This is a genomic window from Psychrobacillus syltrankelensis (assembly GCF_055454035.1).
On the sequence record NZ_CM144227.1, the window covers coordinates 1,671,966 to 1,787,308 of the forward strand.

Here is a 115,343-nt window from a genome sequence, read left to right on the forward strand (position 1 = left end):
ACCACAAATACAAGTTCCGACAGCTATTATGCATGGAATACAGGATAAGGTATGTCCGTTCATTTTAGGGGAATTAATGCATCAAAGTATACAAAACTCTATATTAATACCTTTTGAATACAGCGGCCATGGCTTATTTTATTGCGAGAAAGACAAGTTTAATCAAGAACTCGTAAGGTTTATTGGATAAAAAAATATTACAAAATTGTTACGGGTGCCAGGCACTAGTAACAATTTTGTAACATAAGAAAAAGCCGCTCAGCTTGTAAGCTTTGGCGGCTATTTTTTATTGGATTGTGAATTTATGTTATTTTAATTTCTTCTATAATATCTTCGATTAACACGGGTAGATATTCATTCAAATCTTTAAATTCAAATCCTAAGTTTCTTGCTTGTTCATTGCTAATTAACCACGTCTCAGAAATGTTGTACGGTGAAACATTGTTTTCACTCGATGTAGAAGTAATTATCGCAGAAGTTTGCGCCTTCTCTTCTATAGTAGCAATCATGTCTCCTAATTCTACTTTTCCATCGGATGTCGCATTAATAGGTCCTGTAAAATCGGAAAGTCCAATCCACGCTAGGAAATGCCCTGCCTCTTCTTCCGAAATGAAATCCATACTTGCTTCTAGATTTACTAAATGGATTTCCTCATTATTCACTATTTTCTCTATATGGAATTTAAGTCGTTCGGTATAATCGTTTAAACCTAAAACAATTGGAAATCTAACTGCTACTACAGGAAATGGAGCTTTCTGAAAAAATACCGCTTCCGCTTGCCGTTTTCCTTCCATATAAGAAAATTCCTCTTTTGGTCCTTCAATAATTGGATAGTTGGTTGGAATAAAGTCATCTTCCACATATCCTACTTCTCCATTTCCTTCCTCATATACAGACTTAGAAGAGGTAAAAACATATTTCAGCGTATTATCCTTGAACACTTCAATTGCATCCATTGCTTCCTTTGAAGAATAACAGATTTGGTCAAAAATAATATCCCATTTTTCATTATTAAAACGTTCCTTACTTTCAACTAAATTTAATCGATCGCATACAATTCTATTCACTCTAGTAGAAAAAGAATCCACTGTTTTCCCTCTTGTGGCGATCGTTACCTCAAACCCTTTATCCAATAATGCTTCCACTAGATGCACACCAAAAAATCTTGTTCCCCCTAAAACTAAAGCTTTTCTCATTTCTTCATCTCCTTTTATTAATCATAAAATATATGACTATAATACGCTATTTTTTAAGTAGACTTAGAAGATCGAAAATTTATTTCTTCACTCTTTCAAATCTATTTCTAATATTTTTTTGATAGAGTGATGATTACAACCAGTCCACTTCGTACATGTACCATATGATACGGTATGCCACTTGTTTGGCAAATCTACTAAAGGAGGTGATTTTTATATGGCTCTTAGATTACAAGAGTATACTACCCCGGCAAATACACTAGTTATTGCAGATACAGCAGCTCCCCCTGGAACTCTCCCAACACCGGCAGTGTCTACTTTACCATCTTTAATTTCCCCACTCATTGATGGTAGTGACGCTTACATTTGGTCGCCAAATACAACATCTAATCAAACAGTAACATTTCGAAGTACATTTGATGTTACTGGCCTTCCGATTGTAGTTGTCGCTTTACCCGTAAGTGTATTTTACGCTTATGCGGCTAATGAGATTGCTTCCGTAACTGCTAGTTTGGAGGTAGTGGATCTTTTAGGAATTGTTGTATTAACTATTCCTTTATTCACGGATGCAAACTCAGGAGATCCTCAAGATGTGGCAATTGCATCAGGAGACGCCCTGATAGGAGTTGGAGTTTTACCACCAGGCAATAGTGTGCGCATTGTTGTCGACGCAACAGTAACCTCACCTACAACTATTAGTTATACTACAAACCCAGGGCGATACCTTGGAGAAATAACAGTACGTGACATTACGTAAAATTTTCAAACATCAATTTTTAGCCAAATGAAAAAGGGCTGCCTAGTAGTCGGTTTTCTAATTGACTTTGGACAGCCCCTTCTCTATTGATTTAGTCATATTCCAATAATTATTTATATTTTAATAACCTTCAATCTGATCTCCTGGATTTATTTTCAATGTTAACCCATATTCATTCGTAACTCCTTCAACTGATTCAATACTCAATGTTCCAGAAAGCTTTCCATCCTTGCCTTTATTAAGCATCATTCCTGCATTTTTGTTCGAATTGATTGATCCAAACCTAATTGTAAATCCGTTTTTCACCGTTGTGAAATAGGTATCATAATAATTATTTATGAATTTTACTTTTGTTCCATCCGAATCTTTTAAAACAATAGAAGCTTGCTTCGAAATTACTGCTTGATCTTGCGTCAAAATCGACCCATTTTTATATTTTAATGGGGCAATTGTGAATGTAATTTCTTCATTTGATAAGTTCTCGTCTTTACTTGTTCCGTCACTAATCCAAGCAAGTTCAAACGGTCCTTCGACTACCCTTAGCGTTGTAGCATTGCCACCATTATAAGGGGGCATAGACATACCAGCGATTTGTTGAACAATCGAATAGTCTGTCAATGCATTTGTATCTACGTTTGTCGTAAATGTCCAAGTTCCATTAGAATTTACTTTTGTTTTTCCTAGTGAAACTCCTGTATTTTTAAAGAAGAATAGTTCGTAATTTGGTTGGCCTGTTCCGAACAACTCGATTTTACTTCCATTCATTCGATACCCCATAGTTCCCGGTTTATAAGTAAACTTGGAGTCCAGGCTAATAGACGATATATTCATATTATAGAAGATATTAAAGGATGAAGAAGAGGTTGGATGATATGTTCCATTGATAATGTTGCCAGTGTTTAGCATGGATTTGAATGAATCAAAGGAAATCAGAGTTCCATCATTTCGATAAACATCTCCGTAACCTTTCAATTTGTATTTTATTCCGTCAGTCGTTACGAAGTAGCCAAAATTTGGGTCTATAAAGCGCACATTTTTATTAGAAAATAAACCTGCATTTGCGGGTACATAGAAATTGAAAGAACTAGAAGTTTGGGTTTCTACCACTTTATTTTTCTCCATTTTGTTAAAGGTAATCAATTTATCAAGTGCAGGGCTATTTAGATCTTTCGCTGTGAATACAATTGTTACTATACCATTCTTGTCAGGTGTCACATTAACAGAGTTTGCTCCTGCTGTATTATTTGTCGCTCCATTCACCGAAACTAACTTTAATCCAGCGGGAATATCAACTCGAACCGTAGCAGTAGATGGCTTGCCATTCGACTCTTTAAATATAGCCGCTAATGTAATTACTTCAGATGTTTCTCTATGTTGAACCGTCTTATCTCCAACATAGATTGGGTTCACATTCCCTGGAATAGTAAAAGAGACGGTGTTTGTTTTATACTTCAATGTATAAGTCGTGCCAGGAATTTGAATAGAAGTCGTTAAAGTGATCGTTAATCCATCTTTACTTAAAGAAGCATTCGTGACAGTTAAACCATTATCAAATGAGAATTCAGAGGCTCGGATTGAAGAAATGGGTTTATTCAGTTTTATCATCAGCGTCGTGTTATTAACTATAGAACTTGATACAATTTGAAAAGGTAAAGATGTATTTACATTATCTATTCTAAATTGAAGTGCCTTCCCCCAGATCAATACATTTGACCGCAGAATCGCCTGTGCTTCGTATACTTTCTTTGCTGCTTCCGTATAATTTCCTCTTCTAACATCTTCCTCTGCACCCTTCGCCAACATATGAACCGTTACATCGTTTTTTAACTCATTTATTAACTTCTCTGCTGGCCCTTTTACAGCATTTCGAATTCTATCACGAGTGGATTGACCGTAAACACGATCTAATAATATTGTTTGTTTACGAAACTCCGCAGTCATTTCGTGATAAGCCTTTTCCACTTGATCTAAGTTATTTGAATAGACTGCCGCAGAAAGAGCATTTGTTTTTGCATGGATTTTTGAACTTGCAGTAATCGCATCCAGATACCCTTGAGCCCTTTGTATTTGAACTTTCGGGTCCACGAGTCGTGCCTCGTACTTTAACTTATCTGAGAAATTCACGCCACTTAATGCCGCCTCGACTTTTGCTATTGCCATTTTTGCATCATTAAATTGCTCCCATGGCTGCGTCACCCCGTCCGCTGAACCCTCGACAGAAATTGCCCACTTTAATACGTTACTTGCATTTTGAGCATCAATCATTAATTGCTCCATATTTGCAGCAGCATCCCCTTGTTCACTTGGTGCAGCTGCTACAAATGCCGATGTCGCAATTATGGATGAAGCTGCTATTTTAATTATTTTATTCTTAATAAAAATCGCTCCCTTCTTTAACTAGCACACCATTCTCAATATATGCGTATTTAACTCATTTATATGAGCAGTGTTGCCTATTAGTTGAAGCAGTCAAATCAATTTGGTCTTGGTTTTGGCTTAATTGGTCCAGCAGTACTATCTTATATAAAATTAAATTACTTCTATTAAGGTATGTTCTCATTTTAAAAGGCTCTATTTTCAATATAGTTTCTACTTAGAAAAATTAGTTGCGAGTACGATGGAATTAGTCCCAATTTTATGAATGTTGTTTCAATTCCAACCCACTTCATCATAATCATGCTTCCATTTGTTATAAAAAATGCTCCTAGGCATGATTAACATGACTAGGAGCAATTTTTTTAGTAAGCTATTATTATTTTTTGATCAGTACTACATTTGAATCTTGTACGATATATTCTTTGTCGCTAACTTGGTACATACCTGGAACATAGCGATACACTCTATATTGTTCACCTTTTTTCAAGACTCTTGGTAGTTTAGTTGTTTTATCAATTGATTGCCAAATGACTGTGTCTTTTAGAATAGTCACTTTTCCAATTTGACCTGGAGTTAACTCTAGGCCATTCCAAATTTGTTTTAGACGTTTGTTCGCTGGCAATTGGTTTTTAACAAGCATTTCTTTAGATGGTGTCTCGTAAGAAATTGCTGCTGTTCGTTCTAACCAGATGTCTCCGCCTAGTCCAAGCATTGGTGAAATAGTTTGTTTAACAGGTAAATGTTGTCCTTTTACTGCTTCTCCTACTTTTTTCAAGCGGTTATTTTCTAATACATACACTGGAGTTGTTTTGTTCACTTGAAGACAGCTAATTTTAGCACTTTCTCCGCATGAGTTTTGAGCAAAATACTTCGCTGCACCCTCCAGGTACAAAATTGTAAATGTAGAGAATTTATTGACTGTAAATTGAACACCTTGCGTCCCTTTGTCAAATGCTACTAACTTTCCTTGTACAACTTCTTTTGTTCCATCGCTATGTTCTATGAAAATAGCTAAGTTATTTATTTGATCTTGTGTTGCACTTGTTAAAATTGGTAATGTGATTGTGACCGAACGATTTTGCATATTTGTATCAATTTCCATCGGACGACCTAACACATTTACTTTTTTATTCCCAGTGATTTGGGTTACTAATTTTTCTTTTTTAGCTCGTCCCTCCACCGCATTTTTCTGTGCTTGTTCTTTTAATGGAACAACATGGAAGAATAGATCTGCTCCGAAATTTTGCATCGAAGTTTGTGGAATAAACAGATGCAAATTATCCGTAAAGATTTCTAGATTTGCTTTTCCGTTAGCTAGTGTACCCACTGCTTCTTTTGGAACAGTCACACTTACTTCGTTGACTTTGTCTTCCTTATCTGGAATAACAATTCTTGCAGTATCTTGATGTTGCTCTTTTAATTTTGCAATTGTTTCTTTAACAGTATCCGTTGTTAAAGTTAATACATCTTTTACAGTTCCATTAGGCTCTGTAGTACGCTTAATCGGTGTTTGTGGGAAAGATGTTCCACTCTCTTTATCCACTATGATATCTTCTTCTTTTGATGGTGGTGTTGAACCATCACCTGGTTTCTCTGCGCCTTTATCTTTCACCGTAACGTTCACAACAACTTCTTTTTGAGCAAAAGTAATCGTAATTTTAGTTGTTCCCTGTGCTTTTGCTTTAACTTCTCCATCTTTAACTGTGGCGATTTTTTCATTTTCTGTTACATATACCGCTTTTTTTGTTACGTCTAATTCTGTTGGTTTCCCGCTATTTAGAGTAGTTATTTGTTTAACTTGAAGTTGAACTTTGTCATTCTTTGTCATATTAAGTGACTTATGATCAACGTTTAAAGTAATGACTGGTTGTCCATTGTCCATTCCTGGTGTCACTTTCAATTCATTGGTGTCACGTACACGAATACGTAAACCGCCTGAAAATTCACCAGATAAGCCGACAGCTTCTAACGTGTCGCCAACTTTCAATTGTGGCACTGGAATTCCTTGATTCTCAATATATCCATCTGTAAAGACTAATAAATTACCTGAGCCATCATTGATGAAATAAGAAGTGTCATCATATTTCGAAGTCACTTTTCCTGTCACTTTTACAAGCAAACCTTGATTCACTGTAGAAGTTGCTGTTCCTGTTGTTACTATTTTCGGTTCAACTTTTGGACCAGTTCCTGTCTTAATAACATCAATATCAAATTTACTAAACTCAATTTCTTTGTTATTTTCAAATGTTTTAATATGTCCGTAAATACGAACTGTATCGCCTAATTTCAATGAGTCAGCTGGAACTTCATTGAAGGCCATGATACCACCAGTTGCATCTTGTACATAGAACGCATCGAAGAATACACCTGCTGCGGTTGTCACTGTTCCTTCAATAACAACTGGCGTCTCGTCTGCAAGTTTTCGAGCATCTTCAATTTTCGTAGTTTTCGTATCACGATGAGCTAACCAGTTCACTGAGTTCAAGATAAACTGAGAATTTCCTTTTGGTTCAAACGATTCATCCATTTGCTTGTCATTGAACATATTCATACCAGACACAATAATACGTCCTTTAGCACCAATTTCATCGGAAACGATTAATGGAATAGCTGAACCGCCATGATCGTCAGACACATCGTCATAAACATAACTACTATTTTTCAGATTTCCTTGATATGTTGTTTCATTTCCTCGTACAAGGAACTTCACTTTTCCACTTTCAGTCAGTGCACTATTTCCTACACCTTGCAAACTAGATCCACTGTAATAGTCAATAAACGGAACGCGATCCGTCACGTAGTTATCGACAAGTCCTGGGTAAGCACGAACTGCATAAGGACTTACAGTAGGGTCACTCCAAAAGTTCCCTTTTTTACTTAAGTCGAACACGCCGTCATGACTCATTCGAATTTGTGTACCAATTTCTATGAGCGCTCCATTATGAAGCGTTGAATCTGTTGAGCCGTTATTACTTTTTCCAGCAAATAAAACAGAGCCACCAGCTTTAACAAAATCACCGACTACTTTTTGTTCATCAGCTGTTAGAGCAGTCTTCGGTTGTGTAATGACAAGGACTGTCACATCTTTTACTACATCCGCCGTAATGACTGCTTTATTTTGCTCGACTTTATATCCTTCTTTTTGAAGTAATAGAGTAAAGGCCTTTAAATTATCTCCGTATGTGGAGGTATCGCCTGTTGAGTTTTCATTGCCATGCTTTGCATCAATTAGTACTTTTAAACCCAATGGTTGCTTAACTTTTACTGGTAATACAAATGATACATCTCCTAGATTTGCACCATCTTTGGATGTAACGATCGCGATTAGCTGGTGGTCACCTGTAACTGGTTTGTCCCAGTTTATAGTTGCTACTCCTGTTCCTTTTGCAAGAATGGAGTTGATAACCGCCGAATCTAGTTTATGTGCTTCATCTTGTACATCAATATAAAGGTCGACATTTAAATTGTTCACCGTTTGTGTACCGAAGTTTCCAACGGTAACTTTTGCAGTAGCCGGATTACCATCGATTACAACATCCCCAACAATATCAATACTATTGACTTTGACATCGACCGATTCTTCTTTTGACCAAATTGGAGCTGAATAAATGCGTTCGCCATCAGCTTGTGTAACACGGACAACAAACCATTGCTGACCGCTTGCAACTGTATATGATGGAGACCAAGTAAAATCTTTCGTATTTGGTGAATACGAATCTACCACTTTTCCACCATTTGATATTAGTTCCACTTTCGTTACACGATCATCCGATTTGTAAGTGTTAGATAAATAATCGTAACCATTTGTTTTAGATTCTGCTACTGGATCTTTACCATTTATAGTGAAGTTCAATGTTTTACTATCCACAGTAGAACCCATATAGAAGCCGTTTGCCAATACATCTAATTGGAAATTAGGATCTTCTGACATGTACACACGCATATTCGCCATAGAATGTAATAACGACTCTTGCGTTAAATCATCTGCAACAATGACAGTACGTGCATTCGTTTTACCCCATGTACCGTCATGATTATCTTCTCCGTATGTTGGAGCTACATGCCATCCTAAATCTAGTGCAGAGAATAATTTCCCTTCTGCATTTGCATAGCCGTAACTACCTGAACCATTTCCTACTTCTAGCATCGTAAATAACTTATCGATATTTTTATCATATGGCTTAAAGTTATTGAATGCATCTTTTGACATATCCGGGTGGTTAAACTGCGCTACAATATCGTCATATGTTAATACCCATGCGTAATACTTGCTTAAATCTTGATATTGTTTACCGTTAATATTACGATCGATGAAATTATCTGTTCCAAATACATTCGAGTGCCCCCATGTAGTAGAAGTCATTTCAAACGCTGGGAATACAACATATTCACCGTCTTTTGTATATTGTTTCGCTAAATCCTTCGTTAACTTCCAATCGTCCCCACCTTTACGTTCTTGTTGCCCTTTATGATCGACCGTATCTTGACCTAATAATGAAGGGTCAATGTCATGTGAGTGATCAGAAAATGCGAAGTAATCATAGCCGTATTTCTGTCCAGCTTTTAATGCATCTTCTGGATTACCTTTTGCATCATGTGAAATAACTGTGTGGTTATGCGTTGTACCACGGTAGTGATGACCACCTGTGAAACGAGGTACGACTTCGAACGTCCATTCTTTCGAGCTAACGTTTCCTTTCGGATCAGCTGCTGTTACTTTTACCGTATGGATACCTAAATCTAAGTCAACAGTCGGTGTGAATTTTACTTGTGTGTTTGATACAATTGCATCAGTTGTAACATCTTTGTCATCTACTAAGATTGTAATAGATTCTTTATTCACACCACTTGGATCTTCCATGACAACTGAAATTTCGGGCCGTGGACTTTCAACTTTTGACGTATTAGCAGGTATTTCTGCAGCAAATGTAGGTCCTTCTATATCATCAACAAATTTTACTTTAAAAGGAGTATCCACTGAGCCTGCAAATTTACTATTTTCTCCTACTTTCGCTTCTATATAATACTCGAAATCTGTATTGTTTAAAGTACTTGATTGGAGTGACGCTGTATATCTTCCTTGTCCGTCACCAGTCATTGACAACTGAGTATACTCCGTGCTCCCAACATTTCGGTAATAAAGCGTAACGGATTCAGCTCCGTCTGCGAATGCTTCAAACGAAATGGTTGTATCTTTGAAAGCCTCTTTCATTTGATTGTGTGTTATTCCAAGAATTGAAGCAATATCCTTTACATCACGAATGTTTAATTGATAGCCATTTTTTGGATTTACATTTGTTGAATATTGACCAACAATACCTGTGAATGAATAGCTTTTATTCACGACAATATCTTTTTCCATATCGATCTTCGTCGTGGTCATAACACGTAACAATGTTGTTTTTGCGTTTTCATCTGCAACCGTGACATTGTATCCAGCACCAGATAAAGACGAGCTCGTCACTTTCCCACTTACCGTAACTAAGCTACCTTCCAATGGCTCGATTGTTGCGAAATCATTCAACTCTGCAACCGTAATATTTTTTGGTGTAGGAAGTGTTTCGCCTTCTGATAGTTTTTCAACATTAGTCGGTTCAAACTCCGTTAATCCGTTGTACTCAAGGACTTTTCCAGAAACGCGTAGCTTATCTCCACGTTTAATGTTTAATTTATGGTCAAAGCTTCCGAAAATATTAATCCCAGCAGTTGCATCTTGAATATAATAGTTATTCTTTTGCGTACCAAGAATTCCGTTATCAATCGTCATAATACCTTCAATCGTAAAATATTTATTCAGATTGACGGGATGACCATTTGAGTCGGATTGACGAACTGTGCTAATATCGGTAATTATTTCATTTGATGGCTTTGTAATTGAAACCGTATTACTTTCAAGCATGATTCCTTTTGCAGTGTAATTTTGTTGCGTTACATAAACTCTATCAGGTGCATTATTAAATGTCGCCGTGAAGTTTCCTTTTGTATCTGCAATAACTTGCTGTTCATTCAAGCGTTTTGCTTGATTGTTATCCCCATAAATGAAAACTCTAGCATTTGAAAGTACAGCTGATGTTCCGATTAACGTTCCAACTTTGTTCTTATCCACATTGTAGCTTAATTTGTCTTGTATAGGTGCTGCAGTTGGATTCGCTACATCGACCGCTGAAGCTGCACTTTCTGGTTTATCAGCATCTGTTGCGGTTATATATAAAGTAGGAAGTGAAACTAATGCATCGAATGTCGTTACAAACGAGCCATCTGCTTTCGCTGTTGTTGTACCAAGGGCACCTACTCCTGTCGTTGACGTTCCATAAAATGTGACAACTGCATTATTTGGAACTGTTCCTTCAGTAGCCATCACTGTAACGTTTGTTCCTGATTGTTGATAGAAAACTCGGTCTACAATTGGTTGTACACTTTCGTTCAACTCGAACTTTTCAGTAGGACTTGCTGAGTTGCGTGGAATTGGAGCTGCATTTACAAAATCCTTACTATTATCATCAGAATCCCAACCATTTCCTTTTCCGGGTGTTGGTGCCATACCTGCATATGGACGACGTTGCGCACTTAGTAATGTACTAAGATCAGCGCCTGTTGAACCATTTCCTTCGAATGCATTAGCTGCCTTTCCATATCCAACAAAATCTACTACGTTTGTCGGTTTGCTTCCACTAATTGCACTAGTTGTGTTTACTAATGCTACTTTTCCGGAAGCTGCAGCCATAGCTATACCACCAATAGCGTCACCATCTGGTAAAGCCTTGCCATTTGCTCCACCTGCTTCATGAATTAAATAATAACCATGTGCCTTAATCGTTCCGGATAATTCTGTAATAAACGTGCCGAAAGATCCTGTTGAACTTGCATACTGAACAGACCAGTTATCTAAAGAGACATCCACATCCGTCGGGTTATATAATTCAATAAAATCGTTATTGAATATTGCTCCACTATTTCCTCCAGCACCATACACTTGACTAATTACAACATGTCCAGCAATTTGTGCTTCTGCCTTTTGTATCAAACTAGAAGGTAAAATCGTACTTAAAAGAAGTACGATAATTAACGTAATGCTTGTAAAACGTTTTTTCCCCTTCGTTTTCGTGTGCATAAGTCTCCTCTTTTCTATTGAATTATTCGCTTGTAATTCTTTAAGCATTTGCAATATTACTATCCTTTTTGCACTTTGAGAAGTGACTATTGTCGGAAATCAGATTTTTAATAATCTTTACATAAAGTTAATATTTTGATGGATTTTCAAATAAAAAAAAACCTGTTAGGATGAAAAGGTCCTTTAATTTTTGAATAGCACTAGGAGGAATTATTTTGATAACAAAAGCCTGTACTAGCAGTCGAAAAAAGCAAACACTTCTTACCCTCATCATCTTTATTTTATTCATGACTTCAGCACCACTTTCAACGTTTGCACATCCTTACAGTGCTAGCTATACAGACTTGAAAATAACCGATGAAACTACTGAAATGACTTTTATCATCGATACCCAATCAATTATTGAATTGATGGACGAGGTCGATTCAAATAAAGACGGCAAGCTCGAAAAAAGTGAATTGGATGAAAACGAGCACCATATAGAGGAACTTGTTACGGAGACACTTGCACTTGATAAGGGTGCAAATGAAATGACACCTACTCTTGAAAAGATGGAGCTAGTGGACAAGGATAAAAAGCAATTCCTAAAATTGACGATTACATTTGAGGGCTTCTCGTCAGGAGATACAATTATTTTAACAGATGGCTTCTATGTAAATGATTCGAATACAAACTACGTTAACCTTGTAACAGTTGCATATGGGGACCAAACTACGGAAGCAGTTTTGCAAGGAAATGAAAGAAGCTGGACGATGCTCCTTGCTGAGGAACAAGTCCCTCAAGGTGAAGGATATGTTAGTACTCCTGCACCAGTTCATAAACCTAGTTCTTCCTGGTTTGCCTTTATTAAATTGGGAATGTTTCACATTTTAACAGGCTACGATCATTTATTATTTTTAATCGCATTACTTTTAAGAAAACAAACATTAAAACAATATATCGGAATCGTCACAGCGTTTACGATTGCTCATAGTATTACATTAAGTTTATCGGTTTTAGATATCGTCAATCTTCCATCTTTATTTGTAGAATCTGTTATTGCTTTAAGTATTGTGTATGTGGCTTTAGAAAATATTTTCCGTAAGAAAATTCAACACCGTTGGGGAATTACCTTCGCGTTTGGGCTAATTCACGGTTTAGGATTCGCAAATTTATTGAAAGAAATGTCGTTACCAAAAAGCCACCTCGCTATTGCATTAGTTAGTTTCAATGTTGGCATTGAAGTCATTCAACTTGCAATTGTCATGATTTGCTTGCCTATACTTTTTTACCTGCATAAGCAGAAAAACTCGTTAAAGATGATTCAAATCCTTTCATCACTTATAGTACTAGCAGGTTCATACTTCTTAATTAAACAATTATTCTTCTAACAAAAATCTCCTTCAGTATAATAAGCACTGAAGGAGATTTTTTTATTCAAGATAGCATTCAATTTTCAGGATTTTCGTTTAGGTTTGTTAGTAGTATGTATACATAAGTGAATATTTTTTTAAAAGTAACTTTCAAATGCCCCATACCCAAAATAGACCGACAGAAGCGATAATGTAGCAAAGACTAGATATTCTACTGTACCGCCAGTTCTCGTAGTGAGTGGAAAGCGAACCGTTACTTTAAATGGAAACAACAGTTTTATACCATTTTTAGTTGCCATATCCAAGATGAAGTGGCTTACCATTCCAACTAGAACCCCTGTTACTATAGATTCATTCGTAACAAATAAATTCAAAAGAGCTCCTATCAAAAACAAAAAGACTATACTATGTGTAAAAGATCGATGTCCAAATAGGGAATGAACCACTTTCGAAACAAATGGAAACTTCCGCCCAATTGTGCTTCCTCCGTGACAAATATCCGGAATTAATGCTCCGATGACTCCTGCTCCAACTAAAATGACTGGATCATAATTTGAGATCTGTGCAAAAGCAAGACTTGCTGCAATACCGCCTACGATGTGTGTTTTTCCTGTCATGCTTTATGTTCTCCTTTTTTCGGTGATTCCTTTATCTACTTTACACTATTAACAACTACTCTTTCTATATTGCTTCCGTTGCAACCTAAACTCACTACATTAAGGGTATACATAACCCGTTATTTCCCAATATTCTATATTCTTCAATATGTTTTTAATTATTATTCACCATTTAAGAATTTTATATTTCATAGTTTTAAATACCTAACATGTAAATTCAATATAGTAAAATAGTTTTCATTTCAGTTAAATTTTACTTAAAAATATGATAGTATAAGTTTATTAGAATATATGAATATAAAATAATTAAAAGCAGCAATGTCGTTGGAAGGTATTTAATCCCCTTCAATAAAATCTACTTTTAATTCAAAGGAGAAAAAATTGAAAAAGGTTGCAATTAATATTAAAGTCATTTTAATTCTACTCGTCGTTTTCTCGATAGTAGATATTATGGATAATAGTTTAATAGTACTTTTAAGTGTAAAACATGAGGAATTAGTAAGCTTCATACTCGATACAGTATTTTCTTTCGTTGAATTGGGTTTAACTTTTTATGCTCTCTATTTAGGTCAAAAAGCAATAGTAAAAGCAAAAGAAGAAGAAAAACAATACCGTCGGCTTACTGACTTGTTCCCCGAAGCTATAATAATACATAAAGATTCAAGGATCATTTATGCAAATCAAGCGAGCGCTACATTAATTGGTGCAAAAAGCCCTAATGATTTAATTGGACAAAACTGGGAGGGATTTATTCATTTCAATTCCTCTAATCCAAATTCTCTTACATTAGAAAAAATGAAAAAGTGGAATGATTCAATAGTAAACCATACCATTAAAGCAAAAAAACTAGATGGTAAAATAATTGATTTAGAAATCAATTCTACCAAAATTGAATATAAAGGCAGTCCAGCTAGAGAAGTTATCGCTAGAGACGTAACTTCTAGAAATGCGCAGGAGCATGAAGTAAAAGAACTTGCTTATCATGATGAGTTAACGAAACTTCCAAATAGAAGATCTTTCGTAAATAAATTAGAACAATTATGGGAAGATTTTAATGAAACCAATAATAGTTTTGCTATTATGTTTTTAGACTTAGATGGTTTTAAGCGTGTTAACGACATACTAGGACACGATGCAGGAGATAAACTATTGATAGAGGTTAGTAATCTATTGTGTAGTAATGTCCGAGTAGATGACTTCGTTTCAAGATTGGGTGGGGATGAATTCACTATTCTTTTACCAAATTCGAATAAACAGGACTGTATAAATGTAGCGGAAAGGATAATACATGCTTTTCAAAATCCTTTCCTCATTTCAAATCAGGAAATCCAAGTATCGCCTAGTATTGGAATTGCTCAGTGCCCTCAAAATGGACAAGATACGACAAATTTATTAAAACAAGCAGATTCTATTATGTACAAAGTAAAAGTAAGCGGAAAAAACTCATATCGCTTCGCAGACTAATTAAATAGATAACTTAACAATTCACACATTATTACAGGAGTGTTACTGGTGCCAGGCACCGGTAACACTCCTGTAATAATTTAAGCATATTTTCCATAGCTTTTTTTACCATTAATAAACCAATTTTAATTTATAAATGTTTGACTCCTTTTGTATGTGGGTAAACTATAACAATAAACTACAGGGAGTGATGAGCATGCTTAAAGGAACTAAAAGATCTTTCTTATTGGGTGGCATAACTGCCTTCGCTATTATGTTTTTGAAGAAAATGGAAAACAGAGAGAAAGCGAAAACGACATTGAAAAACACAAAAACAAAAGCAAATTCCTATATGCATTCAAGGAAACATCAGCCTACTCAAATGACGAAAGCCGGTTTCTCGGATCCGCATGATCCAGACGACAATCGTATGGTAGAAGAAGGCTCCATGACAAGCGTTCAATATTATAATGAAAACGTACAAGATAGCAACTCAAAATCAGAGGCAAAACAAGCTTTCCCAAAATCGCAACAAAAGAAGCTTCCTAAAAAGGAAGAGTCTTTACCCGAAGAAAATAACGAATCCCCAGCAAAACAAGAGAATACAAATCATTCTCCTACAAACTAAAACAAGCCTGCAACTAGTATTGTAATTCTAGTTGCAGGCTTTTATTGTTAATTAAACTTGTATTTTTCAATTTCCAACATTATCTCTGCGCTGTTCATTTGTTAGCCGAAGCATAGATGGTATTCGCTAACATACGATAATAATTTTTCGTATGTGCTCTAAATGCTAAGTCATTTGCAAAAAGAATCACAGTCGAGTCATTCAACTCTTTTGTAAAAGCTAAGACTTGACCTTTAGCTTTTTCATGACCTGGCCACCATCCAGCAACATAGAAGTCATCAGCATTTTTTACAGTTGCCAACACCTCGGAGCCTTCCGGAACTTTAGTGATCCAAGCACCTCTTGTAGTATAAAGAAGCTCTTCCCGTTCATAACCTGAATTTAAAGGATTATCGACATTTATGGTTGCTTTTATTAGCCCTTCATGCCCGCTTTTTGTTATAGAATAATCGAAGCCGTCTAATAGCTTTCCTTCCTTAACAGCTTTCAAAGCACTGTCACCAATACCAACGAACGTTTTACCTGCTAATTTCTCAGGCAACTTGTTATCGGAAATGACAACTTTCGCATCTTTCTCTTCAACAAGTTGAAAGCCAAGTTCTTTCAGAGAAAACGTCAATTGACTTGAACCAATTCCCGCTACTTTTGGCTCTACTAACAATTTTGTCTTAAAGTTCATATCACTTTGTAACTGAAGTGCTTCGAAAACAAACGTATTGGCAAAAGGAAGAATATCTTTCTTGTTAACTACGAAATCTCCTTTTTGGAATCCATACTTATTTTCTTGTACTAATTCCACTTGTTTTCCTGCAGCAAGAAGTTTATTTACTAATTTAATTGTGTCATTATTAACATTTTTTAGTACTTGTTTTGATGTGTTTGGCACTTCACTTTTTGGGATATCTACTTTACTTACCTTTTTTGTATTCCCTTCAAATCCTACTCCATCTTTTAAACGCAATTCAACGATATCAAAACCTCTGAGTGCTGGGAAGTTAACAACTACTGGGTCATACATTGCTTCCCAATCAGAAACATCATCCCCTTGATAAAGCATTGCATTTGCAAGTCCTCGTTTTGCTTGTTTCATAGGGACAACATAAGTACCTTTTAGATAGATAGTTCCATCAATCGTAACAGAATTAGTTGTTTGTTCTACTTTTACACCATTACGGATTAAATAATTTACCATATTATAAACTTCACTTACATTTTTCTGGTTTTTCGCATTCGTTGGCAACACAAAGTAGTCAGGGAAGAAATTTTCATTTTTTCCACGAACACGACCAATTGACTCTCCGGCAGCATTCGTTAGCAAAGGATCAACTAAACGGTTGTCTTCACCCTTCACTCCGCGATTAAAGATTTCTAACTGTCTTAAATACAACTCATCCTTATTTTCCAACACGTAGTTTGTTGCTCCCAAACCAGTTCCGACCATTGCATATAAAGAATCCTGACTTAAAGAAGGCACTTCAACTGTATGCCCGAGTGTGCCATGGAGCATCGAGAAGATAGGCGTATACGATGGCCCCATATCATCCCAACCATCTTTATATTCTTCTAAAGCAACAAAATAAGAATCTAAACTAGAGTTTCCAACTCCAGCTTTTCCCATTGCATGGGCTTGTGCCATCATACCTTTGATTAGTAAATCGTATTCAAAGTTAGGATTATGCGGTGGTGTTGCTGGTTCAATTAAAAATCCTTTTACATAACCATGTCCCTCAACCATTGTTAGTGGTGTCCACTTTGCAATTTCATCATTTAATTGAATTGTTTCCACTTGAGTTTGATATGCGTTATCTCGGTTTAAATCAAATCCAAGCGCATTTGCACGTGTATTATTTGCGCGACCGTCCGGATTATGCGAAAAGTTAAAGATAAAAATAATATTATCTAATACTTTATCCATATCTAGAACAACTTCTTTAGGATTATTTTTTTCATCTGAAGTATTGAATTTTACTTTTGATTCCAATGCAAATTTCTTCAAAAGTTCTGTTTGGAAATCAATACCTTCCACTTCATCCGGATGAATATTATTAAACCAAATTGGCACTTGATAATCACCCATTGTACCATCTTTAATCTTCTTTATTAGCTCCTCTGGATTTTCAAGAGCTGTTGGCAATGTTTGATTTAAATATTTATCTACTGCTTTTTTATCTTTCGCAAGAATTACGAGATGAAAGTCTCTTCCCTCTACAGACTTGCCTGGACTTTGGTATTCTAAATATCTTTTATTTGACTTTTTAGCTTTTGAAAATATACTATCAATGGAAGGTTTAATAGCCTCCCAGTCTAAATATTCGTCATAAACATTTAGTTTTACAGTTGTAGCTGCTTTTGCATTAGTCGTTGAATCAACTAATGCTAATTCATAATCTCCAATAAGCTTTTTGTACAAAACTCGAATGGATCTGTTCGAGAGATCGGTAGTATCATATGGTAAACCGAACTCTAACTTAGCAACTATTTTAGTAGTGCCATCCATATAGTAGGGCTCTTTAATAACTTTAATAAATGAATCTCCAGAATATGAGTTCGATTTCGAGTCCCACTTTTTCCACTCAGATAAATCTTTTCCCCCGAATTGAAATATTAATTTGCTTAGATCAACTTTCTTCCCAAAATCAACCTTCAATTCTACTTCTCGAATCTCTGTAATCGAGAATAAAGATTTACTTACCTCTAATTGTGCCGGTTTATTAACTTGTACTTTCTCAGTTGTTGGTGCAGCTAGTGTTGTAGCAGGCATTGCCATTGTCAATGCCATAAATAACGCTAAAAATAACATTAATATTCTTTTCATTACTTTCCCCCTCAAGTTCTTTTTTGGTAGATTATTAGTCCCCCAACTTTAAATATATCAGACTTTTCTGTCAGATTAAATATAATAAATCTAATAATTAGCAAATATATGAAAATTTTAGGATTTGTAATTTCTGTAGCACTAGTTCCATTTTGAACTTATGATGCCTTTTACAAAAATCAATTTTGCGATACGCACCTTTGACTTTGCGGTTCGCACACTTGAGCTTGCGATTCACTCCCTTGAGCTTGCGATTCGTACACTTGATTTTGCGATATGCACTCGATCTTGCCAGATACACAGTTGATCTTGCGATTCGCACACTTGAGCTTGCGATTCACTCACTTGATCTTGCGATTCACTCACTTGATCTTGCAATTCACTCACTTGATCTTGCAATACGTACTCGATCTTGCGATTCACTCACTTGAGCTTGCGATTCGCACTCGATCTTGCGGTTCGCACACTTGATCTTGCGATTCGCATACTTGATCTTGCGATTCACTCACTTGAGCTTGCGATTTGCGCCCTTGATTTTGCGATTCGCACACTCGATCTTGCGTTTCACACAATTGCTCATGCGATTCGCCACCTTGATCTTACCTTAGACACAAAGGAGAGACTCTTCCTGCGGTAAGCTTCGGAAACCAACTAGGTGAAATACGAAAATAAATAAAAAAGCGAGATACTCAACCATTAATTAGTTGAATACCTCGCAGTGACCATGATGTCTAGATCTACTATTTAGTTCACTAGTCACCCATTACTTCACTCGTTGCTGTAATTTCAATTTTATTTAGCGCCTGGGTAGCTAATCGATCTGCTTCCCCATTATATTTACGTGGAACCAGTTCATACTCCGGTTGCAAACCAAGCTCCTTCATTTTAGCATCAATTTTGTCGGCCCAATTAAACAAATCCTTTTCAATTACTGGCCATTCCTCGCGCAAATGATTGATCACCACTTGTGAATCGCCAATAAATCGAACGGGCAAATGATGCACACCCAACAACTCAAGTTCAGTTAAACACAAATAAAATGCCGCATATTCTGCCTCATTATTTGATATGTGGCCAGTAGCAGGTGCATTACGTCGAAGCCTGTAAGATTTCCCATTTTGCTCATAATAAATGACACAACCTAAACCCGAACTACTTGTAGTACGGTCAAATCCTCCGTCAAAATAGACAGTGACATTATGTGGATCCGTTTCAATCCCTTTCACATACCCTTTTAACTCTTTAACTGTCCACGTACTATCATACTGATCATTAAATACAACGCTTTTTACACGGCCAGTCCTTTCCATGTCTTCCGCAAATAGTAGAGCCTTTGCTGCAGGCATCTCTTCAGAATGAAAGACAGTTTCCGCTCCCTTTGATGTTCTATAAATCCATTCAATCTGAATCTTCATTGTCAGTCCTCCTTTTGCTCTAATACTAGTTTCCCCAATACAAACCATTTTTATTAAATGAAAGAAGTGACTATATACTACAACAAAACTAGCAGCCGAAGATACAATTTCGGCTGCTAGTATTTTTTATTTATTCTTTTCTTTATCTTTCCCTGGGTTCACAACTTCAACTTCGATTGTTACTACATGTCCGCCGTATCTAACTGTAATTGTGGTAGATTTGTTTGCACCTTTAGCTTTCACTAACCCTTTTGATACGGAAGCCGTGTTATTATTAGCTACTTCATACGTAGCTAATTTCGTTACATCTTTTTCTGTTACTTTTCCATCCGCCGTCGTTGTCACTTCTTTAATAGTAACCTGAGCCACTTCAGAAGGTTTTAATTTTAGTTCTGGTTTATCAACGGTAAGCGTTACTACTGGTTCTACGACAACTGGCTTTGTAACTGTTACATTAACAGTCACTTCTTTGCCACCATAAGAAATGGTAACGGAAGTCAATCCTTCTAATAATGCAGTTACTAGTCCATTACTAACTGTTGCAATATTTTCATCTGCCACTACATATGTAGCCTTTGCCGTTACGTCTTCGTCTATTGCCTCGCCATTAGCTGGCTTTGTAGTTTCTGTAACAGCAAGTTGAGCTGTTTCTCCAGTTGATAATTTTAGATCCGTTTGATCCACTGAAAGTGTTACAACAGGTGTTGCCTCATCTTTTTCATAAATCAATTTTTCTCCAACATTGCCTGCTGCATCTGTAATCACAACGGTTACCGAATCTGTTTCAGCAGTTACCGGGAATGAAAATGATCCATCCTGTGCCAATTTGAATTCTACCGCTTTAGCTTTTTCACCGTTTTGCGTCGTAATATATGAAGCGTGAAGTTTCTCATTTAAATCATAATCCAAACCATACAAATATAATTCTTCATTATAATCGATATATTTATCGCTAACTTGTCCAGTTGCTAGTTCACCATCAACAGCACCTGTAATTTCTGGTTTCGTTGATTTAACGACAATCGGACCAACATAATCACTAATTACTCCTGAAGCTGTTGTTGCAGTGTAGTCGATAGTGTATAAACCATCTGGTATTGTTGTTGCTGGTGCACTACCCCATGGTTTATATTGTCCTGCTATATTCAGCGTATAGGATCCTTTTCCAAGTGATGAACCTGAATGTAAATATCCAATATAGCCATCTCCATATTCTCCACCTTCAGGATTCATGATATCCCAAAGTTCGATATAGTTTGTTGTCACATCACCCGTCAACGTAAATGCAAGCACCGCAGAATCTTTCACTCCATCTCCGTTAAAGGATAGGTCTGTTTCCGAAATACTCATATTTTTTATTTCTGTTTTAGTTGCACTACCAAAGTCTGCTGCGAATGGCAATGAAATATCAGAACCTCCACCATTAATATGGATATATCCCAGTATTTCTGATCCATTTGGAGGTGTCGCTTTGGAAGCTGTCAATGTAACATTTAACAGTTGCTCTCCAGCTAAAGTGAATGTTGGTTGATCAACTGTCAGTTTTGCATCACCGAACGATTTTTTAACGTCAACCGTTACTTTATAATCTCCTCCAATACCTTTAATATCTTTCACGAGGATTTGTTTCGTTACAGAAATATTTTCTTTTAATGATTGCGGACCAAATGTAACGGTTCCTTTTAAGTTTTCGACAATCGCGCCAGTTCCATCAAGAACAGCATTATCAATTGCATAAGCAAGTACATTTGGGTGTGCTGCCGCATATGCATCCACACGTCCTGCCCCTTGAGAGAAGACATCGTATTTCGCTGTATTAAGAATTTTTGCAGTATTAGAAAGTGCAACCTTCACATCAAATGCATTCCATGTAGGATTTGCTTGTTTGACAAGTGCCGCTATCCCTGCAATATGTGGTGTAGCCATAGACGTTCCAGTTTTGCGGTCATACGCTTTATCATACTTCACATTTGGAAAATCTGCTTTATACATTGGAATTGTTGACATAATATTTGTACCAGGTGCAGTTACATCTGGTTTAATATCGAAGTTCGGAGTAGATGGACCACGTGAACTGGAATCATTTACATCATCTCCGACAGTACTTGAAGAGCCGAAGTTTCCGAACGTAATTTTACCTGTTCCATCTTTTAATGCGACACGAAGTGCATCCCCATCTGTTTGAGACATATCAAACGTTGGAATGAAATCAAATGAATCACCTAGGAAAGTTCCAGATGCATTCGGAGCATTTGAACCTCCCGCGAAATTATGGATGATTGTTGCCACTGCCCCATTAGCTTTTGCATTAGCAATTTTATCTACAAATGCAATACTACCGCGTGAAATCAATGCCACTTTCCCTTTCACATCAATTCCGTTATAATCTTTTGCCTCCCCATTTCCTGGTACTGCTACTAAGTCGAACTCTCCTTCCAGTTGTTTTGTCAAACTTGTACCGAAAGTAGTTCCCATTAATTTTAACTGTTTAGAAAGATTGTAAGAACCAACTGTTACATTCACTTTCCCGTCATACATTGTTTCAGGGTTCGTTGTATTCCCTACCGCTATTCCTAATCGAGCAGTCGCTGGTGTTCCCATTGTTCCACGATTTGGACCAGAGTTACCTGTTGCTATAACTGAAATAGTACCAGCTAACATAGCATTATTAATGGCAAAGGAACCTGCATCCGTTTCCGTATTTGCCCCTCCACCTAAAGAAAGATTAATAACATCCATTCCTTCAACAACTGCAGTGTCGATTGCTTTAACAATCCCAGAAGTAGCTCCACTTCCGTATGCACCAAGTACACGGTAAGCATAAAGATCAACTTTGGGTGCTATCCCTTTAATGCCGTATTCGTTTGCACCTATAGCAGCAATTGTTCCTGCTACATGTGTACCATGAGAAGTGTAGAACGCACTACCTTTATCATTAAATTCAGGTGTATTTGCTGGACGTTCCACTGGTGAAGTTTCCGAAGCATCATCGTCCGCACGATTTTTTGCATAAGTGGAAGAGTTCGGAATGAAGTTCTTTCCACCTTTATATCTACCTTGGAACTCTGGATGGTTAGCATCAATTCCTGTATCTAGAACAGCAACTTTAATGCCTTGTCCTTCAATCCCTTCATTCCAAAGTTTTTCAATTCCTAAGAATGAGATACTTGTATTCATTGCTGCATCTACTTGTCCATCTTTTACAACTTTAGCTGGTACATCTTCTAAGGCGTACACTGTCACATCTGGCTCGATTAGTGTAACTCCTTGGATTTCTAGTAATTTCGAAAGGTCATCTCCCTTAACTGTTACAGCAAATCCATTTAGGACTGTATCATAAGCGTAACCTTCTTTAAATGATATCTTTTTATTCTTCATCTCTTTTTTAATCATTGCTTGTTGCGCTTTAACATTAGCCTTCACTTTAGTCGATTGCGCTTTCGAAAGTGATTTACCCTTTAATTTTTCAATACCTTGTTCAAGTGCAACTGGCTTTTCTGACAAATGTACGATTACCGCAACTTGCTCATTGCCTGAAACCTTTTTTAAATCTTCGTGTAGCCTAGCCTCTCCACCCAACAAATTTATTTGTTCTACAATAGCCGCTTTCGCTAGTAAATCGCTCTCACTTTGGGTTCCCGTTTTAAACGGTAATGACTGATCCCCATTTGCTAGAGCCGTAAATGGTGTTAGAAGAGAAAGCACCATGACAAAAGCAAGAATGCTACTAAAGAATTTAGTGAATCTCATTTTCTTCAAATCTCATTTCCCCTTTACCAATTTTTAGAACACACAGTAAATAATTGTGCGACGTTACCAAGTTATCACAATTATGCTAACTTTAAAATAAAAAAATACAAAATTATTAAATTAATTAGAAATATTAGAATAATTAGTTTTTAGTACCTGGAATAAATCCAATTTATGTTATCTTCATAATAATCTTGTATCGCATTTTTTTCTTTTTCAAATTAAAACTATAACACTACAAGATAATTAAAAAGTCTCGTAGACTAGTAATCTATAATCCAAGATTTTCGTTCTTCCAAGGAGAAATATACTATAAGCACAAAAAAAACAGCCGAAGATATAATCTCAGCTGCTAACGTATTATTTATTTTAATTTTGGTATCACAAAAGCGTATCGGTGAAACACTACTTCATCTGCTTGTTCTGCAAAAGACTTTGCTTGTTCAGGAGAACAATAAATGGCTCCATATAAATTCTTCGGTTCTAATTCACTAGAAAGTTCATAATCTATTACAATTATTAAAGCTTCTTTATCTTCACTAAGTTTTTGAACCATTCTTTTCGTGTGAATAGTAACACCCATAATTATATGAAATTTCAACATTAAGTTCTCTCCCTACCAACGCAATCAATAAAATCGAATATGCTATTCGTATTATATCAAATAAATGACGGAGTTGGTCTTCTACTTACAATAAATGTGGATCAATTAGACAACTTAATAAAACCAAATGATTCCCATGGTTGTATTTGATCTAAGAGGAAAAGCTCCTCAGAAATTACTTTAGCTACTACATTTGTGCACCCTACATTTGGCATAGCCTTTAAAGCTACTTGCAACTCTCCCTTGTAACGAATATCCAAATCGTTATCAATCGTTACATCCCCCGGCACTATATTATTTGTATCATGAGCTGGGAAGGATTCATTTTTATACTTTACGCGAGATTGTGTACTACGAATAACATACTCAGATACATCCCCGCGATTAAAATGCAATTCATGAAAAATCACTTTTTCTTCCAATTCAGTTGTGTGTGGGGATGTCACTACCGTTAACTCTAGTTTATTCCGATTTAAGCTACCTAAAGCTTTCAACTCATCCTCAGAGGCGTACATATTACCGATGATTAAATCATCGATTAGTCCTGTATGCCATAAATCCTTTGCTTGAACTACTATTGGCAAGTGACGATGTTCCTCCAATGTCGGTAAACCATTAAGCGTTTCTTCCCAAGGTCCAAACGTTGCATGCTTGGAGGAGATCATTGCAGTAGTTCGAATTTGATTATCTTTATAGAGTTTAGAGGTTGTTAATAAATGTTGCCTTGAAAGCCCTGTATATTCTCTTGGGTAAAAATTATGGCAGCCGATAATGTTTTCACGGTTCGGTTTATAGGATAAAATATTTTCTACATATTTTGTCCCGCTACTAATATTTAATTCTATTTTCAAATTTGATGCATCCATAGACATGAACGCCTCTTCTTGACCTGAAAACCCCATATCCAGACGTAATGCATCTAAATAGTAATGTTCCTTAAAATAACCAATATCTCGATATGTTAAACCTAGTTCCTCAAATACTTCCGGTGCGACATCTGCAGAAATATCAAAGCCAAGCTGCTCTGCAAATTGATTGATTTGTTGAAGCTTTTTCCTTTGCTCATTATTTTTAATAGATAATAGGCAAGTAAAAATACGGTCAAAGCCATTATCCGATGCTAGTAGAATATATTCTTTCATTTCTTCTATCGTGCTATGTTGAGGATAAATTGATATTCCTAGTCTTCTCATTTAATACCTCGCTGTTGCTTATTTTGCTTCCTTCAATTTTGCAGTACGATTTGCCATTGCGACAAATGGTAAGTAAATACAAACAGAAATCACGATTAACACAAAGCTTAGTACTGCTCCTTGCCAAGATTGCGTGACTAAGAAACCATTAATAATAGGCGGCGTTGTCCAAGGAGCCGCAATTGTAGCTGCGGGTACCATTCCCCATTTCGTTACAAAATAGGCAATTGTTACATTAACCATAGGGGTAAGAATAAAAGGAATAAATAATATCGGATTTAAAACAATTGGTAAACCGAATAGCAATGGTTCATTAATATTAAAGATTCCAGGTGCCGCAGATATTTTTCCGACTGTACTATATTGCTTATTCTTTCTGGCCATGATGAATATAGCAATAACTAGTGCAATTGTTGTTCCTGCTCCTCCCATGTTAACAAAAGCATCAAAGAATGGCTTATTAATAATATAAGGTGCTACGTCTCCAGCAGAAATTGCAGCAACATTGGCATCGATTGCTTGTAAGTTAATCGATTGCATAAATGGATCAATAATATTGCCACCATGAATACCAAGAGTCCATAAAAATGCTGGTATAAAAGCAAGGATAAGTGCTGCCGCCCATGTATTTGTTAAGCCCATAAATGGCTCTTGAACTGTCGAATAAAATGTTCCAATAATATCAGGAATAGTAAATCCTGCCGAAATAATTGTTCGAACTAACGCAAATATGCCAACAGTAATAATGGCTGGTAGTAAAGCAGCAAAAGATTTCGAAACAGCTGGTGGTACACTATCTGGCATCTTTATCAGGAGTTTGTTTTTACCAGATAAACGAGAGAACACTTCGGAAGATAATAAAGCAATAATAATGGCTACAAAAATTCCGCCCGTTCCAGTTGTTAACCCCGATAAGCCACCTTCACCAAAAGTACCAAATGTCAAATAACTCGATAAACTGATAACCCCTGCAGACAGACCGTCTTTGTCATAACTTTTTGCTAAGTGATACGCTATCGAGAAGGCTAACAAAAGGGAGATTATCCCGAATGTTGCACCCCACACATTTCCTCCCCATTGCGTCCAAGTTCCATGCTCCCAAATAGAATCTAGAGCATTTTGATAAAACTTGATCGGTAGGTTGTTTATTAATACTGCGAGTGAACCAAGAATAGTAAGTGGCATTACGGTTATAAAACCATCTCGTATCGCTACTAAATGCCGTTGATTACCTATTCGTGAAGCTACCGGAACAAACTTCTCCTCTAAAAAACGGAACATTCCATCTCTCCTTTTTATTTTTTTGTTATATGTCAAACACCACTAAAAATGATGTTATTCCCCTAACAATCGTTCATATAGCTCAATCAATTCTTTTGCTAAATCCCGAAAAGTAATTGCATTCATTAAGTGATCCTGTGCATGTATTAGCATCATGGTAGCTTCAACCTTTTCACCTCTAGCCTCTTGTGTCAGTAATACGGTTTGAGAATGGTGTGCTTCTATCAGTGACTGATTTGCTATTTCAATCTTTTTCTTAGCAGCATTGATTTCACCTTTCTTTGCAAGTTGAATCGCTTCCATACAGTCGCTTTTTGTGTTGCCGCTATGCAATATTAACCCCATAATGGATTGCATCAGTGCTAAGTTCTCCATTTGACACACTCCTTATCCAATTAACCCTATTGCCTGCTTTAATACATTTGCGCCGTTCATCATCCCGTAGTCCGACATGTTGATGACCTCTATAGGGATATTCTTTTCCTTATATTTCGCTTCATAAGTACCTTTTAAATAGCGTACTTGTGGACCAAGTAGCAATACGTCTACGTTTTTGCTTAGTAAAGTTCTATCTACTTCACTTTCTGATATAGCAAAAATATCTGCCTCTATATTTTGCTCCTTCGCTGCTTTTTGCATTTTTGCTACAAGTAGGCTGGTACTCATGCCTGCTACGCAAACTAACATAATACTTTTCAGTTTTTATCCCCCTCTATTCATTAACTTTCTATCACCGAATTCCACACGATGAAAATGTAATTATGGGTATAACTAAGATATGATTCTTTTTTATTAAACTTTCCTCAATTGTTTCTATGTTTACATCTTTATTTATTCGAAATCGCATTTTTAGGATTTAACATTCTTCCCCGAGCTTTTCTGAATTAATTACTTCGGATACCTTCCTTATTGCGTCCTCAGCATCAGCACCTTCTGCTGAGATAGTAATAACTGATCCAGGTCCGACTCCTTGTGACATCACCCCCATAATAGATTTCAAGTTTACGGATTTACCTTTATAAGAAAGCTGAACGTTTGATGTAAAAGCGGAGACAGCTGAAACTAATAAGGTAGATGGCCTAGCATGTAATCCTTCAGAATTGGTGATTTTAAAACTTTTTTCCATTCATAAAACCTCCTGGATATTTTTAAATTCTTCTTGTTTATTGCTCACTTTGAAATCTCGGTTATTACTTTCGGTAACTGCTATTTGATTTATATATGGCTTCTTTTTATCTATCAACCCACTTCTTTTTTTGAGTAGACAACTATTTAACTCCTTTGGAGAGTTTCATAGTATTTTTATAGAAGTATGTTTATGTGGATTGACTTATGAATTGTAGTTAATAACTAGCTTTTTATTTCTGGTGTGCTCTATCCAATTATTTTTCAAAGCTTCCGAGGGTAGAGAATCAGATCTCCTCGTTACTTTTTTACGGAGTCTCGCATAGGAGGTTTTTTGAAAAGAACAAAAATAATAGAAGCAGCATGGAACATGAATAAAAAACAAAAGGTTTCGAGAATGTATTTATCCCCCGAAACCTTTTGTCTTTATTTTCAAATGTAGTTTTATGTTTTTTTCCTAACATTTATTAATTGTTTTTTCTTCCAGAACCAAAACCAATTAAGTAGCCATCTAAATCTTTAATCGCAAATTCTTTCCATACTCCCCAGTCTTGTTCCGAAATAATTGGCCCATACGCAATCTCTGCTCCATTTGTCGTTAATTCTTCCAATAATAAATCTAGCCCATCATGGTCATGAACATAGGCGTATAGATTCCAGGTACCTTTGTTTGGACAGACATCCTCTTTATTATTTGCTTGAATTAATTTAAACCCTAACCCAAAATCATCTCGTACTGCCCACACATCATTTACTTCACAACCTAAAACATCTCGGTAGTACTGCTGCGACTTCTCTAAATTTGAAACAAGTAATACAGTTAGAGAATTCTCGATTTTTGCTTTAATAGTTTCCATCCTATAACTCTCCTCATTGATAAAAATTTTATTAAAGTTAGTTTAATTACTCATCTCTAAAATCTTTTTCGGCAAAACCATGCATTCTAATCTGATTATTTTCTAAGTCTGTAAAGTAAAACTCATAGTAGCTTTCGAAAGGATTTTCAAGTTTCTCTACAAATACACCTTTTTCCGTTAGAATTCGATGCGCCTCCAAAATGTCATCACTTTGAAGGTCCAATGTCACACTTTGTGGAAGTTCATTATCTTTATTTGCCTTAAATCGATTACTTATTGCTAATTTTGTTTTTTCATTAATCGAAAAGAAATAAGCAACATCTATGTTATCTGTTGGTGCGATCCCCAAAATTTCACTGTACCACTTAACTGCAAGGTTGAGATTCTTTACATAATACCAAATGACTACGGTACCATTAATAAGGTTGTTATTACTCGGATTATTAAACATGATTACCTCCTAAAAAATTCAGACATGGATATTTATTCTTTATATTTGTTTGTATTTCCTTCTAATTTTTTTAAAATTTCTAAACCTATTTCCTATTTATCGGATATTAGTTGCTAAAGGAATGACTATAAAAAAAACAGCGGAGGAAAATTACTTCCCTCCGCTATTCTTTTTCTAATATATCTTATTAGATATATCTGTAATTCCATCTAATTGAAAACCAAAGATAAATGTCAGCTATCACTGGGAAATGGTTTATAGCTCTAACTTTTGGCTATCAATGGATTGCTCGTGGGATAGTCCCACACACTCTTCTTGAAAACGCATATTCCAATATCCTGACTCGTCCTCCTTACAAATGGCTTCTCGCGTTTCAAATAAACCTGTTGGTGTGAAATAATAGGCACTCACTCGCTCCACATCACAATCTTCGTCAAAGAAACGATAAACCATTAATACATTGGACATTTGAAGCCTATTTTTTTGAATAACTAAGGCGTTTAGTTCATCAATTCTCTCCTTGGACCATATATATTGAATTCCTATTACATTATGTGGAACAAAACCCTCTTCGGTATCGGAAAAGAGCTTCTCAATTGTTTCCTCATCTTTGATCCAGTTATGTTCTCTTTCTAAATGTAGTGCAGGATATAAGAAATTCTCCGCATCAAATCGTTTATCCCACTTCCACCATGATAAGTCCATTGGTCTTGAGCGCCCCAGTAACTTATCAAATTTAGAGTCTTCCACAAAAACATCAAAACCTAGCATTTCGCCTAGATTAGCAAAATAATCTATCTCTCTTTTTGTAAACATGGAACGGTTATGTAAGGAAGACAAATTTAGTCTTCGATAATTTCGAACGTAACCATCAAAAAATTGCATGAGATTGAAATATTGTTTCTTCATAAGTCTTTTTTCCTTCTTTCTTATAATCTTCAATCTTCCAAGAATAAAATTATCAAATAATAAGTTTGACCCAGGAAAACTAAACACAATCGTCGACCCGTTCTAATAAGACAATAATATAATTCTTCCACTTTATAATATTCTCCAAAAAGGTTAAAAACCTCTCTTATCTGTTAAAAAACTCACTCAACGAATCTTATGAACCGTTAAATGAGTTATCCTTCCGATAGCGGAATAAATAACAATTCCTACAATCGCCCCAGCACTATCTATGAATACATCCTTCAGCTGCGCACCTCTACCCGCTACAAATAGCTGATGCACTTCATCAGAGATGGCATAGAGCACACAAATAAGTAAAGTTGCTCCCATTCCTTTACTTTTTCCAAACCCGCTTAACTTCAAGGAGTTCATGATGAGTAAACCCAGCACCAAATAAATAATGAAATGAGCATTTTTTCTTACCTGGTGATGAAAATTTTCTGTAATAAAATCCGAATTAGGTAGCACTTTTTCTACTGTTATTTCAATTAACTCTGTTATTCCTGTACTCAACTCGCTAGATATAGTTACTGGTTGGTGTGAGAGATAAAATATTAAACACATCCATAAGATAACGGCTAACCAAGAAAGCTCTTTACGCATATAATTATTTCCCTTACTCTCCCAATGTTTTAATAATATTATATCAAATAAAATCCAATTTTTCTCTTTTTTCTAAAAACAAAATACTCGTATAAATTAATAATGTTGTGGAGTAAACAGTGGCTTCAATATTGTTAGTGGAGTTTTCAAGGATTTTTTGGTGGATTTGTTTTCCAACCATATAAAGAAAGCTGTCGAAAATACATTTACGGCAGCTCAGTAGGAATATAAAAGGTTTCAAAAACGTCAAAATTCATGAATATTTTTATACAGTAAAATTTCCTTAATTAACGGAATTAAGAAATTTACACGAAGAATTTGGGACGGAAAAAAGTAGGTTAGATAAAAGAATAATAATAAATTAAAAAACAAATTATCCATTTATGCATATCGTAAAGATTTTTCAAAGTAAATTTAGTATATTTGAAATGCAAAAGGTATTTTAATCACAATTTATTAAGCAAATAGTACTTTTTGTAACTAGCCCCCTTTACTCATGGGTACTATTTCTTAATTAATTGAGAACGGAGGAAAAAATTCAACAGTAGAATTATTAAAGATTGCTAGCATAGTCGCCAATTTAATCTAAGTACTGTTTTTTATTTTGCTCGATAGCTTGAATGTAAAAAGGAAGTTCTAGGAATTTGAAGAAAAACAATGCTTGTTGGTATACCTCTTTGATTTCTGTAAAGGAAGCCGCCTTTTTTTCTAAGCATTGTCCTTTATAATACAAGAATTGACCAACTAAAAAAATAAAAGATGTTTCTTTAGATTTTCTTATTCCTTGATTTGCCGTTTCTAATGCAGCATCATAGTCATTTAACTCATATTGAACTTTGCACTTATTAAAGAGGACGGTAATAAGAGTTTCATAAATTTTGTAGTCACTATAATTTTTATGAATATGCTCTTTTAAGATTTTATTATAATAATATAAACTTTTATGGCTTTCGCCGTTCTCTGAATATACATTCGCAATCGTATTGTTAATTTTTATATGTAAGAAACGGAACTGGATAGTTGTTTGGTTTGAAAAGTTTAAAATGTTCTTAAGACCTGCAATACACTCTGCTGCGGTAATCATTTTTAGCTTGTAATGAGCTGTAAGTAAAATCTGCTCTAGGTAAAAATTTAACCAAATATTATCAGCAATTATCTTATTCTTTTCAATTATGGAAATAACTTTTTTATATTCATGCTCTTTTAAGTGAAACTCAATATCTTTTATTAAACTCTCACTTTCTAAAACATTTTTATGAAATAGCATTTCTATAAGATATTCGATTGGTACTTGCAGCTTTAATGCAATTTTTAATAAGGTGTCTATTGCTGGATATACTTCTCCAGCTTCAATACGACTAATTGTTGACTGTGTACAAATGTTTTTTGCAAGCTCTTTTTGGGACATACCCAATTCTGCTCTAAGTTTACTAATCTCTAAACCTAAGTATTTCATTTCCAAAAAAATCACCCCATATTTTAAAAAAAGGACGGTAAAAAAACATGAAAAAATTATCTATTATCTTATTAATCGTATTAGCAGTAGCACTTTATCCTAACTCGAACAATGAGGCTGCTAAAATAAATCCAAATCCCAGTCCAATAACTACTCTAGATTTACCACATATCTACTAATAAATTTTATCCAATAAAATTATCGATTCTTTAATTTTATTGGATTTTTCTAATAGTGCAAGGGCTAAACTGAATTATATAAGGAGAACGACAATGAAATCTAAACACACCGTAGATAACGAAGCAAGATTAATTTCACTAGAGTCGGATCTTGGATATGTAATTGAGCGAAACCAATTAGAATTGTATTATCAACCTAAAGTGTTTGCTGAAACCAATCAAATTGTTGGCGGTGAAGCACTTCTAAGATGGAATCATCCTGAATGGGGAACTATTAGCCCGAATGATTTTATTCCTCTTGCAGAAAAAACAGGTTTTATTAATGAGATAGGAAAATGGGTTAAAAAGACCGCATGCAAGCAAAATAAAGCTTGGCAAGATGCAGGACTTCCGAAAATTCCAATCTCCATAAACTTGTCTGCTACTCGCTTTTTAGAAAGTGATCTAATCACACATATAATGGAAACACTAAAAGAGACGAAACTAGAACCTCAATACTTAGAAATAGAAATAACAGAAACATTTCTTTTAGAAAATGAAAAAGTAGTTTTCTCCGTATTAGATGAACTTAGGAATTTAGGCATTAAAATCGCATTAGACGATTTTGGGACTGGTTATTCTTCGCTCTCATCACTAAATCGATTTAAAGGAAAAATAGATATACTTAAAATTGATCGTTCTTTCATTCAAGACTTAAGCAGTTCACATGAAGAGGACTCCAATTTTATAGTAAAAATGATTATCCAACTATCTCATCAATTGAAAATGAGTGTTATTGCTGAGGGAGTCGAAACGAACGAACAACTTACCGTGTTACAAAAATATAATTGCAATATGATTCAAGGTTATTTGTACTCTAAACCTATTCCCGCAATCGAGTTTGCTAAACTTCTAAAGAGAGATAAACTAGATCCTCTTGAATATAATATTTAGACGGAAAATCACGTTTTGTTGATAATCGAATGATTTACACGTACATAAATCGATTCTTAACATAATTTGTTTTTTCGTCTAAACTTAGCTTCATCATCTTTCACTCCACCCTCCTCATAAACTTCTAATTATCTTTCCGAATTCTATTAATGAATTATCCTATAGTGACCTGTGTCAGACTCATTTGTTTTCAAATTCTCGCTGATATAGGTTCGCGTGTTAAATTCAACCCTTTGTTATCCTATTAGTCACGCCCGAATGCCATACATTTTAGTTCCTTATAATCTATGTATTACCAAATGAAAGTGTTATGATATTAAATTATTAACTTAATAGGAGGCTTTGTTTTGAAGAATTTATTTAAATTACTTATAGTAACGATCATACTTGTGACCTTACCGATTGCTAATGGAGTTTCCGCACATGCAGCTACATTCGGAAAAATTATGTGGGGGAAGACAGAATTAAAGATTGGACAAATTGGAAAAGTAACTGTTTTGCAAGATACTACTTTAGTTAAACTGGAATCTAATAGTACCCTAACGACCATTCGCACTCTAAAAAAAGGTGATGAATATAGGGTGTATAGCTACAAATCTAGTTTTAACGGATTATATGGAGTCGGAGCAGGAAGCTTTGTGCAAAAAAACGCAAAGATAAAATACGAAACACCTTCTAAGAAAAAACTAGAAATATTAACTTTTCAGAACCTTTTCCAAGAAGCAAGACTAAAACAAAATAGTACTACACAAGGCACTTATACAAGACAGGATATACTCACACTTTTTAATACTAATTTCACAGATGAGTTTACTTCACAATTTATATCTAGTAGCATGTCAAAAAAAGAAATGAATGGTGTTACACATTATTACTTCCCACAAGGGACTGACTTTATTAACACAAGTTTTTTTGTAGAGGAAAACTTGAGCTGGACAGAAAAAACAACAATTACGCATGAACAAACAATAACTGTAGATAAGGACAACCAAAAAGGTGTATCCAATATTGTAAAAATAAGCGAATATCGAAAAGGAAACGAGACCATTAAACCTTATACTTATACGATTACATTAGTAAAAATGGATAATGGAGGCTATAAAATTGTAGACATCCAAAAACAATTTGGTACATCGAAGTAATCTACTTATTTCATGTTTATCCCTTAATTGTAGGCGGCCGAAGATACATTTTCGGCTGTTTTTTCGTGTTATCTCCTTTAAATTCTCTTATTTTAAAAATTCTATAGAAATCTCTTTTACAGTAATACAAGTCTAATATCACTTTAGTTACTAAAGGTTTTAGTTGTGAGCCTCTATCTATCATAGTTATTTTATTCTAGATTTGTGTGTCTTTGTTTCAGACACAGACACTTCAAAGTTTTGGTAACAATACTTCTATGCTAGTTCCTACATTAACTTCGCTTGTAATTTGGATAGAACCTTTGTGTGCTTCTATAATACTAAAGCTTATAGTCATTCCTAAACCAATCCCTTTTTCTTTTAAACTATGGAAAGGGTCACCAATGTGTTGTAAATCACTTTCTTCCATTCCACAGCCATTATCCTCAATCTTAACGGCTAAATACTTCTCATTCTTCTCATATATAGAGATGTTGACTTCTCCATTTATAGTGATTGCTTCTAAAGCGTTTTTTAGAATATTTATAAACACTTGTTTTAATTTACTTTCATTGCAGTATGTATTGAATTGATCGAGGTCAGTCACGTTTATTTTCGTATTTTGTTGGGATGCTTTTATTGAAAACAATTGAACGACTTCTCTCACAATAGTATTAATGCTTTGATTTGCAAAGATAATGTCTGTTGGTTTTGCAATCATTAATAGTTCGTTCACAATGCTATTAATACGATTAATCTCGGTTATTAACAGGTCAATATGCTGATCCATTTTAATGGTTTTCTCTTGTCCCATCTGCAAATATCCTTTAATAATTGCAAGAGGGTTTCGAATTTCGTGAACAATACCTGCAGATAGTTCACCTAGTGCAGACATTTTTTCGGATTGTCTTAACTTTTTCTCTGTTTCTTTTAAACTGGTTATATCTCTTCCAATAACGACCAATCCTTTTCTGGAACCATCATTATTAAAAATAGGCACTTTAAATGCATCGAAAATTTTATTGGAACCATCTCTTAAAGGAACTGTTTCTTCGCATCGACTTACCTTTCCAGCCTTCCACGCATCTTCGTCCGTATCTATACAATAAATCAAAGCATCATGATAAAAATCTGTATGTTCTGCCATCTCTTTATCTGTTTTACCTTTATAGTCGATGCCTTCAAGCTCGAATAACTGAGCACCAAATTTATTTATTTGAAGCCACTTTCCTTCCCCATCTTTGAATGAAACGAAGTCTGGCATCGTATCAATTAACAAAGAAAGTTTCTCTTTTTCTTCTTCCATTTGTTTAGAATCCCTTAAGTTCTTTATTAAAACAAATAAAAGAATAGCTGTAAGGAGAACGAACAAAAAATCATTGAATTTCTCCAGAAAGAGAATTTTTTCATCCGAAAAGTTAGATATGCTTAAAAAATAATCAGTACCAATAACCCAAATAGGTCCTATTATTACATATAAAAACGGTATTATTCGAAAAAAATCAGTTTTGATTTTCATTGTTTTGGCTCCTTAATGCAATTGGTTAGCTAATTATGTTTAGTTATATTGTCACATAGAACCCTGGATTCAGCAACATAATACAAGTGAGTATTATATCAATTTAATTGTTACAATTATACCTTAGTTTATTGCTTTCACAGATAAGTTAGAGAACTATTTATAGCAGCAAAAAGTGCCAACTTAAAAAGTTAGCGCTTTTTGATATACATAAAACAAATTTAGTTTTTTCTTACACAGGAAAACATCACTAACTCAGAAACAAATAAAGTAAACCACCGATGACAGATATATAAAGTAAAATTTTGCTAACAATTTTTGTGACTTTACTCATCGCACCTACAATTAGTTCAGCCACTGCGCATAGTCCGAGCTCAAGAGCACTTTATTTGATACATCATTATCAGGAAAAAAAATGTAGCTTATGTAGGAGACTACGAGCCCGAACGCTACATTCGATAACAGAACAATCCAATGATCCCCAACTCTTTTTCCATATAGCATTGCTTATGCAATCACGCCAGCCGCTGCTCGTAGATAAACATGAATTTAGTAATAGTCCCATAACCTTTTCCTACTCTCAATAAAGATACTTCCAAGTTTCATATACTTCTGTATTCCCACGGCGAAGATAAAGTATCCATTTTTAGTTGTCAGAACTAAAAATGTTTTTTTAGATAATTGTTTCTGTCACAGTGCCCCCCTGAAAACAAATACCTCTTACACTCTAATCACTCTAGTAGGAGGTATTATTGGTTAAAGAATCTTGATTTTTTCAAAAAACAATGCAGTAAAAACTTTTGAAGTAGTTAAAGATAACAGTAAATGAACATGCAGAAAAAGTAGTGATATTTTTAATAGAATCCCTCCCAGCAACAGTATATATTTTCATCATGTACAGTTCTATTAGTTAGGGCATGTTATTTACCAACGCTCCACTTATACCAAATTACCTATTAACAAATTAGTTAAATGGTCTTATAATAAAATAAAATATAACAACAATAGGGACATTAAGATGTACGAAAAGGAATTTCAGAAATATTATTTATTCTAAAATCAATCATGTTTGAAAAAATATCCTCTTTGCAAAAGTTTAGAGAAGAAAGGGATTTTTCTAGTGTTGAAAACTGTTATATTGCTGATGTTAGGACTTATAATAGTATGTTATAAATTAAACTCAGTGCGGCTTAAGTTACAACAGCAAGTAAAATATTTTAATCCCATGTTACAAACCGTAGAAAATTCAAAGGATATCCTTTATTACTGCGAAGTAAAACCAAAGTTAAAGTATCGATATTTAAGCCCTGTAATAGAAAATTTTTTAGGTATTAATTCATTAGAAGAACATCTTAAAAATCCAGATTATTTCTATGAGATAATCCATCCGGATGATTATAATATCGCTGCGGAAAAAATATCTGGTAAGTCTGACTATAGTAAACCTATAGTAGTTAGATTGAGAAATGACGAAGGTAAATACATATGGTTTGAAGAATACGCTACGCCTATATACGAAAATGGTGAATTCGTTGCTATACAGGGGGTTTATAGAAATATTGATGATCGAATTTTATTGCAACAACAGTTGGAATATAAGGTTACTCACGATGCATTAACAGATACTTATAATCGCGAACACTTTGAAAATCAGCTTCAGAAGTACAATGAGAAAGTAGATGTTTCAATAGCCATCATCATATGCGATCTAGACGAATTAAAGATGATAAATGATCAGTATGGACATAAGGTTGGGGACAATTTAATAAAGGAATTCGCAAAATTATTAATGCAATCCGCGAGTGAAGAGGTAGAGGTTGCAAGAATAGGGGGAGATGAATTCGCAATTACACTAATTAATACAGACCCCCTACAAGTAGAAACGTTTTTGGCTGAAGTACAAGATAAAATAGATTATTTCAACGAAACAACTGTTTCATTTAACATAAAAATGTCTAAAGGATATGCTTATCATTTTTCATCAATTGGTAAAATGGAGCACTTGTTTGTAGAAGCAGATAGCAAAATGTATAAGGAAAAAAATAAAAAAATGTCTAGTAGATTAAAAAAATTGAAAAGACGCAGTACTAAATAAGGAACTGCATCTGTTTAATTTTTTCAATTATCGAGTAACTATGAAACTTTGGACTTTGAATATCTCAAAAGAATACAGAAACAAAATCAGAATTAATAATGTTAAAAGAGTGGTTAAGTCAACTAGAAAGAGATTTTCAGTAAAAAACCGATTAAGTTGAGGTCACTGAAAAGTTCAGACTCTGTTTCTAATTATGTTTTTTTGTCCTTTTGGAATTATCTTTTACATAGGGATACGTCTTTAAAAACAATAATACCTCCTACACTTTAATCATTCTAGTGTAGGAGGTATTATTGTTTATAAATAATCTTAAATTATAGTCCATTGTCAGAGTAGTTTAGAATTGTTTCTGTCACAGGGACGCGTTTTGACAGGGACGCGTTTTGTGGGAAGCTTTTCAAAAGGATGATGGGAAAATCGGTTGTGCACCCATTTGTGTCACAACATAAGAAGCAACATTAGATGCGTATACAATACTGTCTTTTAATGAGTTTCCTTGACATATAGCGACCGCCAAAGCACCATTAAATGCATCTCCAGCCCCGGTTGTATCTTTCACTAGAACTTTGTTTGCGTTCACTCGTCCATGCCCATGCTCATTCATGTAAAAAGCACCTTTTTCCCCTAGAGTGACGACTATTGCTCCCACACCTTTTTGAAGTAATAAGGAACATGCTTGCATCAAATCCTCGTCTGTTTCCGTTTTCAACCCAGTCAGTACTTCTAGCTCCGTTTCATTTGGTGTTAATATGGAAACTTTACTCAATAAAGAATCATTTAATTTTTGAGCAGGAGCAGGGTTTAATATAATATGTACACCTTGAGATTGTGCAATATTTGCAGCAAGCTCGACTGTAGTTAATGGAATTTCCAATTGTAAAAGCAGGATTTTACTACTTTCGATTATTTCTTTACTGGCTTTAATTTGTTCAGTCGAAACAAGAAAATTTGCACCAGGAAATAGAACGATTGAATTTTCCCCGGTGTCGGCAACTTGAATAAATGCTTGCCCCGTTATTCCAACTGTTCTAATGGCGGATGTATTTACCCCTTTTTCTTGCAAGTTGTGTTTCACTTTTACGCCGAAGTCGTCTGCACCAACGTTCCCTATAAAGTTAACTTTTGCTCCTAATTGTCCAACCGTCACTGCTTGATTTGCACCTTTTCCACCAAAGAACAGTTCATGTTGAGTACTGTGCAACGTTTCGCCAGCTTTAACAATATGCGGAACACGGTATACAAGGTCCATATTGGTGCTCCCTACTACTGTAATACTCATAACTTGTTCCGCTCCTTTCATTTCACTCTGCTAGTCACTCTGCTAGTATTTATCGCTTGTATTAGTTGACCTTTCAATAAAATTCCAGGAGGGAAACCAAGTAATTTTGCCATTTGAGCAACAGCAGGAGGTTTTAACATACTTTTTTCCAGAATTTCAGCATTATAAAAAATATGTTGAGCGTTATCGTCTGCAACTAGTTGTCGGTTAGCCATCACTACAATTCGTGTAAAATATTCCGTTACAAATTCCATATCATGTGTAATGGTAACAACTGATTTTTGTTTTTCCTCTAGCACTTGTAGTAAATCACCTAAAATTTGCAATCCTATTTTATCTTGTCCTGCAGTAGGTTCGTCTAAAATGATAACATCAGAATCCATTGCTAATACGGATGCGATTGTCACGAACTTTCTAACAGAATACGGTAAATTATATGGGTTCTCTTCAGCATATTCAGATATTCCACATAACTCCATAGCCCAATTAGTTAGTTCGTCTACTCGGTCCGGCTCAAATCCCATATTTTTAGGACCGAAACGTACTTCGGATTCCACATCATTATGGAATATTTGATCGTCTGGATTTTGAAATACATAGCCTACCTTTCTTGAAACTTGTGCTGTTGTATGATCTTTTGTATCCCAATCACCTACTGAAACTGTACCTTCTGTAGGTTTCAACAATCCGTTCATTAATTTAACCGCAGTCGTTTTTCCAGCACCATTTTGTCCTACAATTGCAACACGCTCTCCTGTAGAAATAGAAAGAGTAAGGTTTTCTAATGCTTTTGTTCCATCTGGATAAGAAAAGCTTACATTATTCAAATGAAGTTCAGTCATTTTTGCTCACTCCAGTCATGTTTAATGCTTCAGCTAGTTCGTTATCTCGGATTGGAAGAAAAGAGAGTGGTAATCCAGATTTCTGTAATAGAAGTGCTACTTCTGTTACATGAGGATATTGAATTTCATATTTTTCAAATTCAGGATTGGCGAATACTTCTCGCACAGGGCCTTGTATTACTAACTCTCCTTCATGCATAACGAGTAAATCATCCGCATATTCCGCTATCAAATCCATTTTATGCTCAACTAAAATAATTGTTTTTCCACGTTCTTTCATTAAGCGGATAATCTCAAATATTTGTTCTGTTCCAATTGGGTCAAGCTGAGAAGTAGGCTCATCAATGACCAAAATTTCTGGATCCATTACAATAATTGATGCAAGTGCGACGCGCTGTCTTTGTCCACCAGATAATTCGAATGGGTTTTTATCGCGTAAATGTTGAATCTTTACAAGCTTTAATACTTCTTCGACGCGCGCTATGATTTCTTCCACTGGAACGCCCAAGTTCTCTAATCCATATGCTACTTCCTCGAAAACATTATCTTTAACACCTGACACTTGAATAAAAGGATTTTGAAATACATATCCTACTTTTTCTCCAAGTTGCCCAAGTTGATAATCCGTAATATTAACTTGATCTACTAGTACGTTCCCTTCTAAATCCCCTTTATAAAAATGAGGAACAAATCCACGAATTGTGTTGCATAATGTCGTTTTTCCAGATCCGTTATTCCCTATAATGGCAGTTAACTTTCCTTTTTCGATAGAAAATGAAATATTCTTTAATGTGAAATCATCGCTCACTGGATATCGATAAGATACATTTTTTAGGTCAATCATCGTTGTCATAGGAAAAACCTCCATACAAGTAGAGCTACAAAAATAATCACATAAACAATCGGTAGAACTCGATCAGCACTACTTTTAGTTAATTGATGCAAACTAGTCTTTTTTACTGGTGCAGAAAAAGCTCTAGACTCAAGCGTAATTGCTCGCTCTTCTGTTCCCGCAATCGAGGAGAGGATGAGAGGCGTTAATGTTGGTATAAACCCTTTTGCGCGTACTAGTAATGAACCTTCCGTTTCTACCCCTCGAGTTTTTTGCGCTTCCATAATTGTATTTGCTTGACGACGCATTTCAGGAATAATTTGAAGCGTCGATAAAACTACATAAGCACCCATTGGTGGTAGACCTTTATCTTCTAATGATTTAACAAAATCACGTACTTCCGTCATTCGGAAGAATAAGATAAAAGCTGACCCTATTGCTAGAATGCGAGAAGTTAATAATAGACCGTAATTCAACCCTTCTTGTTTAATTTTGAGAAATCCCCATTCCCAAAGTATATTTTCGCCAGGGTAAAAAAACATCTGCATGATAAAAACAATCATTAACACACTTAATAGTGCTTTTAATACAATACTTATAAACTCCTTGGAGACACCGGCTATTACTGCTATTAGTATTAAAAAGGGGAAGATAGAAAATGCAAATACGTATCCCGGGAGAATGAGTACTATTCCTAAAATAAAAAGAGAGAAATAGAATTTAGTCATTGGATGAAGTTTAAGCAGAAAATTTTGTTTCAAATGCAATACGCCCCCTTAAAGAATAATCTCTTCTCGTCCACTTGAAATACTCAAAAGGATAACGAGAAGAGAAGAAATTACTATTTGTTTTTTCGTTTCATATATAAGTGTCCATAATTTAACTTTGATAGATATCGATCTGACATACCTTTTACAATAAAGTAAACGATTAATACAGAAACAACTTTATCTGCAACTTCTGTAATGAAGCTTGAAGAGAATACTGCTGTCCATAATTCTTGACCTGAAGCTAAGAAAGTAGCAGTAATTAAGGATGATGTACTTCCTGTAGCGCCACCAAATACTAGCACTGTAATCGGTGCGGATACAATAACCGCAATCAAAGTAATTACGATACCAGAAACAATTGTTTTAGGAATGTTTTTGAAAAATCCGTGTTTGGAAAGATAACCCGCTCCAACACCAATCGCCATAGAAGTTAATGCATAAGGTAAATAAACTGGGTTGAAGATAGCATTAATTAAATTTGTAATAAGACCTGCTAATAGAGCAACCCATGGACCTGCAATTACACCAACTAAAATTGTTCCAATTGTATCTAAAAAGATTGGTAAGCGAAGTACACTTGCTAACTGGAAACCTACTAGATTAACAGCTACTGCTATAGGAATTAGTAACATTGCCATCATATTAAAATCATCTTTAAAACTGCGTTTCATATTTTTCTCCCCTTTATTCAATTTTTTTAGCCGATTTGACGGCTCATTATCTTAACTGCATTAAGAAATTGTTCGACGAACTTCTCTCTGTGGACCGTATGAAGTACTTTTACATTATGCGGAAGCCCAGTTCGTTGTTCATAATCCACTACGGTAGTTCCAGCAGTCAGTTTCCCCTCCAATTCAACTGCTACAAAACAGTCATCCCCTTCAAATAATTCAGGTGTTATTACATAAGAGACCGCGCATAAGTCATGTAAACGAATACGATTTTCAAATTCAGGACTATGAAATGCGGTTTGCTTTGCAGTGTGTATATAAAAACGAAGCATTTTACCAATTTTTTGAGCAAAATCAGATCCAATTTCCTCAATACTCTCTAGTTCTTCCAATGTCACATAAGCTTTATGTGTAACATCGAGGCCACTCATTATAATCGGAATTCCTGATTGAAAAACAATTTCTGCAGCATGAGGGTCCACATACACATTAAACTCGGACGTTGGGGTCATATTTCCCCCCACGGCTGCCCCACCCATATAAGAAATATATTTAATTTTTGATTTTACTTCTGGATGTGCTAATAATAGTGCACCCACATTTGTTAGTGGACCTGTTGCAATGAGAATTATTTGCTCTTCACTAGATAATAATGTTTCTCTCATCGCTTGAATTGCCGTTCGTTCACTTAATTTAATAGTTGGTTTTGGGAACTGAACATCGCCAAGTCCATTTTCACCATGTACTTCATCTGCAATTTCTAATTTACGAAAAAACGGATTGTCTAGTCCTCTAGCAATCTCAATGTCTTTTTTCATATAACTAGTAAAAGCGAGTGCATTGTAAATCGTTTTTTCTTGCGTTTGGTTTCCTGGTTCTGTTGTGATTAACTTAATATCTAATTCAGGATTTGCAAAAGCAAGAGTTAGTGCCATTACGTCATCAATACCAGGATCACAATCAATAATTACAGGGATAGTCATTTCATTACACCTCATTTTATTTTTTTCGTACTTTCTCTAACGATTAAAGCTGGTTCAAAAACTACTCCTTCAGATGAATTGTTTTCAATTTCATTTATGAGTAGTTCGATTGCTTTTCGTCCCATTTCATATGTATCTTGTCTTACGGTAGTTAGCTTTGGGATCAAAGCAGTTACTAAAGGAATATCATCAAAACCGACAATGGATAGTTGTTCCGGAATTTGGATTCCTAGCTCATGAGCAGCTTGATAAATACCACATGCCATTAAGTCATTGCTGGCAAATATTGCAGTCACGGAGTTATGCTGTAGAAATTTCTTTGCTACTAGATAAGCTACTTCCATTTTAAAGTCACCAACTAAGATATATGACTTAGGAAGTTCTATAGAAGCTTCTGCCAAAGCGCTTTGAAATCCAGAAAGACGTTGTTGTGCATTCAAAATCTCTAAAGGTCCTGTCATACATGCAATTTTAGTGTGGCCTAAGTCTGCCAGATGCCTTCCAGCAAAGTACCCTCCTTTTTCGTTGTCTAAAAAAACACCTGAGTGGTTACTTGCTTCACCACCACGGTCAAATAATACATATGCTATTTTTCCGCTCTCCAACTGCTCTTTGCTAATCTGGGATAACTTATTTTTACTTGAAAGTAAAATCCCATCGACTTGTTGTTCTTGTAACAATCGTAAATAGTTTTCTTCTTTTTGGGATTGGTCGTCTGAATTACAAATAATGAGGCTATAATTTCTTTGATTTGCCTCATCTTCAGCACCTCTGCAAAGCTCTGGAAAAAAAGGATTAGATATATTTGGTACGATTAGCCCAAGCATATTGGATCGCTTTGTCACTAGACCACGCGCAAATTTATTGGGTTGGTAATTTAAGTCTTCCATTACCTGCAAAACTTTTTCACGTGTTTCTTTTGACATTCCTTCTGCTTTATTATTTAACACCCTTGAAACAGTAGTAATTGAAACACCTGCCTCTCTAGCAATATCCTTAATCGTTAATTTCCCCATGTATTATCACCTGTTCCTATGGTTAGGAAAACGTTTTACGAAAACGTTCCCTCTAATTAATTAATAGATTAATGTAAACGTTTACATTTGTCAACAAAATTTAGAATTTTTCGTGAAATGTTTGGATTCAATTTTGTTTTTCAGAGACGCATTTTAAAAATGGACAAGGTAGATTCTCAAATTCAATCACCAATCTCTAACTTGCTCCATAAAATATAAGATAACGACCCAACTTGTTCTTTCATAAAAATTGAAATAATACTAACTGAAAAAGGAGAAAATGGTCATCAAGTCTTTTATGGGACTTTTTAGCCTAGTGATGATTGTTTGTTTTAGTCAATCAGCATTAGTGAATGCAATGAAAGAAACACCGTATATAATCACTGAGGAAGGAATTATCATAGGAATCGCGCCACCAACAATTGAAGCCACACAATCTAAATCACTAAAAAATCTTACTGAAAATGCATTTATTAACTATATGATCACTAACAGTGAAAATAGTGCAATTGAAACTATTACGATCGTTCCCTCTCTTTATGGCTCTACTATAGAGATTCCTCTTGAATTTAAAAACGGAGAATATTTAGTTCTTTATCAAGATGATAATGGGAAAACATTTAATGCAGAAAATATTTATAATAAAGAGCACAAATCAATTGGAGTAATTACTACGAAAGCTGTAGAAAATTCCGAAAAAGTAAAAATAACTTCCAAAATCAAAGGAAGCAATACTATAGTATTATATGTAAATTCAAATGATCTATCAGAAGCTTTTAACATTGAAGTAGTAATAACCGCTTCCACTTATTTAACTTATTTTTCTAAAGGTGAATGGGTAAATAGGGGTGGAATTGAATCACTAAGCCTAACACACAATCCATTCCTTATTTCAGCAGATAACGATGGGGAAGCTGGCGTCAAAAAAAAGGATGCTTGGGATAAAGTATTATATGCTCATGGGATTAATACAACATGGTCGAATACAGAGGGCATGAAAAATCAATTCGATTGTCACTTCGATTTTGCCAAGAATAAAAATCCTTGGAACATAGAACCGGCAAGACCAAACAAAGGCTACTTTGCCACTGTTATAGCGGCATGCAATCCATAATTTCCCTGTGCGAGACACAATTAAATAAGGATTTTTTGGACGCAGGAAAAAAATTATAATATTCCCGATTTTATATTTACTTCTACTATTACATAGATTTCTGCAATAATCACAGAATGCCCAGCCTCTAGAACCAATATATCCTGCACCTCCTATTACTAAAATATTCAAGGTTACCCCATTCCTTAAGTGCTACAAATTTCAGTTAGTTTCCAGAATATTGTAGAATTTTTTCTTTCACGGTGCTTCACTCCTTCCCTCCCTTCCTAAACAAAGCGACTGATCCGTCTAGTTTATCTCTTACACGGGGTAGACACTAAAGACAAATACCTCCTACACTTAAATCAGTATAGGAGGTATTATTGGTTGTAAAGAATCTTGAAATGTAGTCAGTTATCAGAATAGTGTAGAATTGTTTCTGTCACAGGGACACGTCCCTAGCAATCTTAACCCTACGCTTAGCTTTAGTAGACCAAATGACAATTGGAATGAGCAATAATGACAGTACACCTCCGGCTAGTGAGAGGGTCGCGTAACTAGTTTGTGCCGCTACAATTCCAGAAAATACACCTCCAGAAGCACCAGCAAGTGCAACCAAGACATCCACCGTTCCCTGTGTCTTTGCGCGAGTAGATGGTTCCGTAGAATCCACGATAAGGGCTGTGCTACTAATCATACCAATGTTCCACCCTAGCCCGAGCAGAGAAAGTGCGATGATAAGTACAAGCAAGGAATCGCCTGGAGCCGCAGCTGCAACTATTCCAGCAGCAAGTAAAGTAGCGCCTGAAGCAATTGTCATGACAACTCTCCCTAACTTGTCAACAAGCATACCCGTCAATAATGACGGTAAATACATCGCAGCAATATGGAAACCAATCACCATCCCAATATCATTTAAATCATGACCGTGATGCCCCATATGCACAGGCGTCATCGTCATAATCCCAACCATGACAATCTGGGTAATAACCATCACAGTTGCACCCAAAAAGATACCTCTTTGGTTTACTTGCGTCAGGTCGGAATTTGTTTCTAAAGAATTGGTAACACTCTTTTCCTTTAGATTGGTCATAGCTTTTGAAACGTTTAAAGGATCCGGACGCAATAATATCAGAAGTACCAAACCGGCAACTATATACGCAGCTGCCCCCAATATAAATGGTCCAGCTAGTGCAGGAACACCGATTGAGGTTGCAAACTTACCCATCACCCCAACCAAGTTCGGACCTGCAAAAGCACCGAAAGTAGTGGAAACCATTGCAATACTTATAGCTGTTCCCCGTTGTTTCGAATTTGCTAAATCCGTCCCTGCATAGCGAGCTTGTAAGTTTGTAGCCGAACCCGCTCCATAAATCAGCAGTGAAGCAAAAAGCAAGAAAATATTATCACTTAATGCGGCAATCACGACGCCGATTGCCCCAAGTCCTCCGGCTAAAAATCCTGTAGCAAGCCCTGAGCGGCGGCCGTATCGCTGCGACAACTTACCAACTATTAATGCTGCTCCCGCAGATCCAAACGTTAACAACGCAACTGGCACTCCAGCAAAGCTGTCGGATCCGAGCATATCCTTTGCGAGAAGAGCCCCAACTGTAATACCTGCTGCAAGTCCCGCTCCTCCGAAAATTTGTGAAATGACCACAATCCATAAAGTCCGTCGGTACAGACTCTGCAGTTTTTCAGGTGAATCTATGTATTTCTGTATCAAATCTGACTGAATTTCAAGGCCATCTGATTCGTTCTGTTTCTGTGACATAAGTATCTCCTTTTTTCAAAGTTTTATTTGTAGAGTACCTACTAACGTTTTAGCAAAATACGCTTTTACCCATTCAATTACGTCTTTTAATGCTCTGTTTGCTAATCATGTTGTTCACTCATTCTCTTTATCCTATTACATAACTTTTAACTTTAACAGAGTATTATTCAAATTTTTCTAGCTATAACCTTACAGAAAGAGGACTATATCCACCTCCTCCTAACATTAGCGAAGCTTTTTAGAGGACCAAAAAAACAAGGTGCACAAAACACCTTTTTTTTCTTCCATTTTTCGCATAATTGTATCTTCATTTGAATTGTAGCTAATTTACCACAGAGACGCTTCACATTTTCCTAGAGCAGGTATATTAATAATATTTAAGAGTGAATTGTCGTTTATTGTCAGAATAGTGTAGAATTGTTTCTTACACAGGGAGGCGTTTTTAGGGACGAGTTTTCCACGTTCTGGTTTTGAAGTTTCAGCATAAAATAAAGTCATTTTCCTGGACAACACTTTATTAAATAGTAGTTAATTGTCGGAATAGTGTATAATTATTACTGACCCAAGGATGCGTTTTTATTGGATTAACGGGACAATCTAGGCCGGAAAGACGAGTGTAGATTACAGGAAATGTCTGCCAACTTGAGGGCGGTTTTCCAAGTCTACCCCTCATTGAACTTACCAATATAATGCGGTAAAGTATAATAGAGTTCTTTATACTTATTTTGTCGAAATAATGCTAGTATTAAAGTAACTTTTTATCCATTTTTAAGACAAAAAACGACTACAAACAACTTTTAGTTTAGTTTATATATTATTCGTAAAAGCGTTAGGAGGAGAACAGGAATATGACGGAACCGTACTACATTATAGAATCTAAGAGAATGTGCATAGAGGCAGGAATGGATCCGAATGTTGTATCCAGTCCAAAAAAATTTTTGAGTGAAGCGGAATTTGAAAAAAAGAGAAAATCATATAGTGAAATACTGTCAGTTGTGCATTTTTTCTCGAATAAGCTACTGGATTCCTTGAAAGGTACCCCGATACTTGTGGTTGTTTCGGATGCGACTGGTTATCTTCTTGAAATTGAGGGAGATGAAACGATAAAGTCTACCATCGAACAATTTGGGATCAAATCTGGTAGCCTATTCACCCAAGAAGATACAGGTACGAATGTTATTAGTCTGTCTTTGCAATACAAGCATCCAATCAGTTTGATTGGTGAGCAACATTATCACACGTTTCTTCATGGCATTGCTTGTTATGGGACTGCATTTCATTATACTGATGATAATAACTTGCTTGGTAGTGTGTGCATTATGATGCCTATCCAGTTTCAGAATGCACTTTTTTTAACGATGCTAACCCAGGCGGTTGATTCCATTGAGAGAGAACTATTATTAAGGAAACAGAATAAAAAGCTTAATATTATGAATCAGATTATGTTAAGTAGAACTAGAAATGGGATTGTTATTACGGATGAGAATGGAATCACTACCGAGTTTAATAATTTTGCTCAAAAAATTTCGAATAACAGTAGAGAGTCAGTTGTGGGAAGAAATATATGTGAATCACCTCTAACGGGACACTATTTTAAAAAAGTTCTGGAGCAAGGAAAAATATATAATAATGAAGAATTGAAATTTAATGACGACGAGGGTAACCTCATTGTCTGCTTGTTCGATGCGCAGCCAATTTATAAAGAAGACAAAATGATAGGTGCCTTTGGTCAGTTTAGGGACATTTCCGATCGTTACTTACTGCAAGAGAAGTATAATTACTTGGCTTATCATGATGATTTAACAAATCTACCAAACAGACGATATATTAAAAAGGACTTAGAAGCCATTATAAAAGATCTGCACGCAAGACATCATCGGACTTTGGCTCTTTTATATATCGATCTGGATCGTTTTAAAATCATTAATGATAACTTTAATCATTCTTACGGGGATAAGTTCCTAATTGAGGTTAGCAAGCGTTTAAGTAGTTGTCTTGGGGAAAAGGATATACTTGGCCGAATGGGTGGCGATGAATTTGTTTTCTTACTGAAAGATTTTGTTGATCCTGAGTATGTCACGAAAAAAGCAAAAGAGATACTTCAACTGTTTGATAAACCATTTCATGTCGGGAAAAAAGAATTACATACGACAGTGAGTATTGGGGTTGCGATTTATCCCGATTACCCTATTTCAATGGATAATCTCATGGTCTACGCTGATAATGCGATGTATAAGGCAAAATCACAAGGGAAAAACCGCTATGTCGTTCATACTTCCGAATTATTAGATATTATGATGGAAGAATATATGCTCGAGGTCGATTTAAGAAAAGCATTGGAGGAGAATGAGTTTGTTCTCCATTATCAGCCACAAATTAATAACGAAAGCGGTAAATTGGTTGGATTCGAAGCGTTGATCCGTTGGCAGCATCCTACGTTAGGTCTAATACCACCAGGAAAGTTTATCAAACTTGCAGAAGAAAACGGATTGATCACCCAAATTGGAGAGTGGGTCATCGATGAGGCCTGTTCCCAAAACAAAAAATGGCATGATGCTGGAATGATACCAGTAAAAATTTCCGTTAATCTATCGACGCAGCAATTTCTTACCGGAAATCTCATACCATTTATGGAAGATGTATTGAAACGTACAGCTATCGATCCAGCCTATGTTGTCGTTGAGATTACCGAATATATGGCGATGGAGTACGACTACTCCATTCAAGTATTGGAACAGCTAAAAGCTCTCGGTATTGGCATCAGTATTGATGATTTTGGAACAGGTTATAGCTCATTCAATTATCTGAAAAATTTTCCGATAGATTATATTAAGATTGACAAATCCTTTGTGAGTGAATTAATGAACAATGAGAAGGATGCTGTAATTGTAAAAGCCATTATCACATTAGCACATAACCTTCATAAAGAGGTTATCGCAGAAGGTGTAGAAACAAAGGAGCAGCTTAATTTTCTAAAAAACTACCAGTGTGATATCTCACAGGGTTATTTCTTTAGCAAACCACTTCCAGCTGACGAAATTGAGAAAATCTATTTAGAACAACCTAGATCATAAAAGGAGTAGGACAGCATGAAAACCACTTCATCTATATTAGTAGCAAATTTTAAACATTGGGGAATCCATCATATTTTTGGCATTCCTGGAAAAGCAGTATCTCCTATATTATTCGAGATATTGTATCATAAGATGGAATTTGTATTAAGTAAACACGAAGCAGCCGCAGGGTTTGAAGCTTCCGGCTATGCGTTAATGAATCAGAAAATAGGGGTCGCAGTTGGTACGTCTGGACCCGGTGGGACTAACCTTCTTACTGCTGCTGGCCAGGCGAAAGCATCTAATCTTCCTCTATTAATTATCACAGGACACCCATCGATGAAAGATACTGGAAAAGCAATGGGCCAGGACTCCAGCATATTTGGTTCTGATCTTGTAGATATGTTCAAATCTGTTACGAAGTTCAGTGCGCGAATAGAAAGAGCAGATATGCTACAGCCTTTCCTACAGCATGCGCTTGAAAAAGCATTAACCGGTGTAAAAGGACCTGTGCATCTGTCCATTCCGTTTGATATTTTATTAGAAGAGATTGAACCATTCCAACTGGATTTACCAGTGTCTCATGATATGATTTCACCTAAAACAAGTGAAGTAATCGATAAGCTGAATATGGCCAAGCGTCCCCTTCTATTCCTAGGAAAAGGCGTTCATTCAAGTCGAGCGTACGAAGAAGTACAGCATCTTGCGGAGCATTGGAGCATTCCTGTCATTACAACACCAGGTGGAAAAGGGACATTTCCTTCCAATCATTCGCTGTCATTAGGGGCATTCGGTTTGGGAGGTACCATCGAAGCGACGGCATACTTACAGGAAAAGGTTGACCTACTACTAGTCATCGGTTCCAAACTAAGTGATATGTCCATCCCTGGTTTAACGGAAGCGATGTATCCGGAGCACATTGTTCACTTTGACTATGACCCAACCTTTATCGGGAAATCCATTCAAGTACCGACTACTCCTGTGCTTGGGGATATAAAAGCGAATCTTACAGCTATATTAAAGGATATACCAAAAACCGATAGCGAAACTTTTTTAAAACAAATCGAGCCAATTCCGCTTGAAGAAAATAATCCAGGAGAGCGCATGTCTGCAGTCCAAGTATTACGAGCGATGCGTTACGCACTCCCAAACGACTCGGTTATTTTTGGAGACGATGGGAGCCACTCTTTTTACGGAATTAAACACTTTGACATATACAAGCCGGGCACTTTCTTCTTTGATGATATATTCGGTGCGATGGGCAATGGAATTGGCTATGCCATCGGTGCAAAACTAGCAGCTCCTACAGAAACAATTGTATGCTTAGTTGGAGATGGATGTATGTTCATGCACGGTACGGAACTTTCCACGGCGTACAATTATAACTCCTCTGTACTGTTCATCGTGTTGAACAATGGACGATTGGATATGGTGGAAAAAGGAATGCAAAAAATGATTGGCACTTCTATAGGTGGCGTTTATGAGACTCCTCTTGATGTAGCTCGTTTTGCAGAATCAATGGGACTAGAAGCATACACTTGTTATAACCCATTTGATTTAAGTGATAGAATAATAGAGGCACTAAATAGAATTGAAAAAACAAACAAACCAATTGTGATTGAGGCATTGGTGGATGAAAACGAAATTCCACCAACTATGGGGAGGCAGTAAGATGGTAAATAACAAATCATACGAGTCCGGTATACAAGCAATGGAAGAATTATTTTCCGAAGAAGTTCGAAATGGCATGTCTGGGATAAAAAATATTTCCCCTGACTTTTGGGAGATGATTGTGTCCTTCGGATTTGGGGAACTTTACGGAAGAAACACACTTTCCCACGCACAACGGGAAGTGATCACTCTTACAACACTTATCACACAGGGAGCGTTCGATCAGCTGAAAGTTCACTTACAAGCAGCTCTTAACGTTGGGCTCTCCAAAGAAGAAATTGTCGAAATCATCATACATTGTGCCGGATATACCGGGTTTCCAAAAGCCGTTCAGGCAATGGGGATTGCTGGAGAGATTTTTAAGGAAACAGAGAAATAGTTTGTTTTATAAAGAAAGCAACCGAAGATTTTCAAGCGGTTGCTTTTTTCTTTTCTACAGAGACAAAAAAAGGAAAGAAAAAAGCGCAATCCTAATTGGACTACGCTTTCTTCTTTCCCTAAATAGGGAATACACTCGGAAAATTTGTTAATGTTGCTTAGTTAAACCGTTACTGACAATTTCATCATTCATCTCGTCAGTGCAGTTATGTCGTCTGATTCGGAACCATCAGACATTAAGGTGCACTTCCACAAAAAACTTTTCTTTCACTTGCAGATAAAATACGCTGGATCGAAACCTAAATATACCGGTTCCCGACGAGAGTACCTTTCGTCAGTAAAGCAAATTTTCCGCCAAGGCTGTGCAAATCATCCATTGGAGTCTCTTGTAAACTCATGGTTTACCAATCCCTTCCTACGGTAGTTCCGCCTTGTACTATTTATATACCCCACTTAAATATGATTAAACATCTTTTATTAAATTTATTCAAACTTTTTTATGTTAGTTTTGAAGAGGAAATCTGCTCAATCTTATTTGTAAAAAACTACTCACTTTATATTAGCGTTTACAATTGTAGTCAATTGTCAGAATTGTTTCTGACACAGGGACGCAATCACTGGTCAGTCTGGCAATAAAGTTCGCAAAAATAAGTAGGATTTAACGTTTCCCCGGTTATTCTGCGAATCTTTTCATTCCAATTATAAAGGGCACCTGGTTTAAAAAATTGATTTATAAGCATTTCTCCAGTTGCTTTTGTAAAAATTTCAGGTGATATGGAATTTTCTATATAACGAATTAATTGGGCAGCCATTAGCTCGCCAAGTAAGTAATTTTGGTAATAAACAGGTGCTAATGTAAAGTGAATCTTTGCAGCCCAGTCAGGTTGGTCAACCCGATCAGGTGGGGTTACTAATTGAACCTCACTAACAATGTTCCACCATAAAGAATTTAAATCTTGATCAGGATTCTCATATAATTCCTTTTCAAAGAAGACAAATGTAATAATCCATCTTACAACCACTAACATGGATAACTGTTGCAATTTTGCTAGTTCAGGTGTAATCCCTTGAAGCATTTTTTCGTCCATTTTTAGAAATTTGCGTAACCATCTTGGATCCTTCCCCATTTTACCAAATAACATGGCAATCGCTTCTGTTGTTAAGATATGACTGTTGGTTCGTAAGATAAATGGAAGCTCGGAATCAACGTATTTAAAATATGCAGCATGCCCAAATTCATGTAAATTTGTTTCCATCCAATAGGAATCTTCCTCAAGACTACATAGTACCCTGGCATCTCCTTCGCGGTCCATATCTAAACAGAAAGCTGTTGGGTTTTTCTTTTCGCGAGGAAACAAATCACTTTTTTCATACAAGTCTGAAACTTCCATTCCCATTGCTTGGAATGTATCTGTTGTAATCTGTAAGATATCTTTCCCACTATAGAAGGGATCCAAGTTAGTTGTATCTGAAGTCGGTGCTTCTTGAAAGAATGGATCTACATAATGCCAAGGGCGAATATCAGAAGGCGAGATTCCAAATTTAACTGCTAATCGTTCATCTAACTCTTTTTTCATAGAACGATATGCATTATCGGATTGATTAATTAAATCCTTAAACATAGAGAAGACTTCTTGTTGATCCAATTCTTGGAGTGCAAAGCTCATTTGGTAATGATTATCGTATCCTAGTAATCTAGCAGCCTCATTTCGCTTTCTTATAAGTTCAAGAAGATCCTTTTCGACAACCTTTCCCACCTCTTTACTTGCAAACCAGACCCTTTTACGAAGTTCCTGATCAGTACTGTTAATTAAGACCTCTCTAATCTCGTTAGCAGAAAACTTTTTTCCATCTACTTCCGGTGTAAAGGTATTAAACAACAGATTTAAGTCAGAAGAACGCTTTGACAAGTCCGCAAGTACTTCCTCCGGCAATAGTCTTTCTTTCATCCCATTTAGGAAAAGAAGTAGTTGGCGTTTCTCAATCTCAGTTACATTTTCATTTTCTAAATAATGCTTTGTTTCTTCATAGATATCTTTTCGAGAAAATAATAAGTTCAATTTAGTTTCCGCTTCACTTAGCTTATCTGCCCATTCGGGGTTACCGGTAGTTTGCGCCATCCAATAAGCTTCTGTTACATCACGCATCAATAATTGCATTTGATCATTAAACTCTTGTAAAAAGGTTTGTACGTTCTTTGCCATAATGATCTTTCCCTCCATCAATTTTCAGTTTCCATCCAAATCTGGTGAAAGTGAAAGCTAGTTGTTTTAGAAATTGGATTTGGAAGATATATCTAACGTAAACCAATCGGTTGGTTTTGTAAATGTAAATTTTGCGAATATTCAATCATATTACAACAAATCATTATTCCTTTAATTATTTTAGTTTGCTAATTATATGCTTCATCGATTGTAATTAGGAATTGCTGATTCAAAGTAGAACTAGTATCCATAAAGTAAACCCGTATCAGCTACAAAATTGCAGTGAGTTGTCAGAATCCCACAGAATTGTTTCCACCCCATGGAATATTCATTACACATATCTATTCGTCAATTGAGCGATGCCTTCTTATTTACTAGAATATTGTAGGGGTTTTCGAATTATGCGGAATCATTTCCAACCGGAAAGCATTATAAAAGTTCTTGATATCCGACAAATTTCCTTTCTTTATTTTAGTCAAATACATTAGTCGATGAAAAACCCCTGTTGTATATCCACCTGTAAATTCTGTATAACCCCATGTTGGGAACAAAGGTAAAGACTTATAATTAAATAAATAGCATAGGGATTATTTCCGTATCAAAGACAAATACTAGATAACGCCCACCTGACAGATGGGCGTTATTTAATGTTTCTTATTAATAGTAAATTGTAGTCCATTGTCAGAATTGTTTCTGACACAGGGACTATATTCACAGGGACTATATTCAATCTTCTTCTACTTCTTGTATATTCCAAGCAATACTGGCAGTAGGCTGCATTTGTCATTTCCAGTGTGGGCGGCAATAATTTCTTCAAGAATTCTCGATTGACAAACGGTGGTGGCGTTTTTGTTTCGTCGAAGTAGAACGGGAAAGAGCTGTATGGATACCACTCTAGTTGCTCTACCATCGGCTGTTTCGTATCAATGGGGTTACGATGTATGTAACTACTTACGGCAAGTAGTCCTATTCGTGATCTTACTTCTTTCGCGAAGTATCTTTTTTGATAAATTCTACCTATATGACCATAACGTTTGCCAAATGAATCACTATAACGCCTATTAATAACGCTCATAATTTTACTGAGTGGCTCGCCTTTTGTTTTAATTAGAATATGGTAATGGTTTGTCATGAAACAATACGCGAGAACAGTAAATGGATATTTATTGTGGACATGATAGAAAGCGCGTAGTAATTCGTCCATATCCTTTTTCGCACCAAATATTGGTCGTCGGTTGTTTCCTCGCATAATAACATGATAATACGAATTTGGATTAAGATTTCTTTTTCTTGTCATCACAACCTCTTACTTATCGCATTAACGTTGACTGCACGAGGGTGCTTTTCAATTTCCAGTTCAAGGCTTCGTCAATTGCGGCATCTGTTACTGATAAGTCACCCTCTATATCAGAAATTGTCCTTGCTAGACGGAAGATTTTCATCATGGATCGGCTACTTAACTTTTCCTCAAAACAAAAGTTAGCAACTCGATTCAATTGAAATTCAGAAAATGCTACTTTTTCTTCAAATAATTTGATTGGCACAATTGCGTTTGTATAATTAGCACCATAACGGACCCGTTGTGTTTCCCTAGCGTTTGCTACCTTTTGCCGGATTTTTTCAGAGGAATAACCAGAAGTTTGTTTCATTATTCCTTGGCTTTGTAACTCTAGAACAAAATCAATTCGATCAATGATGGGACCAGTAATTTTCAGCATATATTTTAACCGCATCTTATCGCTACAAGTACAATATTTTTCATTGGATCCATAATAACCACATGGACATGGGTTCGTAGCCGCAATTAAATTAATCGTCGCCGGAAAACGATTTGATTCCTCTACACGGTTTACAACTGCGACTCCAGATTCTAGCGGTTGCCGTAGCGTATCAATTACACGTCTTGGAAAATGACCAAGCTCGTCCAAAAATAGTACACCTCTATGCGCAAGTGACATCTCACCCGGTTTCGGGTAACGTCCTCCTCCAACAATAGCACCTTCAGATGTGGAATGATGTGGGTTTCTGAAGGGAGGTCGCGATGATAAATGCCTACCTATTTTTGCCATTTGGTAAATGCTGAAAACTTCCAATTTTTCCTCATTCGTCAACTCGGGTAGAATGGTATGAAATGCATTGGCAAGCAAGCTTTTACCACATCCGGGAGGTCCAGTCATCAATACATGATGACCACCGGCAGCAGCTAAGGTAAGGGCTCGCTTAGGCTGCTCATGGCCACGAATGGCAGAAAAGCAGACATGTGGCATCTCATTATGTTCTTCTGTAATTAGTTCCGGGATTATCAATTCCACCTCTTCTTCAAATAGAGATAGTTTACCACGTAAATGGTTGAGCAAATCCTTCATATGTGGAACACGTATTAATTCAACTTCTGTCGTTTCTAAAAATAGGGATATATCGATAGGCGGGATATAAATTTGTTTAAACCCAAGCAAAATAGCTTGGTGTATGGTGGGAATCATACTGTGGAATGTAGTCAAATGGCCATCTAATGTGAGTGCTGCAATAAAACAGGTTTTCTCTGGGATTTGTATGGGGTACTTGGACATCGCTTGCAATACAGCTAACAACATAGCTGCATCATACGACGTGCCTTGCTTTTTCACATCTGCAGGTGATAACAAAATCGTAATTTTCTTCATGTCGGTATCTTCTCCAAGCGAATGTAAACAATTCAAAATTCGATCTTTTGATTCTTTTATCGAAGCATCTGGCAGACCAATGATTATACACTGTTCTTTATCATCACGAACTGTCGCTTCAACGCGAATAATTTGTCCATTCAAGCCTTGCATACCAACACTGTACACATGATTGAATATTTTTACTCCCTACTTTCTATTTATATTCTTTATACAATCTTATTATAAACTACCAAACTATAATTTTCAAAATATTAAATCTCCTTAGACGAAAATAACTTCATACGTTTAAGGAGACATTTGTAGAAATGGGTACTCCTGTGTCCCTATTTTCATACCTTTATAGGCAGATATTTGTGAGGACGGAAACTCCAGTGTGGCTGTATCAGTCGCAATTTTCCCCAAATCGTGGCTGGCACAGGCACACGTTTTTGGAAAAATCCCCACTTTTTCAACAGTGGGGTCGTAATTTCATGAGATTCTGCGAAGGGATCTCACATTTATAAAATTGACTTATTACTATCTATTTAAACTGGTAAATTACTGTTACGAATAGTGCCCTCTAAACAATACTATAGTAAATTGTAGCCTATTGTCAGAATATTTTAGAATTGTTTCTAACACAGGGACGCGTTTTGACACAGGGACGCGTTTTGCAGGGACGCGTTTTAAAATACGCACCTGTTAGTTTAACCAAGAAGTTATTTTTATCAAATTTATATAGAGCCTTTTTAATGGCATTACGTCGTAATTAATCATTCTTACTAAACCATGTATCAATGGAATTTATCATATTTTCAAATGCTTCTTCTTTAAATGGTGAAGCGATTCCTGAATGATTAAGTAGTTCTAGGAAAGATAAACTTCCCCCCTGTTTGCATATATCCATATATACATTCCAAGCAGTATGCTTATCTATTTGTCCGATTGACCAAATCTGCAATGCACAAATTTGAGCCATTGCATAATCGATATAGTAAAATGGAAATTTAAATAAATGAATTTGTTGGTGCCAAAAGTTTCCTCTTTTCAAGTAAGAGTGATTATAATTAGTTTTATATGGCATATATTTTTGTTCAATTTCGATCCACTTTTTCTTTCGTTCCGCTATTGATAAGTTAGGATTTGTATAGATAAAATGTTGAAACTCATCAATACTAGCCCTATAAGGCATTGCAAATATAGCATCTTCTAAGTGTGAGTATCTATAATTCATTGCTTCATTTCCAAATATTTCTTCCATGTAGGGCCAAATAAGAAATTCCATTGCAATTGAGCTAATTTCACAAGCTTCCTTAGTGGGAAGTATATATTCCGGTATGTTGTTATTTTGGTTAAAAATAGCCATTTGAAATGAATGACCAAATTCATGTGCGAGTAACTTTACATCCTTTCTTGATCCATTAAAGTTTGCAAAGATATATGGAATCTTTTCATTACATAAATAAGTAGTATAAGCACCTCTTACTTTATTTTCTTTAATGGTTAAATCCATATATTTATTCTCATGCATTATCTTGAAAATCTCACAAGGTTGATCAGATAATTGTTGGAAAATAGTTTTAAATTTTTCTATCATCCAATTAAAATCTCCTTTAAGGATAGCCTCACCGGTTTTAAACCTCGCTTCTTCATCATAGTAGGTTAAGTTCTCAATCCCAACCCGAATCCGTTGCTTTTCCCTTAATTTCTCGGATATTGGAACCATATATTTCAAAATCATTATTCTAAAGTCCGCCACATCTTCTTGACCATAGTCAACCCTAGAAAGTCTAGCATATCCAAGTTCTACAAAAGAATTGTAGCCGAGTTCTGTTGCTATTTGAGTTCTTACTTGAATTAAAGAATCAAAAATTTCATCAATTCTATTTTCGTATTGCTCCAATAGTTCATACTTTTTTTCAATAGCCTGCTTTCTAAGCATTCTATCTGGAGATGAAACAAATTTATCTAATTGAGATAGGTTTCTCTCTTCTCCTTTAAATTCAATCTTGGCATTTGCCATCAATCTTGTATATTCACTTATAAGGTTATTCTCTCTTTTTAATTTATCAATAACTGATGAACCAATAGTATTTTTATTAATTTCAGCAAGATTCAGTAACTGTTTTCCATACTTTTGTATAATTTTTTCTTTAAATGTGGACCTTATTAAGCGTTCATAATAACTCGCTACAACTTTTTCATATACTGGCCAATGTTTATTGATAAATTTTTGTTCTTCTTGATACATCTTATCTGAGGTATCTAATTGGGCTCTTATCTCCGCAATAGTCAACATTGTTAAAACATGATTTCTAAGCGAATTAATCTTATCTATTAGCTTAAATTGCTCTTCAAATGAATTTGCAGAGTCAAATTTTCCTAATAGTTCAAATACCACTTCTTCAAATTCTACGATGTTAGGCCTTTCATATAAAAGCTGATCAAAATTCATTTTCCTACCTCCATTCCATATTATGGTATATTATAAATACTAAAATTAGTAGTCTTATAATTCAAAATAGTGTGTGCTATAATAGCGATATAAGATAATAAATACTATTAGCATATACAAAAGGGCTGCTTTCATAAAAGCAGCTCTTTTTATTTTCTTTGAATGGATACAAAATTACATATAATATACTTTTTTATTAATATTCCCGATAAAATCTTTAATCACAAATAAAAACTGAACTAATTTAAAAATTAGTTCAGCTTAAAAATAGCTTATTATAATGTTGCATATTGTATAAAAGATACTGAGATATTAAGTGTATTATTTTATCTCTTGACTTTTAATAAAAATTTTGCGGTACGGATCTTTTTGTCAAACCACTATACTAACTACTTACATGGTCTACAGCAATCTCAATGGATTTGTATGTTCCAAATAAAACAAGAAATACAACTGTAAAACGTATCAGGGACTCCTTGTTTTGAATTGTATTAAATTGCCAGAATAGTGTAAAATTATTTCTGACACAGGGACATGTTTTTTTCCACCTCATGTCCACTTTTCTCCCCCTCCCTTCTATATAAAAGGAAAAGGGGGAATTCTAATGACTCACTACTTACAAAAATACGCTCGGTTCAATTCACTAGAAGAAATGGACGATGCTGCTGCAAAACATTGCTCGTTCCATCGATACGAGCTAAACAAATCAGACCAACTTGTGCTTGATGTAATCCGAAGGTATTCAGTGAAATATGGAGCTGCCCATTTAAAACACGCAACGATTGAAACAGCTATCAGTAAGTCGAATGCGACTGTTCGTCGGGCGATTCGGAAGCTGGAACAGCTTTGCATTATTCAACGTCTTCACTATGTACGTCCTGTCATGAGCGGACTAGGTGCTAACATTTATATTATTTTACCTTTCGATGACCAGGGGAAAATGAACAATCGGGAGGATGCGGACAACCCGCATGACGACGAGGAAAATGAGCCAATTTCTGAGAAGGAATCGTTATTTATAAAATCTTCTTTTAAAGATCTTAAAACCACGTCTCCTATGGAATCGAATAAGTTATCCACAAGTCTATTTAGTAGAATGAAAGAATTGCTTTCAAATACAATTGGTGAAACAAAAACAGCACGCAATTTTTTCGGCATCCACCTGTCTTTATCAAGTGATATGTTGCGTTTTGATATTTATAAAGATGATGGTGAAGTTTTTGATAACCTGGCCTATCATGCGCTGAAAATTGCAGTGATGGCAACAAAGCGAAAAAACATTCGTAACTTGCCTGGTTATTACAAAGGCGTGCTTCGCAAATTAATTGATGAGACGTATTTTAAGGATATGTTTATGTATTTTGACGTCCCACTAGAAGACTTTTATTATCCGGAGAATTACGAGCCATCTTAAGGTTTGTCCTACCTTATCCACATATTTTTAAGTGGAAAAAGGTTTCACTAATAAAGAAAGAAGGCAGCAATTTAACCTGCCTTCTCCACTGCTAGAATATGAATATTTTCAATAGTGAATTGCGGTCAATTATCAGAATAGTGCGGAACAATTTCTGACACAGGGACGCTACCTTCTTCAAACCGAAATAAGTAGGTAATTAGAGACAATGAAACATAAGAAATTTAACAAATAAAAGCGAAAAATAACGCTCACCTGAAGTGGACGTTATTTGTTGCTGGCTTGTTTAAAAGTAAATTGTAGTCTATTGTCAGAATAGTGTAGAATTGTTTCTAACACAGGGACGCTGCATCACTACTGGTTCTCATCCAAGTCTTAATCGATACAGGGACAACTTCACTTTCTTGAATCATACGCTAACTTGATATACGGTTCTATTTGACTAAAACTCTCTACCCATTCAAGTCTTATATATGCTTCATGAGAGTATTTGATATATTCATAATCCTTTCTAGGATACTTAATACCGAGTTCACTATCGATTTTGTTTTGTGTTTCTAATCCTAAACTTAAGTCCTTCTCTCCAATATGTAAGATTAAACATCGTTGTCTTGCAGTTGTTAAAGTAGCAAACTTGCTTTTCCCAACTCTTTTATAGCCTATTCCATTACTCGTTCCAGCATCAGCAACAGCGAATTCTTTGTTATTCCAAATATACGAATCAATTGTTCTTGCTAGTTCTCTCGCTATTGATTTCTCGAATCTTAAAAAGAAATATTCTTTAGACTTCTGCTTATCACCAATACAGTTAATAATGCAGAATTGCTCAAACTGCCTCATCAAAAAACAAGTAATCAATTCTTGTTTAGCTTCGAAATGCTCATATTGCTCAATAAAAAAGCTTCGAATTTCTTTCCATGTTAAGATAAATGGTTTATCAATGATCAACTGACCATTTGCAAAATTACTTTTATGCCTCTCCAATTGGTCCAGTTCTAAGTAAGTGTTATAACCAATTTTATTTTCAATTAATAGTGAAATATCATTGGAAATGATAGCTCCATCAGGGATTCCATATTGTCTTGGCATTCCAGCTATAATTTTTTTACTTTCGGCAATACCAACTATTGCAGCAATAGGTGTTAGTTTGGAAAGCGGAGAGCTAACTTGATATCGATATTCATAATTTTCCATAGAAACGGCATTTAAATCCAATAATTTTATAAAGGCTAAGGTCAATTCAGGAGATGAATGCTGTAAAACATTTAAAAAGGCTTTTGTAACATTATTTTCAACCTGTAAAATATTCGTTTCCTCTGAACTGTTTTTCGTTTGTCCTCTATAGTAATGAAAAATATTTTCGTAGATAGACAAGCCCTCACCCCACTTCTTTCTTATTCATATTCCTGGATAAGAAATAGTATGTGAGATTTGTTATTTTTCACTGTGGTTAAATCAAAAAATGCTCACTGACTATTACTGTCGAACAAAAAAATGCAGCCCGAGATTTCAAATTCGACTGCTTTTCCTTTTCTTACATATGATTTTGATTACTAATTACTATTTAATAGTGAATTGTAGTTAATTGCCAGAATAGTGTAGAATTGTTTCTAACACAGGGACGCTTCACTTTTACCAAGAGAATGAGAAAACCGCTGGAAGTGACCCCGTCACTTCCGGCGGCTAGTTACTTATGGTGTTTTTAAATTATAAATTCTTCAATCACATTACAAACTTTGTCCACATCCTCTTCACTCAAATAAGGATGCATCGGTAAAGAAAGCACTGTATCACAAAGTTTATTGGTAGTTTCAAAGTCTTGATCATTAAAATCCAAATAAGCAAAAGCATCTTGTTTGTGCATTGGCTTTACATAATAAACCATACTAGGAATACCTTCTTCTTTTAATTTTGCTTGTAGACCATCCCGCTGTTCACTACTCTTTAGCTTAATAGTGTACTGGGCAAAACTTGAATAAAATCCCTCTGGTATGATTGGAGTTCCAAAAATTCCATTTAATCTTTCATTGTATAAATTATATACTCGATTAACATCTTCCAGTTCATGATCGATAAATGCTTTTAGTTTTACTTTTAATACCGCAGCTTGAATAGTGTCTAATCTTGAGTTAACACCAATTCTAACATTATCGTACTTATTCTCGCCTTTTCCATGAACTTTTAACGACTTGAGTAATTCCGCTAATTTATCATCATTAGTAAAAATGGCCCCGCCATCTCCATAACAACCTAGTGGTTTAGCTGGAAAGAACGAAGTAGTAGCAGCGTCTCCAAAACTACATGCTCTTTTTCCATTGATATTACCACCAAATCCTTGGGCACCATCCTCTAATACTAATAAATTATACTTCTTAGCAATTCTCTCTATCTCAGGATAATTTGCTGGTAGTCCAAATAAATCAACAGGAATAATAACCTTTGGAGTTAACTTTCCTTTTTCAATCGTCTTAATAATTGCTTCTTCTAATTTAATAGGATCTATATTAAATGTTTCTCTATCTACATCAACAAAAACAGGAGTTGCACCTAAAAAGGATACAATTTCACCAGTTGAAAAGAATGTGAAATCTGGTATAAATACTGCATCTCCTTCTTTTATTCCCCAAGACATCATTACTAAAGTCATTGCTTCTGTTCCATTAGCGCAGGAAATACAGTGTTTTACCCCAACATAATCTGCTAATTGTTCTTCTAGCTCTTTTACTTCGTTACCACCAATGAAATTGGCATCATTAACAACTTTTTGTATAGCTGAGTCAATTTCGTATTTATATTTTTGGTATTGAGTCTTTAAATCTCTGAATTCCATAATAAACCATCCTCTATCCTATTTAGTCTTTACCATTCTTAATTTCTGGACAGTTCAGTAAGAGTGTACTCTCTTGCATTCATGACATTTCAACTCTTCTTTTATAACCTGTCCACATGCGAAGACATAACCTTTTGTAGGTACCCCTGCCATCAAAGTATAATCTTAGGGGCACGTTTAGACCACTTATAACAATTCAATTTTATCTCTATTTTTAATTTCCTTCAAAGCAATCTTCGTTTGAACGAATGCGCAATCTACAGTTGTGTGAGCATAGTTACAACAACTAATTACAGGGCTTTCTCTAAAATCTTCAATCGTTTCTATTTTTATTAATAGGGACGCATTTTTTACGATAGTATGCACCATTTTAGCTAAGTGCTTCTGAAATTCCCTTATTTCCTAGAATGCCATCTCCAAGCACTCTCAATAATCTCTTCCAACTGAAATTTCGGTTTCCAACCTAAAGATTTGTTAATCTTCTCTGATGAAGCCACCAAAACTGCTGGGTCCCCAGGGCGTCTTTCGACATATTCAACAACCGCCAACCTGCCTGACACTTTTTCACATACTTCAATGATTTCTTTTACGGAGTAGCCTGAACCGTTTCCAAGATTATAAACTTCATTAAATACCTCTCCACTTACTAATCCTTCATATGCAAGTACATGAGCATTAGCCAGGTCAGTTACGTGAATGTAATCTCTCACACAGGTTCCATCTGCTGTGTCATAATCAGTGCCAAAAACGGAGATTTTATCTCTTTGACCTAATAGATGCTGTAAGACTATTGGTATCAAGTGAGTTTCGGGATTATGGTTCTCCCCAATTTGACCTGATTCATGAGCACCAGCAGCATTGAAGTATCTCAAAACTACATATTGAAAATCATGTACATGAGCTACATCTGCTAGGACTTGTTCTACCATCAGCTTTGAACGACCGTAAGGATTAATAGGGTTTGTAGCTGTTTCTTCTGTAATTAAATCCGTGTCTGGTATCCCATAGGTAGCTGCTGTAGAAGAAAAGATAAATTTCCCTACTCCATGTTCAATCATTTTCTTAAGTAAAGTCACTGTTGAACTCACATTATTATCATAATACATTAATGGCTTTTCAACAGATTCCCCAACTAAGCTATTAGCAGCGAAATGAAACACTGCATCTATCTTGTGTTCAGTAAATACTAAGTCAAGAACAGATGCATCTCCTAAATCCCCATTTACAAATGTTACTCCTTCGTCTAATAAAAAAGGATATCCTGTTGATAAATTATCCAAGACAACGACTTCGTACTTACCAATTAATTCTTTCACTGTGTGACTACCAATATAACCAGCTCCACCGCATACCAATATCGACATGTTATACTCCTTTTATATTTTTATTCATATAAATAACTGTATCAATTGCTCTCATTAGTAAGATACTTACATGTTATAGCTAATGTTTGATTTAACTATGTCCTCTTATTTTAGTACATTACGTTTAAATATATAAGAAATTTCTGTAAATTAATCCGAGATAATTGCTTTTAATCTGGCAAGTTCGTTCCTGAATACGAAAGAAGAATGCACAACTTTTAGAAAAGAAAGCCGCTGAAGATGAAATTTCAGCCGCTTTAATACGTTCCCTATATAATTAACACTTACTTGAAATTGTTCTAACAGCATTCCATCTTCATGATCTTAAGATTAAATTGTAGATAATTGTCAGAATAGCGTAGAATTGTTTCTAACACAGGGACGCGTCACTACTTTTTCATAGATCATTTTTCTTCTTCCTTCTCTGTTTTACTTTTATGATTTTAAATAATCATACGTTAAAAACGAGTTAATATTCTCCATTTCTTTGAGTTTATTATTGTCTAAATTGGAATTTTCCATAATTGCATACCATTCTAATGGATGATTATTAATAAACTTTTTTCTATGGTGAAGAATAATATATTTGTATAAGAAAGGAACTTTTTTTAATAATTTTTTAATAACTGTATTAACATGCTTTTTATTTAAGTCATTGAATTCAGATTGCTTCCGCACTACATAATCAAAATATAGTCTTCTATTTAAACGATTTTTAAGAGGTACTTTTTCCCAAAAATTAACTATTTCCTTCTCCCATAGGGGTAATCTCCACTCATAGCCATTAAAATCATAAACCCTAATAGAATGTGCAATAAATTTAGCTTGTCTTTCGGACCAGCCCCAATGCTCATAAACATTCGCAGCTTCATCATTGGAATAGAAATCTTTATACTCAATAATATCAAAGATTCTTTTTAAAAATTCTTCTCTATATTGATTAATTAGTTTTTTATCATCCCAGAGACTATAATGAACTTTTAATATTTGCTCTACTATCATTTTACTAGATATCTTCTGAGTTGTAACAAAGTGTTCTGGAATATGACTTCCTGCAACAAAGTCTCCTGCATGACCGGGAATAAATACTGAGTCTATAGGAATGAGTTCTTTCCTCTTTAGTTCCTCTACTGCTATGACATCTTGAATGTGAGGTAGCGATGAGAGTCCATCTGCGTATTGAAAATATTTCTTTTTATCATTAGAGTTGTACCAATCAATCCATTTTTCTCTTGTATAGGTTATAAATACCCATTTATAACCTAACTTTTCAGCCACTTTTTTTGAAATAATTGCTTCTTGATTACTTTCATTTCCATATGAAAAACAAATTACATTCTTGTACCCTAGTCTTTTTAACATAACGGCTATCAACCGTGAATCATAACCACCACTTAAAGGTAATACTGCAGTGCGACCATTTAGAGTACTTATCAATCTTTGAAATACTTTTACATGTACTTGGTCTAATATTTCTATTAATTCGTCTTGACTTTTTTCAAAATAATCTTCATGTTTGAACTCAAAATACTTTTTTTTAATTAAAGCTTGCTTCTTCTTATAAAAGATAATATATTCTCCGGCCTGTAATTGTTTTACATTTGAATGAAGAGTATTTGTTCCTGTAACATAACCTGTCAGGTAGAATTCAGCTTTAGAAGTTTCATCAATTTTATTATCCGACACTTGTTCAGAAAGCCAACGTGCATCATCACTTAAAAAAAAGTTTCCACTTCTCATTCCATAAAAAAGCGGGATACTCCGAACACGATCTACTGCAGCTAAAATCAAATCATCGTTTTCAAAAGCTATTGAAAAGTTTCCATCAAAATTTCTAATCTCTTTAGTAAAACTAGAAACATCTTTAGAAATTAGTTGCACTAAATGATCATTGCTATTTATTTTTTCATTATACCCTTTAACAAATAAGTCGCCATTTTTTATCCATTTAAATCCCACATTATTTTTTAATTTGATCATTATGAAGATCCTCTCTATTACCAGATATTTTTAAGCATTAAATATCGAATCACCAGAGATATTCCTAAAACAATAGTTATGCTAATTGTTGTGTATGTAAGGGATATCTTGTAAGGAATTTTCACCATTTTCAAAATATAAACACAGTGCCATAACCAAAAAACTACTCCACTAGTTGCAAAAAGTAAAACTGTAATAAAAGCATTTTTAAATATCATTGCCCCCACTAGTAGGGAGATAAATCTACTAATAAATATACCTACGTTGAATAAGAAAGCCACACCTTCTTTCTCCATAACTGTGAATAAAAGTGAAAGAGGTGATGAAATGAATACAAGTAGTAGCCAAACACTTAATAGCCGTGCATATTCTCCCGCAATTATCCATTCTTGTCCAAAAACAAAACTAAAAATTACATCACCAAAAGCAAATAAAACAGAAAGTGGGATTAAGCCTATCCAAAGTAGACTTTTATACGATTTGTAAGTCATCTTACCTAAGATATCTTTATCCTTGTGTTGTAAACTTGATGAAGCTTGAAAGAATACTTGCGATACAGCATTTCCTAAAGTTGTAATTGGAATATTTAATACACGATGCGATAAAGAGTACCATCCTACGATAGTGCTGGAAAAAAATGCTGATATTACAAAAACCGGCATATGTACAGATGCAGTATTTAACATAGCAGACCAGACCGATACTTTTGGAAATTGATCATATCTCTTAGCAACAAATTTCATTTCTTTAATTGATATATCTGAAATAGAAAGTTTATCTTCTCTGATACTTTTTATACTTAATTGTATTGAAGATAAAAACTGTGAAATAATATTCCCTATTATTAATCCAAATGCTCCATCCTTTACTACTCCTAATCCAACATTTACTCCATTTGTTGTTATAGTTTGCGCTACTCTATTTGTCGCTAATCTCTGATATTTCTGTTTTCGGTTTGACCAAAAATTAAAAGCTTGATAAATTCCCGTAAAAAATAATGAAACGGGAATAAAATAAAGCCACTGATAAATTTGACTATTGCCTAATAAATCTGCTATTGTTCTTCCGAATATTAAAATAACAATAAATAAAACTATGCTTATACAAGCTGCAATTATTATAGATAAGAACAATAAATTTTTAGCCTGCTTATCGTCCTCAGGCAACATGATAGCAAGTTCATACCTTGCAGTTACAGCGACTGATATAATAGCAGTTATAGATAAGTATAACGCTAACAAACCGAAATCTTCCGGTGTATACATTCTAGTCAATATTGGTGAAACAGCAATTGGTATAGCTTGGGCAATTGTAGTACCTGCCAATAAAGTTAATATATTCTTCAAAAAAGGTTTTCTTCCACCCCTAATTTTATTCCAACTCAATTATAGGCTTCCTTTCATTTGTAATAGTACACAGAAATATCCGCCATCTATTTTATTTGGGTATACTCCCCACTTTAGGACACTCTTACAAATTGCAAACCGTTGCGTAAATTCTGTAATATTTTCTTTCAAATGGAGTTTCAAATTCATTACATTTCCATCTTCCTTCTTATCTAACTTGTTACACTTGTTGGCCAAGTTATAAAGAATGGAGGCTAGAACATGCGGCCCATACTTATCACCAAGAAAAGCGTATGTAAACGTCAAATATTTACCGTTGTACTGTAATAGGAGCCTTGGATGACTATTTTTCAGTAATATTTGAAATGTTTCGGCATTCATCGGTTTCGATTATCGAAATAGATCACAAGGATTCACTCTGTATTTCTATGTTCGTAACCAATCTTGAATCATTTCCATAGCATATTTCGTTTCTTCCCGCGGTTGTCAAGGTGGGGCCCAAACTTTGGCTAATCATGAGACCTCTTCATTGGCAAAGTTGCTTTAGTCTTTTTTCTAAATAATAATACCACGCATTCTTTTACCGCTTTATATTTATTTATTAGAGTTTTCTAACTTTTACACACTTTATTTTTGTACTTATAGCTGCCTATTTAACCGCTTGACTTAGGAGCGGTATAATTGAAATAACCTTACACCTAGATAAGAATGTAAGATATCGAAGATCCTACATAATACAGTATACCTACAATAAGTAAAGTGAGTTCAATCCTTTTGAATCTCAATTCCTTGTTAATTCCAAATAATAATAACTTTATTAATATTAATCCTGCAATTTTTTCAATGCCAAATAACCACGCCACCACATTAAATGAAGTAACTATACTGTATATCCAAAATACTAAAATACCATAATAAAGGGTGTTATTTTTATCCTCAAGGAAAATTTTTTCTACTATTTGAATACCAAGAAAGAGTAGGATAGATATAAACAAAACGCCAATGTAACCAAAATCATTCCACCCATTCACAAAAAAAGGAGCATTCGCACCGCCGTATTGCGGATAATAACCATTACTTTCAAAAAACATCAACTTATAGATATAATTATCATAATCTAAAGCATACAATGGTAAAATATTGGGATACCCCCCCTTAATATTCGCAATAATCTCCATTGTTGCACCATGTAAAAAATTATTTTCAGTAATGATATAATGTTTCATTGCAACATATGTAGGAACATAGAAAATTCTTTCTATAAGATTTTCTTTAAAAGCAAGATATAAATCATTAGTTTCAGAGTATGCAAAGCCAAGTGTCAAACCAAGAATTAGAACTCCAAAGATTACTATTAAAGCTACCTTTTTCTTATTTAATTTACCTGAAATTAATATAAATATAATAACTGGAATAAATAACTCAATGGCACTGGATTTTGTTCCTTCTAATGTGAAACATATAAATGTTAAGATCCCTAGCATTGTAGCTAGAAACTTCTTTTTCTTAATAATGTATATACATGTGATAACTAACATTCCATATTTGGAAAGAAATCTAATTAGAGAGCCAAGAGGAATACCATTTAAACTACTTCTCCAAAAAGTTTTTCTAAAACTTACTAGTTCTGCTCCAGAATTCTGAAAAGAATACAGTATTGGAAGAGTTCCATACCCACTTGATGTAATTGCTAATATAATATAAAAAACTGCACAGAATATAGTTAAAATAATAAATACTATAGAAATAATGTTTAATCTTTTTGTATTAATAAGAGTTAAGGAATTGATATGACTTCCCGACTTATTAAAATTGATGATTCTTGGTTTAATAAAAATACTTCCTATCGACATTACTAATAAAATTATCAATAAAGATATAAAGTAATTTAATAAATCATAATTATAATAAGATGTGTAATAGACAAAATACGAAGGAATTATTATTAATATATAGAATGCAGTAAAAAATATGAATAATAATGAGTACTTTTGAAAACGTCTTCCTATAATGATTAAGCTTATAAGTCCATAAACTAATAAAATTACATAAATAAATAAGGCCATATTATACCATTCCCTATATCTTGAATTTAAGTTTATCTAAAACTGAAATGACCTTACTTTCCCAACTCATATTTTTTTCAGCATACTTCCTCATTAAGAATGAAAAATCTGGTTCAGTATTTACAAGGTTATTATAGAAACTAATAACATCACTAATCTGTACTGATTCATCATTACTTGGTATTTTCATACTATACTTGAAATCTTTAGGTAAGTCACTATCGTTATAAGAAAGTAAAAAAGGTATCCCTTTGCTACAATATTCCCTAGTTTTTAATGGAGACGCATTTAAACTGTTAACCCTATGCATTCCCAAAACCGAGACAGCAACATTGCAAATACTATAAACTTCGTCCATATCATGACCTTCTAACAACCCGTGGAATTTCACATAATTTTCAAGTCCATAACGCTTTACTAGTCTTTGTAAACTATGATATTTTGGTCCTTCACCAATTACATGAAAAAAAACTAAGGTATTTGAAGTATTCGTTTGATAGTATTCGTATAAGCCCTCTATTACTCTATCGTAACCATGCCATCTTTCCAATCTCGCTACTCCCAAAATATTCAAAACGTTATCTCGAGAGGAGACTTGTTTTACCAATTGAATATCGCTTACATTTATACCATTTGTTATTTCTGTAAAATTAGATGTCCAAAATTTTTGCACCGATCCTATAACAAAAAAATGGTCTACTTTACTAATGAACTTTTTTCTATAAATTTTATCAATTAAATGGTAAATAGTTAATTTAATATTATGAAGCCTGAAAGTAGGAATAGGGAATGTGGGTACCTCAACAATATATTTAACTCTAAATCCACATTTTTTATCAATAGCTTTTATTAATTTGTATATCCATTGGTTTGGTCGTTCATATCTAATATATAGTGCTGAAATTTTTTCTTTTTCAACAAATACTGTTGCAAGCTTTATAAAGGTATTCACCGTTTTAAAAAGATTACTAGTTTTACATTCTATATTCATAAGACATACCATTTTTTTATCAACAAGTTTATATATTGTAGGACTCCTTTGTTCATCTAAAGCTAAAATATATACGTTGTCTAAATTTTTCTGAAACTCAAAAACTTGATATTTTATTTTTTTTAGTACACCAGATGAATCACCTACTGACGTTTTCCCCAAATATACATATAATAATTTCATTTATTAACTCTCCCTGAACGTCTAAATTTAATCAATAAATTCCATTTCCTGGAAAAATTATAGCTATACTTCGAATTTTAAATTTACTACCATATTTATCACCAGTTAACTTAAGGAAATATATTTTATCTACGTATTAAATAACCAGAATTAGGATTACTCAATATTGTAGATTAGTACCTACCCATTAAGTACTTCTTTCAGTCAGATTCACCATTCAATTGGCAGGTTATCACCAAGAAAGGTTCGATGAAAATTCGCGAATGATAAGAACTTACAGTTCGGTTGTATCTTACTTTGAACATGAAGCTACTTTAGTAAAACATAGGAGTTTTACCAAAGTAGCTTATTGTAAAAGGATTTTCTGTAGCGCCAAATAGTACAGGCACTTTTAAGTTTTTTTTGACCAACCGGAAAATGTTTTAATTGCCCACCGTGACTTAAGCATGTCCCCTATTTTTTCATCCGTTATGTTTCAGTAAACTTGTTACGACACTAATCTCATTGCCATCTTAATTAGTAATTTAATCGATAGAATAAAGCTTTTTAGTTTGTTTTTGTGATATACCCAATGTACAAGTAATGTAAATGGTAACATTGAAATTTTGAAACAACCGCCACTGAGCAATCTTTTATGATTTAATTGGTTGTTTACTTTTAAACTAAAAACAAAGCCTTGCCTATTTCTTATCTAGATATCCATCTTTTCAATTTTTAAAAATACACACTGTCACAGACTAGATTATACGGTTGTCTTTAAGTTTTTTACCATTAGGACCATCAAAGTGGAGTCCTATTGTCTCCATTACTTGGAGAGACAAAGCCTTCTCATTTGTAAAATTAACTTTCAACCTTATCTTACTCGTAGGCCTTGATAAACTTCCCATTTCCATAGTAAATGTATATTCCCGACGATAACTTCAAAAATATTTTTCATAATGGTATAATAGAGACCTTTTATATGCTTGGCTGGCAACGAAAGATATAATATACGAATTAATCCATGGTCCAACATCTGAGGAGTTATGCATACTTTTTTACTTATTCATCTAAGCGATTGTTAAATAAGAAATAAGCAGAGAAGCATTGCATTTCGGGTTACATTTTCGAAATTAATTACTTAAATATCGCTTGTAACTCAGCTGCCGAAAGAAATTTTTGAATCAATGAGTGGAAAGTGGTATTCTTGTTCATGAGAGATGCCCCTTTCCGTAAATATTAATGCTGTAACTTACATATTAATAAGAGCATCTCTCTTTTTCCTTATATATTACTGAAAAAAACTAGATAGTCAAAACTAGTGATATTTTCTAGAACTATTGCCCTTTACTATATTTTCAAATAAAACTCTTCTAATCTCTTTACCTCCACTTTTATATTAAAACCTGCTTCCGTTAGAACATCTAAGGTATTTTTTCTTTCTTTGTTAATAGTGCTTAATACTTTTTCGGCCCAATACTCAGGTTTCTTTCTTAAACTAATGAAAGTAACGTTAGTTATGTCAATTTCCTTAGTAACTGTGTTACTAATAATACAAGGTATTCCTGCAGCCTGAGCCTCTACACCTATTACAGGTAACCCTTCATACAATGATGGTAGTATAAAAAAATCTATCGCTTGGATTATTTGATGAACATCATCACGTAATCCAAGAAATAATACATTTTCTTTCAAACCGTGCTTTTCTACTAAGACTTGCACTTTCTCCTTTAAAGGGCCATCTCCAACTAAAATCAATACAGCATTCTTTTGTTTTTTATATATTTGAGCAAATACTTTTATGAGGAATATATGATTTTTTTGTTCGTTAAACCTACCTATATGCCCTATTACTAATTTGTTACCTAATTGTAATTCATTGCGTTTTTCATCTCGAATTGATAATGAATAACTGAACTTATCACAATCAATAGCATTATTAAGGATGTATACTTTGTTTTCCAAAACAGCCTTATTACCATATAAAAATGACCCTGCAGCCTTAGAACAAGCCATTTGGTAATCTACATTTTTGTTTAATGAAAGACATAGTATTCTGTTACGTATAGCATTTAATTTCTTATCAGAATACCTTGTTGTATGACTATGAGAAATAATATTACTAATACCACAGTTTCTTGCAATTGGCTTTATAATAGAATTAAGATAAACTTCATGAAGGTGTAAGATTCTGTACTCATTATCAAAGAAAAAACCAGAAAACTCTTTAATAAATTTAAGATTGTTTTTTGGAGAGGATATTCGATAAATCACCCCTCCTAATTTACTAATTTCATCATGATAAGTAATCTCTTTATCAATAAAGAAAATAAAGTCAAATTGAACTTTCTCTCTGTCAATATTTCTGTAATAATTCATAATAACACCCATTACTCCAGAACCTTTGTCTAATGAGGAAACTAAATGAAGGATTCTAAGTGGTTTATCTAAACTATTCTCTTCTATTTTCTTCTTAGTGACAAAATCCATGTTATCCTCCGTTGAAATACAGCAAGTTTTATTTTACTAATCAAACAAGAAACTCTATTTTAGGGATTTTTTCTTATTTAATCCTATAATCTGTAGAAAGAGTCTCACAGATTCTTTCCAAACAATAACTTACTAAGATTGTAAGTTATTTAAAATACTTTATAAACTACATGTTTATTGCATAATTTTTCTATATTTTCTTATTGACCCAATAATATGTCTACACATAAAATAAGCTGAGGCAAGTGGATTAACACCTATAAACCTAAATACTTTATACGTCATTCTAATGGTCTTTACTTTATTTCCTGATTTTGACTCCCTTGAGATTCTGTATACAAGAAGAGGTTCATTAATCCCGTATGCAAACACACCAGTTCTTAATATTCTAAGCCAAACAGCATAATCTTCATGCATATCATCTTTTTCCATTTTAATATTTTCAAAAAACCTCTTTTTTATAAGTACAGATGAGCAAGATATAACATTATGTGTTCTCAACTCCAAGTAATTTATTCTTTCAGGGACTTCAAATATTCCTTGATAACATTTTCCTTTCTCATTAATATAAGATGAACCTGTGAATAGAAACTCAGCAGCTGACTCGTTTACGAACTCCAACTGTTTTTGTAGTTTAGTTTTCGCCCATAGATCATCACTGTCTAAAAAGGCAATCCAGTCTCCATCAGCTAGTTCGATTCCTCTGTTTCTTGTGGCAGATACACCTTGATTATTTTCATTTATATAAAGTTTAATTCGATTATCTTTGTTTGAAAGTTCTTCTATTATATTTAATGTATTATCCAATGACCCATCATCTATTATAATAAGCTCCCATAATTGATATGTCTGTTCAATCACTGATTTAATTGCTGCTTCAATATATCTTTCACAGTTATATGCAGGCATTATAATACTTACTAAAGTCTCATTCTTATTTATATATTTCATATTTACGTCTCCCTTCTGTCAAAGGAATCGAAGACTCAAAATCGCATACGTTATATGAGAACCTTTGTTCAGACATATATTTTTCATACACTAAGTCACCAAACACCTTATTAACTGTACCAATTTTCAGTAATCTTAATAAGGGATTAAATAATTTTATCATCTTAATCTCTTTCCCATGCGCTTCTGCAATCTGCCTGACCATCTCACTTGTTTTTACATACTCACTATTCTGTGGGAAGAATAACCCGCTACTACAATCATCTATAAGAGACTTAATAAACTCAGATAGATTATCAATGTAAATCATACTTCTTCTATTCTCTATATTAGGAAAAACTCGTGTATTTAGAGCAAGATTTGCTAGTCTAGGATAATTCCCTTTACAACCCTTACCATAAATCATTGGTGGACGAAGGATTGCTACTTTAAATGAATCATTTCCCAACGTACTAACTAACTCTTCTGCTTGAATCTTTGACTTACCATAATTACTTTTAGGCTTAATTGGAGTATCTTTGCTAATAACTCCGTTTTCTACTCCATACACACTCATTGAACTTAAAAATATGAACTGCTTAGAACCCTCAATTTTTGCCTTTTGAGCTACTTCATAAGCCAAGTCACGATTCACTTTGTAGTAATGTCCCGAGTTTTCTTTCGTTTCCTTTATATGAGCTATTCCAGCAACATGAAACACAACGTCATACTTCGAAAAGTCTTTCCCCTTCCAGGAATCATTCCTTAAACTAATAGAATCTATTAAATATCGATCAGGAAAATTCCCCAGCCATCTCTCTAGGCTTGTGCCTATATAGCTGTTAGCTCCTGTTATTAGTATTTTCTTCACTTTGAAATACTCTCCTTGGTACCCACAACTTCCTTCATAGTTCCAGTCCCACCTTCAACAACTCCATCACTCTTAACAACACTAACAATCGTTCCAAAAAAGCATTTAACATCCATCCAAAAACTAATCTTATCAACATATTCCCCATCCAACCTAGCCTTAACCCCAATTGGAAGTTCATCTCTACCATTAATCTGAGCCCATCCAGTAAGTCCAGGTGGCACATCATTAGCACCATATTTATCTCTTTCTTCTATTAAATCATACTGATTCCAAAGCGATGGTCTTGGACCGATAATACTCATCTGTCCCACAAAGATATTCCATATTTGTGGTAGTTCATCTAAACTAGTTTTTCTCAAGAACTTACCTATTTTTGTTATATACTGTTCCGGGGCGGTCAATAAATGCGTTGGAATATCCTTAGGCGTATCTATTCTCATAGTTCGGAACTTTAATATATTAAAATGTGTTTTATGAATTCCTATTCTTTTTTGTTTAAAAAGCACAGGACCTTTGGATTCAAATTTAATCGCTATAATTACTATTAAGAATACTGGTGATAAAATAATAAGCCCAAATAAGGAAAGAATGATATCGATCAATCTTTTAAATTCCATGTACATGTACATTTCCATTACACTCCTTGATTACTTTAGTAACTTACAACTTAATTAGATTCCAAACCTTCAACCATCTATCCAATCAACTAATAACCTACTAAACATTATTTCTTAACCAAAAAACACTAAGCCCAACCAAATGGGCTTCAAATTTTTTCAATACCAATACCCCTAAACCACCAACCGACTCGTCATCAACGCATCCAAATACTCCAACAAATCATCCCTCAACCCATCATCCTGTAAAGCCATCTCAATAGTAGTCGTAATAAACCCCAACTTCTCCCCAACATCATATCGCTTACCTTCAAAATCAAACGCAAACACATTCTGAATCTCATTCAACTTCTGAATCGCATCCGTCAACTGAATCTCTCCACCAGCTCCAGTTTCCTGCTTTTCAAGAAACTCAAAAATCTCGGGTGTTAAAATATAACGTCCCATAATTGCCAAATTAGAAGGAGCTGTACCTTGTGCAGGTTTTTCTACAAAATTACTTACTTGATAACGTCTACCCTCTTTTGAACTTGGATCAATAATTCCGTATCGATGCGTATTTTCATCCGCAACTGTTTGCACACCAATCACGGATGCTCCAGTTTCATCATATTGTTCTATCAATTGTTTAAGACAAGGTTTTTCAGCTTGAACGATATCATCACCTAGTAATAAAGCAAATGGTTCATCACCGATAAAATTACGTGCACACCATACTGCATGTCCTAATCCTTTAGGTTCTTTTTGTCGTATATAGTGAATTTCAACCTTAGAGGATTGATTTACTTTTTCTAGTAAATCAAATTTCCCTTTTCCTATCAAATTTTCTTCCAATTCCAAATTTCGATCAAAATGATCTTCTATTGCACGTTTTCCTTTACCCGTAACAATAATAATATCTTCTATACCAGATGCAATTGCTTCCTCCACAATATATTCAATGGTAGGTCTATCCACGATCGGTAACATTTCTTTTGGCATCGCTTTTGTCGCAGGAAGGAAACGTGTTCCGAGTCCCGCTGCTGGTATAATAGCTTTCCGTACTTTTTTCAACTCATACACTCCCTCCAAAAAGATTAACGTAAAGCATTTAATTGGTCTGCCAATAAAACTTTGACATTCTTTCTATTTGCTAACCCAATCAATAACTCTTTCATGTCTCTCATAGGCATATCGAGCAACTTATCTAGTACATACGTCAACTCGCTATAGCTAATAGGAGTAGCCCGCCCGACATGAATCTTCGGAAATATATATTTACTTTGGATTTCTTTTTCATCTAATAGCTCTTCATACAACTTCTCACCTGGGCGAATTCCGGAAAATTGAACACCAATTTCCTCTTCACTATAGCCTGATAGTTTAATAAGATTTTTAGCTAGGTCAACTATTTTCACTGGCTCACCCATGTCGAGTACGAATATCTCACCGCCACTTGCCATCGTTCCAGCTTGAATGACTAGCCTGGATGCTTCTGGAATGGTCATGAAATAGCGAGTCATTTCTGGATCTGTCACCGTAATTGGTCCACCCGCTGCAATTTGTTTCTTAAACAACGGAACAACACTTCCACGAGAACCTAGTACATTTCCAAAACGTACCGCCGCAAACTTTGTAGTACTCTCTTTCGCAATATTCTGAACAATCATTTCAGCAAAGCGTTTCGTTGCCCCCATTATATTCGGGGGATTAACTGCTTTATCGGAAGAAACCATTACGAAATATTCAACACCAAACATATCTGATGCTTCCGCGACGTTTTTCGTGCCGAAAATGTTGTTTTTAACTGCTTCCATTGGATTGTATTCCATTAATGGAACATGCTTATGAGCAGCTGCATGATACATCACATCTGGTTTGTATTCAGCTACGACATCAAAAATACGATTGCGGTCTTGAATATCCGCGATGATTGGAATTATTTTTGTGTGGGCTGAAACTTTTTGACGTAATTCCATGTCTATTGTATATATAGAATTTTCACCGTGACCAAGGAGAATAATTTCACTTGGGTCGAACCTAGCTACTTGCCTACAAATTTCAGATCCTATCGAGCCGCCAGCTCCGGTAATGAGTATTTTTTTATTTGTTAACTTCGAAGAGATGGATTTCAAGTCTAGTTCGACTTCTTCGCGACCTAGTAAGTCTTCGATTCTCACGTCTCTTATTTCATTGATAGATACTTTGCCCGTCAATAAATCCTCGATGAGTGGCATGATTTGTGTATGAACTTCCGTATCAAGGCATAGCTGCATCAACATGGCACTTGTTGACTTATCAAGTGATGGGATAGCTATAATAATATGCTCGACCTCTAAGTCGTTTACAGCATCTGCAATTATATCTGTACCGCCTAATACGCGCATATTGAATATTTCCAAACCTTTTTTCTTTGGGTCATCATCTAAAAAAGCAATTGGCAGTAATGGAGACTCCATATTTTTCAATAATTGACGAGCGATCATCGTACCTGCTGATCCTGCTCCTATAATGAGTGTTCGCTTTCTTCTCTCATTAATCTTAACTCCTGATATATATGAGTCACGGAACACCCTCCAAGATAATCTGGAGCCTCCGATAAGTAAAATATGAAGCATCCATGTGATGGATAAGGCTCGGTAAAGAATATGTCCCTTTACGATAAATTGCACTATTGCAACGGTTAAAATCGAAAATGCCACCGCTTTAAAAATGGAAACTAGTTCTTTTATCGATGCATATTCCCAAACCTTACGATAAAGCCCATACCGCATTGCAAAACCATGGTGCGCTATGAATATAGTTAGTGAACTAATGAGTAAAAAAGTATCTGTAAATGGATTTTTAACTGGATGTAGCAAAAAGTAACCGATATAAATAGAAAGTAGAACAATGCAAGAATCGACGAATACTAACATCGACATTCTTTTCCTTAATGACATAAAGCACCCACCCATTCTTTATACAAATTTGTATAAAAGTTCCCATAAATATTATAGCACTTTGGAATCAATTTGGTTGAATTTGTTTATGCATTACTTTAAAAATGTCATTTAATTAGTTCTTTTTACATATAAAATATATTACTTTCGCATATTATTGGAAGCATTCCAAATATTATTTGACCCTCTATCGGTATATTTCTATTAAAACAACTTCAATTTATGAGAAAATTTCCCACCACTTGGGCCTTTTTAGTTCTTTCGGCTCTAAAATGATAACTTCTATGTTTTCAATGATTCTTGCATTATTTTCAAGGAAAATGTCGACTACATCCGATCGCTTATGCTTTTCTAAATACGTTAATCCTTTATCAAATAGAAATGGACGGGTTTTTGCGTTATGGACGTCGGAACCGTATGTATGTACTAAGTTCGCATCTATTAGTTGAAGCGAAAGTTTTTGAACTGCCTTTCCAAAATGCCCTGCTACACTTCCTGCTGTAATCTGAGCAAGTGCCCCGTGGTTTATGAGCTTCAGCAGTCTACTTGGTTTTTCTGCAATAGCCTTATTTCTTTCAGGATGGGCGATAATTGGAACTTTGTCTAAGCTCAAAATTCCTTGAATGATCGGAACAGTATATGCTGGAACCGAAGAAGACGGTAATTCCAGCAACACATATTTAGAATTAGCCAGCGTTAGGACTTCCCCGGTCTTCAACTTTTCAACAGTAGAAGCTTGTATTCTTATTTCTTGTCCTGGATGAATCTTAATAGCAAGATTTTGTTTTTTTATTTCCTCATTTAGTAAATCTATCTTTTCTAGTACACTATTTTTCGGCACATCATATTGAGGATTATAAGCATGTGGTGTAGCGATTATATCTGTTATTCCTTCTTTTACCGCTTTCTCTATCAAATCCATCGCAGCCATTAAAGACTTCGGACCATCATCCACGTCCGGGAGAATATGCGCATGTATATCAATCATATTTTTTACCTCTATTTCCTATAGTATAATTAAAAAAAAGAATAAACAGGTACATTCACCCACTTATTCTACATTGCCATAATATTGATAGTAGTAATGATCCTTACTTAGTTCAAAATTGTTAAGGACTACTCCTAAAATGTTCGCTTTTGATGAGACTAATGCTTCTTTTGACTTAACTACTCCCGACTTCTCTGTTTCACTCGCATTTAGAACTAATATAGTACCATCACACTTATTGGAAAGTATTTGAGCGTCCGCTACAGATAAAACTGGAGGGGCATCAAAAATAATGACATCGAACTGTTCTTTCATCTCTTCCATTACGCGGTCCATTGTTTGAGAACCTATGAGTTCCGCTGGATTTGGTGGAATAGGACCACAAGTGATAATTTCAAGATTCTCTATTTCACTCATCTTAACAATATTGGTCAATGTCTCTTGCCTTGTTAATAGATTCGATAAACCGAGCGTATTGGTGAGGTGAAATGTATAGTGTACAGTTGGTTTGCGCATATCCGCATCCACTAATAGAACACGTTTACCTTCTTGAGCAAACACTACTGCTGCATTTGCTGCGACTGTTGACTTCCCTTCTCCAGGAGAGGTGGAAGTAAAAAGAAAAGTTTTTAGTTCTTTATCGGGCATCGAAAAATTAATATTCGTTCGCAAAGTTTTAAATTGTTCTGTTACAATGGAGCGTGCATTTGCACTAGTCACAAGTTTACGTGCTGCAGTTTGGATAATATGTTTATTTCTTTTTTTTCTAGCCATATTATTACCTCTTTCTTCTTTTTGTAACTTGAACTTTTGTGTTTTGGATATCTTTATCCGAAATAGGACTTATCAAGCCTAGTATCGGTAGATTTAATAGTTCTTCCACGTCTTGTTCATTTTTCACCGTTGTATCTAAGTATTCTAATAAGAAGGCAATCCCCACCCCAAGCATAAGTCCGATAACTGCTGCGATGGCCATATTCAGCATAGGATCTGGTTTCACCGGAGTTGGATTTTCTCCTAAAAATGCAGGTGTTAATATACTTACATTATCTATCTTCATTAAACTTTTAATTTCTTTTTGAAAAACAGATGCTGTCGTATTTGCAATATCCACTGCAATATTCGGATTAGCATCTTGTACTGTAATATTTACAACTTGTGAATTTTGTTCATTCTTTACAGTAATCTGATTAGTTAGTAAAGATGGAGTTGTATCAAGGTCTAATTGCTCAATTACTTTTGTTAAAATAACAGGACTCTTGATAATAACATTATATGTATTGATAAGTTGCAAGTTTGTCTGTATATCTTGGGAGTTTAATGTAGTAATATCTACTTTTTCTTGATTGACTAAAATCTGAGTAGAAGCCTGGTAAATGGGAGTTAAAAAAAGAAAGCTAATAACTCCACTAATAGTAATGGCGATAATCATCGTCAAAATGATTAGTGTTAACCTTTTTTTCAATGTTCTAAATAAATCTTGGAGGCTTATTGTCTCTTCCATTCAAATGATACTCCTTCTAATTCAATTCTTCTATTTTTGTCATAGTAAATCACATAATGTCGTTTTAAGTCTTTATCTATACTATTCTACCATAGAGAAGTATAATATAACCACAAGATTTGTAATATTAACTAATTTGGTACTAAGGAGGATATATTGTGAAATATAGCCGTATTATTGTTCCTCTAGTTACGGTCGTCTGTATTTTATCGCTTCTTTCCAGTTATATTTCATGGAAGGATAGGCTAGATTCCGTTGAAACAGGAGTGAAAACTAATCAGTCTTCCCACACTAAAATTGTGGAAAGTAATGATAATGAATCAGCGCCTAAAAATGAACAAATAACCTTAACTAGAAATAACGTCGAAGAAGCCACTAAAAATGCAGATGAACAAGTTCAAAATATCATCCTTAACCGATTCGATGCATCGGAAAAAATTCAGTTATTGATCGCCGGTTCTTCCGCAATGGACGATGGTTCACCTAGTTATTCGACTTTACTGGCCGATGCGTTAGCTCATACATATGGTGGTTTTATAGAAACGACGGTCGCACCGTTTGATGTTACTTCAAGTGGATTTATAGAAGAGAAAATGAATGAAATTGACTGGTCAAAAGGATATGACCTCGTTCTGTTCGAGCCTTTTACACTAAATAATAACGGTAAAGTGAAAATTGAAGATGAACACAAACATATCAAATTATTTGAACAGAAAGTTTTAGAAGAGGTACCGGATGCTGTAGTGATCCTCCAACCTTCCTATCCTATTTACCATGCGAATTTCTATTTAGTGCAAATTCGTGCATTGGAGAAATTTGCGATTAGTAAAGGATATCCTTATATAAATCATTGGAGTGCATGGCCAGACACTACCGATTCTGCACTGAATGTTTTATTAACAGAAAATAACAGTCCTAATAACGAAGGAGCCAAAGTCTGGGCATCCTCTCTCATTACATATTTTACCGTACAATAACGAAATCCCCTCAGCCAGTGCGATTACTTGCCGAGGGGATTTCGTATGTCGAGCTCTGTACAGAGCCCTGAGCTGCATCTCTCTGTAAGACTCATTTGTCCCCAAAATTGTGGCAGACACAGCAATGCCTTTCATTCAAATTGATGGCATAAGCCCATACCGTTTCCATAAACCCATACAGCGGAGTTATAAGCCAAAATTGCGACTGAAGCAGGGACGCCGTGCTATTTACTCCCCAGCGCCTTACTCAATATGCTATCTCGTCGAGCTTTTTTAGTTGCTTCGTATTCATCTTTGAAACTCTTCGCGTAAGATTTATCATAGCCATTGTTAGTAAGGTCCTTTTCTACTGCTTTTAATACAGCTTGGAAAATAGTATCTGTACTTGCTTCTAAATTGTTTGCAGCAGACATGTATTTACTGTAGAAATAACCGAAATCTATTCCTTCTCCCTTTTCCTTCTTGCCTGTATACTCAGTGACTGCTCGTCCGATGAGGGCATTAATTTTGGAATCCGCCTGTGATTGAAGTCCTTCTAAGGCAGGTCGGTATTTATCTTTGATCGATGCAACAGTCGGTTTTTTCGTATTTTTATTTCCCGTTGTACTATTGGTAGAATCAGTCGAATTGGAAGTAGTTCCGCTTGTTGGGACAACCTCTGTTTTGGTGTTGGATGAAGTACTTACCGTGCCGACAGTTAAAGTTGTACTTTTTTCCACAACTTTTCCTTGATCATCTATTAAAAGAGTAACCCCGCCTGGTAGTTCCACCTTGTAAGGATCAGCCACAATTTCAGTCACTTCTTCGTCTGCCACATCGTATTGTTTAAACTTAAACGTATACAGTATGTAACTTCCCGAACCAAGTATAATGACGGTTGCTGCTATTAAAAATAGTTTAAATTTCTTCATAGAATTCCCCTTTATATAGCTTCATATAAATAGTTTAGCATGAAGAATAAGAGAAGAATAGATAAAAAAGTCAGATTAAGAAGAAAATCCCTTCACATTTTGTCGATGTGAAGGGATTTTTATGAATTATTATTTAATTAAATGAGACTGTAAATGTTACATCAAATGCGGAGCCATTGTTTACTGTTAAAGGAATTGTAAGTGTTTTCCCTTTTAAATCAGATAGTTTTTCTGCTCCTGTAGGGAAAGCTTTCGCTAAAAATTCAACAGCCTCTGCTGATGTCGGATCAAAACCATTTACTTTCGTCACTTTTAGTTGTTTCGTAAATGTTTGGTAGAATCCTTTACCCATGAACTCTGCAATTGATTCATCTTCTTTAATCGTAACAACTAAAGAATTCGAAGCAACAGTTGAAGCAGTAACTTTGTCACCTTGGCTTGCATTTAGAGTAGTTACTAAACTAGAAACTTGTAAGTCTAGTGCTTGCTGTGGTGAAAGACCATCAACCGCTTTTTTCACTTTAGCCACTTCTTCTTTTAAAGCAGCAACAAATTTGTTTGTTGAAGCATTTGGAAGACGAACTAATAAAGCATCGATATCCGCATATGCTTTTTTTGCTTCTTCTTTTTTACCAGCAGCTAATAAATCATTAATCTGTACTGCTTTCATGTAAATTGTTACTGGAACCTTCAACTCATTAAGTTTTGCATCCGCAGGTTTTTTATATTGATCTAATAATAGATCACGAGCTGCTTTACCAGAGAAACGATAAAGAATTGATGTTCTATCTTTTAGTTGGAAAGACAATTTGTGATAAGCTGTTTCCACTGCAGCAAAGTCATTTTTTGCCTCCGCAGCTTTAAGTTCATTCATAATTGGCACTAAATATTCTGTTGCATAGTTATACGCATCAATATATGGCACTAATCCTCCTGAAACTTGTTCGTTGTAAAGAGTGTCTATTTCTTTCAACTTTACTTCTTTTTGTGCAGCAGAAAGTTTAGAAGAAACTACAGCACTTCTAGTAGACTGATAGTTTTTCTTTGCACTATTCAAAGTAGCGTATAATGCGCTACTCGGTACAAGTTTCCCTTCAAGTGATGGATACACATAGTGGGTCGAGACTTTACTAAGTTCCGTCTTCACATTGCTAACCGATTGATCCACCGACGTAGACGCACCAAGAGCAACTGGTGAGAATGATAATACCGAAGTTGTTAATAATACTGCTGCCGCTGTTTGCTTGATAAAACGTTTGCTCATGTTATTCCTCCTTTAATATTTGGTTAGTTGTTGAGAATTTTCCAATATATTTCAACATTTTTATAATACCGTTTAATTGGAAACTAATCAACTCTCATACGGATAAAATGCCACACAACTACCTATTAAATACTTAATTTTTGGAAGATTTGACATTGAATCATAACTAAAATATTACTCTTTCCTGACATATTACTGGTACCTTAGGTATTACTGGTGCCTGGCACTAGTAATATAGTTGTAACAACGAGGTAATATTAGCAAGTTGGTATTTTGTTAGTTTTAAACACATGGAAAATCCCCGGAAAATGGTATTAAATACATACTTAAAAAAGATGCAAAACATATAAGACTACGCAGAAAGATATAGTAGATACTGTCAAAATGTTCCTTTGCCTTCCTTACTTATGGGTGTGCACTTCTTCATTTGGTTATGACTGGTCCGTCGTGATTTATTCCGTTTCTAAAAATCACTTAATCCTACTTCCCCGCGACTCTTTCTATTAGTTACTAAAGGAACAATAGTTACTAATGACAATTTACAGCTGGGTGATTTAGTTATTTTTTGCTGGGAACAGAGGAAAAGGGAAAGTATATCACGTGGGATTATATAACAGTTACGGAAAAATGGTATTTGCACCAAACGCATCCGACAAGACAAAAATAGAATCTATTTCAGCAGGAGTATATAAAACAAATTACGCAGTCGCTAGAAGATATATAAAATAGAGACGGAATAGTTTATTACAAGATTGTTACTGGTGCCTGGCACCAGTAACAATCTTGTAATAAAATTCGACAAATATTCAGGAAACATTTACCTCTAAAAAACCTAATAACCAAATGCTATACTAAAAATGTAATAGTAATAAACTACTATTAACATCTTAGAATTTGCAGGGGGATTTTGTTTGTATTGGTATTTGAAAGTATTAAAGAATTATGTAGGATTTCAAGGAAGAGCAAGACGTAAGGAATACTGGATGTTTATTCTTTTCGATATAATCTTTTCCGTCGTTTTTGCAATCGTGGAGTCAATCGCAGGTTTATCTTTTTTATTAACACTTTATACATTAGCTACTTTACTTCCAGCTATAGCGGTTACCGTTCGAAGATTACATGATACCGGGCGAAGTGGTTGGTGGTTTTTACTTAATTTTATTCCTCTAGTTGGTCCTATTATTGTAATTGTATTTACGTGTCAAGATGGACAGAGTAGTGAGAATAAATATGGGTCAAATCCTAAAAGATAATAAATTTACTGCTCGTTAGAACAGTGGTGAAATTAAGTAGTAGAGAGGATTACTTGAAGTTCCCTCTCTACTTTTTTAATCTAACAATCAAAAAATGACTATAGGAAAATTTTATAAGGTAGAATTATTCAATAGTATAGAACTTCGTTAAAACTTCCTCTTTCTAGAGTGCACTAAAAAATTTTATATCTGTTTAAAATTATTATTATTTTTATTAACAGGTACTTTATCACATTCTTTATTTTTGTGATATTATTAAATTTTAGTCATACTCCCTTAGCAATTGCCCTTGAAAAGAATTTATTTCTAACTAATGAAGAAGAACTAAAATAGGTATTGGATCTCCAAAAATCACATTATCCTAAAGCAAAAATAACCTAAATTTACCTATTAAATATAAACTAATTAATGTTGATACTAGCTTATTTCAGTACATAACACTTAGCCCAACTTTAAAAGATTCTACAATTATTGAGATAACATTTGAATTTCAAGATGGGTTTTATATTGCACTTTATCAAGATGCAAAAGAAAAACTTATAATGTAGGCAATATTTATACAAGTTGATAAAAAAAGAAAATATAAACATTTTCTCAAATGTTAAAGCTAGTAATACTTTAGAATTGAAAGTAGACACTACTAAACTTACAAAACCACCTACACTCGAAGTAGAAATAACAACTTCCTCATTTTCAACTTACTTTTATATTAGTGAATGGATAAAGAGAGGTGGAATTGACTCTTTGAGCTTTACGTATAAGCCATAACCTTATCTCTGCTGGAGATGCCAATATAGCTGCAGTAAAAAGAACGGATGCTTGGGACAAAATAGTAGATATACATAAGAATAATGAAAAATGGTCAAATATAGAAGGACTAAAAAATCAATTTAATTTTCATTATGATTTTGCCAAGGATAAAAGTTCATGGAACATAGAACCAGCTAGACAAAACATTGGTTACTTTGGAACAGTTCTATCTAAATGTATTCCGAAATTTTAACTTTTTTTCACCTTTGTCAAACTTCACTCTTTTTTATTAGTACATTTACTATTGTGAAAATATAAACCAAAAGGGATGTTGATTAATGCAACCAGATTTTAGCTTACTGCTTGACAAAATTCTTGGTCCACGTAAAGTTTTTCATCATATGGAATGTGAAATATGTGGATATGATTTAATCTACTATCAACACCCTAATTCAGAGATACAAATTGGTGTAGCTTGTGAAGGATGTAACTATGTAAAGAAGTTCGATTTTGAAACGGATGAAAAGAGATAATAGCAAGTTTTAGAAAAACAAAAGGCTACCATAACACCATGGGTATCTGGTAGCCTAATATTTTGAGTGGCCACTTTCTATAAAGGAACAATTACAAGTAAAAAGCAACTCTCTTCCATCATTCAAATCTAAGAGCTTTGCTTGGATTCATACTAGCTGCTTTCAAAGCTGGATATATACCAAACAAGCTGCCGATTCCAATCGAAGTATATAAAGCCAGCTTTACTGCCCACATCGGAAGTACTAGAGCAAATATATCAATATTGTTGTTCCATACTTCGATAAAACCATAACCAAGACCAATTCCTACCGAACCACCAATGAAGCAAAGAAGTAAGGTTTCAAAGAAAAACTGTCCCATTATTTCTGACGTTTTTGCTCCTAGCGCTTTTCTAATCCCTATTTCACGTGTTCTTTCACGAACAGACATTAACATCACATTCATAATACCTGTCCCACTGATTAGCAATGCGGTAAACGTTATTCCAAAAAGCATCAACTGTAAAATAGTTGTTACCTTCCCTAACGCACCTAACATTTGATCTTGTTTAACTACGCTAAAATCGATATCAGAATGTTGTGCCCTTAAGGCTTCAAATACCGCCCCGTCTACTTCATCTACCGACTCTAGGCTAATAGCCTCTACAATCATTTTCGTTAAGTTTTTCATATCAGTAGTTGCAATTGCCGTTTCAATCGGCATCACCACATTATTATCTGTACTGGAGCCAAGAGCAGCATTTGGCGCCAAGACACCAATGACCTCGAACGTCTCTTCATTAATCGTCACTGTCTTTCCAACTAAAGATGTTTGTTCTGCAAAAACCTTATCTCCTACTAATTTTTCAAGTATACGTTTCCATAGTGGCCTTTTTTGTATCACTTCAGTAGGTTCAATACCTTCAACTGTTGGCATATCCTTTTCATCAAGCAATGCTTCGTGAATATTATTACCAAGAACAATTACTTTTGCTCCCGCAGCTTGTTCTTCAGATGTAAAAAAACGTCCTTCGGAAATTTCAGCGTGCTGAATGTGCGGATATTTAACAGTTGTTCCGACTAAAGCCGACTGTGTCTTTCTTTTCTCATAATGAACTACACTAACCGTTTCTAATTGTGGTGTCACAGATTGAACATTCTGCACTTTTGCAAGTGACTGTGCGTCCTCGTAAGTTAACGTACTAGGTACACTTGTTAGTCCACTCAGTAGATCCTTTTGACCATTTGCGGTGTCAAGTACCCGTCCAGGAAGTACTAAAATCTGTTCAGCACCTAAATTGCCCATTTGCTTCAGTAAGGTATCTTTTACCCCGATAGCAATGGCAGTCAGAACAATCACCGCAAACATCCCTATTACGACACCAATCATTGCAGATAAAACTCGAAAACGGTTGGACCATAACCCAAAGCATGCTAGTTTAAACGAATTCACAAGCTTCATATGAGCACCCCATTCTGCAATAGCACAATACGGTCTGCTCTCTTTGCTACTTCCTTGTCGTGTGTAATAACTATAATAGTTGCCCCTTTTTTATGAACACGTTCAAACAAATTCAGGATACTTTCAGTAGTCTCCTCATCTAAACTCCCTGTAGGTTCGTCTGCAAGTATAAGCCCTGGCTCATTGATTAATGCCCTTGCTATCGCAACCCGCTGCTTTTCTCCTCCAGACAATCTATCCGGTTTTTGGGTTTTCTTATTTAAAAGTCCTACCTCATCCAATAGTGCAAGGACACGCTTTTTTTTACTTCCCAAATGCTTCCGTCCATACGTTAAAGGGAGTAATACATTCTGGTATACGGATAAATTGGGAATCAGTTGAAAATGCTGAAATACAAAGCCGATTTCTTCATTACGTAGTCTCGCTCGTCTCCCACGACTCATTTTATGTACTGATTTTCCCGTAAGTTCATATTCACCTGAATCCAAAACATCAAGCGTACCAAGTAAATTTAATATCGTGCTTTTACCAGAACCGGATTTTCCCATTATAGCAACATACTCACCTTGCTCCACATGAAAATTCACTCCACGTAAAATTTCTTTCTTCTCAGTTCCTGACCGATAATACTTTCTTACATTTCGAAGTTCAATCATCCGATAACCTCCCTTTTGGGCTATAACTCATTTACATTGATGTGCATATTTTGAAAGCATCATCCTTCTTGTTCAAGTTTTAACTGTTAGAATATGATTTATCTATTCGCTTATAGCTGAGTAAAAAAATAAATAACTGCATGCATAATTTAAATACAGCAGAAAGAAGAATTCCAAAACAGAATCCTATTAATCCAGAACGAGTGTAGAAGTAATATGCTGCTGCTACATAAACTATTAAATGTAGAACACCCATATAAATTTGCCAGCTAAGCTTATTAAATCGAAGGTTAAATGGCTGTAGTACTGTTGAAATTACACTTAAAATAGCTGTTGCAGTTGTAATCTTAATCAGTTCTAACGACTGTTCAGCCCATTCTCTATAAAAAAAGTCGAAGAAAAAAGGACTTAAGAAAATAGTCATAATGTATCCTAGAAATCCTACTATGGAAGCAACCCCTAGTATTTTTAAGACATTTCTTATTCTAATGCTCTCCACATTAACTAAATAACTTAATATAACCGAGTTAATAGGAGTAATCATCATTGATATAATTTTCCCTAAAATAGTAGAAGTATAGTAAATCGCTACGCTAGAGGGTCCTAATAATGGTAGTAAAAGTAATTTATCTATATATCCAAGAAGATTTTTTAAAAGACTGGCTATATAAAGTATGGAACCTTTAGAAACTGTTTCTTTAAATAAAGCGGTAATCTTGTATGGTTCTTTATGGAGCTCTGTGTGGCGGAAAATGTAAATCAAACTAAACAATAAACCTATCAAATAAATAATTTGCCAGTATCCAATAAAATAAAATAGTAGAGAACCAATTATATATCCAAGACTCATATATAAATTATTTAGAAGTATCCCTTTATAATTTAAAACTAAACGGAAACTTACCACTAAATACTCTTTCCATAAAGAACAGATTGTGATTAAACTTATGAAAAGAAGGTTCCATAAATTTATGGTATGATCCACATAAACTGAAATTATTATTATTAAAATAACACTAAGCAAGGATGAACCTACTAAAATTAGATTAAAGTCCCCATTAACCTTAGAGATTTTATAATCCTTATCTTTTAATAAACGAACATTATTCAGCACGTTCCCAATAGGAAAACTTATCACTGTAAACAAACTGACGATGGTAACTATAACTCCATATTCCTCTCCCCCTAATTCTCTAGCAATTAGAGGAAAAGATACAAGCTGGAGAACAAATAACGGTAATGCTGCCGAAATAATGTTCAGCAAGGAATCTAAAAGAAATTTTTTTGTTTTCATATATGTCTCACAATCTATCACCATTTTCTAAAACTATGTTAGCTCTCTTCTTTATGACATTTAATTTCATTAGGAATCCTAGTAATATCCAAAATTTAATATCCGTTAAGTAAGAGCTACTTACCATCAAATGAATAAATCCTAGACTAAGCCAAATGATAATCATATTGTATGTATCTATGTTTTTTACTAGCAGGCTCTTTAAACCTAATATTAAAAAGATAATAATGATTAAACCTCCGAAAAATACACCAAAGTTAACCAATATCTCTAAAAAAAAGTTATGAGCATAACCACCATCTCTTCCGATAATTTGACGATCTGCTCCAAGACCAAGACCTAGAATAGGATTATCCAGTGTAGAGTTAAGAAGACTTTCATATATAAAATCTCTTCCACTTAAATGAACTTCCCCACTTAGAAACAGCATGATACTTCTGCTATTAATACCATATTTAAATAATATTTCATAAATTAGATTCAGTAGTTTATCTAAATTCAAACTTAAAAAGACAATGCTTACTAAAACCAGAAGATTATAAAAAACCTTTGAATAGGTTAACTTAAAATTAAACCTTATCACCTTTAATAGAATAAAAAACACAATGCATAATAATGCACCTCTAGAACCTAGCGCCAAGATGACTAAAATGGAAATAACCGAAAATAAAAGCGATCGGAGAGAATATTTATCTATTAGTACATCTAAAAAAATGATTGCCGGAAGCAACATATAGTAGGATAAAGCCATACTGTATGTACCAGCTGTTGCTTTTCCAAAAATAATAAGTACTCCAAGAACGGTTCCAAATATAAAAACGATAAAACTTGCCTTTTTCATCACTTGCTTGAAGACATTCCAATCATCCAAACTCAATGTGTATACAAAAGCAGGTAGACACATAAAGAAAAACGGAAAGATTAGCTCCTTTAAGTACAAGTGGTTCTCGTCAAATATCACATAATTGGATACAAAAATAAGGACTGCTATAAAATATGCACAAAAAAACTTCAACTTACTTCTTTTTAAAACTACAGGTAGCGCATATAAAAAAATTACTCCAACCAAAATTTTCGAAAGTAGCTGAATCTTGGATGCACCAGCAGTATCTATTAATTTAAAATAAATCAGAAGAAAATATTGTATAGTAAGGATCACAAAAGATGCCATGATAGCTATGCTTATTTTTTTATCGTCTGATTTATTTATAGTCATGATTTTCCTCTCATCTTTGGGGAAGTCTAGTCATCGATTTCGAATATATAGAACTATATTGTTTCGATAGTCTATCCCAATTAAATTTTTCAACATTATTCAAGCAATTGTTTGATATTACTTCATAATTATTCACAATATCTATTACTCTTTCTGCTATTTCATTGGGGTTCAAGGAGTCCACATGATACCCAACCACCCCTTCTTCAAATTGACAATCAAACCCCTGACCCTTTGAATAAATTACGGGCAAGCCCTGACTCATCGCCTCTGCATAGACGAGTCCAAAGGTTTCGGTAATGGAGGGCATTACAAAGATATGATTCGAACGATATATTTCTAATAGCTTCTCTTTAGGTTGAGGTTCAATATAATTTACAAAAAAGAGATTTACTATTTCCTCATAAATAGATTGTTCGGTTACCCTTCCTACTACTGTCAATTTCACGTCGTACCCTCGTTGTCGAAGCAACTCTATTGCCCTGACTGTTGTTAAAACATTTTTATTTCTACTTATTTCCCCAACATAAACTAATTTCAATACTTCTTTAATAAAACGATTTGCTGGAGTTCCTTTGTTTTGAAACCAAAATTTATCTATTCCATTTGGAATTACTACTGATTTATCGAGTATTGTTCTTTTAAATTTATCTGGAACGTATTTTTCGACAACATATTTTTTGTAAGACTCCGATAAAAAAATGATACTTTCCGCTTCTTTTAATACCTCCACTCCTAACTTTCTTAAGAAAACCATTTTTTTAAAGAATTGATTTACATCTGTATTCCTCACTGCAACAATATAAGGTATACCAAAATTTTTTTTAGCTTTTAATGCGATATATCCATTAGAAAATAAGGAGTGGGCGTGAACAATAGAAAAATTATCTATTTTATAATTTTTAAGGAGATCTTTATAGATTTTTTTATGCTTAATGTAAAAAAAATACCTATCATATTTATAATGGTTTTTTCTTACTGTTGTATAATCTCCCATTTGTAAGCTAGAAAAATCAGAAGTTGTGAGAGTAGGAACATATACGTCAATATGTAGATTATTTTCTATTTGTTTATCGTATAAATTTTTATATAACATCCCGCCACCATAGTATGAATTTATATGTAATAATTTCATAACTCTTTCCACCGCTTTCTCTCATTTATCGAAGATTAAAAGTATGTATTTTATCGAAAAAGAATCTCCTCCGAATTTAATCTTCTAAAATAATTTTTTCTAGCTTGTTAGTTAAAGTTTTAAAATCAAATTCCTCAATAGCAAACCGGGCATTCTTACAGTACTGATAATATTCATCTTGATCCATAAAATAGAATGTTAAAATACCATCTAATAAAGCCTCTGCAGATCCTCCTTTTACGGTCAATCCACAATTATAAAGAGACAAAATATCATATTCACATTCAATATTCGATAAAGTAGGTTTACCAGAAGCCATATAGTCAAACATCTTATTTAAACTTAAACCATATTTATATAAAGGGATGTGCTTTCCTGTAAAGACATTAAGATTCGATTTACTTAATATATTAGGAATAAATTGCTTATTAACTTTTCCTTTGAAAATTACATTAGACAATCCCTTTCTAACAACGTATTCTTCCAATTCTTTTCTTTGATATCCATCTCCAAACAAGATAAATTGAATATCACTTATCCCTTTGTTCTTCAAATACTCGGCTGCTTTAATAAGGTAAGATAACTCATTGGCTGTACCCATGGAACCTGTATATAGGACCTTGAATGTTGAAGTATCATCCAAATCCTCATCGTGGTATATAATTTCTCGTTCATTTTTTTTATACTTAACTAGGTCAACACCATTGTTTATATATTTCACTTTTGACGAATTTAAACCAATGCCTGACACATAATCCTTCCCTCCAGGAATAGTAAAAATAAGTTTATCCGCTTTTTTATAAATCCATTTTTCTCCAGAATATAAAATCTTCGCTAATAAACTATTTTTCTTCAATGCGCCATACTGAACTATAGTTTCTGGCCATAAATCTCTTACCTCGCAAATACAAGGTATAGCAAACTTTTTTGCTATTTTTATCCCTGCAACAAGAGTAAGTGGGTGAACACTAGAAGCTAGTATGATATCAGGCTTACCATAGAGTTTTGAATAATCTTTTGTAGAAGGAAAAAGATTTCTATAAAATTCCCACATATTTTTAACTCTCTGAATACCGTTCTTCCTGTAATTTGATGTTTTTACAAAAACGTAAGGAATGCCATCAGTCGATTTAATCTTGTATTTACCATTAGTTACATTAATTACATCCTCGCTGTTATGTCTTGTACTGGCACAAAAAATGGTAGGTTGAAATTCATCTTTTAGAAGATATTTTGCGAACCAATAGTGACGGCCTCCCTTTTCATGAAACGTCCCATGAGCATAATGATTTAAAATCCAAACTGTTTTTTTCTGCACCTTCTTCATCCCCCCCATTAAATGATTTTGACGTGTAGTATCTTCGGAGATTGCCAATTCCCATTCTGATTATTTCAAGCATCTCTCAGTCTTAGTATTAAAGAATTTATCTAATTTTAATTTTGCTTCGCTGGAACTCCCAAATATAAGCCATTTTCTATTGTATTTTTTGTTACAACAGCTCCAGCTCCTAATTTAACATTCTCTTCAATTATTAAACCTTGTATAATCGTGGAGCCTGTCCCTATCATTGAGTGGGATTTTAATGTAACATTTCCTGAAATTCTACTTCCCGGCATAACCGTGACAAAATCCATCATATTGACATCATGCCCAATTGTTGTGCCAATATTGATATGGCAATGGTCGCCAAGATGGCACTCTGGATTAATAATTACACCTGCGCAAATAATATTTCCTTTTCCAAACTTTACATATTCACTTATTAAGGCATCAGGATGTATAAGATTTAACCATTGGACACAATTTAGTTTTTGAGCAATTTGCTTTCGGATCTCACCGTTTGCTATAGCAATAACACCGTACACTTTTTCCTTTTTTGAACAATTTAATAAGTAATCAGTTGTTCCGATCACTTTGTATCCTAATACTTCCGTTCCTAAAAGATTTTCATTGTCGTCAATTAAGCCAACCAATTTGTATTTTTCGCATTTATTCTTAAGCTGCTCCACGATTTCAATAACTTGTTTACTAAATCCTCCACTGCCAATGATAAAGAGCTTTTTCATTAGTCTCCCTCCATTGAAATTTATTTTTAACCTCGGTTATTGTCCGTACCTTGAAATCTGTTGCTTTTTGCAACATTATTAAAATTAATACCTTCTTTTATAAACACCTTTTTTAAAGTTAAGAAGATGATTTTCATATCCCCCCAAAAGGTGATATGTTCCACATAGTGTACATCCAATTCAAATTTTTTCTCCCAGTCTAGTGAGTTCCTGCCATTCACCTGTGCAAGACCGGATAGCCCAGGTCGTACATTATGACGCTTTCTTTGCTGCTCATTATATAAAGGTAAGTATTGAACCAATAATGGTCTTGGGCCTATAAAAGACATATCTCCTTTGAAAATATTAAAAAGTTCCGGAATCTCATCGAGAGACGTAGCACGTAGAAACTTTCCAAATTTCGTCAATCTATAATTATCTTTAAGTAAATTGCCTCTTTCATCTCTTTCATCTGTCATCGTGCGAAACTTATACATAGTAAAAATTTTCTCGTCCAGCCCAGGTCTATTTTGCTTAAACAACACAGGACTACCCAGTTTAAATCGAACAAGAACAGCAACTACAAAAAAAACTGGACTAAAAATAATAATTGCAATCAGAGATAATACAATATCGAGTGGTCTCTTCAAAAACCTTTTATACATTCCGTGCCTAGAGAGTTTCATCTTACTCACCACAGCTTCCTAATATTCTTTACAACTCTCTCCAAATCACTTGTACTCATCTTTGTATCCGATGGCAAACATATACCATTCTTGAAGAGTTTCTCTGATACACCTTCTCCGATAAAATCATATTGCTGAAAGAATGGTTGCATGTGCATAGGTTTCCATAGTGGTCTTGATTCAATATTCACTTTTTCAAGAGCTTCCATAATATCGAGTGGTCTCACAGTGCCTTTCAATGTCATACAGCTTAACCAATAGTTAGGTTCGTCCCAACTATTGATGGGCATGAATTGAACACCATCTAGGCGCTCTAATTCCCGTTTATAATAATCAAATATGTATTTCTTTTTCTGTATCCTTTTCTCTAATACCTTAAGCTGCCCTCTGCCAATGCCGGCAACAACATTGCTCATTCGATAATTAAATCCTAATTCACTATGCTGATAATGTTTTGCTTGATCTCTCGATTGTGTTGCCCAAAACTTTACTTTTTCCAATCTTTCTTCATTGTTAGATACAAGCATCCCACCACCTGACGTCGTAATTATCTTATTGCCATTGAATGAAAAAATACCATATTCTCCGAAAGTGCCCGTATGCTTTCCTTTGTAATAGGTTCCTAAACTTTCAGCTGCATCCTCTATTAAGGTCACATTATGTTTTTTACAAAGCTCTACGATTCTATCCATTTTGGCTGACAATCCATATAAATGCACAACAATGACTGCCTTCACATTTGGAAACTTTATGAAGGCTTTCTCTAATGCATTCGGACACATATTCCATGTCTCTTCATCACTATCTATAAAAACTGGAGTGGCATTTTGGTATATAATTGGATTTGCTGTAGCAGAAAAAGTGAGGGATGGACAAAAGACTATGTCTCCTTTTTCCACACCTGCCGCTCTAAGAGCCAAATGTATTGCTGCTGTACCAGATGACAGAGCCGTAGCTGCCTTTGAACCTACTTTTTTGGCAAGCTCCCTTTCAAACTCGTCTACGTTTCGGCCAAGTGGAGCAATCCAATTCGTATCAAATGCTTCCTTAATATATTGCAACTCAAAACCCTCATCGCTCATATGTGGTGAGGACAAAAAAATTCTTTCCACCATGTACTTTTCATCCTTCCTTAACTATCACAAGACAAAAATTAAAATTATTTGGATATCATAATCTTGTAGTCATGGAATATTGATTAACTTTAATCGGAATTAATTTGTGACTTTTCTTTTTGTGAGGTAGTAAGTGTTCCACGTTTTTTTGATTGGCAATACCAATCAAAGTTTCTTTCAATTCTTCCTCCGTCATTTCTGGAAGTTTTTGCATAATGTATTCCATTTCCATTTTCGCGATTGGAGTTGCACTACCTATATGGATTTTTGGATGTACGAACTTACTTTGTATCTCATCTTCGTTTAACAATTCTTCATATAACTTTTCTCCGGGTCGAATACCAGAATATTTAATATCAATTTCATCAACTCTAAAGCCAGATAATCTAATTAGACTTTTTGCAAGGTCTATTATTTTTACAGGATCCCCCATATCTAGAACGAATACTTCTCCTCCATTTGCAAGTGTACCTGCTTGGACTACTAATCTTGACGCCTCTGGTATAGTCATAAAAAACCTAGTCATTTTTGGGTCAGTGACTGTTACGGGACCCCCTGCTGCAATTTGTTTCTGAAATAGCGGAACAACGCTCCCTCTAGAGCCAAGAACATTTCCAAATCTCACTGCTGCAAATTTAGTTTTACTTTCTTTTGCAATATTCTGAACCACCATTTCAGCAAATCGCTTTGTTGCGCCCATAATATTCGTTGGGTTAACTGCTTTATCCGTCGATATCATCACAAAATGTCCAACTTTATATTTATCTGCTGCTTCTGCAAGATTTTTTGTACCAAAAATATTATTCTTTACTGCTTCCATAGGATTATATTCCATTAAAGGAACATGCTTATGAGCTGCAGCATGGTATAATACGTCTGGTTTAAACTTAGAAATTATCTCGAAAATGCGCTCTCTATCTTGGATATCTGCAATTATAGGAATAACTTTTGTATTAGATGACACATGCTGTTTCAGTTCCATATCAATGGTATAAATTGAATTTTCACCGTGACCAAGTAGAATAATTTGTTTTGGTTTAAACCTCGCTACTTGTCTGCAAATTTCTGAGCCAATCGATCCTCCAGCTCCAGTTATAAGAATCTTTTTGTTTCTCAGGCTAGCAGTTATAGATTCTAAATCTAGTTCTACCTCGTCACGGCCGAGTAAATCTTCAATTTTCACATCACGCATTTCATTGACACATACTTTTCCAGTCAGTAAGTCTTCAATGAGAGGCATGGTTTGTGTCCGAACTTTAGTGTCTAGACATTGTTGCATAAGATATGAACTTTTCGGTCTTTCTAATGAAGGAATGGCTATAATGATATGTTCAATATCCATTTCACTTACCACATCAGAAATTATGTCCGTCCCTCCCATTACTCTTATATTAAAAATATCTAATCCTATTTTTTTAAAATCATCATCCAAAAATGCAAGTGGTTTTAAAGGAGATTCCTTGTTTTTCAACAATTGGCGGGCAATCATTGTACCAGCTGATCCTGCACCTATAATAAGCGTACGTTTTCTCTCTTCCTGTTCCTTGTTATTGGTTAAAAAAGTACCTTGAAAAACTCTCCATGATAGCCTTGATCCCCCAATTAACAAAATATGGAGCATCCATGTAATAGCAAGTGCTCGGTATAATATTCCACCAGTAGTTATTTGCTGCATAACTGCCACGACAATAATAGACAAAGTTATCGCTTTGAATATGGATACTAATTCTAAGATAGATGCATATTCCCATACTTTTCTATATAAACCAAAGTACATTGCAAACAAGTGATGAGCAACTAGCATAGCTAGTGAGCTATTTAATAGAAGAAAACTTGTAAGTGGATAATCGGTTGGATGTACTAGAAAATATCCTATATATAAGGAGCATAGGACAATACATGAATCGACAAGAACTAACATCGACATCCTTTTTTTAAAGGTCATTGGATTTCCCCCGTCCTTGAAAAATTTTAATCAAAAACTGTTGTCGTTCATTAATTAAATAAATTCCACCATTTATTTAATTTTAAATTTTCAGGTTCCAAAAGGATTATTTCTTTGTTTTCCACAATCCTTGCGTTATTTTCAAGAAATATATCTACATTCTCTAATCTTTTATTTTTCTCCAGATAGGTCAATCCATCATCAAACAAAAAAGGACGATTCTTCAGGTTATGAGCATCCGAGCCATATACGTGCACCAAATTAGCATCGACTAATTGTAAGGAAAGCTTTTGAATGTTTTTTCCAAAGTGTCCAGCAATGCTTCCTGCTGTTATTTGAGCTATGGCTCCATGGGTTATCAATTTTGTTAAACGAGCAGGTTTGTCCGCAATTCCTTTATTTCTTTCAGGATGAGCAATGACAGGAATGAACCCCTCTTCTAACAAATCCTGTATAATATTTACTGTATAGTTTGGTACTTCTTGGAAAGGAAGCTCTAACAAAACATATCTAGAGTTTGCTAGTGTATACACTTCATTATTTTTTATTAGATCTACCAAATCTATCCGCAACCGAACTTCATGACCTAAATGAATCTTTAAAGGAATTTTCTCACTTTCAATTTTTTCTTGTAAAATGGTTAGTCTATCTTTTACTATTTTTGCATTTGCATTGTATTGAGGATGCAAAACATGAGATGTGGATACTATTTCTGTTATTCCTTCATTCACTGCATATTCAAGCATCTGAATTGACTCTTCTTTACTCATTGGACCATCATCTGCATCGAATAAAATATGACTATGAATATCAATCATTTAATTATTACTCCTCTTTATTAAATATTTAAAAAGTAGAAATATATGATATTCCCCTTACTCTACCCCATAGTAATGATAGTAATAGTGATCCTTTTCCAGTTTAAAATTATTTAAAAGAACCCCAAGAATGTTTGCTTTTGACTTAATTAAAGCTTCTTTTGCTTTTTGCACACTTACTTTTTCTGTTGCCCCCGAATTAATAACTAAAATAGTGCCATCACATTTGTTTGATAGAATTTGGGAGTCAGTTACTGATAATAGGGGTGGAGCATCAAAAATGATAAGATCATAATCCTTCGTTAATTGATCGGTCAACAAATCCATCATTTTTGAGCTAATCAATTCCGCTGGATTTGGAGGAATTGGACCACTCGTTATCAAGTCTAGTCCATCTATTGAAGTGGATATTAAAACATTCTTGACTTCCCACTTTCTTGTTAATAAGTTGGATAATCCCATTGCATTAGACATATGAAAAGTATGATGCATAGTGGGTTTCCGCATATCAGCATCAATTAGTAAAACCTTTTTCCCCTCCTGGGCAAATACAATTGCTACATTTGCAGCTGAAGTTGACTTCCCTTCTCCAGGTGCAGAGGAAGTAAAAAGCAATGTTTTTAAATCTTTATCCGGCATGGAGAAAGTAATATTTGTTCGAACTGTTCGAAATTGTTCGGATACTATTGACTTTGGATTTTCAGTCGTTATTAATTTACGAGCTGCTGTTTGTTTTACTTTTTGTTTCTTTTTAAACATAGCTAATCACCTCTTCTCTCTCCTGTTTTGAATAAGATCACTCGGCTGAGGCATATCATTTTCTGAAATAGGGCTAACCAATCCTAGTATAGGTAGAGCAAGTAACTCCTCAATATCTCGCTCTGTTTTTACGGTAGTATCAAAATATTCCATTAAAAATGCAATACCTATACCTATCATCAATCCCAAAATAGCACCTATTACCATATTTAGAATTGGATCTGGTTTAACTGGAGTCGGGTTCTTTCCATTTATAGCAGGAGAAAGAATATTGACATTATCCACATTCATTAACATTTTTATTTCTTCTTGAAATACTTCAGCAGTGGTATTTGCTATATCGACTGCTTTATAGGACTCAGGATCTTGTACACTTATGTTGACGACCTGAGAATTTTGCGCACTAGTGACGTTAATTTGACTCGTAAGAGCAGTTGGAGTAGTTTTTAAGTCTAATATTTCGATAACCTTTGATAAGATAGCAGGGCTTTTGATAATAATATTGTATGTATTGATGAGTTGTAGATTTGCTTGTATATCCTGCGAAGTAAATGGTTGTTGTTCGATCTTCTGTTGATTTACAAGTATTTGTGTCGACGCTTGGTAGATGGGTGTTAGAAAGAAGAAACTAATTACACCTGCTATGATTATTCCAGTAACCAATGATATAACTATCAAAGTAAATCTTTTTTTGAACGTTTTTAGTAACTCTTGTAAGCTAATAGTCTCTTCCATTTACTTGTATCTCCTTTACAAGTCTTTCAAATTTTTTTTACTATAGCATATATTTAGTTAACAAAATATTTTTTATGGTTAAATTTGCGAAAAATGATATATATTGTCGAATTATACAAAAAACCGCTAGGACTTACTGCCCGAGCGGAATTTTTAACGTCTATCTAACGCCTTGCTTAGTAAGCTATCCCGTCGCGCTTTTTTCCGAGCTTCATAATCCTCTTTAAAGCTTTGAGCATATGATTTATCAAAACCATTTGCAATTAGATCTTTTTCTACTACGTTCATAACTCCATAGAAGATTTTGTCTGTACTTAACTCAAGTTCATTGGCTGCAGCTACATACTTTTTGTAGAAGTAAGCAAAGTTCACTCCTTCTGTACTCTCTTTCTTTTCTTGATATTCATTGAACGCACGACGAGTGAGCGAATCTAATTTAGAATCTGCTTGATCTTCTAAACTTTCAAATGCAGGTTTATATCTCTCTTTTATAGTAGATACTGTCGGCTTGTCATTAGTAGCCTTGGTCGTACTTTCATTAATATTTGGATTGCTGGAAGATGGTGTAGAAGACCCTTTTTCAGATGCTAAAGCGGATTCTGTTTCAGAGGTTTCTTCAGCCACGGTAACATTGGATGTACTTTCCTTATCGCTCTCACTTTCTATAATCTCCCCATTTTCATCTATAAGAAGATTAAGACCATTAGGGAGTTCTACTTTATAAGACTCTCCTATAATTTTTGTAACTTCTTCATCCGCCACTTCGTATTCTTTAAACTTAAATAAATAGAGTAGATAGCTTCCTCCCCCAAGAAAAAGCACTAATGCAACGCTAAGAAAAATTTTCAGTTTTTTCATACAGTTCCCCTTTGTTTTATTAATAAACACATTTTTGTAATTCCCTTAATATTCATTTATAAACCCATTTTATAAATAAAATCGGAACAAAAATGTAATTCTGTAAATATTTACAGAAAAACCCTCCCACTAAAATTGGTGAGAGGGCTAAAAACTAATTATTATTGAAAAGATATAGAAAAGTTAACATCTATTTCAGCACCATTGTTTACCGTTAATGGTAAAATTATTGATTGACCTTTCAAATCACTTAATGATTTAGCACCTGTTGGAAACAATGATTGAATATACGCTATAGTCTCCAATGATATTGGATCTTTCCCATTCACTTTTGTCACTCCTAGCTGACTAGTAAATGCTGAATAGAATCCTTTATTTAAAAAGTCTAATATACTCTCATCTTCCTGGATAGTTACAATTAAAGAGTTAGATGCTATTGTTGACATTGTAAAATTTGGACTTTGATTTAGAAAAGTTACTAAACCTGCTACTTTCGAATCCAATACCTCTTGTGGAGTTAGTGATCCGTTAATTGCTTCTCTCACTTTTGCTACTTCATTTAATAGTGCAGCAACAAATTTGTTAGAAGAAGCGTCTGGTAGTCGGTGCAATAAAGCATCAATTTCTGCGTAAGCTGCTTTAGCTTCTGCTATTTTCCCATTAGCCAATAAATTATTGATTTTATTGATCTCCATATAAATTGTTACAGGAACCATTAATTCATCACGTTTGGCATCTGCGGTTTTTTTGTAATGATCTAACAATAAATCACGAGCTGCTTTACCAGAAAAACGATATAAAATTGCTGATCTACCTTTCAGTTGATAAGATAATTGATGATATCCCTTTTCAACAGTTGCAAAATCATTTCTTTCTTGAGCTGCATTGATTTCACTCATGATTGGTACTAAATATTTGGTTGCATAGTTATAAGCATCAATATAAGGGATTAAGCCTTTTACAATCTTTTCGTTATACAAATTATCAATCTCTTGCAACTTCGATTCCTTTTGTGCAGTAGAAATTGAAGATGAATTTATAACTTTTCTAGTTAATTCGTAGTTTCTCTTTGCACTATTTAACGATGGATATAAAATATTGCTTGATACTAGTTGCCCTCTTAGTGCTGGATACACATAGTTCGTCGTCCCTCTGTTTAACTCTGCTTTCATGGAGTTAAAAGATTGATCTACAGTTGTGTTCCCGTAAGTTACTGATGAAAATGATAAAACTGAAGTTGTTAACAACACCGCTGCTGCTGATTGTTTCCAAAACCTTCTTCCCATAATACTCCTCCTCTAAAGATTAGAATTAGTCGTTGAGAAATTATCAATATATTTCAACAATTTCATAGTACTATCAAGATTTATACAATTCAACTTTTTGTCGACAGTTTTATACATCATTCGATAAAAAAGTATAAAATGCATCATAATAAGTAGTTAATTAGAACCAATTATTAAAATGAGGATTTTTTCCCTAAATACTCAATTAAATTTCAGACACTTTCAGTAATAAAAGTTTGAATAGTAACTTTTCTCAACTAAAAAAATTATTTTTTCGTTTTCTCAAATGAAGGATGAGTCTAAAATTTTTTATATTAATCTAGTAGTATCAGACAAAAAACTGGTACTAATTGAGGATTTTACCTATTATTGTCCTGAAGAAGATTTAATTATCATTCTTAAACGTCTTTTTCTAAACAAAAAAGACCCACATTCGATTTCTCAAATGAAGGAACTTCTAACATGCTATTTATAAATATTACTCCCATCTCTAGGAGTTACCGTGCGTAATTTACATGATATCTCCCGAAGTGGAGGGTGGTTTTTACTTAATATAATTCCTCTAGTTGGTCCTATTATTGTAATTGTATTTACGTGTCAAGATGGACAAATTAGTGAGAAAAAATATGGGTCATATCCTAAAAGATAATAAGTTAACCGCTCCTTTATAGAGCGGTTATTCTTTTTCAGCAACTATGATTTATGGATCCTAATATAATAATCAATCAGCTCATCCAATATTGTGTGTAAATCTGAAAATTGATAGCCGAGTCGATTCGCTTTTTCGGTATTAATAGACCACGAACCAGGAAGTGCATACGGTGAATTGTTTGCTACTGGTGCATCATGCACAATATTGGCCGATTTCCCTACACGATTTTCTATTTTTCTTATAAGGTCTCCCAATGAAATATTCTCTGCACATCCAGGATTAATCGGTCCAGTAAAGGAGGATTGACTCAGTTTATATAGAAAGTCTGCTGCTTCATCTGAAAGAATAAAACTATAACTTGCTTTCGGATTTTTTATCCCTAGCGTTTCATTGTTTAGCACTTTATCTACATGAAATTTTAATCTTTCCGTGAAATCGTCAGTTCCAATAACAATTGGAAACCTCACTGCTACAACATCGAAATCACTTTGATTAAATAATACTGCTTCAGCAGCACGTTTTGCTTCTTGATACCCCTCGTAGCCAGCATATTGTTTTCTACTTTTATAGTCAAAAGTAAAATCTTCAGGGATAAAATCTTCTTCTCTCCATTTAGTACCGTACTCATAAACTGCTTGAGTAGATGTAAATATATAACGCTTAACCTTCCCTTTTAGAGCAGATACTGTATCGAGCGCTTCTTGTGGAGACTGACAGGATTGATCGTATACGATATCCCATTTCCTATTAGAAAATGCTTCTTCTAATGATGATTTTTTCTCTCGATCTATGATCAGTCGCTCCACTTTTTCACCAAATGGATCTTTATTAAGGCCCCGAGTAGCTATTGTTACGTGCTTCCCATTTTCCAAAAGCTTATACACAAGCTTTTTACCAAAAAATTGAGTCCCACCTAATACGAGAACATTTTCCATCTCTTTCCCCTCATTTCAATTGACTAATCAGTTCCATTCACAGCACTATTCCACAGAGATTACTTCTAAAGGAGCTTCTGGTTCTTTTGGAATCTCCACGTTACCGCCATTTGATTGTTTTAATAAATTCAACTTACTCTTAGAAGGAGTTTCATACTTAACGGAAGCATTTTTTTGAACGAAAGCTCCTCCCCCTACTCCATACAATCCACCATTATTGCTTTTATAGCTATATACTCGGTATTCTTCCCCTTTTTTAAGTTCACGGATTTTTGTCAAAGAGTTATCTTTTTCTAGTTTCCATAAAGTTGCGCTCTTAAGAATCGTTGCTTTACCAATTTGACCAACCTTTAATTCTGTTTTACCCCACATCACTTTTGTCATCGCGCTTGCTTGGTTTGTATTAAGTGTCATAACTGAAACAAGTAAAATTATTACGAATGCTATTCGAACGGTTTTTTTCATCATAATTAATTTTCCTCCTTTTGAATATTCTTCTATTTTACAACAATAAGCTTTCTTCCACTATCTATTAATCTATTAACTACCTATAAGGGGAGCTAAGCATTTTATTATGATATAATGGAAGAATACTATTTAAATGGAAAGGAATTAAATAATGACAAATTCTCCTAAAACTTTTAAAACGGAAATAGCCTTTTCTGCTGATTGGGAAATACCTGCACAAGAGAAATATATATTTCAATATTTTCATCAACAATTAGAAAACTTGGAAGCTAACCAACTTCATGTTCATGGGGTAAAACTATATACAGTTGATTCTGGAATCGTTGTAACAGCTATTATAAGACACTCTTTAGCTAAGAAATTACGTCTAGAACAAGTAGTACTAGTTGTGAAAGATAAAGAAGGGAAAGAACTAGCGAAAAAACAATTTGATATGGAGTTGTTTGGCGAGTTAGAACCATGTACTGCTAGACCTTGGAATTTTCTATTTGAAGCAGAGGATCTACTTGTTCCTTATGAAGAGATAACAAATGAAATGGATTTTGAAATGGTATTCGAGTATTACGAAAAGGTAGTAAAAGATTTTGAATTGTATTTAGATGAAAACTGGTCAAATGGACTTACAGATGATCAAAAAGGCTATGTACATAGTTTAGTTTCTTCATTAGAACCACTAAAAGAGAATGAAATCTCGGTAGTCGGATTCCATTTCCATGAAACAGAAGACGCAGTCCAAATTTATATCATCATTCGTAATGCATTTTCCCAATCATTAACAATTGAAAACCTGCCAATTCAATTGTTTGATGCAGCTGGAGATATGGTATGTAAACTTGGTTTTCCAATTGGAGAATTTCAAATTGATACAAAACAAGCGCGTCCGATTAGCTTGTCTTTCCCAAAAGAAGTGTTCATGAAAGAAAATCCGGACTTCAGTTCTTGGATGATTGAAATGATTCCACAAACTTTATAAACACAAGTAAAACCGTTATAGAGACATTCTATAACGGTTTTGCTCATATATATAAAAAAAGTTATATCCATCTGAATTCATTCTTTAGTTCCGAGGATAGAATCGGGGCTACTCAGTCCAATTAAATATCGCTGTTTTTAAGAAATAATTCTTTAATGAAATAATAAAAATGAGAGACCCTCGTATCGATCTCTCTTACTTTTTCTATAACTGCTTTTGATTTATTTATTTTAAAATAATGACAACTAGCCAGTCTTAACAGAGAAAAGATAACTTCAAAATTAAACTACAGGTGGATGGATTGGAAAGAAATTCGCTTCATATTCTGCATGAGAATCTATTGCTGTTTCTACTTTCTCAGCGTTCATATTTGTAGCTAGGGCCACAGACATGATTAGTATAAGAAGAATTGCTTTTTTCATTATTTTACACCTCCTTTACATAATGAATTGCACAGCCTTTTCAAATTTCCCTTCTTGTTTATAGTAATCAGCTAAGATATTTGAAAAGTGAAGATGAGCTTCTTTTAACTCGCCTCTCTTCGAGGTGAAAGGCAATAACTTTTCTTCTAAAAATATCATGGCTTTTTCTTTTTGGTCATTTAATAAAAATAAATAAAATTTTGCGTATAATTGATAATGTATAACTTTCATTAAAAATGCTTCCTCTTTTAAAAGTTCAAAACTATCTTTGCTTTCTGACCATCGCTCTAATCTAAACTCCGTTTGGGAAACATTATATAAACAAAGCAGGTAGTTTTCATTGTTTGTAGGCATAATAGACGAACTTTTTTTAAAATAAGCAAGTGCGATCGAATAATTACCCATATTATGGTGTAGGTCACCTATATTGTGATATACCTGAGAAAGTAAATTACTATGAGGAAACATTTCTGTGATTCGTAAAAGATGATTATACGTTTCAAGAGCTTCATTATAAACTTTTGAACGTGAATAATTGATCGCTAGTGACATGAGCGTATAAATAATTCTTTTGAAGTTATATTGTTCTTTAAAAAATTGCAGTGCTTTTTTGCCGTAAAGTATAGCCTGACTCGACTGATCTAAATACCCTTTCACAACTGCTAAGTGATAATATATCTCCCCTTCAAAAGAACCAAGTCCCATATTCTCTTCTATGATGAGAGACAGTATTTCATCCGCTTCATCATACCTCCCTCTTAAAACTAAAATTAACCCACTAAAATAAGAAAGTAAATACTTTTCATGTTGGGAAAAATTCTGTTTTTGGAATTGCAACCACTTTAACTGTTTTTCTGCAATATCTACATCCTTAATAAACAGATAATATCTTAACTTGTATAATTCATATAGATACATATAGTCCGTAAATATAACTATTTCTTTATAATTTTCTAATTGTAAGAATGCCTCTGTTACCTTTTCTTCCTCGCAATATTGAATATGAGCTAAAAATTCAGTTAATAAATGTCGAATGTTTCGTGCACTGTTTTCTACATCTTGCAAACTTATCGTTAATCTTTCGAGCAATAATCGTATCGTTTCCCGATTTGCTTCTTTACTATTATTTTCTATTTTACTTAGATGAGGAACCGAACAAATCCCCATAGCTAGCGTACTCTGAGTCATTTCTTGTTTTAATCGGTGGTACTTTATCAACGAACCTATTTGCACAATCTCACCTCCTATAAGATTATCTTATTAATTATATAATAGTTTAAATTTTCCCAATAAACAAAACTATTTTTATGTGATAGTTTATAAGTGTACCAAAAAATACAAATAAAAAGGAGCAAGGACAATGAGCAAATTGAAGATGATTTTGTTAAGTGCACTACTCGCAGTAGCATTAACCGTACCAGTTCAAGGAAGCTTTGTTGCAAACGCCGCCTCTCCTAATGATGACACCATGAATTCTGCAAATGATTTGGAAACTTTCCGAGTCTATGTAGAAGCTAACAACAAAACGATGAAAACTAGTTTAAAAGGTTCATATAAGGTACGTTGGGAACTAACAGAGAATGGGTTCTCTACAGAAATGAATGAAAAGCAATTTGAAGCTTTGCAAAAAAATAAAAATATTACCGTTACTAAAGTGCAAGAAGTTACGTTAGACACAGATACTCGCTCGACAGAATTTGAAACAGCTGCTGGTGAATATCCTACACAACAAACACCTTGGGGAATTAAAGCAATCTATAATAATAGCAATCAAACTACTACTTCCGGTGGAAAAGGTATTAACATTGCTGTCCTTGACACTGGTGCAAACACCACCCACTATGATTTAGTCAATCGAGTAAAGCAATGTAAAGATTTTACGAGAACTCCTTCTATCATTAACGGAAGCTGTTCGGATGGAAATGGACATGGCACACATGTAGCTGGTTCTGCTTTAGCGGATGGTGGTAGTGACAAAGCAGGTATTTATGGAGTGGCACCAGAGGCGAATCTTTGGGCATATAAAATCTTAGGTGACAACGGTTCAGGTTACTCAGATGATATCGCTGCAGGTATAAGACATGTAGCGGATCAAGCAGTAGCTACTGGAACAAAAACTGTGATTAATATGTCTCTAGGTTCTGCGGGTAACGACTCTCTAATTTCAAGTGCAGTAACCTACGCTTATGGTAAAGGAGTATTAATCGTGGCAGCTGCTGGAAATTCAGGTCCTTCTCAAGGGTCCATTGGCTACCCAGGAGCGCTTGTCAATGTCATCGCAGTAGCAGCTCTTGAAAATGTACAGCAAAACGGAACGTACCGCGTTGCCGACTTCTCTTCTCGAGGGTATGCTGCAACCGCTGGTGATTATATTATCCAACAAGGAGATGTGGAAGTCTCTGCTCCTGGTGCAGGCATTTATTCTACTTGGAATAATGGTGGCTACAATACGATTAGTGGTACATCCATGGCAACTCCTCACGTTGCAGGTTTAGCAGCAAAGATTTGGGCTCAAAATCCATCTTGGACAAACACTCAAGTTCGTGCCGAGATACAAAAACGTGCAAAAGCAGTAGATATTAAAGGTGGGATTGGAGCATCCACTGGAGATGACTATGCATCTGGCTTTGGTTTTGCACGAGTGCAATAGCTCTCCTTTGGACCAACAAATAGTAGAGTGCGCATTCCTAATTTGTGTTACATCACTCTTAAGTTGAATACCCCCTCCATTTTTGAGTGAATTATATATAAGCCTTCAAGTAAATTATTGCTTGAAGGCTTTTTATTATTTTAGAAAACTCCATCAAGTAAAAAAAGCAACTGAAACAAACCTTTCAGCTGCTAATATCCTCTATATAATTTAGTTGTGCAGTAGTCTCACCCTATCTGGGATTATTCTTTTCTACGTATGGTCTAAATTTCGATGAATAAGACGGTAGGTATAGATTGCGTTGTTTAGTCTTTGCTGTTGTTTTAGTAGTACGATTTTGGAGACATTAACCGGAAAGGTCATTCCATTTCTAAATGTCACTTGGGACTTGCCTTTTCCTGTTGGCTCAATTTCAAACTGGTGGTTAAAAATCCAAACACATTCGACGCTTTTATAGGACTTAGTTGGAAAGGCTCCAAACTCATTTGGATCAATAAGAACAGGAGTTTTAACTAAATAATTCATTAATTTTTTCGTTGCTTCCATACGCCCTTCTATTGTAGAAGCAAATAGGATGCAAGCATTTCCCATCAATTGTGGCACAGACATTTTGGAAAAGAAAATTCCATGGGTTGTAATAATTTTTGACTTAAACTCACCTGTAAAAACTGATTCAAGCATCAAAGTATGTTTGTTTATTAAATTAGAATCACAGTTTTTCAAAAATAAATCCCCCTTTTCATCAATATGGATATATTCTACCAAACTTTCATATATTTGTATAGTTTTAATTTACTGAAAATATGTAATTATGTGAATTAATTTTATGCATTAGTAATTACTACCATTATTAAACAATTAGTTCTGTCTGAACGAACTGGTTGTTTGGACATTATAAACCTACTTTTCGAGTATTGGATTAATAGATTAAGACCAATTAAGCTGAGGCTACCTAGGAATAATTGAATCGTGCACGACTCCAAAGGAAAGTACAGTGACTACATTCGAAGAGAGTTTAATACAATTTGAACCAATGATTTCTGCCTGTATCCGAAAGCTAAATATCTATAAAAATCATGAATTATATAGACAAGCTGGGAGAATTGCTTTATGGCAAGCATGGATAAAATTCGATTCGGAGAAAGGAGAATTCGCACCATATGCATACCGATGTATATATGGTGCAATTCTGGACGAGTTAAAAAAGGAAAAACGTGTTGAAGAAACGATTCATCCAGTGGAGGAAGAAACATTAACAGTTCTCGTCGAGCAAACATTAGTAAAGAGTATAGAAAATGAAGATTTAGCTGTTGCATTGGAAAAACTCACGGAAAACGAACGAGATTTAATATTATGGATCTTCGTCGAGGGAATCTCTTTACAACAAGCTGCAACTCGAGCAGGAATTACGATTCCAGGCATAAAGAAAAGACGGGAACGAATGTTGATTAAATTACGGGATAATATATTGCAGAGTAAGTGAGTAGGAGTAGATATTGCATTTGATTTGCCTTTGTTTGCGAGATGATCTACCTTATATAACTTTAGTGAAGTCCCCTTCATTTCGTAAGGGGATTTCAGACTTCCATTAGATATCTCCTAGTATCTTTAAAAATACTCTCATTTAGTAGAACTTTAGATACTAGACTTATAGTATAATAGTGGAAAATCGGTTTAAAGGAGGAAAATTAATTGGTTCAAAAAGAACACAAATATAAATCTATAATTCCATGTTTTTTTGCGATACTTTTAATGTTGGTATTACCAATGATGGCAAGCGCAGAGGAATTAGCGCCCTCATTAAATGTAAAGCCGAACAAAACTTGGACAATTACATTCAATAAAGAAGTAGATCCTGCTAGTATCGATTCTAACTCCATTTTTGTTGTCGATCAGTTTGGAGAAAAGAAAAATGGAGAAGTAACACTTTCGACAGATCGAAAACGTGTACTTGTTGCACCGCCACTTGAAGGTTATATCAATTCAGCAACCTATACTCTACATATTACGAACAATATTAAAGATAAAGATGGAAATCCTATTTCATCATATAACTCCAAGAAATTCACAATTGAATCACCGGGTACTTTTGACGTGGTGAACATTCAGTCAAATGGATCTACTAACATTATAAAGTCTTACGCTACATACGGAGAAGCGATTACCAATTTGAAGGCTGATCAAGCTATACAGTATAAAGATAGTCTTATTAAAATGCCAGGTGGTTTGGTTGTAACAAAAGCTACTTCTACTAATGTGTTAACAAATATTTATTCTGACAAGTTTCTAACTAAAGTAATTACATATGTACCTTCTAATTCGGAACTGCTTTATATAGACTCGACAGATGCGTACGTAGAAGTGAATGTAGCTGGTAATACTATGTACATAAAACAAGAGAATAGTAATCTAATACCGTGGAATGCAGTAGCAGGAAGATCTTATTATTCCACTACAAATGGTCAACTTGTACATTCGATTTATTCTTTTAACACTGGATCGTATTCATCCTATCAAGTTGGGTCTGCACCTATTTTCATGACTTCCGGTCAAAAATATTACAGTGTTGACGGAACTCATTTTACAAACGCAAATGGTCAAGAAGTGGGGACAAGTTATCCATACTTCCAATATTTATCTGCTCGAAGCAAAACTAATTATACAGCTGAAGAAATCGATGCGTATATAATGTCCATGCTTCAAAAACTAGAGATAGAGAATCCAACTAATGTTCTGTACCAACAAGCAACTCAAAAAAGTAAACTTATTGGTCTTGGAACTTATTTAAAGCAAATAGAAGAAACACAGCAAATCAATGCCTTGTTTATCCTTGCTCTTGCCCAGCATGAAAGTGTCTATGGAATGAGCGATAGAGCACAACAATACAATAACCTTTTCGGATTATATGTAACAGATAACAACCCATTAGCCAAATATTTCGATACAGTAGAACAAAATATTAATGAACTAGTCACTGCTTTTTTGAACAAAAACTACCTCCCTGCAAACGCAGGCTATGCGAATGGTGCCGTCTTTGGAAATAAAGCAATAGGTATAAACCTAAAATACGCATCCGATCCATATTGGGGAGCAAAAGCAGCTGGCCATATGTATCGCATCGATCAAATGATGGGTGGCAAAGATTCTATAAACCAATATAAACTTGGTATTACAACGACAAGCGGTCTAATCGTTCGCACTGGTCCTGGGACTGAGTATGCAGCTGCATATAGATATACTAATAGTGGAATGCCTATAACAATTTTAGATGACAACTTACCAGAATCCGAATGGATCAAAGTCCTCTCTGACTCCTCTTCTTACGAGGAATTGTATATTCATCGTTCGTATGTTCGAGAGTTTCCGGTGAACTAACATATAATCTATTTGAAATTTAAAAACTTAGTAGACTAATGCTTTTTCATACATTATCGTCACCCTCTAACCTATTATATATATACTAAAAAAAGAGAGCACCCGTAACAAAAACGGAATGCTCTCTTTCAAATTGTAGTTAAATGTCAGAATTATTTCTGTCACAGGGACACTTCACTAATCAGTTATTGACTGGACTTCCTCCAACTATTAACGGGTTTCCAACATTCACATTAATTGTCACTTCATTTTTACCGTATTTAACAGTGATCGTTGTACTTCCTTCTGCTTTTGCTCTTACTAAACCGTTACTTACAGAAGCTACTTTACCATTTGCTACTGTATATTTTGCAGCTGTTGTAACATCTCTTTCTGTTGTTGTTCCATCTGGCATTGTTGTTACTTCTTTCATGCTTAGCTGTACTTCTTTTCCAGGTTTCAACTCGAGTTGCATTTGGTCGGCAACCATCGTGATTTCTGGTGCTGCAACCGTCACGTTAATAGTTAATTCATTTTTACCATAATTCACCTTAATGGTTGTGCTTCCAGCAGCTTTTGCTTTTACTAACCCATTTGTTGCTGTAACCACTTTACTGTCTGCTACTTTATATGTTGCAGCAGTTGTTACATCTTTTTCGATTACTTTTCCATCCGCTGTTGTTGTTACTTCTTTTAATTTTAGTTGTGCTTCTTTTCCTATTTCCAGATCAAGTTGTGTTACGTTTGCATCCAGTGTCACTACCGGTTCTGCAACGTTCACATTGACAGTTAATTCATTTTTACCATGTTTAACTGTAATTTTTGTTGTTCCCACTGCTTTTGCTCTTATTAAACCATCTGTTACAGATGCAACTTTACCATTTTCTACTGTATAAGTAGCGGCTTTTGTCACATTTTTTTCGGTTGTTTTTCCATCCAACGATATTGTTAACTCGCTCACCGTCAGTTGTAATTCTTTTCCAGGTTCCAAGTCAACTTGTGTTTTGTTTACAGATAGTGTAACTACTGGTTCTGCAACCTTCACATTAACAGTCAACTCATTATTCCCGTATTTAACAGTGATTGTTGTACTGCCTACCGATTCTGCTCTTACGATACCAGTGCTAGTCACGGAAGCTACTTTGCTATTTGCTACTGTGTACGTTGCAAAATTTGTGACGTCTACTTGTTTTTCTTTTCCATCTGCTCCGATAGTTACTTGTTTAATCGTTAGTTTGGATTCTTTTTCTGGTTCAAGAACAATGTCCGTTTTGTTTGTTGTCAGTGTCACTTTAGGATCGATCACCGTCACGTTGACAGTTAATTCATTTTTACCGTATTTTATCGTGATCGTTGTAATTCCAGCAGCTTTCGCTACCACTAAACCACCAGTTACGGAAGCTACCTTACTATCTGCAACTGTATATGTCGCAAATTTGGTAACATCTGTTTGTTTTTCTTTTCCATCTGCCCCTGTTGTTACTTCTTTAATCGTCAATTTTGATTCTTTTCCTGGTTCTAGCACGATATCTGTTTTATCTGTCGTTAGTTTCACTCCTGGTTCTGATACATCGACATGCACGGTTAATTCATTTTTGCCATGTTTCACCGTAATATCTGTACTTCCCGGAGCTTTTGCTGTAATGAGACCATCTTTCACGAAAACTACTTTTCCATCCGCCACTTTATACGTTGAGCCTTTTGTTACGTCTGTCGACTTTGGATTTCCATTTGCATCTGTTGTTACTTCTGTAATCTTCAGTTGTGCTTCTTTTCCTGGTGCTAAAACTACTTGTGTTTTGTTTGAAGTCAATGTCACTACTGGTGCTTTAACCGTCACATTTACAGTTAATTCATTTTTACCATATTTGACATTGATTGTTGTACTTCCTTCATTTTTTGCTTTTATTAAACCATTCGTTACCGAAACAACTTTATTATCTGCTACTTTATACGTTGCAGCTTTTGTTACGTCTTTTTCAGTTATTTTTCCATCTGAAGTTGTTGTTACTTCTTTAATAGTAAGTTGTGTTTCTTTTCCTGGTTCCAAAACAATATCTGTTTTGTTCGCAATTAGCGTCACTCCAGGTACGATAACTACTGGATCTTTTACGTTCACTTTTACAGTCACATTATTATTACCGTGGGAAATGGTAATCGTTGTGGATCCCTTTCCTACTGCAGTTACAAGTCCGTTCTTAACTTTTGCAACTGATTCGTCTGCTACCACGTACGTAGCT

The 115,343-nt window shown here is 34.7% G+C and carries 93 protein-coding genes (2 of these 93 cut by a window edge); 23 read left to right on the top strand and 70 right to left on the bottom strand.

The features are described from left to right. Window positions 1-190 carry the 3' portion of an alpha/beta fold hydrolase gene (locus tag ACTSKG_RS08240; protein WP_464757696.1) on the top strand. It extends 620 nt beyond the left edge of the window, so the window shows 190 of its 810 coding nt (coding positions 621-810); the start codon falls outside the window, past its left edge; it ends in the stop codon at window positions 188-190. Window positions 191-302: 112 nt separating this feature from the next. On the opposite strand, the gene ACTSKG_RS08245 is transcribed toward ACTSKG_RS08240, so the two are convergent. Then, entirely contained in the window at window positions 303-1,196 is an 894-nt protein-coding gene (locus tag ACTSKG_RS08245; RefSeq protein ID WP_464757697.1) for an NAD-dependent epimerase/dehydratase family protein, read from the bottom strand. A gap of 217 nt (window positions 1,197-1,413) precedes the next feature. On the opposite strand from ACTSKG_RS08245, the gene ACTSKG_RS08250 reads away from it, so the two are divergent. Next, on the top strand, window positions 1,414-1,953 hold the full coding sequence (locus tag ACTSKG_RS08250; protein ID WP_464757699.1) for a hypothetical protein: 540 nt from the start codon (window positions 1,414-1,416) through the stop codon (window positions 1,951-1,953). Window positions 1,954-2,073: 120 nt separating this feature from the next. Here ACTSKG_RS08250 and ACTSKG_RS08255 read toward each other — a convergent pair whose 3' ends face one another. Together ACTSKG_RS08255 and ACTSKG_RS08260 are read right to left on the bottom strand one after the other, a co-directional pair. After that, complete coding sequence (locus ACTSKG_RS08255) at window positions 2,074-4,230, bottom strand: hypothetical protein (RefSeq protein ID WP_464757700.1); 2,157 nt, start codon at window positions 4,228-4,230, stop codon at window positions 2,074-2,076. Between the two features lie 475 nt (window positions 4,231-4,705). Further along, entirely contained in the window at window positions 4,706-11,440 is a 6,735-nt protein-coding gene (locus ACTSKG_RS08260) for a CehA/McbA family metallohydrolase (RefSeq protein WP_464757701.1), read from the bottom strand. A gap of 215 nt (window positions 11,441-11,655) precedes the next feature. Here ACTSKG_RS08260 and ACTSKG_RS08265 point away from each other — a divergent pair, with 215 nt between their 5' ends. After that, entirely contained in the window at window positions 11,656-12,810 is a 1,155-nt protein-coding gene (locus ACTSKG_RS08265) for a HupE/UreJ family protein (protein ID WP_464757703.1), read from the top strand. Window positions 12,811-12,929: 119 nt separating this feature from the next. On the opposite strand, the gene ACTSKG_RS08270 is transcribed toward ACTSKG_RS08265, so the two are convergent. After that, entirely contained in the window at window positions 12,930-13,409 is a 480-nt protein-coding gene (locus ACTSKG_RS08270) for a metal-dependent hydrolase (RefSeq protein ID WP_464757705.1), read from the bottom strand. Between the two features lie 381 nt (window positions 13,410-13,790). On the opposite strand from ACTSKG_RS08270, the gene ACTSKG_RS08275 reads away from it, so the two are divergent. Both ACTSKG_RS08275 and ACTSKG_RS08280 read left to right on the top strand, forming a co-directional pair. Continuing rightward, window positions 13,791-14,873 (top strand): diguanylate cyclase domain-containing protein, encoded by a 1,083-nt coding sequence (locus ACTSKG_RS08275; RefSeq protein ID WP_464757706.1) that lies wholly within the window; start codon window positions 13,791-13,793, stop codon window positions 14,871-14,873. Between the two features lie 196 nt (window positions 14,874-15,069). Beyond that, the gene (locus ACTSKG_RS08280; RefSeq protein WP_464757708.1) at window positions 15,070-15,480 is read left to right on the top strand and encodes a hypothetical protein; all 411 of its coding nucleotides are present in this window, start codon (window positions 15,070-15,072) and stop codon (window positions 15,478-15,480) included. 94 nt (window positions 15,481-15,574) lie between these two features. Here ACTSKG_RS08280 and ACTSKG_RS08285 read toward each other — a convergent pair whose 3' ends face one another. The 14 genes from ACTSKG_RS08285 to ACTSKG_RS08350 form a co-directional block, all read right to left on the bottom strand. Continuing rightward, window positions 15,575-18,295: a M14 family metallopeptidase gene (locus tag ACTSKG_RS08285; RefSeq protein WP_464757710.1), complete on the bottom strand. Its 2,721-nt coding sequence runs from the start codon at window positions 18,293-18,295 to the stop codon at window positions 15,575-15,577. 752 nt (window positions 18,296-19,047) lie between these two features. Beyond that, the gene (locus ACTSKG_RS08290) at window positions 19,048-19,710 is read right to left on the bottom strand and encodes a ribonuclease H family protein (RefSeq protein WP_464757712.1); all 663 of its coding nucleotides are present in this window, start codon (window positions 19,708-19,710) and stop codon (window positions 19,048-19,050) included. 126 nt (window positions 19,711-19,836) lie between these two features. Continuing rightward, window positions 19,837-23,460 carry a S8 family serine peptidase gene (locus ACTSKG_RS08295; protein ID WP_464757997.1) on the bottom strand — a complete coding sequence of 1,208 codons (3,624 nt, stop codon included), beginning with the start codon at window positions 23,458-23,460 and terminating at the stop codon, window positions 19,837-19,839. 364 nt (window positions 23,461-23,824) lie between these two features. After that, on the bottom strand, window positions 23,825-24,064 hold the full coding sequence (locus tag ACTSKG_RS08300) for a hypothetical protein (protein ID WP_464757713.1): 240 nt from the start codon (window positions 24,062-24,064) through the stop codon (window positions 23,825-23,827). 101 nt (window positions 24,065-24,165) lie between these two features. After that, on the bottom strand, window positions 24,166-25,257 hold the full coding sequence (locus tag ACTSKG_RS08305; RefSeq protein ID WP_464757714.1) for a DUF871 domain-containing protein: 1,092 nt from the start codon (window positions 25,255-25,257) through the stop codon (window positions 24,166-24,168). 18 nt (window positions 25,258-25,275) lie between these two features. Then, window positions 25,276-26,538 carry a PTS sugar transporter subunit IIC gene (locus ACTSKG_RS08310; RefSeq protein WP_464757715.1) on the bottom strand — a complete coding sequence of 421 codons (1,263 nt, stop codon included), beginning with the start codon at window positions 26,536-26,538 and terminating at the stop codon, window positions 25,276-25,278. A gap of 54 nt (window positions 26,539-26,592) precedes the next feature. After that, window positions 26,593-26,913, bottom strand: a complete 321-nt coding sequence (locus ACTSKG_RS08315) for a PTS lactose/cellobiose transporter subunit IIA (protein ID WP_464757716.1) — start codon at window positions 26,911-26,913, stop codon at window positions 26,593-26,595. A 12-nt stretch (window positions 26,914-26,925) separates the two neighbouring features. Next, window positions 26,926-27,237, bottom strand: a complete 312-nt coding sequence (locus ACTSKG_RS08320; protein WP_464757998.1) for a PTS sugar transporter subunit IIB — start codon at window positions 27,235-27,237, stop codon at window positions 26,926-26,928. A 157-nt stretch (window positions 27,238-27,394) separates the two neighbouring features. Continuing rightward, window positions 27,395-27,664: a phosphocarrier protein HPr gene (locus ACTSKG_RS08325; RefSeq protein ID WP_464757717.1), complete on the bottom strand. Its 270-nt coding sequence runs from the start codon at window positions 27,662-27,664 to the stop codon at window positions 27,395-27,397. Between the two features lie 466 nt (window positions 27,665-28,130). After that, window positions 28,131-28,520 (bottom strand): VOC family protein, encoded by a 390-nt coding sequence (locus ACTSKG_RS08330; protein WP_464757718.1) that lies wholly within the window; start codon window positions 28,518-28,520, stop codon window positions 28,131-28,133. A 46-nt stretch (window positions 28,521-28,566) separates the two neighbouring features. After that, window positions 28,567-28,971, bottom strand: a complete 405-nt coding sequence (locus ACTSKG_RS08335; protein ID WP_464757719.1) for a VOC family protein — start codon at window positions 28,969-28,971, stop codon at window positions 28,567-28,569. Between the two features lie 255 nt (window positions 28,972-29,226). Continuing rightward, window positions 29,227-29,880, bottom strand: coding sequence for a hypothetical protein (locus ACTSKG_RS08340; protein ID WP_464757720.1), 654 nt, complete (start codon window positions 29,878-29,880; stop codon window positions 29,227-29,229). A 186-nt stretch (window positions 29,881-30,066) separates the two neighbouring features. Then, window positions 30,067-30,525 (bottom strand): VanZ family protein, encoded by a 459-nt coding sequence (locus tag ACTSKG_RS08345; protein ID WP_464757721.1) that lies wholly within the window; start codon window positions 30,523-30,525, stop codon window positions 30,067-30,069. Between the two features lie 580 nt (window positions 30,526-31,105). Continuing rightward, window positions 31,106-31,981: a helix-turn-helix domain-containing protein gene (locus ACTSKG_RS08350; protein ID WP_464757999.1), complete on the bottom strand. Its 876-nt coding sequence runs from the start codon at window positions 31,979-31,981 to the stop codon at window positions 31,106-31,108. Window positions 31,982-32,028: 47 nt separating this feature from the next. Between ACTSKG_RS08350 and ACTSKG_RS08355 the strand changes: the two genes are divergently transcribed. The 3 genes from ACTSKG_RS08355 (at window position 32,029) to ACTSKG_RS08365 (ending at window position 34,235) form a co-directional block, all read left to right on the top strand. After that, on the top strand, window positions 32,029-32,160 hold the full coding sequence (locus ACTSKG_RS08355; RefSeq protein WP_464757722.1) for a hypothetical protein: 132 nt from the start codon (window positions 32,029-32,031) through the stop codon (window positions 32,158-32,160). Between the two features lie 93 nt (window positions 32,161-32,253). Further along, entirely contained in the window at window positions 32,254-33,093 is an 840-nt protein-coding gene (locus ACTSKG_RS08360; protein ID WP_464757723.1) for a putative bifunctional diguanylate cyclase/phosphodiesterase, read from the top strand. A 347-nt stretch (window positions 33,094-33,440) separates the two neighbouring features. Next, entirely contained in the window at window positions 33,441-34,235 is a 795-nt protein-coding gene (locus ACTSKG_RS08365; RefSeq protein WP_464757724.1) for a hypothetical protein, read from the top strand. A 232-nt stretch (window positions 34,236-34,467) separates the two neighbouring features. Here the strand turns inward: ACTSKG_RS08365 and ACTSKG_RS08370 are convergent, their stop codons facing one another. Further along, window positions 34,468-35,733 (bottom strand): ATP-binding protein, encoded by a 1,266-nt coding sequence (locus tag ACTSKG_RS08370; RefSeq protein ID WP_464757725.1) that lies wholly within the window; start codon window positions 35,731-35,733, stop codon window positions 34,468-34,470. A gap of 1,120 nt (window positions 35,734-36,853) precedes the next feature. Here ACTSKG_RS08370 and ACTSKG_RS08375 point away from each other — a divergent pair. Next, window positions 36,854-37,828 (top strand): sensor domain-containing diguanylate cyclase, encoded by a 975-nt coding sequence (locus tag ACTSKG_RS08375; RefSeq protein ID WP_464757726.1) that lies wholly within the window; start codon window positions 36,854-36,856, stop codon window positions 37,826-37,828. Window positions 37,829-38,225: 397 nt separating this feature from the next. Here the strand turns inward: ACTSKG_RS08375 and rbsK are convergent, their stop codons facing one another. The 7 genes from rbsK to ACTSKG_RS08410 form a co-directional block, all read right to left on the bottom strand. Beyond that, the gene (gene rbsK, locus ACTSKG_RS08380) at window positions 38,226-39,107 is read right to left on the bottom strand and encodes a ribokinase (protein WP_464757727.1); all 882 of its coding nucleotides are present in this window, start codon (window positions 39,105-39,107) and stop codon (window positions 38,226-38,228) included. Between the two features lie 17 nt (window positions 39,108-39,124). Further along, complete coding sequence (locus tag ACTSKG_RS08385) at window positions 39,125-39,949, bottom strand: energy-coupling factor ABC transporter ATP-binding protein (protein WP_464757728.1); 825 nt, start codon at window positions 39,947-39,949, stop codon at window positions 39,125-39,127. Then, entirely contained in the window at window positions 39,942-40,802 is an 861-nt protein-coding gene (locus ACTSKG_RS08390; protein ID WP_464757729.1) for an energy-coupling factor ABC transporter ATP-binding protein, read from the bottom strand. Before ACTSKG_RS08390 ends, ACTSKG_RS08385 begins: the two co-directional genes overlap by 8 nt. Next, complete coding sequence (locus tag ACTSKG_RS08395; RefSeq protein ID WP_464757730.1) at window positions 40,799-41,542, bottom strand: energy-coupling factor transporter transmembrane component T family protein; 744 nt, start codon at window positions 41,540-41,542, stop codon at window positions 40,799-40,801. The genes ACTSKG_RS08390 and ACTSKG_RS08395 overlap by 4 nt, the downstream gene beginning before the upstream one ends. Window positions 41,543-41,622: 80 nt before the next feature. Continuing rightward, window positions 41,623-42,222 (bottom strand): ECF transporter S component, encoded by a 600-nt coding sequence (locus tag ACTSKG_RS08400; protein ID WP_464757731.1) that lies wholly within the window; start codon window positions 42,220-42,222, stop codon window positions 41,623-41,625. 26 nt (window positions 42,223-42,248) lie between these two features. Next, window positions 42,249-43,205, bottom strand: coding sequence for a nucleoside hydrolase (locus tag ACTSKG_RS08405; protein WP_464757732.1), 957 nt, complete (start codon window positions 43,203-43,205; stop codon window positions 42,249-42,251). An 11-nt stretch (window positions 43,206-43,216) separates the two neighbouring features. Continuing rightward, a complete protein-coding gene (locus tag ACTSKG_RS08410) occupies window positions 43,217-44,221 on the bottom strand; it encodes a LacI family DNA-binding transcriptional regulator (protein WP_464757733.1) in 1,005 nt (334 codons plus the stop codon). A 280-nt stretch (window positions 44,222-44,501) separates the two neighbouring features. Between ACTSKG_RS08410 and ACTSKG_RS08415 the strand changes: the two genes are divergently transcribed. Then, window positions 44,502-45,335 carry a DUF2599 domain-containing protein gene (locus tag ACTSKG_RS08415; RefSeq protein ID WP_464757734.1) on the top strand — a complete coding sequence of 278 codons (834 nt, stop codon included), beginning with the start codon at window positions 44,502-44,504 and terminating at the stop codon, window positions 45,333-45,335. Window positions 45,336-45,756: 421 nt separating this feature from the next. Here the strand turns inward: ACTSKG_RS08415 and ACTSKG_RS08420 are convergent, their stop codons facing one another. Then, window positions 45,757-47,088 carry an MFS transporter gene (locus ACTSKG_RS08420; RefSeq protein ID WP_464757735.1) on the bottom strand — a complete coding sequence of 444 codons (1,332 nt, stop codon included), beginning with the start codon at window positions 47,086-47,088 and terminating at the stop codon, window positions 45,757-45,759. Window positions 47,089-47,936: 848 nt separating this feature from the next. On the opposite strand from ACTSKG_RS08420, the gene ACTSKG_RS08425 reads away from it, so the two are divergent. From ACTSKG_RS08425 to ACTSKG_RS08435, 3 genes are read left to right on the top strand one after another with little or no spacing between them, the layout of a single operon-like run. Continuing rightward, window positions 47,937-50,162 carry an EAL domain-containing protein gene (locus ACTSKG_RS08425; RefSeq protein WP_464757736.1) on the top strand — a complete coding sequence of 742 codons (2,226 nt, stop codon included), beginning with the start codon at window positions 47,937-47,939 and terminating at the stop codon, window positions 50,160-50,162. A gap of 15 nt (window positions 50,163-50,177) precedes the next feature. Next, complete coding sequence (locus ACTSKG_RS08430; RefSeq protein WP_464757737.1) at window positions 50,178-51,812, top strand: thiamine pyrophosphate-binding protein; 1,635 nt, start codon at window positions 50,178-50,180, stop codon at window positions 51,810-51,812. Window position 51,813: 1 nt separating this feature from the next. Beyond that, window positions 51,814-52,191, top strand: a complete 378-nt coding sequence (locus tag ACTSKG_RS08435) for a carboxymuconolactone decarboxylase family protein (protein WP_464757738.1) — start codon at window positions 51,814-51,816, stop codon at window positions 52,189-52,191. Between the two features lie 613 nt (window positions 52,192-52,804). Here the strand turns inward: ACTSKG_RS08435 and ACTSKG_RS08440 are convergent. The 4 genes from ACTSKG_RS08440 to ACTSKG_RS08455 form a co-directional block, all read right to left on the bottom strand. Beyond that, entirely contained in the window at window positions 52,805-54,394 is a 1,590-nt protein-coding gene (locus tag ACTSKG_RS08440; RefSeq protein ID WP_464757739.1) for a M2 family metallopeptidase, read from the bottom strand. Window positions 54,395-55,034: 640 nt separating this feature from the next. Next, window positions 55,035-55,691 (bottom strand): transposase, encoded by a 657-nt coding sequence (locus ACTSKG_RS08445; protein ID WP_464757740.1) that lies wholly within the window; start codon window positions 55,689-55,691, stop codon window positions 55,035-55,037. A gap of 13 nt (window positions 55,692-55,704) precedes the next feature. Then, complete coding sequence (locus ACTSKG_RS08450; RefSeq protein ID WP_464757741.1) at window positions 55,705-57,225, bottom strand: YifB family Mg chelatase-like AAA ATPase; 1,521 nt, start codon at window positions 57,223-57,225, stop codon at window positions 55,705-55,707. Window positions 57,226-57,808: 583 nt separating this feature from the next. After that, complete coding sequence (locus tag ACTSKG_RS08455; protein WP_464757742.1) at window positions 57,809-59,494, bottom strand: M3 family oligoendopeptidase; 1,686 nt, start codon at window positions 59,492-59,494, stop codon at window positions 57,809-57,811. 604 nt (window positions 59,495-60,098) lie between these two features. Here ACTSKG_RS08455 and ACTSKG_RS08460 point away from each other — a divergent pair. Further along, complete coding sequence (locus tag ACTSKG_RS08460; protein WP_464757743.1) at window positions 60,099-60,908, top strand: helix-turn-helix domain-containing protein; 810 nt, start codon at window positions 60,099-60,101, stop codon at window positions 60,906-60,908. Window positions 60,909-61,304: 396 nt separating this feature from the next. On the opposite strand, the gene ACTSKG_RS08465 is transcribed toward ACTSKG_RS08460, so the two are convergent. From ACTSKG_RS08465 to ACTSKG_RS08540, 16 genes are all read right to left on the bottom strand, one after another. Beyond that, the gene (locus tag ACTSKG_RS08465) at window positions 61,305-62,282 is read right to left on the bottom strand and encodes a hypothetical protein (protein ID WP_464757744.1); all 978 of its coding nucleotides are present in this window, start codon (window positions 62,280-62,282) and stop codon (window positions 61,305-61,307) included. A 328-nt stretch (window positions 62,283-62,610) separates the two neighbouring features. Further along, window positions 62,611-63,738, bottom strand: a complete 1,128-nt coding sequence (locus tag ACTSKG_RS08470) for a DegT/DnrJ/EryC1/StrS family aminotransferase (RefSeq protein WP_464757745.1) — start codon at window positions 63,736-63,738, stop codon at window positions 62,611-62,613. 395 nt (window positions 63,739-64,133) lie between these two features. Further along, the gene (galE, locus tag ACTSKG_RS08475; RefSeq protein WP_464757746.1) at window positions 64,134-65,102 is read right to left on the bottom strand and encodes a UDP-glucose 4-epimerase GalE; all 969 of its coding nucleotides are present in this window, start codon (window positions 65,100-65,102) and stop codon (window positions 64,134-64,136) included. 435 nt (window positions 65,103-65,537) lie between these two features. Next, on the bottom strand, window positions 65,538-67,082 hold the full coding sequence (locus tag ACTSKG_RS08480) for an asparagine synthase-related protein (protein WP_464757747.1): 1,545 nt from the start codon (window positions 67,080-67,082) through the stop codon (window positions 65,538-65,540). 17 nt (window positions 67,083-67,099) lie between these two features. Next, complete coding sequence (locus tag ACTSKG_RS08485) at window positions 67,100-68,467, bottom strand: lipopolysaccharide biosynthesis protein (RefSeq protein ID WP_464757748.1); 1,368 nt, start codon at window positions 68,465-68,467, stop codon at window positions 67,100-67,102. Between the two features lie 659 nt (window positions 68,468-69,126). Then, window positions 69,127-70,494, bottom strand: coding sequence for an O-antigen polymerase (locus ACTSKG_RS08490; protein WP_464757749.1), 1,368 nt, complete (start codon window positions 70,492-70,494; stop codon window positions 69,127-69,129). Between the two features lie 13 nt (window positions 70,495-70,507). Continuing rightward, window positions 70,508-71,668, bottom strand: coding sequence for a glycosyltransferase (locus ACTSKG_RS08495; protein WP_464757750.1), 1,161 nt, complete (start codon window positions 71,666-71,668; stop codon window positions 70,508-70,510). Window positions 71,669-72,997: 1,329 nt separating this feature from the next. After that, entirely contained in the window at window positions 72,998-74,137 is a 1,140-nt protein-coding gene (locus ACTSKG_RS08500) for a glycosyltransferase family 1 protein (RefSeq protein ID WP_464757751.1), read from the bottom strand. A gap of 174 nt (window positions 74,138-74,311) precedes the next feature. After that, window positions 74,312-75,088, bottom strand: a complete 777-nt coding sequence (locus ACTSKG_RS08505) for a glycosyltransferase family 2 protein (protein WP_464757752.1) — start codon at window positions 75,086-75,088, stop codon at window positions 74,312-74,314. Then, window positions 75,072-75,938 carry an NAD-dependent epimerase/dehydratase family protein gene (locus tag ACTSKG_RS08510; protein ID WP_464757753.1) on the bottom strand — a complete coding sequence of 289 codons (867 nt, stop codon included), beginning with the start codon at window positions 75,936-75,938 and terminating at the stop codon, window positions 75,072-75,074. Before ACTSKG_RS08510 ends, ACTSKG_RS08505 begins: the two co-directional genes overlap by 17 nt. After that, window positions 75,935-76,564, bottom strand: coding sequence for a sugar transferase (locus ACTSKG_RS08515; RefSeq protein WP_464758000.1), 630 nt, complete (start codon window positions 76,562-76,564; stop codon window positions 75,935-75,937). The genes ACTSKG_RS08510 and ACTSKG_RS08515 overlap by 4 nt, the downstream gene beginning before the upstream one ends. 168 nt (window positions 76,565-76,732) lie before the next feature. Continuing rightward, a complete protein-coding gene (galU, locus tag ACTSKG_RS08520) occupies window positions 76,733-77,611 on the bottom strand; it encodes a UTP--glucose-1-phosphate uridylyltransferase GalU (RefSeq protein ID WP_464757754.1) in 879 nt (292 codons plus the stop codon). A 23-nt stretch (window positions 77,612-77,634) separates the two neighbouring features. After that, window positions 77,635-79,479 (bottom strand): polysaccharide biosynthesis protein, encoded by a 1,845-nt coding sequence (locus tag ACTSKG_RS08525; protein WP_464757755.1) that lies wholly within the window; start codon window positions 79,477-79,479, stop codon window positions 77,635-77,637. A 220-nt stretch (window positions 79,480-79,699) separates the two neighbouring features. Then, window positions 79,700-80,467: a tyrosine-protein phosphatase gene (locus ACTSKG_RS08530; RefSeq protein ID WP_464757756.1), complete on the bottom strand. Its 768-nt coding sequence runs from the start codon at window positions 80,465-80,467 to the stop codon at window positions 79,700-79,702. Between the two features lie 63 nt (window positions 80,468-80,530). Then, on the bottom strand, window positions 80,531-81,241 hold the full coding sequence (locus ACTSKG_RS08535; RefSeq protein ID WP_464757757.1) for a CpsD/CapB family tyrosine-protein kinase: 711 nt from the start codon (window positions 81,239-81,241) through the stop codon (window positions 80,531-80,533). A gap of 4 nt (window positions 81,242-81,245) precedes the next feature. Beyond that, entirely contained in the window at window positions 81,246-81,971 is a 726-nt protein-coding gene (locus ACTSKG_RS08540) for a YveK family protein (RefSeq protein ID WP_464757758.1), read from the bottom strand. Between the two features lie 158 nt (window positions 81,972-82,129). Here ACTSKG_RS08540 and ACTSKG_RS08545 point away from each other — a divergent pair, with 158 nt between their 5' ends. Continuing rightward, window positions 82,130-82,948 carry an SGNH/GDSL hydrolase family protein gene (locus ACTSKG_RS08545; protein WP_464757759.1) on the top strand — a complete coding sequence of 273 codons (819 nt, stop codon included), beginning with the start codon at window positions 82,130-82,132 and terminating at the stop codon, window positions 82,946-82,948. Window positions 82,949-83,172: 224 nt separating this feature from the next. On the opposite strand, the gene ACTSKG_RS08550 is transcribed toward ACTSKG_RS08545, so the two are convergent. Together ACTSKG_RS08550 and ACTSKG_RS08555 are read right to left on the bottom strand one after the other, a co-directional pair. Continuing rightward, the gene (locus tag ACTSKG_RS08550) at window positions 83,173-83,859 is read right to left on the bottom strand and encodes a hypothetical protein (protein ID WP_464757760.1); all 687 of its coding nucleotides are present in this window, start codon (window positions 83,857-83,859) and stop codon (window positions 83,173-83,175) included. A 133-nt stretch (window positions 83,860-83,992) separates the two neighbouring features. Continuing rightward, window positions 83,993-85,123, bottom strand: coding sequence for a hypothetical protein (locus ACTSKG_RS08555; RefSeq protein WP_464757761.1), 1,131 nt, complete (start codon window positions 85,121-85,123; stop codon window positions 83,993-83,995). A gap of 911 nt (window positions 85,124-86,034) precedes the next feature. On the opposite strand from ACTSKG_RS08555, the gene ACTSKG_RS08560 reads away from it, so the two are divergent. From ACTSKG_RS08560 to ACTSKG_RS08570, 3 genes are all read left to right on the top strand, one after another. Further along, window positions 86,035-86,376 carry a DUF805 domain-containing protein gene (locus ACTSKG_RS08560; protein WP_464757762.1) on the top strand — a complete coding sequence of 114 codons (342 nt, stop codon included), beginning with the start codon at window positions 86,035-86,037 and terminating at the stop codon, window positions 86,374-86,376. Window positions 86,377-87,169: 793 nt separating this feature from the next. Continuing rightward, on the top strand, window positions 87,170-87,379 hold the full coding sequence (locus ACTSKG_RS08565) for a DUF2599 domain-containing protein (RefSeq protein ID WP_464758001.1): 210 nt from the start codon (window positions 87,170-87,172) through the stop codon (window positions 87,377-87,379). 85 nt (window positions 87,380-87,464) lie between these two features. Further along, window positions 87,465-87,659: an acyltransferase gene (locus ACTSKG_RS08570; RefSeq protein WP_464757763.1), complete on the top strand. Its 195-nt coding sequence runs from the start codon at window positions 87,465-87,467 to the stop codon at window positions 87,657-87,659. Window positions 87,660-87,777: 118 nt separating this feature from the next. Here ACTSKG_RS08570 and ACTSKG_RS08575 read toward each other — a convergent pair whose 3' ends face one another. The 15 genes from ACTSKG_RS08575 to ACTSKG_RS08645 form a co-directional block, all read right to left on the bottom strand. Then, a complete protein-coding gene (locus ACTSKG_RS08575) occupies window positions 87,778-89,100 on the bottom strand; it encodes an ABC transporter permease (protein WP_464757764.1) in 1,323 nt (440 codons plus the stop codon). Further along, window positions 89,097-89,756 carry an ABC transporter ATP-binding protein gene (locus tag ACTSKG_RS08580; protein WP_464757765.1) on the bottom strand — a complete coding sequence of 220 codons (660 nt, stop codon included), beginning with the start codon at window positions 89,754-89,756 and terminating at the stop codon, window positions 89,097-89,099. Before ACTSKG_RS08580 ends, ACTSKG_RS08575 begins: the two co-directional genes overlap by 4 nt. A 79-nt stretch (window positions 89,757-89,835) precedes the next feature. Further along, on the bottom strand, window positions 89,836-91,050 hold the full coding sequence (locus tag ACTSKG_RS08585) for a lipopolysaccharide biosynthesis protein (RefSeq protein WP_464757766.1): 1,215 nt from the start codon (window positions 91,048-91,050) through the stop codon (window positions 89,836-89,838). A 7-nt stretch (window positions 91,051-91,057) separates the two neighbouring features. Next, entirely contained in the window at window positions 91,058-92,266 is a 1,209-nt protein-coding gene (locus ACTSKG_RS08590; protein ID WP_464757767.1) for an O-antigen ligase family protein, read from the bottom strand. A gap of 10 nt (window positions 92,267-92,276) precedes the next feature. Further along, the gene (locus ACTSKG_RS08595) at window positions 92,277-93,401 is read right to left on the bottom strand and encodes a glycosyltransferase family 4 protein (protein WP_464757768.1); all 1,125 of its coding nucleotides are present in this window, start codon (window positions 93,399-93,401) and stop codon (window positions 92,277-92,279) included. Between the two features lie 76 nt (window positions 93,402-93,477). Continuing rightward, window positions 93,478-94,719 carry a glycosyltransferase family 4 protein gene (locus ACTSKG_RS08600; RefSeq protein ID WP_464757769.1) on the bottom strand — a complete coding sequence of 414 codons (1,242 nt, stop codon included), beginning with the start codon at window positions 94,717-94,719 and terminating at the stop codon, window positions 93,478-93,480. Window positions 94,720-94,835: 116 nt separating this feature from the next. After that, entirely contained in the window at window positions 94,836-95,468 is a 633-nt protein-coding gene (locus ACTSKG_RS08605) for an acetyltransferase (RefSeq protein WP_464757770.1), read from the bottom strand. 26 nt (window positions 95,469-95,494) lie between these two features. Continuing rightward, entirely contained in the window at window positions 95,495-96,133 is a 639-nt protein-coding gene (locus ACTSKG_RS08610) for a sugar transferase (protein WP_464758002.1), read from the bottom strand. A 5-nt stretch (window positions 96,134-96,138) separates the two neighbouring features. Further along, window positions 96,139-97,248, bottom strand: coding sequence for a DegT/DnrJ/EryC1/StrS family aminotransferase (locus ACTSKG_RS08615; protein WP_464757771.1), 1,110 nt, complete (start codon window positions 97,246-97,248; stop codon window positions 96,139-96,141). Window positions 97,249-97,303: 55 nt separating this feature from the next. Beyond that, the gene (locus tag ACTSKG_RS08620) at window positions 97,304-99,193 is read right to left on the bottom strand and encodes a polysaccharide biosynthesis protein (protein ID WP_464757772.1); all 1,890 of its coding nucleotides are present in this window, start codon (window positions 99,191-99,193) and stop codon (window positions 97,304-97,306) included. 50 nt (window positions 99,194-99,243) lie between these two features. Continuing rightward, window positions 99,244-100,011, bottom strand: coding sequence for a tyrosine-protein phosphatase (locus tag ACTSKG_RS08625; RefSeq protein ID WP_464757773.1), 768 nt, complete (start codon window positions 100,009-100,011; stop codon window positions 99,244-99,246). A gap of 57 nt (window positions 100,012-100,068) precedes the next feature. Further along, the gene (locus tag ACTSKG_RS08630; protein ID WP_464757774.1) at window positions 100,069-100,770 is read right to left on the bottom strand and encodes a CpsD/CapB family tyrosine-protein kinase; all 702 of its coding nucleotides are present in this window, start codon (window positions 100,768-100,770) and stop codon (window positions 100,069-100,071) included. A gap of 6 nt (window positions 100,771-100,776) precedes the next feature. Next, window positions 100,777-101,505 (bottom strand): YveK family protein, encoded by a 729-nt coding sequence (locus tag ACTSKG_RS08635; protein WP_464757775.1) that lies wholly within the window; start codon window positions 101,503-101,505, stop codon window positions 100,777-100,779. Window positions 101,506-101,658: 153 nt separating this feature from the next. Continuing rightward, window positions 101,659-102,363: a hypothetical protein gene (locus ACTSKG_RS08640; protein ID WP_464757776.1), complete on the bottom strand. Its 705-nt coding sequence runs from the start codon at window positions 102,361-102,363 to the stop codon at window positions 101,659-101,661. Window positions 102,364-102,524: 161 nt separating this feature from the next. Next, complete coding sequence (locus ACTSKG_RS08645) at window positions 102,525-103,649, bottom strand: hypothetical protein (protein ID WP_464757777.1); 1,125 nt, start codon at window positions 103,647-103,649, stop codon at window positions 102,525-102,527. A 475-nt stretch (window positions 103,650-104,124) separates the two neighbouring features. On the opposite strand from ACTSKG_RS08645, the gene ACTSKG_RS08650 reads away from it, so the two are divergent. After that, window positions 104,125-104,298 carry a DUF805 domain-containing protein gene (locus ACTSKG_RS08650; protein ID WP_464758003.1) on the top strand — a complete coding sequence of 58 codons (174 nt, stop codon included), beginning with the start codon at window positions 104,125-104,127 and terminating at the stop codon, window positions 104,296-104,298. 44 nt (window positions 104,299-104,342) lie between these two features. Here the strand turns inward: ACTSKG_RS08650 and ACTSKG_RS08655 are convergent, their stop codons facing one another. Together ACTSKG_RS08655 and ACTSKG_RS08660 are read right to left on the bottom strand one after the other, a co-directional pair. Then, window positions 104,343-105,236: an NAD-dependent epimerase/dehydratase family protein gene (locus ACTSKG_RS08655; RefSeq protein WP_464757778.1), complete on the bottom strand. Its 894-nt coding sequence runs from the start codon at window positions 105,234-105,236 to the stop codon at window positions 104,343-104,345. A 45-nt stretch (window positions 105,237-105,281) separates the two neighbouring features. Beyond that, a complete protein-coding gene (locus ACTSKG_RS08660; RefSeq protein ID WP_464757779.1) occupies window positions 105,282-105,704 on the bottom strand; it encodes a hypothetical protein in 423 nt (140 codons plus the stop codon). Window positions 105,705-105,855: 151 nt separating this feature from the next. Between ACTSKG_RS08660 and ACTSKG_RS08665 the strand changes: the two genes are divergently transcribed. Then, window positions 105,856-106,677: an SLAP domain-containing protein gene (locus tag ACTSKG_RS08665; protein ID WP_464757780.1), complete on the top strand. Its 822-nt coding sequence runs from the start codon at window positions 105,856-105,858 to the stop codon at window positions 106,675-106,677. Between the two features lie 281 nt (window positions 106,678-106,958). On the opposite strand, the gene ACTSKG_RS08670 is transcribed toward ACTSKG_RS08665, so the two are convergent. Together ACTSKG_RS08670 and ACTSKG_RS08675 are read right to left on the bottom strand one after the other, a co-directional pair. Beyond that, window positions 106,959-107,099, bottom strand: a complete 141-nt coding sequence (locus ACTSKG_RS08670) for a hypothetical protein (protein WP_464757781.1) — start codon at window positions 107,097-107,099, stop codon at window positions 106,959-106,961. A 15-nt stretch (window positions 107,100-107,114) separates the two neighbouring features. Continuing rightward, on the bottom strand, window positions 107,115-108,332 hold the full coding sequence (locus ACTSKG_RS08675) for a tetratricopeptide repeat protein (RefSeq protein ID WP_464757782.1): 1,218 nt from the start codon (window positions 108,330-108,332) through the stop codon (window positions 107,115-107,117). Window positions 108,333-108,459: 127 nt separating this feature from the next. Here ACTSKG_RS08675 and ACTSKG_RS08680 point away from each other — a divergent pair, with 127 nt between their 5' ends. Then, window positions 108,460-109,749, top strand: coding sequence for a S8 family peptidase (locus tag ACTSKG_RS08680; RefSeq protein WP_464757783.1), 1,290 nt, complete (start codon window positions 108,460-108,462; stop codon window positions 109,747-109,749). A 252-nt stretch (window positions 109,750-110,001) separates the two neighbouring features. On the opposite strand, the gene ACTSKG_RS08685 is transcribed toward ACTSKG_RS08680, so the two are convergent. Beyond that, complete coding sequence (locus ACTSKG_RS08685; RefSeq protein WP_464757784.1) at window positions 110,002-110,472, bottom strand: competence protein ComK; 471 nt, start codon at window positions 110,470-110,472, stop codon at window positions 110,002-110,004. Between the two features lie 271 nt (window positions 110,473-110,743). Here ACTSKG_RS08685 and ACTSKG_RS08690 point away from each other — a divergent pair, with 271 nt between their 5' ends. Continuing rightward, window positions 110,744-111,232, top strand: a complete 489-nt coding sequence (locus ACTSKG_RS08690) for a sigma-70 family RNA polymerase sigma factor (protein ID WP_464757785.1) — start codon at window positions 110,744-110,746, stop codon at window positions 111,230-111,232. A gap of 209 nt (window positions 111,233-111,441) precedes the next feature. Continuing rightward, a complete protein-coding gene (locus tag ACTSKG_RS08695) occupies window positions 111,442-113,124 on the top strand; it encodes an Ig-like domain-containing protein (protein ID WP_464757786.1) in 1,683 nt (560 codons plus the stop codon). Between the two features lie 181 nt (window positions 113,125-113,305). Here the strand turns inward: ACTSKG_RS08695 and ACTSKG_RS08700 are convergent, their stop codons facing one another. Beyond that, window positions 113,306-115,343, bottom strand: partial view of a S8 family serine peptidase gene (locus tag ACTSKG_RS08700; RefSeq protein WP_464757787.1) — the end only. Its footprint extends 3,266 nt past the window's final position; 2,038 of the gene's 5,304 nt are visible here — the last part of the coding sequence; its start codon lies beyond the right edge, outside the window; its stop codon occupies window positions 113,306-113,308.

Excerpts from the sequence above, each read along its gene's own strand:
- ACTSKG_RS08245 (WP_464757697.1), bottom strand. The coding sequence starts at position 1,196 with ATGAGAAAAGCTTTAGTTTTAGGGGGAACAAGATTTTTTGGTGTGCAT.
- ACTSKG_RS08250 (WP_464757699.1), top strand. The coding sequence starts at position 1,414 with ATGGCTCTTAGATTACAAGAGTATACTACCCCGGCAAATACACTAGTT.
- ACTSKG_RS08255 (WP_464757700.1), bottom strand. The coding sequence starts at position 4,230 with ATGGAGCAATTAATGATTGATGCTCAAAATGCAAGTAACGTATTAAAG.
- ACTSKG_RS08260 (WP_464757701.1), bottom strand. The coding sequence starts at position 11,440 with ATGCACACGAAAACGAAGGGGAAAAAACGTTTTACAAGCATTACGTTA.
- ACTSKG_RS08270 (WP_464757705.1), bottom strand. The coding sequence starts at position 13,409 with ATGACAGGAAAAACACACATCGTAGGCGGTATTGCAGCAAGTCTTGCT.
- ACTSKG_RS08280 (WP_464757708.1), top strand. The coding sequence starts at position 15,070 with ATGCTTAAAGGAACTAAAAGATCTTTCTTATTGGGTGGCATAACTGCC.
- ACTSKG_RS08285 (WP_464757710.1), bottom strand. The coding sequence starts at position 18,295 with ATGAAAAGAATATTAATGTTATTTTTAGCGTTATTTATGGCATTGACA.
- ACTSKG_RS08290 (WP_464757712.1), bottom strand. The coding sequence starts at position 19,710 with ATGAAGATTCAGATTGAATGGATTTATAGAACATCAAAGGGAGCGGAA.
- ACTSKG_RS08295 (WP_464757997.1), bottom strand. The coding sequence starts at position 23,460 with ATGAGATTCACTAAATTCTTTAGTAGCATTCTTGCTTTTGTCATGGTG.
- ACTSKG_RS08300 (WP_464757713.1), bottom strand. The coding sequence starts at position 24,064 with ATGTTGAAATTTCATATAATTATGGGTGTTACTATTCACACGAAAAGA.
- ACTSKG_RS08305 (WP_464757714.1), bottom strand. The coding sequence starts at position 25,257 with ATGAGAAGACTAGGAATATCAATTTATCCTCAACATAGCACGATAGAA.
- ACTSKG_RS08310 (WP_464757715.1), bottom strand. The coding sequence starts at position 26,538 with ATGTTCCGTTTTTTAGAGGAGAAGTTTGTTCCGGTAGCTTCACGAATA.
- ACTSKG_RS08315 (WP_464757716.1), bottom strand. The coding sequence starts at position 26,913 with ATGGAGAACTTAGCACTGATGCAATCCATTATGGGGTTAATATTGCAT.
- ACTSKG_RS08325 (WP_464757717.1), bottom strand. The coding sequence starts at position 27,664 with ATGGAAAAAAGTTTTAAAATCACCAATTCTGAAGGATTACATGCTAGG.
- ACTSKG_RS08330 (WP_464757718.1), bottom strand. The coding sequence starts at position 28,520 with ATGGAAACTATTAAAGCAAAAATCGAGAATTCTCTAACTGTATTACTT.
- ACTSKG_RS08335 (WP_464757719.1), bottom strand. The coding sequence starts at position 28,971 with ATGTTTAATAATCCGAGTAATAACAACCTTATTAATGGTACCGTAGTC.
- ACTSKG_RS08340 (WP_464757720.1), bottom strand. The coding sequence starts at position 29,880 with ATGAAGAAACAATATTTCAATCTCATGCAATTTTTTGATGGTTACGTT.
- ACTSKG_RS08345 (WP_464757721.1), bottom strand. The coding sequence starts at position 30,525 with ATGCGTAAAGAGCTTTCTTGGTTAGCCGTTATCTTATGGATGTGTTTA.
- ACTSKG_RS08350 (WP_464757999.1), bottom strand. The coding sequence starts at position 31,981 with ATGAAATACTTAGGTTTAGAGATTAGTAAACTTAGAGCAGAATTGGGT.
- ACTSKG_RS08355 (WP_464757722.1), top strand. The coding sequence starts at position 32,029 with ATGAAAAAATTATCTATTATCTTATTAATCGTATTAGCAGTAGCACTT.
- ACTSKG_RS08360 (WP_464757723.1), top strand. The coding sequence starts at position 32,254 with ATGAAATCTAAACACACCGTAGATAACGAAGCAAGATTAATTTCACTA.
- ACTSKG_RS08370 (WP_464757725.1), bottom strand. The coding sequence starts at position 35,733 with ATGAAAATCAAAACTGATTTTTTTCGAATAATACCGTTTTTATATGTA.
- rbsK (WP_464757727.1), bottom strand. The coding sequence starts at position 39,107 with ATGAGTATTACAGTAGTAGGGAGCACCAATATGGACCTTGTATACCGT.
- ACTSKG_RS08385 (WP_464757728.1), bottom strand. The coding sequence starts at position 39,949 with ATGACTGAACTTCATTTGAATAATGTAAGCTTTTCTTATCCAGATGGA.
- ACTSKG_RS08390 (WP_464757729.1), bottom strand. The coding sequence starts at position 40,802 with ATGACAACGATGATTGACCTAAAAAATGTATCTTATCGATATCCAGTG.
- ACTSKG_RS08400 (WP_464757731.1), bottom strand. The coding sequence starts at position 42,222 with ATGAAACGCAGTTTTAAAGATGATTTTAATATGATGGCAATGTTACTA.
- ACTSKG_RS08405 (WP_464757732.1), bottom strand. The coding sequence starts at position 43,205 with ATGACTATCCCTGTAATTATTGATTGTGATCCTGGTATTGATGACGTA.
- ACTSKG_RS08410 (WP_464757733.1), bottom strand. The coding sequence starts at position 44,221 with ATGGGGAAATTAACGATTAAGGATATTGCTAGAGAGGCAGGTGTTTCA.
- ACTSKG_RS08415 (WP_464757734.1), top strand. The coding sequence starts at position 44,502 with ATGGTCATCAAGTCTTTTATGGGACTTTTTAGCCTAGTGATGATTGTT.
- ACTSKG_RS08420 (WP_464757735.1), bottom strand. The coding sequence starts at position 47,088 with ATGTCACAGAAACAGAACGAATCAGATGGCCTTGAAATTCAGTCAGAT.
- ACTSKG_RS08425 (WP_464757736.1), top strand. The coding sequence starts at position 47,937 with ATGACGGAACCGTACTACATTATAGAATCTAAGAGAATGTGCATAGAG.
- ACTSKG_RS08430 (WP_464757737.1), top strand. The coding sequence starts at position 50,178 with ATGAAAACCACTTCATCTATATTAGTAGCAAATTTTAAACATTGGGGA.
- ACTSKG_RS08435 (WP_464757738.1), top strand. The coding sequence starts at position 51,814 with ATGGTAAATAACAAATCATACGAGTCCGGTATACAAGCAATGGAAGAA.
- ACTSKG_RS08440 (WP_464757739.1), bottom strand. The coding sequence starts at position 54,394 with ATGGCAAAGAACGTACAAACCTTTTTACAAGAGTTTAATGATCAAATG.
- ACTSKG_RS08445 (WP_464757740.1), bottom strand. The coding sequence starts at position 55,691 with ATGACAAGAAAAAGAAATCTTAATCCAAATTCGTATTATCATGTTATT.
- ACTSKG_RS08455 (WP_464757742.1), bottom strand. The coding sequence starts at position 59,494 with ATGAATTTTGATCAGCTTTTATATGAAAGGCCTAACATCGTAGAATTT.
- ACTSKG_RS08460 (WP_464757743.1), top strand. The coding sequence starts at position 60,099 with ATGACTCACTACTTACAAAAATACGCTCGGTTCAATTCACTAGAAGAA.
- ACTSKG_RS08470 (WP_464757745.1), bottom strand. The coding sequence starts at position 63,738 with ATGGAATTCAGAGATTTAAAGACTCAATACCAAAAATATAAATACGAA.
- galE (WP_464757746.1), bottom strand. The coding sequence starts at position 65,102 with ATGTCGATATTGGTATGCGGTGGAGCTGGTTATATTGGTAGTCACACA.
- ACTSKG_RS08480 (WP_464757747.1), bottom strand. The coding sequence starts at position 67,082 with ATGATCAAATTAAAAAATAATGTGGGATTTAAATGGATAAAAAATGGC.
- ACTSKG_RS08490 (WP_464757749.1), bottom strand. The coding sequence starts at position 70,494 with ATGGCCTTATTTATTTATGTAATTTTATTAGTTTATGGACTTATAAGC.
- ACTSKG_RS08495 (WP_464757750.1), bottom strand. The coding sequence starts at position 71,668 with ATGAAATTATTATATGTATATTTGGGGAAAACGTCAGTAGGTGATTCA.
- ACTSKG_RS08500 (WP_464757751.1), bottom strand. The coding sequence starts at position 74,137 with ATGGATTTTGTCACTAAGAAGAAAATAGAAGAGAATAGTTTAGATAAA.
- ACTSKG_RS08505 (WP_464757752.1), bottom strand. The coding sequence starts at position 75,088 with ATGAAATATATAAATAAGAATGAGACTTTAGTAAGTATTATAATGCCT.
- ACTSKG_RS08515 (WP_464758000.1), bottom strand. The coding sequence starts at position 76,564 with ATGTACATGGAATTTAAAAGATTGATCGATATCATTCTTTCCTTATTT.
- ACTSKG_RS08525 (WP_464757755.1), bottom strand. The coding sequence starts at position 79,479 with ATGTCATTAAGGAAAAGAATGTCGATGTTAGTATTCGTCGATTCTTGC.
- ACTSKG_RS08530 (WP_464757756.1), bottom strand. The coding sequence starts at position 80,467 with ATGATTGATATACATGCGCATATTCTCCCGGACGTGGATGATGGTCCG.
- ACTSKG_RS08535 (WP_464757757.1), bottom strand. The coding sequence starts at position 81,241 with ATGGCTAGAAAAAAAAGAAATAAACATATTATCCAAACTGCAGCACGT.
- ACTSKG_RS08540 (WP_464757758.1), bottom strand. The coding sequence starts at position 81,971 with ATGGAAGAGACAATAAGCCTCCAAGATTTATTTAGAACATTGAAAAAA.
- ACTSKG_RS08550 (WP_464757760.1), bottom strand. The coding sequence starts at position 83,859 with ATGAAGAAATTTAAACTATTTTTAATAGCAGCAACCGTCATTATACTT.
- ACTSKG_RS08555 (WP_464757761.1), bottom strand. The coding sequence starts at position 85,123 with ATGAGCAAACGTTTTATCAAGCAAACAGCGGCAGCAGTATTATTAACA.
- ACTSKG_RS08570 (WP_464757763.1), top strand. The coding sequence starts at position 87,465 with ATGCAACCAGATTTTAGCTTACTGCTTGACAAAATTCTTGGTCCACGT.
- ACTSKG_RS08575 (WP_464757764.1), bottom strand. The coding sequence starts at position 89,100 with ATGAAGCTTGTGAATTCGTTTAAACTAGCATGCTTTGGGTTATGGTCC.
- ACTSKG_RS08580 (WP_464757765.1), bottom strand. The coding sequence starts at position 89,756 with ATGATTGAACTTCGAAATGTAAGAAAGTATTATCGGTCAGGAACTGAG.
- ACTSKG_RS08585 (WP_464757766.1), bottom strand. The coding sequence starts at position 91,050 with ATGAAAACAAAAAAATTTCTTTTAGATTCCTTGCTGAACATTATTTCG.
- ACTSKG_RS08590 (WP_464757767.1), bottom strand. The coding sequence starts at position 92,266 with ATGACTATAAATAAATCAGACGATAAAAAAATAAGCATAGCTATCATG.
- ACTSKG_RS08595 (WP_464757768.1), bottom strand. The coding sequence starts at position 93,401 with ATGAAATTATTACATATAAATTCATACTATGGTGGCGGGATGTTATAT.
- ACTSKG_RS08605 (WP_464757770.1), bottom strand. The coding sequence starts at position 95,468 with ATGAAAAAGCTCTTTATCATTGGCAGTGGAGGATTTAGTAAACAAGTT.
- ACTSKG_RS08610 (WP_464758002.1), bottom strand. The coding sequence starts at position 96,133 with ATGAAACTCTCTAGGCACGGAATGTATAAAAGGTTTTTGAAGAGACCA.
- ACTSKG_RS08615 (WP_464757771.1), bottom strand. The coding sequence starts at position 97,248 with ATGGTGGAAAGAATTTTTTTGTCCTCACCACATATGAGCGATGAGGGT.
- ACTSKG_RS08620 (WP_464757772.1), bottom strand. The coding sequence starts at position 99,193 with ATGACCTTTAAAAAAAGGATGTCGATGTTAGTTCTTGTCGATTCATGT.
- ACTSKG_RS08625 (WP_464757773.1), bottom strand. The coding sequence starts at position 100,011 with ATGATTGATATTCATAGTCATATTTTATTCGATGCAGATGATGGTCCA.
- ACTSKG_RS08630 (WP_464757774.1), bottom strand. The coding sequence starts at position 100,770 with ATGTTTAAAAAGAAACAAAAAGTAAAACAAACAGCAGCTCGTAAATTA.
- ACTSKG_RS08635 (WP_464757775.1), bottom strand. The coding sequence starts at position 101,505 with ATGGAAGAGACTATTAGCTTACAAGAGTTACTAAAAACGTTCAAAAAA.
- ACTSKG_RS08640 (WP_464757776.1), bottom strand. The coding sequence starts at position 102,363 with ATGAAAAAACTGAAAATTTTTCTTAGCGTTGCATTAGTGCTTTTTCTT.
- ACTSKG_RS08645 (WP_464757777.1), bottom strand. The coding sequence starts at position 103,649 with ATGGGAAGAAGGTTTTGGAAACAATCAGCAGCAGCGGTGTTGTTAACA.
- ACTSKG_RS08655 (WP_464757778.1), bottom strand. The coding sequence starts at position 105,236 with ATGGAAAATGTTCTCGTATTAGGTGGGACTCAATTTTTTGGTAAAAAG.
- ACTSKG_RS08660 (WP_464757779.1), bottom strand. The coding sequence starts at position 105,704 with ATGATGAAAAAAACCGTTCGAATAGCATTCGTAATAATTTTACTTGTT.
- ACTSKG_RS08665 (WP_464757780.1), top strand. The coding sequence starts at position 105,856 with ATGACAAATTCTCCTAAAACTTTTAAAACGGAAATAGCCTTTTCTGCT.
- ACTSKG_RS08670 (WP_464757781.1), bottom strand. The coding sequence starts at position 107,099 with ATGAAAAAAGCAATTCTTCTTATACTAATCATGTCTGTGGCCCTAGCT.
- ACTSKG_RS08680 (WP_464757783.1), top strand. The coding sequence starts at position 108,460 with ATGAGCAAATTGAAGATGATTTTGTTAAGTGCACTACTCGCAGTAGCA.